Origin of the sequence: Amycolatopsis balhimycina FH 1894 (assembly GCF_000384295.1) — a bacterium.
Classification (GTDB): domain Bacteria; phylum Actinomycetota; class Actinomycetes; order Mycobacteriales; family Pseudonocardiaceae; genus Amycolatopsis; species Amycolatopsis balhimycina.
Genome location: NZ_KB913037.1, coordinates 5321546 through 5433758, shown reverse-complemented (window position 1 = coordinate 5433758; position 112213 = coordinate 5321546). Strand labels below are relative to the sequence as shown.

The window sequence follows — 112213 nt, the reverse complement described above, 5'->3', positions numbered from 1 at the left end:
CGCAGACCAGGGTGACCAGCGCTTCCGCCGCGCCCGCACCGAAAGCCTGGCGACGCGCTTGCGCGACCAAGCGCGTGTCAGCGTCCGCGAGGGCTCGGCGATGGTCCCGAGCCGTCCCGAAGGCGAGCAGCTCGGCCGCCGCTTCGAACAGCACCAGGACTCGCGACGCCACCTCGCGACGGCCGGCCGCCAGCGCCGAAGTCGCCCGGCGCTCGGCGCGCAGCGCGACCCACGGCGCGCACAGCCCGAGCGCCACGGCCGCCGCGAGCGTCAGCCCGGCCGCGGGCAGGACCCACGTCTGCACGGCGATCGCCCCGGCCGCGACCAGCGCGACCACCAGCGGCGGCGACACCACCCGAGGCAGGAGGTCGCGCACGGTGTCGACGTCGGCGACCAGGCGACGTTGCCCCTCGCCGGCCCGCAGGCTCCGCGCGGGCCCGAGCCGGACCAGCGAATTCCACAGCCGCACCCGGAGACGGCCGGCGATGCGGAACGCGGCGTCGTGCGTGACCAGCCGCTCGGCGTACCGAAGCCCGGCGCGGCCCAGCCCGAACGCGCGGACGCCGACGACCGCGACCGTCAGGGTCAGGATCGGCGGTTGCTGGGACGCCTTGGCGATGAGCCAGCCCGACGTCGCGGTCAGCGCCACCCCGGCCAGCAACGCGACCGCGCCCAGCACGGCGCCGCCGAAGAGCCGGCTGTCGAGGAGAGCGCGCCACGTCAGGGGCGGCCGCGAAGAGTCCTCTGTAGACAGTTCCGGGGCGGCCGGAACGTCGGACGGCATGTCGACCGCGGCCGTGCGCTCGTGGGCCGCGATGATCGCCGCGGCGCCGCTGTCGACGGCGCGCTGCACCGCGTCCAGCACCACCCGCGCGCTGGCCTCGTCGAGGTGGGCTGTCGGCTCGTCCAGGAGCAGCAGCCAGGCGCCGCTCCGCACCCGGTGCAGCGCCCGGGCGACGGCGACGCGCTGACGCTGGCCCAGTGACAGCCGGGAAACCGGCCGGTCGGCGAGCCCGGCCAGCCCGACTTCGGCGAGCAGGTCGTCGGAGCCCGCTTCCTCGCGAACCGTGCCGCCGGCGAACACCGGCGACTGCGGCACCCACGCGACCTGCTCGCGCCAGCGCGCGAGGTCGGCGTCGGCGAGGTTCGCCGGGCCGACCGTGATGGCGCCGTCGTCGGCCGGGACGAAGCCGAGCAACGCCGAGAGTGTCGTCGACTTGCCGCCGCCGCTCGGGGCGCGGAGCCAGACCGTCTCGCCGGGACGCACCGAGAACGTCTCGCCGTCCGGCGCGAACCCGCCGCGTCGCGCGACGCGAAGAGACGACACGCGCAGCTCGCCCCGCGAAAGAACCGCGCTCCCCGCAGGAGGCAGCGGGAGCGCCAGCAGGTCGGCGACGCGCCGGACCGCTTCGACGCCGTCCTCGCTGGCGTGGAACGCGGCGCCGACCGCGCGCAGCGGCTGGTAGCACTCCGGCGCGAGGATCAGCACACCCAGCCCGATGGCCAGCGGCAGGTTCCCGCCGACGAGCCGGACGCCGATCACCACCGCGACCAGCGCCACCGAGAGCGTCGCGATCAGTTCGAGCACGAACGCCGAGGAGAACGCGACCTTCAACGTCTTGAGCGTCGCGCGGCGGTGGCGTTCGGACAGCCGCCGGACGGTCTCCCCTTGCGCGGCGGCGCGGCGGAACGCCGTCAGCACCGGCAGCACGCGGACGAGCTCGAGGAGCCGTTCGGACATCCGGTGGGTCGCGTCGGTCGCGCCGGCGACGCGGCCGGCGGTGTACTTGCCGACGAGGATCGCGAACATCGGCAGCAGCGGCACCGTCAGCGCGACGATCACGCCGGACGGCCAGTCGGCGAACAGGATCGCGGCGCCGGCGCCGAGGGGGACGACGGCCGCGGTCACCAGCGCGGGCAGGTATTCGCGGAAGTAGGCGTCGAGCGCGTCGAGGCCGCGGGTGGTGAGCGCGGTCAGTTCGCCGTGGCCGCGGCGGGCGACCCACTCGGGGCCGAGGCGCAGTGCGTGGTCGACGGCTTTGGCGCGCAGCTCGCGTTGCGCGGTCGCGGCGGCGCGGGCGGAGACCGTGCGCACCGCCCAGCCGGTCAGCGCGCGCGTCGCGACGAGCGCGAGCAGCGCGGCCGGCTGGGCGGTGCGTCCCCCGGAACCTGCTCCGACGATCGCCGCGAGGACGTCGGCGAGCAGGAATGCCTGGGCCACCAGCGCGGCGGCGTTGAGAAAGGACAGGAAGCCCACCAGGGCCAGCGCTCGGCGCACGGCCGGCACGAGGGCCGGCAGTGCGCCGAGCGGGCCCTTTCCCGGCCGCGCCGAGTCCACTGTGGACTCCGAGGCGAGAAGGGGAGCGCGCCCGGGAAGCTGTGACAGCCGGGGCGCCGCCCCGGGCCGGGGGCTCCGCCACCCGGAACCCCCGAAAAAACGCTTCATCATGGTGCGTGAACCACCGGGATGTGCTGAGTACCGATGCGTTTGCGGAAAACCCAGTACGTCCAGCCCTGGTAGATCAGCACGGCCGGGGCGCCGAAGGCGGCGACCCAGGTCATGACGGTCAGCGTGTACGGGCTCGACGCGGCGCCTTCGATGGTGAGGGTGTTGGCGGCGTCGAGCGTCGAGGGCAGGACGTTCGGGAAGAGCGCGCCGAACATGGTGACGGCGGCGCCGGCGATGACCACGCCGAGCGCGGCGAAGGCCTGCCCGTCGCGGTCGGCGCGCAGCCGCAGCCAGGCGACGACCGCGGCGAGAGCACTGATCCCGAACGCGAGCAGTGTCCACAGCGTGCCTTCCCGCCACTGCACGACGGTCAGGAACGCAACCATCGGCACCATGGCGATGGGTAGCATCTTCACGGCCAGCCTCTTCGCGCGTTCCCGCAGGTCACCACTGGTTTTGAGGGCGAGGAACGCGGCGCCGTGGGTGATCGAGAAGGCGGCGATGGCGACGGCGCCGAGCAGGGTGTCCCAGCGGACGGCGGCGAACGCGGAGCCGACGCGGTTGCCGTCGGCGTCGAGGGGCAGGCCGAGGACGGTGGTCGCGAGGATGAGGCCGACGCCCAGCGGCGGCACCCACGAGCCGGCCATGATCACGCGGTCCCAGTTGCGCCGCCAGCGTTCGGAGTCGACCTTGCCGCGGTATTCGAAGGCGACGCCGCGGCCGATGAGGGCGAGCAGGACGAGCAGGAGCGGCAGGTAGGCGGCCGAAAACAGGCTGGCGTACCAGCCGGGGAAGGCGGCGAACATGGCTCCGCCGGCGACGATGAGCCAGACTTCGTTGCCGTCCCAGACGGGCCCGATGGTGTTGACCATGACCCGGCGTTCGGTGTTGTCCTTGGCGAGCACGGGGAGCAGCATGCCGACGCCGAAGTCGAAGCCTTCGAGGAAGAGGTAGCCGAGCCAGAAGAAGGCGATGACGGCGAACCAGACGATGGCGAGGGTCACCGGGCACCTACCACAACACCCCGGCGCTTGCCGCCGTTCGCGGCCCGATCGCCGTGAGTTATCCACAAGGGGTCGAGTTGTCCACAGATCTGCTGTGGGTAACCCGCGCGAGTGACCAAGCCGATACGCTGGGTTCGGGGCCGCCCCCCGGGACGGGTGGGGGCTGCGTTGGGGGAGTTCGGGGCCGGCACAAGGCCGCTGAGCTGGGGATTTGTCATCTTCGGGCCCCCTCAGTATGCGAAGGCGAGTGTGTCGTCGCCGGTTTTGTCGGGTTTTTGCTTCGGGGGCATCACCGCGTCGACGCCGCCTCGGACGTACTTGCGCATCAGGTACAGCTCCACCACGCCGAGGGCCGCGTACACCGTGGTCAGGGCGATCAGGGACGTCCACACCTCGCCCGTCGTCAGGCGGGAGACCGCCTGGGCGGTGAACATCCACACCCCGTCGACGCCGGTCGGGTTGGGGACGACCACGAACGGCTGACGGCCCATCTCCGTGAAGATCCAGCCCGCGCTGTTGCCGAGGAACGGCGTCGCGATGCCGCCGAGGACCAGCCAGGGGAACCAGCGGGCTGTCGGGACCCGGCCGCGGCGGGTCAGCCACAGGGCCAGGACCCCGATGCCCGCCGACACCGCGCCGAAGCCGATCATCGTGCGGAAGCCCCAGTACGTCACCGGGAGGTTCGGCACGTAGTCGATCGGCTTGCCGGCCAGCGACCCCAGCATCGGGTCGTCCGGGTAGTTCGTGCCGTACTTCGCCTGGTACTCGCCGACCAGGTTCTCCACGCCCTTGACTTCGGTCTTGAAGTCGTTGTGCGCCAAGAACGACAGCAACGCGGGCACGTTGAACGTCTTCACGTCTTCGCAGTTCGCGCCCGACACGTCGCCGATCGCGATGATCGAGAAGCTGGCGGGCTTTTCCGTGTGGCACAGCGCTTCCGCCGACGCCATCTTCATCGGCTGCTGCTCGAACATCAGCTTGCCCTGCGCGTCGCCGGTGATCGCGAGGACCGCGAACGCCGCCACGCCGACCCAGCCGCCCAGGCGCAGCGAAGACCGCCACACGTCAGCGTGGTCGCCGCGCCGCCACAGGTGCCAGCCCGCGACGCCCACCAGGAACGCCGCCGCCACCGAGAACGCGCCGGCCAGGGTGTGCGGGATCGCGGCCAGCGCCGTGTTGTTCGTCAGCACCGCCCAGATCGAGTTCATGGTCGGCTTGCCGTTCTCGAACGTAACCCCCACCGGGTGCTGCATCCACGAGTTCGCGGCCAGGATGAAGTACGCCGAAGCCATCGTGGCCAGCGAGAACGCCCACGCGCACATTAAGTGAACACGCTTTTGCAGCCGGTCCCAGCCGAAGATCCACAGGCCGAGGAACGTCGACTCGACGAAGAACGCGACGAGCCCTTCCATCGCGAGCGGCGCGCCGAAGACGTCGCCGACGAAGCGCGAGTACGCGCTCCAGCTCATCCCGAACTGGAACTCCTGCACGATCCCGGTCACCACGCCCATGGCGAAGTTGACCAGCAGCAGCTTGCCCCAGAACTTCGTCATCTTCAGGTGCCGCAGCTCGCCGGTGCGGACCCAGGCGGTCTGCATCGCCGCGACCAGGATCGACAGCCCGATGGTCAGCGGGACCATCAGGAAGTGGTAGACGGTCGTGATACCGAACTGCCACCGCGCTAGCTCTAGGACCTCCACGTGGTCCAGCCTGCTCCGGGGCCGGTGCCACAGCCAGATCAACTGGTCCCGTCCGGCCCAGGACCAACGTCCCGGGTGACTACAGCTGGTCGAGCGCCTTCCGTGCCTCGTCCGCCACGACCTGCCGGGGACCCGCGTCCCCGAGCTCGAGGACGTGCCGCAGCGCCAGCGCGTACGCGGTGTCGAACGCCTTGTCCGCGGCGACCGGGACGTCCGGCGGCACGCCGGCGCCCTCCCAGTTCTCCCCCGACTTCGGGTCGTACGAACGGGCGATCGACACCGTCACGTCCAGGTAGGTGTCCACTTTGTACTGTTCGCGCGGGTGGGCGCCGCCCCGGGTCGGCTCGCCGACGGTCTTCGCGCGCTCCTGCCGCTGCAGGGAGAAGGCGAGGTCCTCGCCACCGGAGAACGTCGCCGGGCCGGTGAGCACCCAGATCGGCTTGGTGCCGCCGAACTTCGGGCCCGGGACGTACGGCAGCGTCCACATCTGGGTGACGCGGTCGCCGTCGCGCTCGTAGATGTCGAGGTAGTGGGTCCGCTCGTCGACGAGGTAGCTCTGCAGGAACGCGCTCGTGTCCGGGCTGCCGCCGCGGTTGTGCCGCACGTCGAGCAGCAGCGCGTCGGCCGCCGCGACCAGCGTCATCGCCGCGGAGACCGCCGGCGCCGCGAGGTCGAGCGGGTACAGCAGGGTCGTGTCGACGTAGCCGACGTTGCCCGGGAGCCGCCGCACCGCCGCGATCCCGAAGTTCTCCAGCTCGGCCGCGCGCCGGAAGTCCTCGGAGGCGTACTCGGCGTCGCCGTCCTCGGCCACCGGGCCGGCGTGGTGGCGCAGCCGCAGGTGCTGATCGTCGTTCACCGACTGGAGGTCGGCTGTGACGGCCGTCGCGAACTCCGGGTCGTCGAGGTCCGCGTACGCACCTTCGTCGAGACGAGCGCGAAGCACCTTCGCCAGCTTCTCAGCGACGTCCGGGAAGACGTAGTGGTCTTCCAGCCGCCGGATGACCTCGTTGACCTGCGCAGCGCGCGCCTCAGACCCCATGCGGGGCAACTTACCGCATCCCACAACCGAAAATTCGGTGCGCCGAAAAAATATGTGCGACGACCCTGGTGGTCAAATTCATGGCCGCCGATCAGGCAATTTCGCGCGAGCCATCAGCTTGCGACGTTCGGAATCTCCCCTTTATCGTTGCAGTGAAAGGGGCGAAGAAATACTCATGACTGCCGCGATGGTGGCGTTGATCAGCGCGTTCGGCCTGGTCCTCGCCGTGGAGCTGCCGGACAAGACGCTGGTCGCGACCCTGGTGCTGACCACCCGTTTCCGCGGCTGGCCGGTTTTCGCCGGTGTCTGCGCCGCGTTCGCCGTGCAATCCGTCATAGCGGTCGCGTTCGGCAGCGTGTTGACGCTGTTGCCGGACGTAGTCCTTTCGCTGGTCGTCGCCGCGATGTTCAGCCTCGGCGCTTTCATGCTCCTTCGCGAGGGATTCAGCCAAGCCGACGAAGCAGGCGAAGACGCTTCGCGCTCCGGCCCCTCGGGGCTGTCCTTCACGCGCTCCGCGATGACGTCGTTCGGCGTGCTCTTCGCCGCCGAGTGGGGTGACGCCTCCCAGCTCGCGACGGCGAGCCTCGCCGCCCGGATCGGCAACCCGTTCGCCGTCGGCGTCGGCGCGTTCAGCGCGCTCGTCGTGGTCGCCGGGCTCGCGGTGTTCATCGGCGCCAAGCTGCGCAGCCGGATCCGGCCGAGGCTGATCCAGCGCTGCGCCGGGTTCGCCTTCGCCGGGTTTGCGGCGTTCGCCCTGCTCCAGCTGGCCTTCTGACCGATCTTTCACAGGTTCACCCGGTAACCTTTCGGCAACGAAAGGGAGAGCACCAGGTGAACAAGCCTTCGACTGCGGTCTCGCCGCTGCACGGCCGGGTCGCGCTCGGCGGCATCGGCCTGGCCGTGGCCATCTCGATCGACCTGCACCTGCGGCTGTCCGGCCAGGTCAGCCCGATCTGGCAGACGCTGTCGGAGTACGTCTACGGCAAGCTCGGCACGTCCTCGGCCGCTCCCCTGTTCAGCATCATGTGCCTGGCGCTGTCGCTCGGCTCGGTGGCGCTGCTCGCCGGGATCGCCAAGGCCCACCGCCCGGGCACCACCGCTGTCTGCGTGCTGCTCGGCGTCTGGTCGGCCGGGCTGCTGGTCTGCGGGCTCGTGCCCGTCGACCCCGGCGGCCAGGCGCGTTCGCTCGCCGGACAGGTCCACAACATCGCCGCGCTCACGGCGTTCATCGCGCTGCCCGCCGCCGCGTTCGTGCTGACGAAGAAGGGCCGCGAACGCTGCCCGTGGGAACCCCGCCGGACGACGATCCGGCGCCTGGCCACGGCGAGCTTCGCCAGCGTCGGCGTGGTGCTCGGCGGGTTCGTCCTGACGCTCGTGCTCGGCCCGGCTCAGCAGGACGTCACGCTGGGCCTCTTCGAGCGCCTGCTGTTCACAGTGGACGTCACCCTGTTGCTGACGATGGTCCGGCCGCTGCGTTAGCCGTCCGTCTTCAGGATGTCGGCGAGCCGGGTGGCCGCCGCGACGACCTGAGGGCCCACGTCGGCCGCTTTCAACGGCTCCAGGGAAATGACGCCGACGCTCGCCCGCAGTCCCGGCACCCCGCGAACCGGCGCGGCGACGCCGGACGCGCCCGCCTCGAGCTCACCGGTCGACGTCACCCAGCCGTCGCCGCCGGGGCGCAGGGTCATCGCCTTGCCGGCCGCGCCGGCGGTCAGCGAGTGCCGGCTGCCCACTCGGTAAGCGACGTGGAAATTGGTCCACGACGGCTCGACGACGGCCACCGCAAGCGCTTGCGCCCCCTGGGCGACCGACAGGTGCGCGGTCGCGCCGACCTTCTCGGCCAGCTCGCGCAGCACCGGCCCGGCCGCGTCGCGCAGCTGCGGCAGCACCTGCCCGGCCAGCCGGAGCAGGCCGACGCCGAGGCGGACCTTGGTGCCGTCGCGCCAGACCAGCCCGCGTTCGGACAGCGGCACGAGCAGCCGGTAGACGGCCGCGCGGCTGGCCCCGATGGCCACGGCCAGCTCGGAGATGGTCGCCGCGTCGCCGCCGGCATCGGCCACTGCCTGCAGCAGCGCCAAGCCCCGGTCGAGCGTCAGCGACCCCTCCCGGCTGGTCACAGCAAGCCGAGTTCGCCCAGGTCGGCGACCGGCTCCTCGAACGACGCCGCCGCGTAGGAGGCGAAGAGCGACCGCACGGCCTTCGCCGCGGGCTCGGACAACGCACGGGCCTCGTCGGCCAATGCCTCGGCGTCGGTCGACTCCAGCGCACCCCGGACGTCGCCGCCGGCGAGGCTGCGCGCGGAGGCCACGAGCAGGTTCAGGAAGCCGTGGTGCACGAACCCGGTGCCGGGGTCGGTGTGCCGGACCGCGCGGTGCAGGCTGTTCGTCGCCTTGAACGACGCCCCGGCCGCCCCGCTGACGACAGCGAGGAAGTCCGCCACCTCGTCGACGCTGGGGAAGTTCTCGCCCGCCTGGCCGCCGCAGCGGATCTTCGGCCAGCTGCCGTGCTCGATCACCTTGCGCACGCCGTCGAGCCAGCCGACGCCGCGCCGCGGCTCGACCACCCGGATGACGTCCTCGGGGACGAACTCCGAGACGCGCTCCAGCCACACTTCGTCGACGTCCGACGGCGCCGGCATCTCGACCATCCGCAGCGCGAGCAGCTCGCTGCGTGATTCGACGATCGAGATCGCCTTCGGGACGCCGCCGAGGCCGGTGTCGATGATCAGCGACAGGGGCAGCGGCTGCTTCGGCTTGATCTTGATCAGCTCGGTGATCAGCTCCGGCAGCCGGGACGCCTGACAGAGGAAAACCCCCAGTACACCGGCGTGTTCGGACTCCCGGCTCGCGAAGTGCGCGCGCAGTGCTTCGGGCATGGCCGCATCGCCCGGAGGGAACAGCGCCGAGTCGTCGACGAGCCTCGCGAACAGGGGAGGAATTCCACGGGGGCCGGGGGGAGTGAGTTCCACAGCGCTTGACACGAATGACACGCTAGTAGCGTACGACATCAGGACAAAATCGTTCGCACAACGAACACGTCAGAAGGGGACGTCGATGCCTTACTACCGGCAAGTAGGCGAGATCCCGCACAAGCGGCACACCGCGTTCCGGAAGCCGGACGGTGGGCTCTACGCCGAGGAGCTGATGGGCGTCGAGGGCTTCTCCGCGGACTCCGCGCTGCTCTACCACCGCGGCCTGCCGACGGCGATCGTCGACGCCGTCGCGGTCGAGGAGGACCGCGGCTCGCTCACCCCGAACCACCCGCTCAAGCCGCGGGCCTTCAAGACCCAGGACCTCAAGTTCGGCGGCGAGGCCGACGCGGTGACCGACCGCCGCCGGCTGTTCGGCAACGCCGACGTCACCATCGGGTTCGTCACGGCGACCGCGCCCAGCCCGCTGTACCGCAACGCGGCCGGCGACGAGCTGTTCTACGTCCAGGGCGGCTCCGCGACCGTCGAGACGATCTACGGCCGCCTCGAGGTCGGCGACGGCGACTACCTCGTGATCCCGACGTCGTGCACCTACCGCGTCCTCCCCCACGGCGAGGTCCACCTCTTCACGCTGGAGGCGCGCGGGCACATCGGGCCGCCGAAGCGCTACCTCTCGGCGAAGGGGCAGTTCCTCGAGCACGCGCCGTACTGCGAGCGCGACATCCGCGGGCCGTCCGAGCCGCTGCTGGAAGACGGCGAGGACGTCGAGGTGCTCGTGCGGCACCGCGCCGGGCTGACGCGGTACACCTACGCGACCCACCCGTTCGACGTCGTCGGCTGGGACGGCTGCCTCTACCCGTGGGCGTTCTCCATCGACGACTTCGAGCCGATCACCGGCCGCGTGCACCAGCCGCCGCCCGTGCACCAGACGTTCGAGGGCCCGAACTTCGTCGTCTGCTCCTTCTGCCCGCGGAAGGTCGACTACCACGAAGACGCGATCCCGGTGCCGTACAACCACGCGAACGTCGACTCCGACGAGCTGATGTTCTACGTGCGCGGCAACTACGAGGCGCGGAAGGGCTCGGGGATCGGGATCGGCTCGCTCTCGCTGCACCCGTCCGGCTTCACGCACGGCCCGCAGCCGGGCGCGGCCGAGGCGTCGATCGGCGCGGAGTTCTTCGACGAGACCGCGGTCATGGTCGACACGTTCGCGCCGCTGGACCTCGGCGAAGCCGCCGAGGCGTCCGAAGACCCCGGCTACGCGTGGACGTGGTCGGGTCGCAGCCCTAAGTGATAATCAAGTTTCGGAAATACCGTCCCATCTCCGTTCCCGCGCCCGGATAATGAAATTCCGGGTGGCGAAGCGGGAGGGTTCGATGATCAATTCCCAACCAGCGCGGCGCAAGAGAAAGATTCTCCCGTTCCTGGCCGCGATCGTGGTCGCCGTCGGGCTGATCATCGGAATTCGGTACTGGACCAGCGGCCCGAGCGACGAGGCCGACGCGCCGAAGTGCTCGGGTGCGGACGCCATCGCGCTCAACGTCGCTTCTTCTCCGGAAAAGGTCGGAATCGTCCAAGAAGCCGCGAAGGCCTACTCCGGACGGACGGTGGCGGGGCACTGCGTCGACGTGGTCGTCCGGTCGAAGTCGTCCGGCGTGACGATGCTGGCGCTGGCGAAAGGCTGGAACGAAGCCACCGACGGCCCCCGCCCGGACGTCTGGACGCCGGCCGCGAGCGCCTGGATCAACCTCCTGCGGGTCAACGCGAAGGGCGACACCGGGTCGATCGTGCCCGACGGCGACCCGCAGTCGATCGCGAACTCGCCGCTGACCGTCGCGATGCCGAAGCCGATGGCCGAGGCGCTGGGCTGGCCGGCGAAGCCGATCGGCTGGAAGGACCTCGCCACGCTGGCGACCGACCCGGCGGGCTGGGCGAAGTACGGCCACCCGGAGTGGGGCAGGTTCCGGCTCGGCAAGACGAACCCGAACATCTCCACCGCCGGGCTGAACGCGACCATCGGCGCGTACTACGCGGCCACCGGCACGTCGTCCGACCTCACCGCGGCCGCACTCGAGAAGCCCGAAGCCAAGCAGTTCGTCACGAACATCGAGCAGGCGATCGTGCACTACGGCGACAACACGCTGACGTTCCTGACAAACCTGCAGAAGGCCGACGACAAGGGCGCGGCGCTGTCCTACATCTCGGCGGTGACCGTCGAGGAGAGCTCGCTGATCGGCTACAACCAGGGCAACCCGACGAACGACCCGGCCAAGGTCGGGCAGCACGCGCCGCCGAAGGTCCCGCTCGTGGCGATCTACCCCAGTGACGGGACGCTGAACTCCGACCACCCGTTCGTCACGCTGAACTGGGCCGACCCGACGCGCAAGCAGATCGCCGCGGACTTCCTCGGCTACCTGCGCATGGACGAGACGCAGGCGAAGTTCGCCGCGCTGGGCTTCCGGTCGTTCGACGGCAAGCCGGGCCCGCAGGTGACCACGGCCAACGGCGTCCAGCCGGACGCGAAGATCACCTTCCTGCGGCCGCCGTCGCCGTCGGTGCTGGCGAAGCTGCTGGCCTCGTGGACGGATCTGCGCAAGAAGGCGAACGTGCTGCTCGTGGTCGACGTCTCGGGCTCGATGGGCGACGAGGTGAGGGGCACCGGCAAGAGCAAGATCGACCTGGCGAAGCAGGCCGCGATCGACTCGCTCGGCCAGTTCGTGCCGCGGGACCAGGTCGGGCTGTGGCAGTTCTCGACCCGGCTCGACGGTGACAAGGACTACCAGGAGCTGCTCCCGGTTCAGCCGCTCGGCCCGAACGGCAAGGAAACCCTCGCGATGCGGCTCAGCGGGCTGACGCCCCAGTCCGGTACGGGGTTGTACGACTCGTCGCTGGCCGCGTACGAGTACATGAAGGCCCACCTCGACCCGTCGGCGATCAACGCGGTCGTGGTGCTCACCGACGGCCGCAACGAGGACTCCGGCGGCATCGACCTCGAGCACCTGGTGCCGCAGCTGCACCCGGAGGGCAACGCGGAGTCGGTCCGGCTGTTCACGATCGCCTACGGCTCGGACGCCGACCAGGACGTGCTGAAGCAGATCGCGGAAGCGACGGCGGGTTCGGAGTACGATTCGTCCAAACCGGACTCGATCAACCAGGTGTTCACTTCCGTGATTTCCAATTTCTGATGAAGTTCGCCCGTGAGCTCGCCGAACCGTGGGGGCTGCTGATCGCCGCCACGTCGGCCGGGGCGGCGTGGGCCGTGCAGCTGCCGGTCGTCGCCGCTGTCGGGGTCGGGGTGGCGGTACTCGCCGCGCGGGCGGGCGTGGCGGTCGCAACCCGCGAGAAGGAGCCTGCACCGCGCGAAGCACGGGTGCTCGACGTCGCGTCCGGATCGGCCGAGGCGAACTGGCTGAACCGGGCCGAGAGCGCGGCCGACGGGTTCGTCTCGCTGAGCGAATCCCTCGCCACGGGCCCGCTCGCCGAGCGCGTCGCGGACATGGAGCCGGTGGTCCAGGAGACGCTCTCGACACTGCGGCGGCTGGCCGGCCGTGCTTCGGCGACCGGCAACGCCCTCTCCCGGGTCGACCTCGACGCCGTCGCGCACGAACGCCGCCGGCTGCAGCGTGAGCTGCGCACCGCGAACCCCGAGGTGCGCGGCGACCTCGAACAGGCGCTGACGGCGGTCCAGGCCCAGGCGGACGTGCACGCGCGGCTTTCCGGCGCCCGGGACAAGCTGCTGGCCCAGCTGCAGTCCGGCGCGCTCGGCCTGGACAGCCTGGTGGCGCGGGTGGCGGAGCTGACGGCGGCGACCACGGACGTCGCCGTGGACACCGGCGCCGTCCGGGAGCTGAGCGACCAGCTGGAGGGCATCCGGCAGGGCGTCCTCGAAACCGAGCAGGCGACGCGGAGGTCGCTGGGTTAGGCGGCCACCGGTGTCCGGTCGCGGCGGGGCAGCAGCAACGGCGTCGCCAGCACCAGGACCCCGGCGATCCCGATCGCCATCCGCGGGCCGGTGAAGCCGGCGAGCACACCCCAGATCGCGGTCAGGGCGGCGATCGCCGCCTTGGTGCTGACCGACCACGCCGACAGGGTCCGCGCGACACGGTCGGCCGGGAGCTGCTCCAGCCGGTAGGTCACGAGCACCGGGTTGAAGACGCTGCAGCTGACGATCAGGCCGAGCTCGACGACCATGACGTACACCAGCCCGCCGGGGCCGGCCGGGGTGAAGGCCAGGGCGAGCAGCCAGCACGCCCTGACCGCGCCGGCCGTCACCAGGACGGGGTGCCGCCCGAAGTGCTCCACGAGCCGTGGGGTGAGGCGCGAGCCGGCCAGCCCGCCGAGACACGGGACGGCGAACGCGAGGCCGTACTGCCACGGCGTGAACCCGAGCCGGCTCAGCATCAGCACGGCGAGCAGCGGGTCGATGCCCATGACCAGGCCGTTGAACACCATGGCGTTGAAGAGCAGCGGCCGCAGTCCCGGGTGTTTCAGCAGGAAGCGCCACCCGTCGGACAGATCCCGCGCGCGCAGCCGGGCCGCGGTGCGCGGGCGTGGCTCGCCTCCGCCGATCTCGCGGATCCCGAGCGCGGAAAGCAGGAAGCTGACGGCGTTGGCGACCACCGATGTCACCGGCCCGAACAGCGCGAACGCCGCCCCGCCGAGCGGCGGGCCGAGCGCGGTGGCGGTCCAGTTGGTGGACTCGAACCGGCCGTTCGCCACGAGCAGGTCTTCGGGCGGCACCAGTCCCTTGAGGAAGGCGCCGCTCGCGGAGGTGAAGGTGATGTCCGCCGCGGCGACGACCACGGAGACCGCGAGGAGCTGGGCGAAGCTCAGCAAGCCGACGGCGTAGCAGGCCGGCACGCTGATCAGCGCGGCGAACCGGACGAGGTCCATGGCCATCATCACGGGCCGCTTGCGGCGCCGGTCGACCCACGGGCCCAGCGGCACGGCCACGAGCGCACCGACGGCCGGCCCGACGGCGGCGAGCGCCGAGACGGCCGCGGGCCCGGCGCGCAGCACGAGGATGGCCAGCAGGGGGAACGCACCGAAGCTGAGCCACGTACCGAACGCGCTCACGGCGTAAGCCGACCAGAGCCACCTGAACCGCGGCCCCAGCGACCGCCCGCGCATCACCGGGAGATCAAAGCCGGGAACGGCCGCGCGGGGCAAACAACCGACGCGGCGGCGAGCCACAACGCCGCGTTGTGAATCTAGAGTCGGTCGCCGTGGACCTCGATGCCGTGCGCACCTTCGTCGCCGTCGTGGAGGCGGGCCGGTTCCAGGACGCCGCCACCGACCTGTCGATCACGCAGCAAGCCGTCTCGAAGCGCATTGCCGCGCTGGAGAAGTCGCTCGGGGTGCGGCTGTTCACGCGCACCGCCCGCGGCGCCGTGCTCACCGGGGACGGCGCGGCCTTCCTGCCGCACGCCCGCGAGCTGCTGTCGGCCGAACTGCGAGCGCTCGCGTCGGTGCGCACCGGGCCGCTCCGGGTCGACGTCATCGGCCGGCGGCTGTGCCCGGCCACGTTGCTGCGCGGATTCCACGAGGCGCACCCGGACATCGCGCTGGAGGTCGCGACGCTCTTCGACACCGCGATCGCCGCGATCCGGGACGGCTCGATCGATGCGTCGTTCCGCGCGGTCGTCGCGCTACCCGAGGACCTCGATGCCCAGTGGGTGCTCGACGAGCCGATCCAGCTGTTGTGCGGACCCGTGCACCCGCTGGCCGAATCGCGCTCGGTGGCTCCGGCCGAGCTGGCCGGGCATCGGATCTGGATGCCCGGGGTAGTGCCCGGAACCGAGTGGGGCGCGTACTACGCCGAGTTCGCGGCCGCGTTCGGCCTGGGGATCGACGCGGCCGGACCGAACTTCGGTACCGAGGTGGTGCTGGACACGATCGCGGCGTCGCCGGAGGTGGCGACCCTGGTCGGGGCGGGTAGCCGGGTGTTGTGGCCGCCCGGGTACGACCTGCGGCGCGTGCCGATCGAAGAGCCCGTGCCGGTGTACCCGCATTCGCTGGTGTGGCGGCGGGGCAACGCGCACCCCGGGCTCACCGCGCTTCGGCGCCACCTCGCGAAAAGCGACCGCGTCGCCGGCGCATGGCGGCCGAGCTGGGCCGCTCAGCCGAGCCAGACCGTGCCCAGCACCGGGTAACCGGGCACGCCCGTCTTCGCGGCTCCCGGCCTCGGCGCTCCCGCGATCCACAGCCGTCCGGTGGCGGCGATGTTGGCGGCCATCGACGGGTCCGCCTTCGGCAGCCGGAAGCGGACCACGCGGCCGTCGGCCAGCATGGTCAGCCCGCTCAGCCGGGCGAAACCGCGGCGGCTCATCCGGACCGGGCCGTCGAGCACCGCGCGCAGCTCCGTCCAGTGGTCGGCCGGCAGGGGGCGGTAGTGGGCGAACGAGCGCAGCACGGCCGCGAGCGCGCCCAGCAGCGCGCCGGCCCCGAACGGCCACGCGGCCCAGCCCACCACCGGGAAGCCGAGCGCCACCCACGCCGCGAACCCGGCCAGGAGCAGCAGGAACGCCGCCGTCGCCCGCAGGTCGCGGGCGAGCTGGCGGCGGTGCGCGGTCACGACGGGGTCGAGCCTCGGTGAACCGGACCCGGCGGGTTCCGGCACCGGCATCGCGCCCGGCGGCGGCGCGTCGTGGATGCGGGCGCGGCGGACCCGCACCAGGCCGGAGAGGCCGACGAACACCTTCGGGCCCCGCCCCAGCAGCCAGACCCGCCGGTGCCCGGCCACCAGCAGCCGGTGCGCTTCGTCGAGCCGGACGCGCAGCCACCGGCCGTCCGGCAGGCGCACGCCGACCGTCCGCCCGGCCGCGACCAGGCCGTCGGCGGTGATGTCCACCCTCCGGAACGCTTCCCGCTTCAGCCGCGTCTCGGGCACGTGGGCGTACGCGCGGTACTGCCACCACGCCTCGATCGAGCCGGCCAGCGCGAACGTGCCGACCGGCAGGGCGACCCCCGCGCCGGCGACGAACTGGGCGACCCCGAACACCAGGAAGAACCCGGCCACCAGCCGCCGGTTCGCGGTGTCGCCGAGGCGGTCGAGGTACTCGCCGAAGATCGGCAGTGCCCCGGACGGCATGGCGGGGTCGAGCTCGAACGCGCGCACGCGTTCGGGAAGCGGGACGATCGGCACGCTGAGCCCCCACCCGGGTCGGCACTGATACCCGCCTTTTCGATGAACTGGGCACCGGCGTTACCGGATGCTCCGATCAGCGGAAGCGAAGTGACCGCCACGACTATCCAGACCGCGCGATTCAGGTTAGGCTCACCTAAGTAGGAGGTGAGCCGTGACCGAGGCACCCACATCGATCCGCCGCCCGCCGGCGCCGAACCCCGCCGAGCGCGCCAAGACGATCGCGACCCGCAACGGCCCCGCGTCGTTGCTGCCGACCTGCGACCGCGCCGACCTGGGCGGCGAGCGGGTCGTCCCGGTCCTGCACCACGTGCACGCCAGCGGCAGCGTCAGCGTGCTGCTGCCCGACGGCCATTCGATGGTCCACGCGGCGAAGCAGACCCAGCGCGGCGAGCTGGCCGTGATGGTCGAGCTCGCCGACCAGGCCCCGGTCGACCTGCGGGAGCCGATCCGCGGGCTGCTGTGGATCACCGGCTGGCTGCGGCCGCTCTCGCCGGAGTCGGCACGCGCGCGGGCCGTGGCGATCGCCGAGACGCGGCCGGACGAGCGGCTCCTCGACGTCGGCCACGGCGTGACGTTGCTGCGGCTCACCCCGGCGTCGCTCGTGCTCGCCGACGCCGAAGGCACGCATTCGCTGCGGCCGCACACGTTCAGCGCCGCGCCGCCCGACCCGTTCCACGACTACGAGGCCCAGTGGCTGCGCCACCTGGAGAGCGACCACTCCGACGTCGTCGAGCAGCTGGCCAAGCACCTGCCCGCGGAGCTGCGCGGCGGCCGGATCCGCCCGCTCGGGCTCGACCGGTTCGGGCTGCGGCTGCGCGTCGAGGCCGACGCGGGCGACCACGACGTCCGGCTGGCGTTTTCGAAGTCCGTCGACAGCCCGCCGCAGCTCGCGGCGGAGCTGCGGCGGCTGGTCGGCTGCCCGTTCCTGCGCGGGGCGTCAGGCTAGTTCGGCCGGGAACCCGCCCTTGGCGATCGGGCCCCAGCTCTCGACGGTGACGCGGATGATGCTCTTGCCCTGCTTGACCATGGCCTCGCGGTATTCGTCCCAGTCCGGGTGTTCGCCCGAAATGCTGCGGAAGTACTCCACGAGCGGCTCGACGGAATCCGGGATGTCCAGCACCTCGGCGGTGCCGTTCAGCTGCACCCACTGGTCGTTCCACTCGTCGGACAGGATGCAGGCCGAGACCTTCGGGTTGCGCTTGACGTTCACGACCTTCGCGCGCTTCGGGTAGGTCGAGACGACCAGCCTGCCCTCGGCGTCGACACCGCACGTGACCGGCGAAAGCTGCGGGCCGCCGTCGGCCTTCGTGGTCAGCAGGATCGCGCGGTGGCGGGTGGACAGGAACTCGACCAGCGCGGCACGGTCGACGGTTTCGTTGGTGGCGATGCTCCTCGGCATACCCCGAAGGTAGCGTGCGGTCATGACGTTCACCGCGCGATCGTGGCTGGCGCCGGCCCGCCCCGAGTTCCCCGGGACGATCGAGGACCCCACCGAGCGCCGCGCGGTCAAGCTCGAGCTGCTGATCGTCTTCGGGATCACGCTCGGGATGTCCGGCGTGCGCAGCCTGTTGTCCCTTGTGGACTCGCTGCTGCAGCCGGTGCCCCTGGCCCAGCAGCAGACGCAGCTCAACGTGCCGCAGGCCGCGGCGAGCCTGATCGACCTGCTCAAGCAGCTGCTGTCGGCCGCGCAGCTGGTCGGCTGGGGCGCGCTCGGGCTGTACCTGCTGTGGCGGGCGGGCGTCAAGATCACGCAGGTCGGGCTGGACCGCCGGGCGCCGGGCCGGGACGCGCTGCTGACCGTCGTGCTCGCCGCGCTGATCGGGATTCCCGGCCTGGCGTTGTACTTCATCTCCTACCACCTGGGGTTCAGCCTGGCGGTGCAACCGTCCACTTTGGGCGACACCTGGTGGCGGCCGATCTCGCTCACGCTCTCGGCGTTCGGCAACGCCTTCGCCGAAGAAGTCCTGGTCATCGGCTATCTGCTGACGCGGCTGCGGCAGCTCGGCGTCCGGGAGAACAACGCCGTGTTCGGCGCCGCCGTGCTGCGCGGGTCGTACCACCTCTACCAGGGGTTCGGCGGGTTCGTCGGGAACTTCCTCATGGGCCTGGTGTTCGGACGGCTGTGGCAGAAGACCAACCGGCTGTGGCCGCTAGTGGCCGCGCACACGCTGTTCGACTTCGTGTCGTTCGTCGGGTATTCGCTGCTCAAGGGTCACGTTTCCTGGTTGCCCTGAGTACGCTCGGCGGGTGATCGACGAAACGGCACCTCCCCGGGTGGACAGCGAAGTCGGACCTCTGCGCGCGGTGCTGCTGCACCGGCCCGGCAACGAGCTCAAAAGGCTGACGCCCCGCAACAACGACCAGCTGCTGTTCGACTCGATCCCGTGGGTCGACCGGGCGCAGGCCGAACACGACGCGTTCGCCGAGGTGCTGCGCAGCCGCGGCGTCGAGGTCCTGCTGCTGGCCGACACACTGCGGACGGCGCTGGACGACAACCGGGCGCACGCGGCGGGCGTGCACGCGGCGGTCGACGACCGGCGGCTGGGCGGCGACCTGGCCGACTCACTGCGTTCACACCTCTCCGGCCTCGACGCGGCCGGCCTCGCCGAGGTTCTGATGGCCGGGATGACGTTCGAGGAGCTGCCGTCCGCGGAGGGCGCGTCGCTGGTGCGGATGATGAACCACCCGCACGACTTCGCCGTCGACCCGCTGCCGAACCTGCTGTTCACCCGCGACTCGTCGGTGTGGATCGGCGACCGGGTGGCGATTTCGTCGCTGACCATGCCCGCGCGCCGGCGCGAAACCGCGGTCCTCGACCTCATCTACGCCTACCACCCGCAGTTCCGCCACGCCGCCCGCGCGTACGGCGCGCATTCCGCGCCGATCGAAGGCGGCGACGTGATGCTGCTGGCGCCGGGCGTGCTCGCCATCGGCGTCGGCGAGCGGACCACGGCGGCCGGCGCCGAGTCGCTCGCCCGGTCGGTGTTCGCCGACGGCATCGCGCACACCGTGCTCGCGGTGCCGATCGAGCAGTCCCGCGCGACCATGCACCTGGACACGGTGTGCACGATGGTCGACGCCGACGCGGTGGTGATGTACCCGCTGGCGCGCGACTCGCTGACGGCGTTCACCCTCCGCCCGACCGGCGACGGCGGCGTGAAGGTCGCGGGCCCGGCGCCGTTCCTGGTGGCCGCGGCCGAGGCGATGGAGATCGACCGGCTGCGCGTCATCGACACCGGGCTCGACCCGGTGACGGCCGAACGCGAGCAGTGGGACGACGGCAACAACACCCTCGCCCTGGCCCCCGGCGTCGTCGTCGGCTACGAGCGGAACGTCGAGACCAACGAGCGGCTCGAAGCGGCCGGCATCGAGGTGCTGCCGATCGCGGGCTCCGAGCTGGGATCCGGCCGGGGCGGGCCGCGCTGCATGTCGTGCCCGGTTCGTCGCGATCCGTTGTGACAAATGAAGTAAGCCTTCCCTAAAATAGCGCGTCGTTTTAGGGAAGGCTTACTTCATTTAGGCGAGTCTTCTTTAGGAATGGTAACCCTAATAGGGGCAAGATCACCACCACGAAGTGGCATTCGATCCTTTACTGACGTATCTTCTTGGACATGGCCCTCACCAAGAAGAAAGAACCGCGCTCGAAGTTCTTCGAACTGCTGCAGGCGCAGATCCACAACGAGTTCAACGCGTCCCAGCAGTACATCGCGCTCGCGGTGTGGTTCGACGCCGAGGACCTGCCGCAGCTGGCGAAGCACTTCTACAAGCAGTCGGTCGAAGAGCGCAACCACGCGATGGCGCTCGTGCAGTACATGCTCGACCGCGACCACCACGTCGAGATCCCCGGCACCGGGGAGGTGCGCAACGACTTCTCCGGCGTCACCGAGGTCATCGAGCTCGCGCTCGAGCAGGAGAAGGAGGTCGCCGCCGACATCTCCGCGATGGCCAAGGCCGCCCGTGCCGAAGAGGACTACATCAGCGAGCAGTTCACGCAGTGGTTCCTCAAGGAGCAGGTCGAAGAGATCTCGCAGATGAACACGCTGCTGAACGTCGTCAAGCGGGCGAACGGCAACCTGTTCGAGGTCGAGAACCACCTGTACCGCGAGTCCGTCGGCGACAGCGGCACCGACTCCCAGATGCCGCCGGTGGCCGGCGGCAAGCTCTGATTCTCGAAACCCGTCTCGAAAAACAGAAAACCCGGGCTCTCCCCCTGTGGACAGCCCGGGTTTTCCGTGTGCGACCGGCACTCAGCCGGCGCAGTCCTGGTTGGCGCTCATCAGGCTCGTCTGCACGACCCCGGTCTCGCCGAGCTTGAAGTGGTACTCGGCGGCGGCGCTCGCCGGGGCGACGACGCCACCGGTCTCGGCCTTGGCCGTGGGGTAAGCGGCGAGCACCTGGTCCTTGGTGGCGCCGGCGCCGATGCCTTCGGCGGTGTGCGCGACCACGTCCGGGGTCACGACGACCAGCCCGGCCGCCTTCGAAATGACGACGCTCGCGGAGGCGGGCAGGCCACTGCCCTGTGCCTTGTAGACGGTGCAGTTCGCGCCGGCCTCCGGGGCGCTGAGCGCGACGGCCTGGGCGGTCACCTCGGCCTCGGACATGCCGAGCTTGAGCTTGCCGAAGCCGTCGGCCGCGAGCAGCGGCCCGGTCGCCACCGCGGGGAGCGTGGACGGCTTCTGGTCGGCCGAGGCCCGCGGCGGATGCGGCGTCGGCGAATCCGGCGGCGCGGAGACCTGGATGCTCTGGGTGCTGGTCGGCGCGGGCGTCGACGGCTCCGGCGGGCGGCCGGCCGTGAGGTTCTCGGGCGGTTTGACGCTGCTCTCGGTCCCGCCGGCGGTCATCACCGCGGTGCCGTCTTCGGAGTGGAGCCGGATCATGGTCAGCCCACCCGAGACGGCGACCACGGCCGCCGCGACCCCCGCCACGGCCTGCACGGCGTGGCGACGCCGACGGCGACGACGCGCACCGGCGACGATGACCGTCCCCGCGTCGGGCGGCGGCGGCAAGTCGAGCCGCTCGTCGGCGAACAGCGCGCGCAGGCGCTGCTCCAGTTCGTCCTCGGAGATGTTCAACCCGCACCACTCCCTTCGCCTCCGCCGTCGTCCGGCTTCAACTTCAGCCGCAACGACGTGATCGCCTTGCTGGCCTGGCTCTTGACAGTCCCCTGCGTGACGCCGAGGGCACTGGCGATCTCCGCTTCCGAGAGACCTTCGTAGTAACGCAGCACCATCACGGCCCGTTGCCTCGGCGGCAACGTTCGTAACGCGCACCACAGCGGCTCGTGCTCGAACGGGTCGGCCGGAAGGTGCGGACTGGTGTCCGGCAGATCGGCGACCAGGTTCTCGCGACGCGTGCGACGCCAGCGGCTGACGTGCGCGTTCGCCATCGACCGGCGGACGTAGGCCAGCGGGTCACCGGTCTTATCGTGCACGTAGGACCAGCGCGAACCGATCTTCTCGAGCACGGTCTGCACCAGGTCCGCCGCGTCGTGCGGATTGCCGGTGAGCGCGTGCCCGTACCGCAGCAACCCCGGCAGCGTGGCCTGGACGAAGTCCCCGAAGTCGACGAACTCGCCCGGCAACGTCGCGGCCCTCCCTCGGCCAGCGCTGGTCACCCAGGTATCTCCCCCGGTGAAGACGGGTGCCGCAGCGGTCACCGTATCGCCTCCCATCGGGGTCGGGTAGCCAGAAGCCGAGTCGCCTTCCTCCCCAACACGCATCACAGCCCCCTCAGGTTGCCCGCGTTCCCGGCCGAATCGTCAGACGTTCGACCGGGTGCCGAGTTGCCCACCTCAGCGGTGTGCGAGCGAGGCCGGCAGCCGGAAACCGCCGCCGTCCGTCTCGCGGAACTCGTGCACGCCGACGACCGCGGCACGCGGGATCGGGCCGTACACGTGCGGAAACCGGATCCCGGCGGGGTGCGGCGGCGCGCCGTCTTCCCACCGTACCGGCGCCCCGACCGTGGCCGGGTCGATTTCGAGCAGCACCAGGTCGGTCCGGCCCCGGTAGAGCGCGTCGGCCGGGAGGTGCGCCGTCCCGAAGTCGGAACAGTGCACGAACCCGGCTTCCCCCAGCGACGGCGGCCGATACTCGCCGTCCTGTCCCACTTCGGCCCAGTCGGCCGCCCCGCAGATGTGGAGTATCACGCCGAGAATCGTCCCACCGGCACGATCCGGCGGCGGTGTCTCGTGCGCCACATAATGCCTGGTTGAACGCTCATCCAGCGGTGGCGGACCACCGGTTCGCACCGGTGGTCCGGCGCTCGCTCCCCGCGGTCAGCGCAGGGTGAGCTGACGGCCGATGAGGCCGTCACGAGCGCGGCGCTCAGCGGCGTTCAGCGGCTCGTCGTCGAGCGACTTCAACGCCGTCTCGAGGCGGGCGCCGAGGGCGTCCTTCGCCTCCGCCCACTCGCGGGCGTGGGCCTCGGGGTCGAGGTCCCAGACCGGGACCAGCAGGCCGTGCGCCCGGAACGAACCCGCGTAGCGCGAGCCCTCGCCGAGGCCGATCTCGCCGGCCGCGGACAGCCGGGCCAGGGCCTGGAGCAGCAGGTTCTCCTGCTCCGGACGGACCCAGCGCAGGTGCGCCTTCTCGCCGGCGAGGACCCAGTAGGCGCCCGAGCCGAGCCGTTCGGTGGGCATGATCGCGGCGTTCGCGCGCTCGAGCGACACCGCGACATCACCGGTGGCGTCGGCGTCCTCCGGCAGCCACCAGGCGAAGTCCTGGTGCAGCGTGACGTCGAGCTCGGCACCCGGCGTCAGCAGGTCCTGGAGGCGGGCGTGCTCGTCGGCGGACGGCGGGGTGGTGGTGTCCGGCACGCCGAGGACGTCGCCCTCCTTGGCGTCCAGCAGCCACTTCAGCGACCGGCCGAGGTCACGGCTGATGTCCGACGAGCGGGTCTGCACCTGCAGGCCGAGGTAGCGCTCACCGTCCGAACGGACGAACGCGGCCGCCGCCATCGGCAGCACGGTGCCGAGAGTGACGTCGCCGCCGTCGGCGAGGGTCAGCTTGGCCGTCGCGGACGGCACGAACTCACGCAGCGCGATCAGCTCAGGCTCCGCCGCCAGCCCTTCGAACGGCTGGCCGACGAAGACGTCGCGCACCTTCGGCTTGCGGTCCGTCGCCTGCTTGGGACCCTTCTTGCGCGCGCCCTTGCCCACTGCTGCCTCCTCTGGCTCGGCTTGAGACGCTATCGAAGGGTTACCCTCGCGACGTGTTCGACCCCCGCGATCCCGCCTTCCTCGAAGATCCGTACCCGGCGTTCGCCGCGCTCCACTCGAAGGGCGACGTCCATTTCCACGACGGGCTGGGCCTCGCCATCGCGGTATCGCACGCCGCGTCGTCGGCGGTCCTGCGCCACCGCGGACTGGGCCGGATCTGGCAGGACGCCCAGCCGCTCGAACGGTTCGCCTCGTTCAACCTCCTCCACCGCAACTCGCTCCTGGAGAACGAGCCGCCGGCACACACCCGGCTGCGCCGCCTGATCGCGGGCGCGTTCGGCCGCGGCCACGTGCAGCGGCTGCGTCCGATGGTCGCGATGCTCGCCACCCGGATGGTCGACGACCTGGCGGCCGCGATCGCCGCCGACGGCAGCGCGGATCTGCTGGCGCACCTGGCCCAGCCGCTACCAGTCGCGGTGATCGCCGAGCTGCTCGGCGTGCCCGCGACGGACGGACCGCGGATGGTCCAGCTGTCCAACGCCATCGTCAAGATGTACGAGTTCGGCCTTTCCGAGGACGGACGCGACGCCGCCGAGCGGGCAGCCGCCGAGTTCGTTTCGTACGTCCGCTCGGTCGCCTCGGCCCGCGCGGACTCTCCGGGGGACGACATCATCAGCGACCTCCTCCGCAGCGAGCTGACGCCCGACGAGCTGGTGGCCACCGCCGTGCTGCTGCTGATGGCCGGCCACGAAGCGACGGTCAACGTGCTCGGCAACGGCATCACGGCCCTGCTCACGCACCGGGACCAGTGGGAGCGTCTGCTGGCCTCACCTGCCCTCCTGGATTCGTGTGTCGAGGAGCTGATTCGCTTCGACGCGCCCCTGCAGCTGTTCGAGCGGACGGCGACCGAGGACGTGTCGATCTGTGGACATGTCGTCGAACGCGGGCAGAAGATCGGCGCGCTGCTGGGTGCCGCGGCCCGCGACCCGCAGGTGTTCGACGAGCCGGACCGCCTGGACATCGGCCGGACGCCGAACGCCCATCTCGGGTTCGGCCTCGGGATTCACTACTGCGTGGGTGCTCCTCTCGCTCGGGTGGAGATCGCCGCCGCGTTGAGCGCGTTGGTGGAGAAACTGCCGGGACTGCGGTTGGCCGAGACCCCGCGGCGACGACCGGAGTTCGTGATCCGCGGCTTGCGAGAGCTTCGGGTCACGGTGTGACGGTGTCTCGTCGTGATCCGGGGCGGATCTCGCGTGGCCGGAAGCGGATCTCGCGTGATTGGAGGCGGAACTCGCGTGATTGGAGGCGGATCTCGGGGGGGTCATGGGGTTACTCCGGTGAAGAGGTCTTCTTCGAGGTCGGGGCCTGGGGTGGGGTGGGCCAGGTGGTAGTCCTCGTAGGGCCAGACCTGGCGCTCGATTTCGCGTGAGTGGGCGAAGAACGGGTGGGCCGGGTCGGTCTGGGTTTCGTGGGCCAGGAGGGCTTGGTCGCGGGTGGCGAAGTGGGACTCGCAGCGGATTCGGGTGGTGATCGCGAGGGTTTCCCCGGTGGGGAGTTCGTCCAGGACCGGGCCCATCGCCGACTCGAGGCCGGCGGCCAGGGTGGCTTCGTGCAGGGTGTTGAACCAGGCCCGGCTCAAAACCGCTTGGTAGTACAGCTTTTGTGGTCGCCATGGGTCGCCGGTGCCCGGGTAGCGGGCGTTCTCGGCGGCCGCCGAGAACGCTTCGATCGTCACCTCGTGGGTGCGGATGTGGTCCGGGTGGGGGTAGCCGCCGCTTTCGTCGTACGTGATCACGACGTGCGGACGGAACTCCCGGATGAGGGCCACGAGCGGAGCGGCGGCTTCTTCCAGTGGAAGGGCCGCGAAGCACGCTGCGGGCAATGGCTCGCGCAGGCCGGAGTCGACCAGGCCGAGGAAACGCTGGCGCACGCCGAGGATCCCGGCCGCGACGGCCATTTCCCGGCGGCGGGCCGCCGGCAGGTCGGCGCGGGTTTCCGCGGTGTCGGCGGCCGGGTTGAGGACGTCACCGCGTTCACCGCCCGTGCAGGTGGCAACGAGGACATCGACGCCTTCGGCGGCGTAGCGCGCCAAAGTGGCCGCGCCCTTGCTGGACTCGTCGTCGGGGTGGGCGTGGACGCTCAGGAGGCGAAGGGTCATCAGATGCTCCTCGGACGGAAGAAAGCCTCAACAAGTCATTAGGTCGAACCTCAGATTAGGTCGGACCCACTCACTGGGTCAAGCACAATCTTGGGTTCGACCCAGTAGAGTGACGACATGAGCGAGGGACTCCGGGCCCAGAAGAAGCACGAGACCAGGAAGACCATCTCCGACGTCGCGACGCGGCTGTTCATCCGCGACGGCTTCGAGGACGTGACGATCGCCGAGATCGCCACCGAGGCGCGGGTGGCCAAGATGACCGTGACGAACCACTTCCCCCGCAAGGAAGACCTGGTCTTCGACATCCGCGCGGACTTCACGTCCTGGCCGTCGTCGCTGATCCACGACAGCGTCTTCCACGACACTCGCGAGCTCTACTTCGAAGCGCTGGACGCCCAGCACGCGCTGGCCGGCTTCTCGGGACGGGGCTTCGCGCGGATGATCAAGCAGAGCCCGGTCCTGACGAACGCGCTGCACGAACTGCACCGCGAGCGCGAAGCGAACCTCTCGGGCCTCCTGACCGCGCGCCACCCCGGCGACGGCCTCCGGCCCGTGCTCGCCGCCGCGCACCTCACGACGCTGCTGCGGGTGCTCTTCGACGACGTCTTCGACCGGACGATCGCCGACCAGCCCAAGGAAGCGATCGTGGACGCCGTGTGGCCCGTCGCGGAACAGGCCTTCGACCAGCTCGAACCGGCCTTCGGCGGGTACTAGCGCGCCGCGCCGGCCGGCCGCTCGGGGCGCAGCTCCGGCTCGGGCGCGCCCTCGACCTTCACCACGCGCATCTCGCGCACGGCCCGGGCGTCCGACGGCGCCAGCAGCGCCGAAAACCGCCGGACCACCATCGCCGTCACGACGGCGAGCGCGGCCGCGGAGAGGTCGGTGACGGCGACCAGGACGACGCTGTCCGCCATCGACTGCACGTCGTCGCGGAAGCGCCAGCCGATCGACGCGCCGAGCAGGACCCAGTTCAGCAGCCAAGCGCCCCACCACACCAGCACCTGGCGCGACGGCTTCGGCCGGACGTCACGCGGGCGGCTCAGCACCGCGTGCTCCAGCTCGCCGACGACGGACAGCGCCAGCGGCAGGTTCGCCACCGGCACGAGGAGGCCGACCAGCACCTGCCACACCGGCCGCGGCGGGTCTTCGCCCGAGACGTCCGCCGCCGCCTGGCGGGCGACCAGCAGCCACCAGAGCGACAAGCCGGCCGGCAGCAGCGCGAGGATCGAGGCCAGCAGCCCGGCGGTGACCACGAACCCGTCGGAGAACGCCACCACCGAGCGGGACAGCGCGGAGTCACGGCCCTGGACGAGCAGCACGTACCGCCAGAGCTCCGCGCCGGCGGCGGCCACGGCGAGCACGGCGAACGCGAAGAGGACGGCGACCAGGCTGCGGCTGAGCACCGGCACCCGGTCGATCGGGCGGATCTCGTCGGACGCCGTGCCGGGCACCGACGTCGGGCGCCGCCAGACCAGGCTGGGGAATCCCCAGCGGGGCGGCACCGGGTACGACGGCGGCCCGGAGTACCGCTCGGGCACCACCACCCGGCGCCGCGGCCACGCACCGGGCGGCGGGGTCGCCACCCAGCGCAGCTTCGGCCGGTGGACCGGACGGCGGTGGTAGGGGTACGGCTCCGGCTGGGCGGCCAGCGTCCGGCCCTGCAGCTGCTGCGCGGTGGGGGGCGGAGTCTGGCGCGGCCAGTACCCAGGAGGCGGACCCGGCTGCAAGGCTAGATCACTTCGGGTTCGATGCCGGGGTGCTCGCCGACCATCGGACGGCCTTCGCGCTGCCACGCGCCCATGCCGCCGGCGACGTTCACCGCGTCCCAGCCGCTCTGGTTGAGCCATGCGGCCGCCCGCGCGGACCGGCCGCCGCTGCGGCAGATCACGTGGATCGGCTGGTCGTCGGGCAGGTCCGCCAGCTCGCCGACGCGGGCCGGGAGTTCCCCCATCGGGATGTGCACCGCGCCGGGGGCGTGCCCGGCGGCCCACTCGTCGTCTTCGCGGACATCGAGCAGCACGAGGCCGTCCTTGGGCAGGTCGCGGACCTCGGCGGTCGGCAGTTCAGCAGGGCTCACCACGATCTCCATGCTGCCATGCGGGGGCGTAGCCCGCGCGTGAGGTGGACGGATCGGGCGGAAGCGCCCGCTCGCACCGAACCGGCGCGGAACCGGGCAGCACGCGTGATCGGAGGGTCGACACGCGTGATCGGGGAGTCGACACGCGTGATTGGGGGGTCGACACGACGAGGGCCTTCCGGAGTTCGGGAGGCCCCCCATCGGGTAAAGAATTTCTGACCGGCGGTCAGTAGCTCACTTGCGGTGGCGGCCGCGCCCGGCGATCCGTGCCTTTTCCTCGGCCTGGCCGAACCGCGCGACGGCCCTGTCCCGCATGAAGCCGAGCGGGTCGGGCGCGTGCAGCCGCAGCATGATGTCGTGGACGTGCTCCGGGCGGCCGTACCCGGTCACGCGGCTGACGAGGTAGGTGGTCACGAAGGCGGCCGGGACCGTGATCAGCGCGGGCTGGTTGACGAACCAGGGCGCCCAGTCGCCGGTGTAGCCGCTCACGACGTCGAGCACGAGCGCGGTCAGCACCAGGCCGCCGCCGGCGAACATCCCGGCCAGCGCGCCGGGCCAGGACAGCTTGCGCCACCAGATGCCCAGCACCAGCAGCGGGCTGAACGTCGACGCGGCGAGCGCGAACGTCAGCCCGATCGACAGCGAGATGTCCTCCGGTCGCAGCACGACCGCCAGCGCGATCGGGAACAGCGCGACCAGCCCGGCCGCCACACGGAAGTCCCGCACCCGGCCGGGCAGCAGGTCGGTCGACACGACCCCGGCGACGCTCACCAGCAGCCCGGAGGTGCTGGAGAGGAACGCCGAGAAAGCGCCGGCCGCGGTGACCGCGCCGAGGAGCTGCCCACCGACCCCGGGGAGGATCGCCGTGGGCAGCTGCAGGATCGCCGCGTCCGTCTTGCCGGTGACCAGCAGCTCCGGGACGTACATCCGGGACAGCGCGCCCAGCAGCGTCGGGAACAGGTAGAACAGCCCCAGCAGCAGCAGGACGTGCACGGTGGTCCGGCGCGCGGCCTTCCCGTCGGGGTTGGTGTAGAAGCGGACCAGCACGTGCGGCAGGCCCATCGTGCCGAGGAACGTCGCGAACATCAGCGAGTACGTCTGGAGCAGGTCGGTGAGGCTGCCCGAGCCCGGGTGCAGCCAGTTCGCGTTGTCCGCGTTCGCGTCGCTGACCACCGGCACCGGCGTGCCTGCCATGAACTTCAGCTTGGTGCCTTCGGAAACCGTGTGGGGCGCCAGCGGCGTCCAGTGCGTCGGCCCGGCCGCCGGGCCGTTGTCGGTGCGGCCGTAGGCGTAGAGGTACGTGTCGGACGTGACGTGCAGCGTGACGTCGGTCTGCACGTTCACCGTGGTGTCGCTGACGAACACCGGCGGGGCGGGCGAGCCGAGCGGCCGGAACCCGTCCGGGCCGCCGCCGGTGAAGAAGACCATGCACAGCACGAACGCGGGCACCGAGATCGCGAACAGCTTGATCCAGTACTGGAACGCCTGGACGACGGTGATCGCGCGCATGCCGCCGGAGATCACGTTGAACGCCACGAGGACCATGACCACGATGGCGCCCGCCCACCCCGGCACGGGCAGGATCGTCGCGAGGGTCAGGCCGGCGCCCTGCAGCTGCGGGGCCATGTACAGGATCCCGATGAACACGACGAACGCCGTGGAGAACCGGCGCAGGCCCGTCGAGCCGAGCCGCATTTCGACGAAGTCGGGCAGCGTGTACGCGCCGGACCGGCGCAGCGGCGCCGCCACGAAGAGCATCAGCGCGAGGTAGCCCGCGGTGAAGCCGATCGGGAACCACAGCGCGTCGGCGCCGTCCTTGAGGACGACCCCGGCGATGCCCAGGAACGACGCCGCCGACAGGTACTCGCCCGAGATGGCGGCGGCGTTGCGACGCGAGCGCACGGTGCGCCGGGCGACGAGGAAGTCGTGCGTGCTCGTCGCCGACCGCGAGGAGCGGTGACCGAGGTAGGGCGTCACCACGGCGACCAGCACGATGCCGGTCAAAGCCCACGGGTTCAGCTGCACGGGAGGAATCCTCGCACGAGTGAGTGCGAAACTAGTTTTCGATCATGTCCACGAACGCGCGTTCGTTGCGTTCGGCCAGCCGGTTGTACCAGATTCCGACGCCGAACAAGAACGGGAACGGCAGCACGCCGAGGATCAGCCAGGCCACCGGGATGCCCAGCAGGCTCAGCGCGGAGAACCCGGGAAGCACGTAGAACAGCACTGGCAGCGAGCCGAACACGACGACGACGAGCAGCGCGAGCAGCAGCGCGGTCCGCAGCTGCACCTTCACCAGGTTGTCCTGGACGAGCAGCTTCCCCCAGCTGGTCTGCTCTTCCAGCTCGACGCGGGCGCGCAAGGCGCCGGCACCGCGGCGCGGGTCGGCGAGGATCACCCGTTCCCGCTTGGGTTTCGCGTGGTGTTCCGGCTTCGGCGGCTCGTCCTCCGGCGCCGGCGGCAGCGACTCGACGACGGCCCGGTCGACCGGCTGCGGCTGGGGCAGCGGCCGCTGACGGGCCCGCCTCCCGAGCGTCGGATCCGGTTCGCGGACGCCGTTCGCGCGGCGCTCGTAGAAGTCGTCGGTCATGGCCGGTCCCGGCTAGCCGTTCCGGCCCGAACCGACCAGCCGGTCCTTCAGCGCACGGGTGTGCCGCCTGCTCACCGGCAGCACCTTCTCCTCGTTGCCGATGACGACCTGGTAGCCACCCTGGCCCATGCGCAGCTCGGTGATCAGCGGCAGCGCGACCAGGAACGACCGGTGGATCCGGACGAACCCGGCCTTCTCCCAGCGTTCCTCCAGCTGGGCCAGCGGGATGCGGACCAGGTGGCTGCCTTCGGTGGTGAACAGCCGCGCGTAGTCGCCCTGCGCTTCGACCCAGCGGACCGACGAGCGCGGGATGAGCTTGGTGGTGCCGGCGAGTTCGACGGGGATGACCTCGTCGTCGTTCTTCACCGGCTCGCCGCCCAGCGCGCCCGGCGGCGGCGCCGCGGCCGCGGCCAGCTTGTCGAGCACGCGGGAGATCGCGCGGTCGAGGCGGTCCTGCTGGTACGGCTTGAGCACGTAGTCGAGGGCGCCGAGGTCGAAGGCGTTGACGGCTTCCTCGGCGTGCCCGGTGACGAACACCAGCGCGGGCGAGGGCCGCAAGGCCGCGAACACGCGCGACATCTCCATCCCGGAGAGGCCGGGCATGTCGATGTCGGCGAAGACGGCGTCGACGATCGGCAGGCCGCGGTCCTTGCGCTCGCGCAACCTCGGGTCGTCGGTGGACAGCAACCGCAGCGCCTCGGAGGCGTCGATCGCCGGGAACACCTTCGCCACGTGCGGGCTGTTGCGCAAGCAGTGGACGAGTTCGTCAAGACCGTTAGGCTCGTCGTCCACAGCCAGGACCACGAGCTTCCGGGTGTCATCGTGAGCACTCACAGTGAAACGCATCCTGCCCATTGCCGAGTGCAATGTCCAGCCCCCGTCCGCCTTAAGTGAGGAGACACCCTCACGTCAGTGCACGAACACGGGCCGCCCGGGGTTCAGGGGTCAGAGGCCGAAGCGCGACCACGCCACCTTCTGCGAGACCGCGTCCAGCACCGCCGACGCCGCGGCCGGCGCGCCGAGACCCAGCCGGGCCAGTAGGGGCCTCTTCGGCTCGGCCACCGAGATCTCGGCGTCCGGGAACCGCTCGGTGACGATCTGCCGGAGGCTGCCGAGGCCGTCGATCAGGCCCAGCTCGAGCGCCTTGGCGCCGAGCCAGACGTCCCCGGTGAACAGGTCTTCCGACTCGGCCAGCCGGTCGCCGCGGCGCTCCTTCACCCAGTTCACGAACAGCTCGTGGAGCTGGGTGTGCATCTTCTTGAGCCACTCGACGTCTTCGGCCTTCTCCGGCGAGAACGGGTCGAGCCGCGACTTGTTCGCGCCCGCCGTGTGCAGCCGCCGCTCGATGCCGAAGCGCTCCAGCAGCCCGGGGAACCCGAACCCGCCGCTGATCACGCCGATCGAGCCGACCATCGACGTCCGGTGCGCGTAGATCTCGTCGGCCGCGCAGGCCAGCCAGTACCCGCCCGACGCGGCGACGTCCTCGCAGAACGCCAGGACCGGCACGCCCTTTTCGTCGGCCAGCTGCCGGATCCGCTCGGCGACCAGCCCGGACTGCGTCGGCGCGCCACCCGGCGAGTTCACCAGCAGGGCGACGGCCTTCAGCCGGTCGTGGCCGAACGCCCTGGTCAGCGCCGATTCCACGGCGGTCAGGTTGATCGCTCCCCTGGCCAGCGGAGACGGCGACGGCGTGATCACGCCGTGCAGCCGCACCACGGCCACGACGTCCTTGCGCTCGACGCGGTCGGCGAGGACCGGGATCCGCGCGGCCAGTTTGTCCGTAACGCTCATGACGCCAGGCTAGCGGGATTCAGCCCATGGGGAGGATGCCGGAGCGCGTGCCGTTGACGCCGTTGACCTCGGTGCCGTTCAGCTGGGCGGGACCGCCCTGGGCCGGCACGTCGGCCTCGCCGGTGTCGTTGTCGGAGCTGTAGTCCGGCATGTTCGGCCGGACGCCCGGGACGAACTTCGGCACCCGCAGCGTCACCTTCATGCCCGCGCCGGGCGCGGTCTCGACCATCACGGCGTAGTCGCTGCCGAACACCTGCTGCATGCGCTGGCTGATGTTGCCCAACCCGACGTGCGCGCCCGTGCTGTGCGCGTTCTTGACGTCCCGCAGCCGCCGCGGGTCCATGCCGATGCCGTCGTCCTCGACGCTGATCAGCGCCTCGGTGCCGTAGTCCTGCGCGATCACCGTGACGCAGCCGCCGCTGGGCTTGCTGGCCAGCCCGTGCTTGACCGCGTTCTCCACGAGCGGCTGGATGATCAGGAACGGCACGACGACGCTGAGCACCTCGGGCGCGATCTTCATCCGCACCTCGAGCCGTCCGCCGAAGCGGGCGTTCTCGATCGTCAGGTAGCGGTCGATGTTGCGCAGCTCCTCGGCGAGCGAGGTGAACATGCCGGACGTCCGGAACGAGTACCGCGTGAAGTCCGCGAAGTCCTGAAGCAGCTCTCGGGCTTCTTCCGGGTCGGTGCGGATCAGCGCGGAGATCGTGTTGAGCGCGTTGTAGACGAAGTGCGGCGAGATCTGCGCGCGCAGCGCCTTGATCTCGGCCTGCTGGAGCTGCTGCTTCGACTCGTCGAGCCGGGACAGCTCGAACTGCGTGCAGACGAACTGGGCGACGGCGTCGGCCATCTGCACCAGCCGCCCGCGGGTGCGGCCGACGACGATCAGCGCGGCCTCGGTCTCGCCCTCCACCAGCAGCGGCACGATGACCGCCGTCTTCATCCGGCAGGTGCCGCGGTGGTTGCACGGCATCCGGTCGTGCGCCACGACCTCCCGCCGGTGCTTCCGGATCGCCGCGCCGATGGCGTCGACGAGGTCGACGTAGTGCTCGTTCGCTTCGCCGTCCCAGGACAGCAGCGTGCCCTCGCTGTCGGTGATGCCCACGGCGACGCAGTCGAGCATCTGCAGCAGCTGCGTGGTGATCTTGTCGGCGGCGTCCTCGTCCAGGCCCGCGCGGAGGTTCGGCGCCGCCTTCGACATCCGGTGGACGGCCTGCAGCATGGCGTCCTCCACCACACTGGCCGGTCTGCGCTGCTTCACGAGCAGCACGATCACCACGATGGCGAGCAGAGCCGCGACCCCCCAGGGGACGACCTGCGCGAGCGGAAACCCGGACACGGCGTCCATGCTCTGCGCTCGACCAACCGGGTGCAAGGCCTGATCCCACTTTCTGTCCAACTGTGATGACCGAGGGTTGAGAGGACCCTACCCAGAGTCTGATTCACCCCTTCACGGTCACTGTCCGCAACGCGCGGGCGGCCCGCCCTGTTCCACCCCTTCCGGGGAATCAGCAGGAAAATCGCGATTTCGCCGGCGGTGAACACCGCGTCGGCACCGGACGGCACAGCACGTGCCGCCGATCGGGCGAATCTGGCGCTACTTGAGCAGGCGGGACATCCGGCGGTCGGCGAGCGGCTTGCCGCCGGTCTGGCAGGTCGGGCAGTACTGGAACGATTTGTCGGCGAAGGAGATCTCGCGGATCGTGTCGCCGCAGACCGGGCACGGCAGCCCGGTCCGCGCGTGCACCCGCAGGCCGGACCGCTTCTCGCCCTTCAGCCGGGCGGCCTTCTGTCCCACCGAGCGCTCGACGGCGTCGGTCTCGACCTCGAGGATCGCCTCGGTGAGGGTCTCGAGCGCGCCGTCGTCGAGCTTGCCGATCGTGGCGTACGGCGACAGCTTCGCGCGGTGCATGATCTCGTCGGAGTAGGCGTTGCCGATCCCGGCGATGAGCGACTGGTCGGTGAGCGCCCACTTCAGCCGGGTGTTCCTCCCGGCGAACAGCTCCCGCAACCGGGCGGCGTCCAGCGCGAGCGCGTCCGGGCCCAGCCGCGCCACGCTCGCGATCTCCTGCGGGTCCTGGACGACCCACACCGCGAGACCCTTCTTCGTGCCCGCCTCGGTGAGGTCGAAGCCCGGCCCGGTGGCCGACTCGAGGTGCACCCGCAGCGAGATCGGGCCCTTCCCCGGTTTCAACGGCGCCGCGGCGAGACCGTCGGACCAGCGCAGCCACCCCGCGCGAGCGAGGTGGACGACCAGGTGCAGGTCACCGGCGACGACGTCGAGGTGCTTGCCGTGCCGGGTCGCGCCGGTGATTTCCCGGCCGTGCAGGTCGGTCCACGGCGGCACCGCCGTCTTCAGCACGCTCAGCGAAGCGACGTCGATCCGGAAGATCGTCCGGCCGACGGCGTTTTCCCGCAGGTGGTGGGCCAGCGCTTCGACCTCGGGTAGCTCGGGCATGCCCCCAGTCTCGCCTCTCCGGCCGAAATCCGGAACTCGCTATTCGACCGGGTGCAGCGGCCCGTCGAAGTCCGGCAGCGAGTGCCGCTGGATGGTCTTGGAGATCTTCTTGACCTCGCCCTGCACGGTGAACATGCCGCGGATCGTGCCGACCCAGCGCTCGGACGGCCGGTCTCCGGTCACGTCGCCCTCGGTCTCCGCGACCACCGTCCACGGACGGCGAAGGATCCAGCGGAGCGGGAAGAACAGCACCACGAGCAGCAACGCCAGCAGCACCCACGCCGGGATGTTGACCTGGTCCGGCGTCCACACGACGAGGATGACGGCCAGCAGCGTGGTCACCACGATCATCGCGATGCCGGGACCGTAGCTGCCCGCGACGTCGTGCTCGAAGTCGTCGGCCGTCGCCGGCGCACGCCATTCCATCTGGGCACGGACCACCCAGTCGCGGCCGTCTTCGCCGCGCACCAGCCGGTTCATTCAGTAGCCTCCCGGGCCGCCCGCAGGGTGAGCACCTCAACGGTACCGTGCGCGGGCTCAGCCGCGCGAGGGAGGAATCGGACATCGCACCCGCCGAACCTGATCATCGCTGATCAGGACTCGCCGCGGTGGTCGAGGCCGAATCGGCCGGTTCGCCCGAATCAGTGACCTCGGACGTGTCGGCCGGGCACGGTTTCCCCGAAGTCGGCGTCACCGTCGTCGACGGCTCGGTGGTGGCCGTGTCGTCGTCGTCCTTCGGCTTCGGTTCCTCGGCCGGTGTCGACGACGCGTCGGGGCGGCCGGTCGGCGACAGCGCGGGCACGCCGGCGTCCTCCGGCACGGTCTTCCCGGCGGACTCGGTGGTCATGGTCATGTCGGGCCGCGACGTGTCCAGCCGCGGCGACGTCACCGGGTGCACCGGCGTCGACGTCGAGGACGCGAGATCCTCACGCGGGGCCGCCGCGCCGGCACCGGCGCCCGTGTCCCCGGTGGGCACGTCCCCGGCCACGGACACGCCGGGCACTTCGTTCGCGGCGATCTGGCGGGCGCCGGAGTGCGAGCGAGCCGGCACGGCGACCCCGGTGCCACGGCCGTTGAGCACGCCGATGCCGATCTGAGGGTCCTGCTGCGGCTGCGGCGGCGGCTCTTGGTGCGTCTCGGACGGCGGCACCACGACGAGCTCGGGCGCGCCACCGGTCAGCCCGACGTCCTGCACCGTCGTCGACCCGAACAGCACCGGCCCCGCCGCGACGCCGACCGCGCCCACGGCGGCGGTCGACGCCAGCGCGAGCCCGATCTTGACCTTCGAGCCGACCAGGACGCCCTTGATCGTCGCGCCCAGCCCGGCCAGCACCCCGCTGCCGCCCACCGACGCGGCGGCCGGCACCAGCAGCACCAGCACCCCGGCGTGCGCGCGCAGCGACGAGCAGACGTCGCGCAGCTCGTCCTGGGTCGCCCGGCACGACGGACAGCCGAGCAGGTGCGCCTTGATCCGCTCGGCCTCGGCACCGGTGACGCTGCCCGCGGTGAACCCGCCCAGCTTCTCGACGACCGCGCGGCACGAATCCGGCCCGCGATTCACCGAAAGGTGCGCCTGCAGGTACGCCGCTCGCAGCCCCTGGCGGGCCCGCCGGGCCAGCGCCGCGGTGGCGTTCGCGCTCAACCCGAAGTGGGGAGCGACCATCGCGGGCTGCTCGCCCTCGACCTCGGTCTGCCACAACACCGTCCGCCAGCGCTCAGGCAGGCTGGTGAACGCGGTGGTGATCAGCGTGTGCTCCGCGGTCCGGGCGTGCGTGTCGGCACCCGCCCCGGCGCGGAAGGTGAGCTCGTCGTCCGAAACCGGCACGTCCCGGCGGGCGCCGTGCCACTCCCACGAAACCCGGCGCGCGACGGTCAGCAGGTAGGCGCGGACGTACTCCCTCGGGCCGGAACCACGGCGAAGGGCCTGCAACACGCGGAAGAACGTCTCCGCGGTGATGTCCTCGGCCTCGGACCGATCGGCCGCCAGGCTCTGCGCGAGCCGGCGGACGGCGGCGGCGTGCAGCTCGAACAGCTCCCCGAACGCGGCGTCCTCGCCGTTGCGGAGCCGTTGCAGCAGTGCCTGCTCGTCGGATTCCGAGGCCGCTGGTGGCGGCACCGTGCCCAGCTCGGTCATCCGGCCCGGCACCTCCTCCCCGAAGGTCTCCCCATTCGGTCGAATGGAGACACCATACGGAGGGAAACAGCCGTCGTCACCCCTTGTACGCCAGCTGTGACACCGAAGCACCGGGTCAGAGCCCGGGGGGACCCCCCGATCGGTGTGCTTCCGCTTGGGTATAAAGTCTTCCCTATCAGCAGCACAACGCGGATGTAGCGCAGCTGGTAGCGCATCACCTTGCCAAGGTGAGGGTCGCGGGTTCGAATCCCGTCATCCGCTCAAGTGCGAGAGGGCCATGTCGACGGAAAGCGTCGACATGGCCCTCTCGCCATTTCACCCGGGGGCTGAGCCCCCGGACCCCCCACGGTGCCTCCGGTAGACATTCGGGTCCAAGCTTCGTGCGCCCCCGGTGGGAGTTGGGTTTGGTGGTTGCGGTCACACCGCCGGGGTGTTGAACGGGTCGTGCTCGGCCAGGAGTTTGTCCAGGCGGGCCTGGTCCACCCGGGAGACCACCGAGGTTTCTTCCTGTCTGTCGCGGACGCACTTCGCCAGCGTGAAGGACGATGTCACCAGGTAGAGCATGCCCAGGGCCAGGAAGCCGCGGATCCACCCGTCGACCGGGAGGTACGCGATTCCGCCCGTGACCGCGGCCAGGGCCAAGCCGAATGACAGCGCCGCCTGGACGTAGAACGCTGTGGTGGTGGGGGACGTCGTTCCGGTTTTGGTCATGTGACCACGGTCTCGTCCCGCCGGTTCGGGTGTCTTGAGCAGTACTACTCAGCCGCGATTGCGATGTGGCTACAGCTCGTAGACGTCCAGGACCGTGGGGGCCACCGGGGTCAAGTGGGGGTCTTCGCGCTCCGTCACCTGGCCGCGGGCCATGCGGTACACCCGGAAGTTGTTGTCGTTCTCCGTGTCCTGGTCGTCCCACGTGTACAGGAGGCCGTAGGAGCCCGGGGCCAGTTCGCCCGCTCGGGTGAAAAGATCCAGGAGTTCGGGGGCCTGGCGGCCGCCGTGCTTGTCGAAGCCGCCGAAGTGGAGCATCGGCATGCCCGCGCTCCAGCGGAGGTCGACGAGATCGAAGTCGCCCGCGTCGCGGATCGCGCGATGCACGCGGTCGACCAGGCGCTCCAGGAGCGCCGCGTCGTCGTCGCCGCTCGCGGTCGCCTGGATGGTCACCCAGCCGTGATATTCGAACACCAGGAGAACGGTAGCAAGAGATCAACCAGCGGCTCAGCGGGCCAGCTCGGACCGCTCTTCGGGGGCCCGGGTGGCGGAGCCCCCGGCCCGGGGCGAAGCCCCGGTTGTCTCGGACGGCTTCCCGTCACGGCGCAGGACGTTCGCCAGCACGCCCTCGCTCAGCCGCTCGAACGCCGGCACCAGCTTCTCGCCGAACACGCACAGCGTCCGCTCCCACGGGTGCCCGAGCGTGCCGTAGGAGAAGTCCGCGGCCAGGAAGAGGTGGTAATCCGCACGCGGGAACACCGGCACCGGCCAGCGTGCGGATCCGGACATCAGGTGCGGGCGGATCCGGTAGGACTGGTGCTGCCAGTGCAGCGCCCACATCCAGTCGTCCGGGCCGCAGACCTCACGGAACGCGGCCAGCGCGATCGCCGAGATCGAGTGCTCCTCGACCGCGTACGGGCCAAGGCGGAATTCGGCCGAAGCGCGGTCCAGGTTCCCCGGCGAAAGATCCCACGTCCGCGACGGCGCCGGCTCCCGGAAACCCGGCCAGGCGTGGGCGTAGGTGCTCGGCCAGAACGCCAGCTTGTCGTACACCCAGTACCAGGCGGGCTCGTCGACGACACGGGAGACGGCTTCCCAGGCAGCATTCACGGTTTACGACCTCGATGTTGGGCCAGGCACAGAAGAACACGCGAAAGCTTCGTGTTCGGTCTCCGGTTTGTCCAGTCCCGGTCCGCTGACCGCGAACTGTGTCACTCAACCGGGTGGGTTCTGCCAAATTGTCACCATGCGAGTCCTCTTCGTTCACGGTGCCTTTGTCCGCGACGGCGCCTGGTGGTGGCAGCCGACGGCGGACGTCCTCGCCCCGCACGGTCTGCGCAGTTCAGCGGCGGTGCTGCCGAGCTGCGAGAGCGAGCCGCGCGGCGACCTGTACGCCGACGCCGAGGCCGTCCGAGCGCTGCTCGACGCCTCCGCCGAGCCCGCGCTGCTCGTCGGGCACTCCTACGGCGGCATGGTGATCACCGAAGTGGGCGACCACCCCGCGGTCCGGCGGCTCGTCTACGTGACGTCGTTCTTGCCGGACACCGGCGAGACGCTCGCCGGCTTCGGCACCGGCGAGCCGGCGCCGTGGCACGTCAGCCACGGCGACGGCACCGCGGGTGTCCGCGAGGAACTGGTGCGGCCGCTGTTCGCCCAGGACTTCGACGACACCACCTATGCCGGCGCCGCCGACCGCCTCACCGCCCAGAACGAGGCGGTGTTCGGCCAGCCGGCGACCCGGGCGGCGTGGCGGGAGATCCCGTCGACCTACGTCGTCTGCGGCGAAGACCGCGCGACGCCGCCCGAGACCCAACGGGCCCAGGCGGCGCGCGCGACCGACGTCGTCGAGCTGGCGGTGGCGCACCACCCCTTCGTCACGCGGCCGGACCTGCTGGCCGACGTGCTGCTCGGCGCCGTCGACCGCTGAGGCTCAGGCCGCGTCCCAGAGCGTGAGGAACGCCGAGGCCTCACTGCGGGCCCAGGGCCGCAGCCGTTCGCGGTCGCGGACGGACAGCTGGTACTCCTTCGCCCGGCGGACGTCGATCACCAGCGCCTCGCCGCCGGGCAGGACGTCGGGCATCGCCTGTTCCAGCACCCACAGCGCGAGCTGTGCGGAAGCCTTCGCCAACGGCTCCTCCTTGAAGTAGAGCCAGGTCGCGTATCGGCGGCCGTCGCTCTTGCGCAGCCCCATCTGCGGGCTGACGCCGATCTCGAGGTCGCCGATCCGGCACCGGCCGCGGCCGACCTCGACCAGCCGCGGCGACTTCCGGCCGAGGTACTTCAGCCAGCCCTCGGCTATCGCCGCGTAGTGCGGTTTCGTCCGCTCGTCGGCGGCGTTGACGAGCGCGCGCAGTGCCACCTCGTCCTGGTTCGCCGCGCGTCCGGACCGCACCGCGTTGGCCGCCCGCCGGTAGTAGTTGAACGCCGCCCGTGCCGGATCTTCGTACTGACGGCGCTGCCGCCGGACGAACGACGACCGCGACGGTCCGGAACTGGCGCTGTAGCCCACGAACGTGGACAGGGTGATGTAGGCCATGGCCCTGCCTTCCTCCATCACGCCACCCGCGCTCGCGGGCGGCATCTCCCCTGGACAACCCCAATTTTAGAACATATGTACGACAGTTTCGGGGTCCTGAAGAGTGATGCGGACGGGGTCTCCCGAAAACCGCGGACTTGCGCTACGTTGCCGATCAACCTCAAACCGCAACCTCGCAGGTCGGCAGTCCGTGCCAGACTGATGCCCCGAATGGTGGATGGGGGTCCCAAGGATGAGCTGGCAGGAAGAGCTTCGCCGTCTCGACGCGGAGCTTGCCGAAGGTCGCATCGAGCCCGCTGACCACCGCAAACAGCGGGACGAGCTGCTCGCGCAGGCCTCCGGTTCGACGGTGCCGTCGCCGGTGCCCTCACCGTTGCGCCGTCCGGGTGACACGTGGCGCAGCGCGAACCCGGCGAGCCACCCGGCTGCCGCCCAGCACGGCCCGCCGCCGCAGCGCAGGGAATCGTCCCGGCCCATGGTGCCGCAGCAACTGCCGCACCAAACGTCGTACCAGACGCCGCAGCAACTGCCGCACAAGCCACCGCACCCGCCCTGGCAGCGGACCGGGCTGCCGGTTTCGCCGGCCACCAGCCACGTGCCCGCGATCCCGGACCACATGACGACCGCCCCGAGCCCGGCCGACATCACGCCGACGCGCTACCTGAGCGTCGACGGCCCGGCGGAGCAGGGGCCGGGCAGCCGGTTCCCGCCGATCACGCCGCCGGGCGGCGAATCACGGCCGGCGGCGCCGCTGCCCGGGCCGGAGGAGACGCCCGGCAAGCACCGGTGGGCCACCGACGGGGAGCCGTCGTCCGGACGCTCCTGGACGAGCTGGCCGTACGTCGTGCTCGGCGGGCTTGTCGTGCTGGGCGTCGTCATCGGCGCGACGATGTGGCTCGGGAAGGACGATTCGAAGCCCAACGCACTCGCGACGTTCACCCCCGTCGTGACACAGCCGCCGGCCGCCGCGGCCCAGCCGCAGCTGGAGGACGAAGTGCCGCCGCTGCCCGGGTTGCAGCACCCGGAGAGCTCCACGATGTCCCTGGCCCGCGGCCTCGATCTGAAGCTGTACCCGAAGGAAGCCGCCCAGATCTTCTCGCAGCACGGCGTCACGCAGTTCGTGTACCGCGCCTCCTCGGCCGGTGACACCGGGTTCCTCGGCTACGCGATTCCCGCCGAGTCACCGGAGGGCGCGAAGGCGATCATCGACTACCTGCGCGAGGCCGCGGCCGCCGGCGGATACCTGCCGATCACCGCCGACCCCGGGATGGTCACCGGCCGCAACGGCGACCTCCGGATGAACGGCACCTGGTACACCTCGGGCAAGGTCGCGGTCGTGCTGTGGGCGTCACAGCCGTTCGCCAAGGACAAGAACGAGCTGAAGACCAGCCTCGACAACGCCGTGGCGGTGTTCAAGAAGGCCCTGCCGCCCCGGTGATCAGCCGCCCCGCTGACCGGTCGTGTCAGTCACGCCGGTCCAGCAGCGCGGCCAGCGTGCGGCGGGCGACGTCGGCACCGAAGAGGCGGTCCACCACGGTCTTGCCCTCTTCGGACAGCCGCTGCCACAGCTTGTCGTCTTCGAGCAGGGTGACGATCTCGTCGGCGAGCTCCTGCGCCGAGCCGCCGACGAGGACGTCCCGGCCGTGGGTCAGGTGCATGCCCTCCGCGGCCAGCGGGGTGGCGGCCACCGGGACGCCGTAGCCGAGGCTCTCGCCCAGCTTTCCCTTGACACCGGCGCCGAAGCGCAGCGGCGCGACGACGACCCGGGCCTCGCGGTAAGCGCTGTCGAGGTTCGGCACCCAGCCGCGGACGACGACGCCGTCGCGCTCCAGGTCGAACATCTCCTGCGGCGGGTTGCTGCCGACGATCTGCGCGACCGCGTCCGGGCGCCGCTGGCGGACGAGCGGCATGATCTCGGTCGCCAGCCAGCGCGCCGCGTCCCGGTTGGGCAGGTGGTCGAAGCTGCCGACGAACAGCACGCCGGACCGTCCTTCCGGGACCGCCACCGAGCCTTCGGCGTAGTGCACATTGGACAGCACCTCGACGCGCGCCGACGGCACGAGCTCCCGCAGCAGCTCACGCTCCACATCGGACACGACGAACGTGACGTCGGTGGCGCGGGTCAAGCCCAGTTCGGACTCCCGCAACACTTCGGCGCGACGCCGCAGCGTCAGCTCCTCGCGCGTGTTGCCGAGCTGCGCGGCCAGGTCGGCCTGGCGGTTGAGCCGGACGAAGTGCAGGTCGACGGTGTCGTACGCGATGACGCAGTCCGGCGCGTGCTCGCGGACCTGCTCCAGCAGCTGCCAGGCGACGTGCGGCCGCGACAGCACGGCCAGGCTCAGGTCGGGTCCGGCGTCGCGCAGGAACTCGAGCTGTTCGCCGAGCCCGGTGATCACCGTGACGCCCGCGCGGTACAGCGCGTCGACGTACGGCTCGTGGAGCGCGTTGTTGAGCGGCATGAAGACGACCCGGTGGCCGAGGCCGACGAGCAGCTCGAGGACGCGGAACATCCGCACCGAGCCGGAGTCCTTGTCGGGCATGGGCACCTGGTGGTCGGCGACGAGGATCGTGCCGCCGCGGTGGCCGTCCTTCGTGCGCTGCCGCCCGGCCCACACCGCGCGCGGGCTCGCCTCCGGGAAGTGGTCGCGCAGCTGGACGCTCCACTTGTCGACGAAGACGCCGCGGTTGAGCTCCTGGTGGCGCTTCACGCCGGACGAGACGTCGGTGCCGTTGGTGATGCCTTCGTGGTGCACGACGACCGACGCGGGCTGGACCATCGTCCGGTACCCGGCCGCCCGCACGGCGAACGCGAGGTCGGTGTCCTCGTAGTACGCGGGAGCGTAGCGCTTGTCGAAGCCGCCGAGGCGCTCGAACAGCTCCCGCCGGACGAGCAGCGCCGCGCCCGAGCAGTAGTCGACGTCGCGCAGCGCCTGGTACCAGGGGGCGTCCGGGTTCTGCAGCCTGCCGTAGTTCCAGCCGGTGCCGTCGGCCCAGATGATCCCGCCGCACTCCTGGAGACGGCCGTCCGGGTAGACCAGCTTCGAGCCGACGAGCCCGACGTCGGGCCGCGACTCGACGACGGCGACCAGCTCGTCCAGCCAGCCCGCGCGAACCTCGGTGTCGTTGTTCAGGAACATGACGAAGTCGCCGCGCGCGTGTTCGGCGCCGAGGTTGCAGGCGCCGACGAACCCGAGGTTCTTCGGCGCGCGGACCAGCCGGACCCCGGCACAGCCGGCGACGCGGTCGGCGGAGTCGTCCGGCGAGGCGTCGTCGACGACGATGACCTCGAACGGCGTCGAGGGCAGGTGCCGCTGGATCGAGTCGAGGCAGCCGCGGGTGAACCGCCAGTTGCCGTAGACCGGGATGACGACGCTGACGATCGGGTGGTCGCTGGTGGTCACCGCGACCGGGCCGGGCGCCGCGACCGGCGCACCGGGCAGCACGCCGGCCGGCCGGCCCAGCGCCGTCTCGTAGAAGTCGCGGATGCGGGTGCCGCGGGGCGCGTACCGCTCGACCGCGCCGCGGTACTTCCCGATCACCTTCTGGACGAGCGCGGACGTCTCGGCCCGCAGCTTCTCGTTCTCGGCGGCGAGCCTGCCGATGGTCTCGCTGAGGCTGGTGTTGTTGCCGGCCAGCCACTCCAGCCGTTCGCTGTCGTAGCCCGCCTTGCGCTGGAGCCGGTTCAGCTCGTCGGCCGCGCGCTGCCGGTCTTCGCGGGCGCGCTCGGCCTGCCGGAGTGCCTCGTCGCGCTCGGTCGAGGCGCGCTGCTCGGCCGCGGTGACCTGGGCGAGTTCACCGGTGAGCCGGGTGACCGAAGCCGTCGCCTGGTCGCGCTCGGCTTCCGTGCGGCCCAGCTCACCCCGCAGCCGGCCGGCTTCCGCGGCGGCGCGGGCGACGAGGGTCAGCTTCGGGTCGACCATCGCGGACGTCGAGGGCACCTCGACCGGCTCGGCCGACGCGACGGAGACGAAGTACGTGTGCGGCGCGCCGGGTTCGACGACCCAGCCGTCGGCGTCGTCGGCCTGCACGGTGAGGACCTCGGCGCCGGCACCGGCACCGTTGTCGTGGATCAGCGAGCCGACGGCGACGTTCTGCCGCAGCACGACGACGTGCTCGAAGCTCGCCGCCAGCAGCGTGCGGAACGCGGACTCGGTCAGCTCGTGCACGTGGTACGGGTTCTCGTTGCCGTGGTCGTGCGTGTAGACCTCGATGTCCGGGGTGCTGCAGAGGAAGACCCCGCCCGGCGCGAGCCGGTTGCGGACGAGCTCCATCAGCCGGTCCTGCTCGTCGACGTGCTCGATGGCCTCGAAGCAGGTGATGACGTCGAAGATCTCGCCGTCGAGGGCACGCGGGTCGGTGATCGAGCCGACCTCGAACCGCACGCCGGGGTAGCGCTGCCGGGCGTGCTCGACGGTCTGCGGGTCGATCTCGAGCCCGACGACCTCGGCCGCCGAGCGCGCGAGCAGCGAGACGCCGTAACCCTCACCACTGGCCAGGTCGAGGACGCGCTTGCCCGCGACGAAGCGGGCCGAGAACGCGTAGCGGTGATAGTGCTCGTAGATCACCTGGAGATCTTCGGTCCACGGCACGCACCGCTCGCCGGTCCACTCGATCAGCCGCTCGCCACTCGTCCCCTTGGCCATGCCGGGCAGATTAGCCGTCCGGTCGATCTCACCTTTCGAGCAGCCCCAGCCCGACCAGGACGTACGCCAGCGTGCGCCGGTCGCCACCGGCCGTCACCGACCAGTCCGCGTCGAACGAAAGCCGCACCTGCCGGTGCGCTTCGAGCCGGACCGGCAGCACCTGCTCGGTCAGGCCCGGCCCGACGTCGGCCTTGGCGACCGGGACGCCGTCGACGGAAACGGTGACGCTGCCGTGCTCGGTGGCGTCGTCCGGCAGGTAGGTCCGGAAGTCCAGCGCGTCGACCGGGGCCGTGGTCAGGACCGGGAACTCGACCGACGGCGCCGCCCAGTCGTCGTGGGCGATGCCGTTCAGCCGGCCGGTCACGATGCCCGCGCCGCGGACCAGCCGTTCTCCGTTCGTGCCGCCGGGCCGGAACGAGACGCGGCCGGCCGGGTCGACGACGCGGGTGTCCCGCGCCGACCGCTCCGGCGTCCGGTTGCCGTGGACGCGCAGCGGCTGCGGAGACGGGTGGAACAGCGCGGTCAGCCGTGTCCCGGTGACCAGCCCGAGGTCGAGCAGGCTGTCGTCGAGGACGCCGATCTCGTCGATCAGGGCGACGTGCGCGGGGTCGTCCATGTCGAAGTTGTGGCCGTAGATGCGGTCGACGAACGGGTCGATCACGTTGCCGTACGGCAGGAACAGGCTCGGGTGCAGGAAATCGAGGAGCACCGGCAGGACGTCCTGCGCCCGGATGCCCTCGAACCCGTCGGCGGCGCAGTCGACGTCGACGAACTGCTCGTCGACGTGCCCGGTCAGCGCGTTCCGGCGCAGCTCCGGGGGCAGCGTCGCCCAGATCCGGTCGACGACCTCGTGGGCCTCGGGCCACCGGCGGTGCCCGTTGCGGCCGATCATGTCGTGCACGACCAGGACGCCGTCCCCGGTCAGGCTGCCCTTGATCTGGCCGTAGAGGTGTTCGAGGTCGAGCACGTGGTGCAGCGCCTGGAATCCGACGACGACGTCGTGCTCGGCGTCGGCGCGCCAGGTGTTGAAGTCCGCGGTGATCAGCTCGACCCGGTCGGCCACGCCCTGCTCGCGGGCCGACGCCTCGGCCCTGGCCTGCATCTCGGGGTTCAGCTCGAGCAGCCGCAGCCGGACGTTGTCCAGACCGGCGCCGGCGAGACCGCGCAGCCAGCCGAGCTCCTGGTCGCCGTTGCCGCTGCCCAGCGACAGCACGACGGCGTCCCGTGAAAGCCCCTGCGCGCGTTCGGCGATCTGCCCGACGATCAGCTCGTCGAGGCCGGGAACACCGAGCGCTTCGAGCTTCGGGCGCACGTGCCGGTTCGACCACCGGTGCGCCGACGGTGGCAGGTTGCCGTGGATCTCCTCCTGGCCGGCGAAGGTTTCGCGCTCCCTGGCCAGCCGCTGGTCGTAGCCCGGCCCTCGCTGTGACAACCGGGGCTTTGCCCCGGGCCGGGGGCTCCGCCACCCGGACCCCCCGAAGCCGCCACTGCTCATCGCACGTCCCCTCGAGTCACCGATCCGAACCGCCGGTCACCGGCCCGGCGCTAGGATACGGCTGTGTCGTCCCGTCCTCCGTCGCAGTTGCCCACCCAGCCGGCGCTGCCGAGGACCCCGGAGTCGTTCCTGCCCAAGGAGCACAACCTCTACCGGCCCCGGCACAGCAAGCGCCAGCGCACGGCTCTGGCCTGCGCGGCCTTCTTCTTCGTCACGCCGCTGCTGCTTTCGGTGGCCGGTGTGCACCCCGCCGCCTTCGAGAACCGGCCGCTGCGCGACTTCCCCAGCCTCGGCGCGGGCTGGGGGTTCTTCACCGGCATGTCCGGCTGGGCGACCGACCACCTGCCGCTGCGGCAGGCCGGGGTCCAAGCCGCCGACGCGATCAGCACCGGCCTCTTCGGCGACCCGCCCGGCTCCGGCCAGGGCACCAGCCACGACGGCGGCACGGTCGGCGTCGACCAGGGAAAGCCGGACAACGGCGACGTCCCCGGGTACGTCTACCCCACCGTGCTCCCGGGCAAGGACGGCTGGATGTACCTCGGGGAGGACGTCAACGCCCGGTGCCGTCCGGTGATGGACACCGACCACGTCGTCGCCGCGCTCCGGAAGCTGCGCACCGCCGTGGAGCGGTCCGGGCGCAAGTTCGAGCTGGTCATCGCGCCGGACAAGTACAGCGAAGAGCCGGCCCACCTGCCCGACACCTACGTCGGCAAGCCGTGCGCGCAGGCGCGGACCGCCGAGTTCTGGAACCGCGTGCCGCGCGAGACCGGCGCGATCGACCTGCGGCCGGCACTCGCCGACGCCGAAAGGCGCGTCGGGCACTCGCTGTACGACCGCAACGACACCCACTGGTCGTTCGACGGCGGCCTGGTCATGACGTACGCGCTGGGTTCGGCGATCGCGCCCGGCAGCACCGCGGGCTGGCAGGCGGCGCCGAACGGCGTCCGGCCGTGGCCCGCGGACCTGGCCAGGGTGCTGGGCCGCGACGAACAGCGGCAGCTGACGACGTACAGCCTCTCCACCGACGGCGGCGCCGACCGGACCCGCTACATCGCCAGCGACTTCAAGACCCCGCTGCACCTGAGCCAGCCGGACGGCGCCAAGCCCGCCGGGTCGATCGCCCGCACCACGGCGGTCGTGGCCGACTCGTTCACCCAGTTCGCCAGCCCGTTCCTGGCCGCGACCTGCCAGGACGTCACCATCGTGCACGCCGAGACGGTCGCGCAGAGCACCGCGCGGGAAATGACGACCCTGTTCGCCGACCGCGACATCGTGACCTTCGAAATGGTCGAGCGCAGTGTCATCGGCGGGTCGTCCGCGCTCCTGCGCGACCAGACCATCGACCTGCTGGGACAGGTGCTCGCCGCGCACCCCCGCCACTCTTGAGGTGGTTCCGGGTGGCAAAGCCCCCGGCCCGGGGCGAAGCCACGGCATGTCACTGACCCGCGCCGAGGCCTCCGCCACGCGAAGGTAACGACGGGGTGGTGGGCGACGACCAGGTGAACACACCCGTGCACAATGACTCCGTGCGGGCGGCCGCGCTCCGGGCGAGGAGCACCCACACGTTCGCGTTCGCAGGCGATATACCCAAGGGGGTACCGGGGTGACCTGGCAGGAAGAGCTGCGCAGGCTTGACGAGGAGCTCGCGGCGGGAAACCTGACGGCCGACGAATACCGGGCGCGCCGTGACCGGGTGCTGTCCATGGCCGTCTCGACCGGCGACCAGTCCCAGGCCCCCGCCCAGCCCGCACAGCAGCAGGTCCCGAGCACCGCTGCCGACACGCAGATCATCGCGCCGGTGTCGCTACCGGGGCAGCAGCCCGACCCCCAGGCGAACGCCGAGGCGACGCAGGTCGTCTCCGCGGCGGACGCGGGCGGTGCCGAGCGGACCCAGGTCGTGCCGCCGTGGCAGCAACAGCAGCAGCACCCGAACTCGCCGTCGGGCGGGTTCCCGCAGCCGATGCAGCAGCAGCCGCCGCCCCCGTACGGCCAGCACTCCCCGGCCGGCGGGTTCGCCCAGCCGATGCCGCAGCAGAACCCGTGGGGCGCGCCCCAGCAGGACGTCAGCCCGCCGTGGGGTGGTTCGGAGTTCCCGCCGCTGACGCCGTCGAACAACGCCGACTGGATCAGCCAGGGTCCGGAGAGCTTCCAGACCCAGCCGTCGTCGGGCAAGGGCAAGAAGATCGCCTTCGCCGTGGTCGCGTTCCTCGTGGTCGCGGGCCTCGGCTTCGGCGTCTGGGCGCTGTTCATCAAGGACAACGGCGGTTCGACGCCGCCGGTGGCCCAGAGCTCGAGCCCGCAGCCGCCGCCCGCGCCGACCGTCAAGCCGCTCCCGGAGCCGCCGGCGGCCAAGCCGGAGCCGGGTGACAACTCGTCGGCGCTGATCACCCCGGCCGGCACCACCCGCGCCGGCGGTGGCGAGTTCGACATGGACAAGCTGCAGTCGGCCAAGTACCTGCCGACCACGGTCGTCGAGAAGCTCAAGCAGAGCGGCATGACCCAAGGCCTGCTCAAGACGACCAAGGACGGCGACGTCACGCTGGGCCTGTTCGCCCTGGAGCTGCCGAACGCGCAGGCCGCGGCCGCGGTGGCCGCCGAGTACGGCAACGCGGAGCAGGAAGGCGGCCTGACCGTCAACCGCAACCTGTCGCTGCACGGCGTCCCGGTCTACTCGGCCGCGGACAGCACCCAGCAGGTCTACCGCGCGGTCTACGTGCTGTACAACCGGGTGATCATCATCGACTCGTTCGGCCCGTCCAAGGACGCGACGCTCAGCTCGTTCAAGACGCTGCTGACCGCGCAGGTCCAGAAGTCGCCGCCGACGGAGCGCACCAACAACTGAGCTGACCCGAACGGGTGAGTTCGGCCGTGTCGGTGAACGCGGTCCCCCTCTCGGACGCCCTCTGAGCAGAGCATCGGCCGGGAGAGGAGGCACCGTGATCTGGTTCTGCCTGGTCGGTGTCCTCGCCGTCGTGTTCCTGGTGCGGGCGGTCCGTGTGGTGCGCCGGGTCAGGCGGGGCGACGCGGCGTGACCAGCCCGGACTCGTAGGCCAGCACCACCAGCTGGGCGCGGTCGCGGGCGCCGATCTTCGTCATGATGCGGCTGACGTGGGTGCGCGCCGTCGCCGTCGAGATCACCAGGTGGGCGGCGATTTCGTCGTTCGACATGCCGCCCGCCACGAGGCCGAGGACCTCGCGCTCGCGGTCGGTGATCTCGCGGACGGCGCTGGTGTCGATGCGCCGGTTCTCCGGGCGGCCGACGAACTCCTGGATCAGCCGGCGCGTGACCGTCGGCGCAAGCAGCGCCTCCCCTTTCGCGACGACCCGCAGGGCGCGCAGCAGCTCGACCGGCTCGGTGTCCTTCAGCAGGAACCCGCTGGCGCCCGCACGCAGGGCTTCGTAGACGTACTCGTCGACGTCGAAAGTGGTCAGGACCAGCACTTTCGTGCCCGCGAGCTCGGGGTTCGCGGTGATCCGCCGGGTGGCTTCGAGGCCGTCGACCCCCGGCATCCGGACGTCCATCACGACGATGTCCGGCCGGTGCTCGATCGCTCCGGCGACCGCTTGCTCGCCATCACCCGCCTCGCCGACGACGTCGAAGCCGTCCTCGGTCTCCAGCAGCACGCGGAACCCGGCGCGGACCAGGACCTGGTCGTCGGCCAGCAGGACGCGGATCATGCTTCTCCCTCGATCGGTAGCTCGACGCACACTTCGAAACCGCCTTCGACCGGCCCGGCGGTACATCGCCCGCCCAGTGCGGCGGCACGTTCGCCCATGCCCCGCAGGCCGTGGCCCGGGGTCGGCCGGCTGGTGCCGCGGCCGTCGTCACGCACCCGGAGCGTGAAGGACCCATGGTGCCGTTCGAACCGCACGTCGACGTGTCCCGGCCGGTCGGCGTGCCGGACGACGTTGGTCAGTGACTCCTGCAGGATCCGGTAGGCGGCGGCGTCCACGGGCGCCGGGAGGTCGCCGGCCTCGCCGTGGACGTCGACCGTGAGCCCGGCGTCGCGGGCGTGATCCAGCAGTTCGCCGGCCTGGGCGAGACTCGGGGCGGGGGCCTTGTCCTCGCCGGAACGCAGCACGGCCAGGGTCGCGCGCAGGTCCTTGAGCGCGGAGGCGCTGGCCGCCTTGATGTTGAGCAGCGCTTCTTTCGCCTGCTCGGGCCGCCGGTCGGCGACGTGCGCGGCGACGCCGGCCTGGACGTTGATCATCGCGAGGCTGTGCGCGACGACGTCGTGGACCTCACGGGCGATGCGCAGCCGTTCCTGCTCGGCGAGCCGGTGGCGGTGCTCGTCGGCCTGCTCGCGCCGGGCGATGAGCGCGTCGAGCTGGTACCGGACGGCGGTGCCGACCCCGATGACGGCGACCAGCCAGACGACCAGGAACCCGGCGCCGACCGCCAGCGCGAACGACCCCGACGTCACGATGTGGACCAGGTAGAGGACGGTGAGCGCGGCGGCGCCGGTGATCCCGGCGGTCAGCGGGCCGCGCTGCCGGGTGAGCAGGAACAACGCGATGGTCGGGACGACGATGATCGGGCCGCCGGGCAGCCCGGAGGCGTAGTAGCCGAACGCGGACGCTGTCGCGGCCAGGAAGACCGTGAGCGGGAAGCGGTGGGCGGCCAGCAGCGTCAGCCCGGTGGCGGCCAGCCACGCGACACCGAGCGGGGTCATCGGTGGCGCACCCGGCTGCCACCGCGACGCACCGCTGGTCGCCCCGAGCACGAACCCGGTGACGACGACGGTGCGCACCACACGCCCCACCCACGGGGACAAACGCGACTGCGGCGGCCATCTCATGCCGCGAAAACTACCGGTCGCCGGGTCGCGCCGCGTCCGTCCCGGAGCGACTCCCGGCGTACGTCGGCTGCAATAGTCAGTCGAAGAAGAGGGGGAGCTTCGCCGCTGTCTCTTCGTCGGCCGGGGTGTAAGTCGACATGGTGATCTCGGACCGGCGGCCGTAGTAGAGGTAGGTGAAGTTGAACCGCAGCAGCCCGACGTCCGGGTGCAGGTAGCGCTTGGTGCGGATCGGCTCCGAGTTGACGTCGTGGTGCGGCCACAGCTCGGCGAACAGCGGCGACTCCGCCTTGAGGCGCTTCACCAGCTGCTTCCACGCCGGCTCGGCGACGTGGTCGGCCATCGCCGCGCGGAAGGACGCGATCACGCGCGGGATGTTCGTGTCCCAGTCGAGCATCCGCTTGCGCCACTCCGGGTTGAGCAGGCACTGGACCAGGGTGTTGCGGTCCTCGAACGGGATGGCGTCGACGTCACCCATGAGCCAGGTGTAGCCGCGGTTGTAGCCGAGCAGGTCGCACCGCGCGTTGCGGATCGCGACCGGGTACGGCTCAAGCTTCTTGAGCATCAGCGCAAAAGCCGGCGTGATGACCTGGCAGTCCTTCTCCCGCTCCGGCGCGGGCGCGCCGGCCAGGCGGAAGAGGTGGGTGTGCTCGTGCGGGTCGAGCCGCAGCGTGCGGGCGATCGCCTGCAGGACCTGCTCGGACGCGTTGATGTCGCGGCCCTGCTCCAGCCACGTGTACCAGGTGACCACGACGCCGGCGAGCTGCGCGACCTCTTCACGGCGCAGCCCCGGCGTCCGTCGGCGGCCGAAGATCGGAAGGCCGACCTGCTCGGGCGTGATCCGCTCGCGCCGGCTGCGCAGGAACCTCGCCAGCTCTCGGCGGCGGAGCTCGGATTCGACAGCGGTGGTCATGGTGCCAGGATGACACGCCGCCGAAACTGGTACCAGGTAGTGGCCAATACCCGGATAAACAGCAACTGGTACCAGGTTCAGTCGAGGCCGATCGTAGTAGTCATGACCACGACTCAACTCGCGCCAATCACGACCGGCGCTCCGGCCCGACCGGGACTGACCCCCGCCGGCCTGGTCACGGTGCTGCTGGGGGCGGCGCTGCCGATCATCGACTTCTTCATCGTCAACGTCGCACTCCCGACGATCGATGCCGACCTCCACGCGTCCACCGCCACCCTGGAACTGGTGGTCGCCGCCTACGGCATCGCGTACGCGGTGCTGCTGGTGGTCGGCGGCCGCCTCGGCGACTCGTTCGGCAGGCGACGGCTGTTCTTCGCCGGGCTCTGGCTGTTCACCCTGACGTCTCTGGCCTGCGGACTCGCCCCGACGGCCGGCACGCTGGTGGTGGCCCGCGCCGCGCAGGGGGCGGCGTCGGCACTGCTGCTGCCGCAGGTGCTCTCGATCATCCAGGCGACGACGTCGGGCGAGCGGCGATCCCGCGCGCTGGGGTTGTACGGCGCGACGGGCGGCATCTCGACGGTGGTCGGCCAGCTGCTCGGCGGCGCGCTGGTGGCGGCCGACGTGTTCGGCACCGGCTGGCGGCCGATCTTCCTGGTGAACGTGCCGATCGGCCTGGTGGTGCTGGTGATGGCCCGCAAGCTGCCGGAAAGCCGCGCGCACAACCCGCTGGGCGTGGACCGGCTCGGCACGGCGCTGCTGGCGTTGACGCTGTTGTCGTTGCTGGTGCCGTTGATGGAAGGCCGCGCACTGGGCTGGCCGGCGTGGTCGATCGCGCTGCTGGCGGTGTCACCCTTCGCGGCCGCGGCGTTCGTGCACGTCGAACGGCGTCTGGAGCGGCTGGGCGGAACGCCGCTGCTGCCGCCGTCGGTGATGCGGCTGCCGAGCGTGCGGCGCGGGCTGATGGTGGCGATCCCGTTCTTCGGCGCGTTCGGCTCGTTCATGTTCGTGTTCGCGATGACGCTGCAGGTCGACCTGCACTTCGGCCCGCTGGGCGCGGGCGCCGCGCTGACACCGCTGGCGGTCGCGTACTTCACGGTGTCGATGCTGAGCAGCCGCCTGGTGACGCGGTACGGGCAGAAGGTCGTCCCGGTGGGCGGCGCGATCACGGCGATCGGCATGGTGACGCTGCTGTGCACGACGCTGGCGGCATGGCCGCACGTGACGATCGTCGATCTGGCGCCCGCGATGGTGGCGATCGGCGTCGGGAACGCGCTCGCGATGACGACGCTGTTCCGGATCGTGCTCTCCCACGTGCCGACGGACCTGGCCGGAGTCGGGTCGGGCGTGATGACGACCAATCAGCAGACGTCGCTGGCGCTGGGTGTCGCGACGCTGGGGAGTTTGTACGCGGCACTGTCGGCGCCGGGCGCGATGGGGGCTCGGGACGCGTTCGCGGTGGTGATCGGGCTGATCGCGGTGCTGGCGACGGTGGTCGCGATCACCGGGCGGCGGTTGCCGGACCCCCGGGGGTGATGGTGGTGAGGAAGGCGGACCATGCGGCCGGTGGCACCTCGAGTGCCCCGGCCGCCGGGGCTTTCGAGTCACGGGTGGCGATGGCTTCGCGGGTGAAGGCCACCTCGACACAGTTGCCGTTCTCACCGGAACCGCCGCTATAGCTGCTTTTCCGCCACCGTTCCACAGCGCGCCCTTCCGTTCAGGTGATCATCCGCTCGACAAGCGCACGAGAGTCGCCATCGTCCAACGCGAGATCGGCGAGATGCTCGAACGTCAGCCTAGCAGCGCTGACCTCGGCCTCCTTTTCGATCTGCAGCGACCCGAAGCCGTATTCGAGGTAAGCGAGATCCGGCTCGGACCGTTCGGGAAACCCGGCGATGATGAAGTTGCTGTAGAGACCGTCGTGCGAGCCGACCTTCTGCGGGATCACCTGAAGCCGGACATTCGGCAGGTGCGAGCGCTCGATCAACTGCCGCAACTGCGCAGCGTCACACGGATTGCGCAGCAAGGCGGTCTCGTCGACGATCGCGTGCAGTTCCAGCGGCCGCTCTTCGGTGAGGCGGTGCTGGCGCCGCAATCGGACCTGCACCCGATTTTCCAGCCGGGGCCCATCAAGCGGGTCACGCGCTCCGGCGAAGGTCTCGCGCATGTAAGCCTCGGTCTGCAGCAGGCCCGGAATGAAGCCGAGCCCGTAAGTCTTGATCCACGAAGCCTCGGCCTCGACGCTCACGAAACCGCGATCGCTCAGCCCGAAGGCGTGCCACCAGCCCTTCTCCTTGGCGTAGTCGAACATCCGCACGTACTCGTCGTAGTCCGAGCTGATGATCCCGTACCGGTCGAGCAGCGCGAGGAAGTCGTTGTAGCCGGGGATGTACCCCTGCTCGATGCGGCTCATCTTCGATGTCGAGAACCGCAGCGGTGTGCCCGCTTCCTCTTGGCTCAGCCCGGCCGCCTCGCGTAGCTTGCGCAAGGTGCGGCCGAGCTGGCGTCGCCGGTAGTTCGGCTTGATCGGCCGATCCATGGTTCACCCCTCGCTGTCGATCAACCACGAATCGTAGGCCGGGCAGTCCGAAACGGGATTCCCGTGTGCAGGCGGCGTCGTGCCGACTTGCGTCGAGAACCTGCAGGTCATGGACAGGTACGGCTATCCCCACGAACTCGAGTACCGGCGTGAGGTCACGCCCGGGGAGCGGGTGCACGAATACACCGAACTCGTCGACGACATGGGGTTCGTCCTGGAGCACCGCAGTGAGCGGTACGAGGGCTGGACCGTCCGGTACGGGACCGCCTGCGCGCACGACTACCTGTCCCGCAAGCGTGCGCGGGCGGGGACCTTTCTCGTCAGCGTCTACCGGCTCTCTCCCGGGCGGCGGGACCACGTTGTCACCATCCGGGTGAACTGGCCGCCGAAAAAACCTGAAGTTCACCCGTCGGAGAAAGCCTCCGCCAGGCGACGATGAGGGTGTGACGGAACCTCGGGTACGACCGGACCCGGCCTTCGCGCTGCTCGAGCTCTACGAGACCGCGCTGCCGGAGGTCTACGGGTACCTGCTGTCCCGGTGCGGTGACCGCACGCTCGCCGAGGAGCTCACTTCCGAGACGTTCCTCGGGGCGGTCGCCGCCTGTCGCAAGGAGTACGCACCTCCAGTGAGCACCGGGTGGCTGATCGGCGTCGCCCGGCACAAGCTCGCCGACCACTGGCGGCGCAAAGAACGTGAGGAACGCGGGCTGCGGCTCGTCCACGACAGCGAGCCGGACGTCCAGGATCCGTGGGACGAGCAGCTCGACGCCCTGCGCGCGAGACAGGTGCTCGAATCCCTCGGGCCGCACCACCGGGCCGCGCTGACCCTGCGGTACGTCGACGGCCTCGGCGTGCCCGAGGTCGCCGGCCACCTGGGGCGCAGCGTGCACGCGACCGAGGCGTTGCTCGTGCGGGCCCGTGCCGCGTTCCGGCGTTCCTACGAAGAGAAGGAGGGTCGCGATGCCTGAGCCTTTCGACGCGCTTCGCCGTCCCTCCGAGCGGGTCGCGCCCGACCCGGACTTCGCCGCCGAACTGCGCGGCGACCTGCGTCGCCTGATCTTGAACGGAGCCGATATGACGACCACCGAAGCCCCTGCGACCCATGCGGAACTGCGTTCGCTTACCCCGTACCTGGCCGTTTCCGATGCCCGTGCCGCGCTCGACTTCTACGTCGAGGTCTTCGGCGCGGTGCGCCGCGGCGACCCGATCCTGATGGACGACGGCCGGATCGGGCACGCGGAGCTGGCCATCGGCGACGCCGTGCTGATGCTCGCCGAGGAGTACCCCGAGATCGGGCACGTGGCACCACGCGAGGGTGGCGCGTCGGTGCGGGTGGAGGTCCCGGACGTCGACACCAGCGTGGCCCGCGCACTGGAACGGGGTGCGACGCTGATCCGCGCGGTGAGCGACTCGCCGTACGGCCGAGGCGGCTCGTTCCGCGATCCGTTCGGCCAGCGCTGGCTGGTGTCCCAGGCGGCGTCCCCGGCCGCGGGCCCGAAGCCGGCGCGACACGGCGAGGCGATGTACTTCACGTTCCAGGTCCCGGAGGCCGAGCCGGCGAAGGCGTTCTACGGCGCGGTCCTGGGCTGGCAGTTCTCCCCGGGTTCGACCACGGACGCGTGGGGATTCTCGGGCCCCGGCCTCGAGGGCGGCCTGTGGGCCGGCGACCGCCAGGTCGGCTGGAAGCTGATGTACGCGGTCGACAACCTCGAAGCGGCACTGGGGCGCGTGCGCGAACAGGGCGGCGAGGCGGGCGAAGTCGAGAACCACCCGTACGGCACGACTGCCGACTGCACCGACAACCAGGGCATCGAGTTCTGGCTCTGGGAGCGGCCCGCGAAGTGACGAATCCCATCCGCCGGGCCGTGCCTTCGGGCGCACACTCGAAGACATGGCCGGGCAATGGGTGCCGCGTGACCAAGACGAGCTGACCGCGGGGTGGCGGTTGTGGCTCGAGCTCGGCTCGTCGGTGTGGCCCCGGCCGGACTGGGACGGCACTCCGGACGAAGCCGTGCGTGGGCTTCAGGAACTGCTTCAAGCCTGCGACGAAGTCCTCGCCGGGTACCTGGCCGCGGGTGGGTCGGCCGAGGCCGAGGTGGCCAGGCTCGTCAGGTCCCTGCACCCGGCCGCCTGCTGGGTCCGGGAGCTGTGGTCGGGCGACACCACGCCCCTCGACGGTGAACGGCTGGCGCTGCTGCACGGCGATCTCGCCGGGTTCGCCGAGCACGCCCTCGGCGTGCGTACCTTGCTCGCCGAGGGCGGTGGCTGGGCGTCGCTGACGCTCTAGCGGCCGGCCGCGTAGCCCTGCATGCCCCGGGCGTTCGCCGCCGCTCGGAGCAGGCCGTCAGAGCGGGAGACCGCCGAGAGCCGGCCCAAAGCCCAGTCGCCCGCGTCGACCACGGCGTGGCCTCGCGCCCGCAGTCCGTCCAAAGTGGACGTTCCGAGGCGTGACTCCACCACCAGCTCGCGCGGAGCCCACGAACGCGGGTAGAAGGAACTCGGGAACGCGTTCGTGTGCCAGGCCGGCGAGTCGATCGACTCCTGGAGGTTCAGGCCGCCGTAGACGTGCGCGAGCCAGAAGCACAGCTGCCACTGGTCCTGCTGGTCACCGCCCGGTGTGCCGAACGCCAGCGCCGGGACGCCGTCGCGCAGGGCCAGCGACGGCGACAGCGTGATGCGCGGGCGCTTGCGCGGGGCCAGGGAGTTCGGCAGGCCCTGCTCCAGCCAGAACATCTGCCCCCGCGAGTCCAGGCAGAAGCCCAGCGAGGGGATCGCCGGGCTCGACTGCAGCCAACCGCCCGACGGCGTCAGCGACACCAGGTTGCCCGCCGCGTCGACGACGTCGAGGTGGACCGTGTCGCCGCGCGTCCGGCCCTGGGGGCCGACCGTCGGCTCGCCCGTCGCGCCGCCTTCCACCTGGACGCCTTGCAGGGAGTCCAGGAGCGCCGGAAGCCGCGCCGGTCCCCGAGCGTCGCCGGGGCGAAGGTCGGGCGACGCCGTATCGGTGATCAGAGCGCGTCGCGCGGCGGTGTACGACGGCGAGAGCAGCACGTCCAAGGGCACGTCGGTGTCGCCGTACCACGCCTCGCGGTCCGCGAAGGCCAGCTTCGCCGCTTCGACCGACAGGTGCACCGTGCGCTCCGACGGCACTCCGTCCACATAAGACAGCTCGTCCCGGAAGCCGTGCAGCAACAGTGCCTGCTGCAGCAGCGCCGGCCCCTGCGTCCAACCGCCCATCTTGACGAGGCGCCAGTCGCCGACGTCGGCGAACGCCGGGTCCTCGTACGACGCCGACCACGACGCCAGGTCGTCGGCGGTCAGCAGGCCCGCGTGGTCGCGGCCGGAGTCGTCGCGGAACGCGGTCCGGCAGAACTCGTCGATCGCCTCCGCGACAAACCCCTGTGACCAGGCACGACGTCCGGCGTCGAGCTGCGCTTCGCGCCCGGTGACGGACTCGGCCTCCCGCAGGAGCCGCTCCCACGTGCCGGCCAGCGCAGGGTTCCGGTGCAGGCCGGACGCGGGCTTGCCGTCCGGCAGCCACAACCCGGCCGACGTCGGCCAGTGCTCGACGAACAGCCGCTCGACCGCGCGGATGGTGTCGCCGACTCGCGACACCAGCGGGACGCCGTTGCGCGCATAGCCGATCGCGTACTTCAGCACTTCGCGAAGCGACTTCGTGCCGTAGTCGCGAAGCAGCAGGAGCCAGCCGTCCCAGGCGCCCGGGACGGTCGCCGGGAGCAGGCCGCTGCCCGGGATCATGGTCAATCCCAGCGAGGCGAAATGCTCGTGCGTGGCCCCCGCGGGCGACGGCCCTTGGCTCGCCAGCGCCCGCGGGGTCGGATCGTCCGCCGTCACGAAAAGGCCGGGCACCTGGCCCGCCGGGCCGCACAGGTGCGGCTCGGCGACCTGCAGGACGAAACCGGCCGCGACCGCCGCGTCGAACGCGTTGCCGCCGTCTTCCAGCACCGCCATCCCGGTGGCCGAAGCCAGCCAGTGCGTCGATGCCACCATCCCGAAGGTGCCGGCGAGCTCCGGCCTCGTCGTGAACATGACCCGATAGTACGCATTGCTAAGGAACTTCTACCAGACAGCGCTTACCAGGACGACGGACGCCGCCGCTCCGGCTCGTACGGCTGCGTGATGATTTCCATCCCGTTCCCGCCGGGATCGAGGAAATAGACGCCACGGCCACCGTGGTTGTGGTTGATTTCGCCGAGCTGCTTTCCCATCGGGTCGGCGTGGTAGGTCACGCCCGTTTCGACGAGCCGCGCGAAGACGGCGTCGAAGTCGTCCTCCGGGATCAGGAAGCAGTAGTGCTGCAGGCGCAGGTCCTCTTCGGGGATGGTCGCGAAGTCCAGCCGGACGCCGTTGCGCGTCTCGACGGGGATGAACGGACCCCATTCCTCCCCGACTTCGAGGCCGAGCAGGTTCGCCAGGAATTCGGCGGATTCCCGGTTGTTCCGGGACGGGACGATCAAATGGTTCAATTCAACGGAAACGGATACTGACACGGTTGAAATGCCTCCGGGGCACTCCCGCCACCTCCATGCCTCACCCAGCCGGTGACCGACACGCGATGCCGTGCCGATCACCTTAGCCAAGATCGACGCGTCAAGCAGTGCTTTTTCAAGCGACCTTGATGCGCGCCGCCGCCCGCGGCCGTCCGACACCCTGCCAGGACAGCCCGGCATCCACGATCACCCGCGGGTCCAGCAGGTTGCGCGTGTCGACGACGTCGATGCCGTCCATCAGCTCGGCCATCGCGGCCCAGTCGAGGTGCTTGAACTCGGCCCACTCGGTCAGCACGACGACGGCGTCCGCGTCCTTCGCGACCTGGTAGGCGTCGTCGACGACGGTCATCCCGGCGATCTCGCCGTCGACGGCCGGGTCGTAGGCGATCAGTTCGGCGCCCAGCGCGCACAGCACCGAGGCCACCGCGAGCGCGGGCGAGTCGCGCAGGTCGTTCGTGCCCGCCTTGAAGGCCAGGCCGAGCACGCCGATCCGGGCGCCCGCCAGCGTCCCGCCGACCGCGCCGGCGATCTTGGCGACGATCCGGTCGCGCTGGGCGATGTTCTCGTCGATGGCCGAGGTCAGCATGCGGAAGTCGTAGTTGACCGACTCGGCGACCTTGACCAGCGCACTGGTGTCCTTCGGCAGGCAAGAGCCGCCCCAGCCGGGGCCGGGCTTGAGGAAGGTCCGGCCGATGCGCCGGTCGTAGCCCATGCCCTCGGTGACGAGGTTGATGTCCGCGCCGAGGCGTTCGCACAGCTCGGCGATCGAGTTGACGTAGGAGAGCTTCAGCGCGAGGTAGCAGTTCGCGGCGTACTTGACCAATTCGGCGCTCGCCGCGTCGGCGACGACGACAGGGGCGTCGAGCTCGGCGTACAGCTCGCCTACCCAGCGCGCGGCCGCGAGTTCGTCGGAACCGACGACGATCCGGTCGGGGCCGAGGAAGTCCGCGACCGCGGTGCCTTCGCGGAGGAACTCGGGGTTCGACACCACCGGCACGTCGGTCCGGCCGACCATCTCCTGGATCCGCTTCGACGTGCCGACGGGCACGGTCGACTTGGTGACCAGCGCGCAGCCGGTGGGCAGGACGTCGCCGATTTCGGCGGCCACGGCCTCGACCGCGCGCAGGTCCGCGGAGCCGCCGGCCCCCATCGGCGTCGGCACGCAGAGGAACACTGCCTGCGCGGTGCGGACCGCGTCCCGCGCGCCGACGACGAACTGCAGGCGCCCGGCCGCGATCCCGCGGGTGACCAGATCGGCCAAGCCCGGTTCGAGGATGTCGACGCGGCCGGCCGCCAAGCGGGAGACCTTCGCGCGGTCGACGTCCACGCAGGTGACGTAATGCCCCAGACTGGCCAGGCAGGCCCCCGTGGTCAAGCCGACGTAACCGGTTCCTACCACCACGATCCGAGCTGGCGTCATAGTGCTGAAGGTGACAGCCCGAGTTGACCACGACGCTAACGGAAACAGTCGCCCCCGAGAGCGGTGAGCGAAGACACGAACCACACCGATGCGAACGAGCGTTAACCTAAGCCCGGATCCAGCGCAGTAGTCCGAAGGGAACGGCACATGCAGATCACCGACACCGCGGCGCTCGTCACCGGGGGCGCGTCCGGCCTCGGCGGGGCGACGGCGAAGGCCCTCGCGGCCAAGGGCGCGCGGGTGTTCGCGCTCGACCTGGCGTCGTCGATCGAGAAGGCCGAGCAGGTCGACGGCATCACCTACGTCGAGGCCGACGTCACCGACGTCGAGCAGGTCGAGGCCGCCGTCGCGACCGCCGCGGGCTCCGGCGTGCCGCTGCGGACCGTGGTGAACTGCGCCGGCATCGGGCCGTCCGCGCGGATCCTGTCCAAGAAGGGCCGGCACGACCTCGCGCTGTACGCGAAGGTCATCCAGATCAACCTCGTCGGGACGTTCACCGTGCTGACGATCGCGTCCGAGGCGATCGCCAAGACCGAGCCCCTCGAAGACGACGCCCGCGGCGTCATCATCAACACCGCCTCCATCGCGGCGTTCGACGGCCAGATCGGGCAGGTCGCCTACTCGTCGTCCAAGGGTGGCGTCGTCGGCATGACGCTCCCCGCGGCCCGCGACCTGGCGTCGCACGGCATCCGCGTGCTGACCATCGCGCCCGGCATCGTCGACACGCCGATGCTCGCCACGGTCAGCGACGAGTTCCGCGCGGCGCTCGCCGCCGGCATCCCGTTCCCGAAGCGCCTCGCGCGCCCGGACGAGTACGCGCAGCTCGCGCTGTCGCTCATCGACCACGACTACCTGAACGGCGAGGTCATCCGCATGGACGGCTCGCTGCGGATGGCCCCGCGCTGACGCCGAGGGCGGCACTTTCACGAGAAAGTGCCGCCCCTGCGATCAGCGGGTGAGGCGGACCTCCAAGCCGATGCCGTCGGTGGTGACCGAGCAGCCGCCGAACACGCTTTCCGCAGCCAGTGCCTCGAACTGCGCGGGGGTGAACGCGCGGCGCCGCAGCCACCCCAGCGTCTGCCGGACGGTGAAGCCGCTGACCGCGCCGAGGTTCATCCCGGCGACGTCACGCTGGATGTCCGCGCCGGTGGCTTCGTGGTTGAGGTCTTGGATCACCGCGAACCCGCCGGGCCGCAGCACCCGGTGCATCTCGTTCAGTGCCGCCACCGGCTGCCGGAAGTTCTTGAACGCGGCCTGGCAGACCAGGAAGTCGAACGACTCGGCCGCGAACGGCGCGTTGGTCACGTCTCCCTGCCGGAAGCCGACGTCCACCCCGGCTTTGCGCGCCTCTTCGAGGGCGATCTCCACCATCGTGTGGCTGATGTCGAGCCCGGTGACGCGGAAGCCGAGCTTCGCCAGTTCCACCGCGAAGAAGCCGGGGCCGGGCGCGACCTCCAGGATCTCGGCGCCGTCGGCCAGCCCGGCGGTCACTTCGGCCGCTTGCCGCCGGTACTGCGCGAGCTGAGCCTCCGTGCCCCGGTTCTTGGCGTACCAGCGGGCCTGGAAACCCTCCATCTCGGGCACTTTGTGCTTGCGGGTCGTCTCCATGGATCTCTCCTCTTCGGTTGAGCCGAACCGAAGAGCGCACCCGGTTTATCCTTGCGGTGCCACCTCGTGGCCGGGCGTGCTCGGTTCGGGGTCGAGGACCCCGGGCGGTGTGCCAGCACCACCCGGGGTCCGTGCTATTTCTCTTCCACGAGCTCCCCGAAGTCGTCGGGGAGCTCGCCGGTCTCGTACCAGCGCCGCCAGGCCTCCACGCCCGGCATGGCGCCGCTGGTCAGTTCGCCGAGGAAGCCGCACACCCAGCGCGCCTCGGCCTCCGTCATGGCGATGTCGTACTCGACCTCGATCAGGAACATCCGCGGCATCAGCGGACGCAGCTGGTCGAGCAGGGCACGCTGCGTTTCGGCCCGCTCGTCGAGCTGCCCCGCGCGCTGCCGCAGCAAGCTGATCGTCTGGTCCGGGCCGAGGATCCCCATCATCGACAGCCCGGACCGGAACCGCGGGGGTTCCGGGTCGACCGTCCCGACGAGCTCGCGGACCCAGTCCTCGAACTCCTCGCGCCCGGCCTGGGTGATCCGGTAGACGGTCCGCTCGGGCCGTCCGCCGTCCTTCACGCTCTCGATGGCCTCGACGAAGCCGTATTTCTCGAGATTGGCGACGACGGTGTAGAGCGAACCCCACTTGATCGGCATGTCGGTGTCCTTGCCGCGCTCCTTGAGCACAGCCGCCATCTCGTACGGGTGCATGGGGCGTTCCAGCACGACGGACAGCACGGCCAGGCCGAGCAGGTTGCCGACCTTCCGCCGTTTCATCCCAGCTCCTCGTCTACGAGTACTCGTAGACGAGTATTACTCAAGAAACGTCACCAGGCAAGTGTCTTAGCCGGTGAACTACTCAGAGATCGAACATGTACGGGACTTCGGCCTGGGCTCGCGCGCTGATCCACTCGCGCAACGCCCGGGTCGCGAGGACGTCGTCCTCGTTGTAGCGCAGCAGCCGTTCGCGCTGGTCGTCGTCCGGCTTCTCGCCGTCCATGCCCACGGCGTCGCGGTACCAGCGCATCGACGCCTCGCCGCCCGCCTCGGGGTCGCGCCACGAGAACCCGGCCACCGGCGCGATCACCTTCAGGCCCTTGCCGTGGGAGCACAGGAACTGGTCGGAGACGCTGCGGAAGAGGTCCACCCACTGTTCCGAGTCCACAAAGGACTGGACTTCCTTCTTGGCCGGAACACCCGGGTGGTCGCCGAAGCGCTCGACGGAGCCGAAGAGCCAGCGGTTCTCGGCCAGCGCGTTGTAGCAGTAGGCACGGAAGGTGAGCCCCGCCGCTTCGGTGCGCTCGCGGACGTCGGTGAGCCAGGCCCAGAACTCGGCGAAGGACCGGGCCTCGTCGTCCGTGGGCAACGGGTCCCACGTCGCGAAGGCGCGGTAGCCGTGCGGGACGCCGATGTCGGCGCCGCTGAGCAGGCAGCCCCAGAGGTACGCGCCGGCGTCGCCGAAGCTCTCCATGTCGACGTCGACCTCGACGTCGGCGCGCGGCACGTCGACCGCCTCGACGCGGCGCACGAGCGTCAGGTCGGCCAGCCAGGCCCTGGCGAGCACGACCGCGTCCGGGAAGGTGACGCCCGTCCAGTTCACCGCCGGTGCCTCACCCGCCAGGTCGAGCGCCGCCAGTTTGTCCACAGTGGACACTCCGGCGCGGCGCAGCTCCACCGCGTCCTCGCCGCGGACGACGAGGCTGACGTCTCGGGTCTCGGTGAGCACGACCTCGCACGTCGGCCACCACGGGCAGCGACGGCACTCCAGCACGCGCGACGGCTCCGCGAGGGGCTCCTCGCCGTTCGCGGCCGCCGCGGCGATGGCGAGCCGGTCGGCGAACCGGACCTGGTACTCGGTGAGCGCGTTGCGCCCGCCCGGCCAGGTGCCCGCGGTGAGGTCGTGCCAGACGACGACGTCGGCGTCGAGGCCGATCACGCCGCCGAGCGCGAGGCTCTCGTCGGCCTGCCCGCGCGTCTGCAGCATGCGGCGGATGTGCACGAGCCGGAGCTGGTCACGCGGTTGCGAGCGGACCTTGCGGCCTTCGTCGGCCGCGCGGTGCGCCGGGTCGAGGTCGGTCAGCTCGGTGACGATCGCGCCGGCACCGCGGTCGGTGATGCGGTGGCGCACGACGAGCACCGGGACGTACCCGCGGCCGGTGCGGACGAGCAGGTCGATGCCGCCACGCCGGTGCCCGGCCGGATCGACCGGCAGCAACGCGCCCCAGATGTAGCGCGCTCCGTCGGCGAAGGCCTGCAGCGTCTGCTCGACGCGCTCGTGGGCGGCCAGGTCGCGGCCGATCTTGACCCAGTGGTCAGGGTTGGCCGCCATCAGCCGGGTGACGATGTCCTCGCGGTGGGCGGTGGCGTCGTCGATCCGCTGCTGCGCGGTGGGGTCGGGCGGGGAAAGCGGGACCTCGCGCATGGTGGGGTCGTGTTCGAGGTGCACGCGGCGGCGGCAGCGGCTGACCGCTCCCGCGTCGAGTACCACCTCGGTGTTCATGGAGATCACTCTAGATTCCCACCGCCGAGCCGACATGCCCGCCACCCGGGCGACCAGTAAGTTCGACCTCGACACGTCGCAGGAGGTGCCATGGCGCGCAAGGCCAAGGTCGAGGGTGAAGCCAGGTTCACCCCTAAGAGGGCGAAGAACGCGGTCGCGGTGGCGAAGGTGATCGGCCCGGCGGTGATCCCGGTGGTCGCGCCGCTCGCGGTCCGCGCGGCGGGCGTCGCACGGGAGGCGTACGACCGCCACCAAGCGCGCAAGCTGGGGGTTTCGGTCGACCGGCTGGGCGAGTACACCGGCCGGGGCGCGGCGCTGCACGCCCGGATCGCGGGGCTGGCCGAGGGCTGCCAGGACCTGCAGAAGTCGGAGAAGGCCTCGAAGGCCGACACGGAGTTCGTGCAGGGCGCGCTGGGGACGTTGGAACAGCTGTCGGCCTCGGTCCGCGCGGCGGAGCGGATGCCGACGGCCCGGCGGAAGTCGGTGCACCGGGCGGTGGCCGGCGAGCTGGAGCGGCTCGAGGGTCAGCTGCTGCACCGGCTGGGGATCTGAGCGCAGCCCCCGGGGCCGCCACTTTCACGTGAAAGTGGCGGCCCCGGGGCGTAGCTTTCACGTGAAAGCGGCGGGTCTGGGCTACTGGACGAAGCCCTTCTTGACCATCCAGTCGTGGGCCACCTTGCCCGCGTCCTGGCCGTCGACGTCGACCTGTTTGCAGAGCTGCACCATCTGCTCGTTGTCGATCGCCGCGCTGATCTTCTCCAGCGGGCCGCGGACCTCCGGGTGCTGCTTCAGCCACTCCGTGCGCAGCGTCGCCACCGCGTTGTACTGGGGGAACGCTTTCTTGTCGTCCTCCAGCACCCGCAGGTTGAGCCCCGAAATGCGGCCGTCGGTCGTGAACACCTCGCCCACCGGGCAGGTTCCGCTCGCCACCGCCGAATAGATCGTGCCGATGCCGAAGTTCTTCACCGTCGGTTTCTGGAAGCCGTACGCCTTGACCGCGGCCGGGAAGCCGTCCTGGCGGCTGGTGAACTCCGTCTCCAGGCAGAACACCGCCTGGTCCGGCTTCTGCTTGATGAACGCCGCCAGATCGGACGTCGTCTTCAGGTTGTTCTGCGCGCCGTACGCCTCCGTGACGGCGAACGCGTACTGGTCGTTCAGCGGCGAATAGTTCAGCCAGGTGACGCCGAACTTCTCCTCGTCCGCCTTGGCCGTCGCCTCGTACTGGGCCTTCTCGCCGCCCGGCACCGGGAGCTCGTTGCCCTGGTAGTTGATCCAGCCCGTGCCCGTGTACTCCCACGTGACGTCCGTCTGGCCGGACAGCAGCGCCTGGCGCGACGAGTTCGACCCCTTGATGTCGGACAGGTCGACGACGTCCGCGCCGGCCGCCGTCAGGCCCATCTCGGCCATGTACGCCAGGATGATGTTCTCGGTGAAGTCCTTCGACCCCACCGTGACCTTCAGCCCCTGCAGGGACGGGATCGGCTGGATCGAGCCCGGCCGGATGTCGTACGGCACCGCCTGGTTGACGGTCAGCCCGCAGGACGAAAGTGTCACGCCCAGCAGCGCCACGACGAACAGTCGCCGGAGTTTCATCGCAGCCCCTTCGGTCCGAAGAACTGTTCGGCGACCGCGCCCACCCAGTCCACCAGCAGCGCCAGCGCGACCGCCAGCACCGAGCCGGTGACCAGCACCGGCGTCAGGTTCAGCTTGTAGCCGGTGTCGATGAGCAGCCCGAACCCGCCGGCGTTGACGAACATGCCGAACGTCGCCGTGCCGACCGCCAGCACCAGCGACGTGCGCAGGCCGGCCAGGATCAGCGGGACGGCCAGCGGCAGCTCGACCCGCCACAGCACCGCGGTCGCCGACATCCCGATGCCGCGGCCCGCGTCGATCAGGGCCGGATCGACCTGCTGGATGCCGACCATCGTGTTCCGCAGCACCGGCAGCAGCGAGTAGAACGCCAGCGGCAGCGCCGCCACCCAGATCCCGCCGGTCGCGCCGGTGACGATGAACCACAGCACCAGCACGCCCAGCGCGGGCGCGGCCTGGCCGATGTTCGCGATGGCCAGGAAGATCGGGGCCAGGAAGCGCGCCCACGGCCGCGTCACGATCACCCCGAGCGGCACCGCGACCAGCACGACGATCGCCGTCACCACGAGCGTCATCAGCAGGTGGTCCCACAGCGCCGTGAACAGGGTGGGCGCGTTGAGCGTTTCCTTCTCCGTCGCGTTCAGCCCGCTGGAGAACACCGAAACCAGCGTCACCGCGACGATCACCAGCACGACGACGGGCTGGGCGAACAGCCGGACGCGTTCCGCGCGTTTCGAGCCGGACTCGGTGCTGAAGCCGGTGTCGACGGCGACCGTCGTCATGCGGACACCTCTTCGCCGTTCGTGTGCTCGTCCCGCAGCTGCTGGATGGTCGCGATCACGGTGTCCAGCTGGATGGTGCCCGCGTACTCGCCGCGTGCGCCGGTGACCGGCACCGAGCCGCCCTCTGCGAGCATCGCCTCGAGCGCGTCCTGCAGCGTCGACTGCAGGCTGACGACGTCGCGCAACGGCCTGCCCAGGTTGGCCAGCGAAGTCGCCGAAGTGAGCTCGCGCGCGTGCACCCACCGCGTCGGACGGCGGCGCGCGTCCAGCACGAGCGCGAAGTGCCTGCTCGACTTGTCGAGCTTCTCGCGGACCGAAGCCGGCGTCTCGTCGACGGTCACGGTGAGCGCGTCCTGCTGGAGTTCGACGTCCCGGACGCGCAGCAACGTCAGCTGCTTCAGCGACGCGCCCGCACCCACGAACCCCGCGACCGTGTCGTCGGCCGGGTTCGCCAGGATCGCTTCGGGCGTGTCGTACTGCAGGATCGACGACTGGTTGCCGAGCACCGCGATCTTGTCGCCGAGCTTCACGGCCTCGTCGAAGTCGTGCGTGACGAAGACGATCGTCTTCTTCAGCTCGCTCTGCAGCCGCAGCAGCTCGTCCTGGAGGTTGCCGCGGGTGATCGGGTCGACCGCACCGAACGGCTCGTCCATCAGCAGCACCGGCGGGTCCGCGGCGAGCGCCCGCGCCACCCCGACGCGCTGCTGCTGCCCGCCGGAGAGCTGGCGCGGGAAGCGGTCGCGGAAGTCGGCCGGGTCGAGCCCGACCAGGTCCATCATCTCCTCGACCCGGTCGTTGACCTTCTTCTTGTCCCAGCCGAGCAGCCCCGGCACCACCGCGATGTTCTGCGCGACGGTGAAGTGCGGGAACAGCCCGGCCTGCTGGATGGCGTAGCCGATGCGCCGGCGCAGGGTGTCGACCTCGAGCTTCAGCGCGTCCTCGCCACCGATGGTGATCCGGCCGGACGTCGGCTCGATCAGCCGGTTGATCATCCGCATCGTCGTCGTCTTGCCACAGCCCGACGGGCCGACGAAGACCACGATCTTGCCGGCGGGCACGACCATGGAGAAGTCGTCGACCGCCGCTTCACGGGTGCCGGGGTACCGCTTGGTCACGTGCTCCAGCTCGATCTCGACGCCGGAGACTTCCTCGTTCTCAGCCACGGACACCCCTAGAGATGGTGAAGCGCTTGATCAGGACGTAGACGCCGTCGAGGAGCAGGGCGAGGATGACGACCCCGACCGTGCCGGTGACGGCTTGGTTGAGGGAGTTCGTGCTCCCCGCGTTCGTGAGCCCGGAGAAGACCTCGGCGCCGAAGCCGGGTCCCTTCGCGTAGGCGGCGATCACCGCGATGCCCATCAGCATCTGGGTGGCCACGCGCATGCCGGTGAGGATCGCCGGCCAGGCCAGCCGCAGCTCGACGCGAGTGAGCACGCCGAAGCGGCTCATCCCGATGCCGCGCGCGGCATCGGTGATCGCCGGGTCGACGCCGTCGAGCCCGACGATGGTGTTCCGGACGATCGGCAGCAGGCCGTACAGCACCAGCGCGACCACGGCCGTCGTCGGACCGAGCCCGGAGATCGGGATCAGCAGCCCCAGGAGGGCGAACGACGGAACCGTCAGGATCGTGCTGGCCAGCGCCGTGGCCACCGCCGAACCGATCGGGCTGCGGTACACCGCGACCCCGATCAGCACGCCGAGGACCGCCGCGAGGATGGTGCACTGCACCACCATGCTGGTGTGCAAATAAGCCTCTAGCCACAACTTGCTCGCCCGGTCCGAGATGTACTCGAAGAGATTCATCCGTGTCCGCACTCCCGCCCGCGTCCAGTCGAGGCTCACCCGAACGGGCTAGCTCCTGACCGACGGCTCAGTACCCACCGCGCGCCCGAGCCAAACCCCCACTTCGGCCTCGTGATTCCGACCACCGTTCCGTATCCCGTGGTGATCGGCAACAAAAGCGCTGAACCGGTTCGGTAAGAAAGCCGTGAACTTGGTGTGTGCTCACTCGACGGGATCCCGCGAACACGCGCGGGCGCGTCGCTTAGGCTGCTCGTCATGAGCACTCCCGGCCGGCGACCCGCCGTGCTGGGTGCTACCCGCGGCGCATTGCTCGCCGTGAGCGCCGGGGCGCTCTCCGTCACCGCGCACCGGCTCGCCGACGGCGGGCTGCCGGATCCGGCGATGACCGTGCTGCTCACCGGCCTCTTCGGCTGGACCGCGACCGCGCTCGCCCGCAAGGCCCGCGGGCCGCTCGCCACGATCACCCTGCTGGGAGCCGCCCAGCTGGTGATGCACCTGCTGCTCACCACGCTCGCCGGCCACCACGCGCACGACATGGACGCGGCGCCCGGCACCACCGGGCTCGGCATGATCGCCGCGCACGCGAGCGCGACGGTGCTGACCGCGCTCCTGCTCTCCCGCGCGGACACGATGCTCCTCACAGTGCTGGCCGTGCTGCGCGCGATCCTGCCGCGGCTGCTGACCCCGCTGCCGGTGCCGTCCGCGGCAGCCACCCTCGTCCCGGCCCGTGTGCACGGCCCGGACCACCTCGTCGGCGTCGACCTGCGCCGGATCCGCGGGCGGCGCGGCCCGCCCGTCCACTCCTGAAACCCAGCTTCTCCCCCAAACAGCGGACCCCCGAGTCCGCTGCCCTTTCTTGAGTTCATCAGGAGTGAACCCATGTCCCAGCACGTCTTCAAGCGCGCCGGCGTTCTTGCCGCCACCATCGGTGTCGCCGGTCTCCTCGGCGCGGGCGTCGCGTCCGCGCACGTCACGGCCAACGTCTACGGCCCGCAGCCCACGAAGGGCGGCTACGCGGCGATCGTGTTCCGCGTCCCGAGCGAGGAGCCGAACACCATGACCACCAAGGTGGCCGTCGACTTCAAGGCCGACTACGGCATCGGCAGCGTGCGGACCAAGCCACTGCCCGGCTGGACCGCCGAGGTGACCAAGTCCAAGCTGCCTGCCCCGATCACCAAGGACAACGGCACGAAGATCACCGAGGCCGTCACGGCGGTGACCTGGACCGCGCAGCCGGGCAACGAGCTGAAGGCCACCGACTACCAGGAGTTCTCGGTGAGCTTCGGCCCGCTGCCGACCAACGTGGACGAGGTCGAGTTCCCGGCGCACCAGACCTACAGCGACGGCAAGGTCGTCGACTGGAACCAGCCGACGCCGGCGAGCGGCCAGGAGCCGGAGCACCCGGCACCGACCGTCAAGCTGGCCGCGAAGGTCGAGGGCGACGGCGATGGCGACCACGCCGCAATGGCCGCGACGACCGGGGAGCACACTGAAGCCGCCGCGGCGACGTCCGACACCACGGCCCGCTGGCTCGGCGGGGCCGGCCTGCTCGTCGGCGCGATCGGCCTCGGCGTCGGGGCCGGCGCGACCATCCGGGCCCGCAAGGCCACGGCCAAGTCGGGAGGCAACAGCTAGATGCGCGGTGTGCCTATCGTTACCAATCCGACCGGCAGTCACGGCGGAAACCCTCGCCTGGCGCGGATCGGCTGCGGACCGTGTCCGCCTGCTTTCGGCCGGATTGGTAAGGCGCTCGTCGCGCTCGCACTGACGGTGGTGGCCGTGCTCGGCACGGCCACCCCGGCGCTGGCGCACAACGTGCTGATCTCCTCGGACCCGGCGAACGGCGCTTCCGTCGCCGCCGGGCCACCGAAGATCGGCCTGACGTTCGACCAGTACGTGCAGGGCGCCGACGTCAACCAGATCGCGGTGACCGGACCCGGCGGCGGCCAGTGGGCCGAAGGGCCGATCACCGTGGTGAACAACGTCATCAGCGCGCCCCTGCGGCCGCTCGGACCGGCCGGGAAGTACACCGTCGGCTACCGGGTGCTGTCCGCGGACGGCCACCCGGTGACCGGTGAGCTCACCTTCACCCTGACGACGGCGGGCACCGGCACACCGGCGACCGTCGACGCGGCCCGGTCGCCGGGCGGCTCGTCGCAGGCGTCGTCGCAGGCGTCGTCGACCGGCGTGCCGATCTGGGTGTGGATCGCCGGCGCCGTCGTGCTGCTGGCGATCGGGCTGACCGTGGCCCTGCGAGCGGGCGGGCAGCCCAGTCGAGAAAATACCGTGGAGAAGAAGCAGTAACTCAGATGACCCAAGCCGAGACCACCGTCAAACCCCGCTACTCGACGCTGCTGTGTGCCGTGACGGCGGGACTGCTCGGCGCCCTCATCGGCGTCGCGCTCACCGCCACCGCCCCGGTCCCCGGCGTGGTGCAGCCCGGTGCGGTGGTCTCGGCCGGCATCCCGGTCGTTCGGGTCCTGCTCGACCTCGCCGCGGTCACGACCATCGGCCTGGCACTGCTGTCGGTGCTCATCGGCTACGACCGGCCGAAGCTCACCGAGCCGATCATGCGGCTGGCCCGCCCGGCCGGCGTCGCGGCCGCGCTCGTCTGGGCCACGGCCGCCGTCGTCGCGCTGATCCTGCAGACCGCGGAGTACAAGCCCGGCTCGTCGACGCTCTCGCCGTCCGACATCGGCCGGTACATCGCCGACGTCGGCGCCGGGAAGGCGCTCGTCATCGTCGCCGTGCTCGCGCTCGTCCACGCCGGGATCGGCGCGCTCGCGCTGCGGTTCGGCGAGAAGGTGCCCGCCGAGGTCCGCGTCGGCCTCGGCCTGTTCGCGCTGCTGCCGCTGCCGGTCACCGGGCACGCGTCGAACTGGAACTACCACGACTACACGATGATCTCGATGGAGCTGCACGTGATGAGCGCCGTCGCCTGGACCGGCGGCCTCGGCGCGATGACCGTGCTCCTCGTGGCGAACCGGACACTGCTGGCGCACGCGCTGCCCCGGTTCTCGAAGCTCGCGACGCTCTGCCTGGCCTTCTCCGCGGCGACCGGGCTGTTCAACGGCCTGGTCGAGGTCTCCCTCAACCCGACGATCGGCTTCTGGGCGGCGATCTTCACGACGCCGTATGGCCGGTTGCTCATCCTCAAGGCCTTGTGCACCGGCGTCATCGCGCTCCTCGGCGCCCACGTCCGCTGGCGGCTGATGCCGCAGATCGTCCGCCACAACCGGACGGCGCTCGCCTCATGGGCGACCCTCGAGCTGACCGTGATGGGCTTGGCGTTCGGCTTCGCCGTCGCGCTCACGCGGGCGCCGGTCGTCGCCTCCTGAGCCCGGATCACGGCGAGTAGCTGCAAGTTGCGCATTGGCCTGACTGCTGCCCCATTGGAGGCGACCTGCCGGGCTGAACTTTCTACCCAGAGCAGGCCGCACTTCAGAAGCGACGAACGGTCATTTGCGGTCGGCGAATGCACGTGCAGATTGTGGTACTGATCACACGAAGTGACAGTCTCGGCCTAACGGTAACGCGTCCATCTGGCGTCGATACGGGCGTTCCGAAGATCGTCCAACCGGCGGAAGAGCTCAGGCCGCACCTGCGGGCGGCTGCGCAGGATCGGCAGCACGCTGGTCGTCAGCTTGAGTTCGCGGATACTTCTGAGCACGGAAAACCCGGGCCAGGACGTCACGTCGAAGCCGTACTCCGCGGCGAACGTCCGGTAGTGCACCGGCGGGTCACCGAACCGCTCGCGGCCGACGGCCAGCGGCGTCAGGTCCCATTCCGGCGGGCCGACGCACGACGAGTCGAAGTCGCAGAGCACCGGTCCGTCCGGGCCGGGGATGACGTTGCCGGGGTACGCGTCGCCGTGCACCAAGCCCCTGGGCAGCGGAAACTCCAGCTCGGCCAGCGCCGCCTCGAGCTCGGCGCAGCGGTCGAGCAGGAACTCCCGATCGGTGTCGCTGATCTCCTCGGCGTCGGACACCCTGGCCCGTACCGCGGCGAACGGCGCCCACTCGGCGAGGCCGTCCGGCGCGGGCAGCGCGTGCACCTGCCGCAGGAGCCGGGCCAGGTCGGCGGACGTCGCCGCCCGGCCGATGCTCGGCACCCGGTGCCACACGGTCACCAGGTGCCCGCCGACCGACAGCGGCTGGTCGATCCCTTCGAGCAGCCGGATCGCCGGGACGCCGTGGCGTTCGAAGTGCCGAGCGACGCGCACGACGGTGCTGACGCGGTGCCGCAGCCGCGTCGAGCCGACGATCCGTACCACGAAAGGGGCCGTGACCAGCGCGTACACCGCGTTGTTCGTGAACCTCAGCAGCCGCGCGCCCGCAGGGTCGACACCCAGCAGCGCACAGGTCTCGGCCAGCACGCCGCGCAGTTTCCCGGAGGTGAACCGGCCGTCCAAAACCGCGCCGGCGCCTTCGGGACTATGCGGCGTAGAAAGAGTGGAGGCGATCGGCGAGGTCACGGGCGTCGGCGTTGTTGCGGCGGCGCTCGGCCTCTTCCTGCAGAGGCCGCATCCGGTCCTTGACCCGCTCGGACTTGATGCCCTCGGCGCAGTCGATGGCCTTGCCGCCGACCTTGGCGCCGTGGTCGAGGTCGCCGTCGAGCAGGTGGTTGGTGGCGAGCGCGCTCAGCATGAACGTCTTGGAGCGGGCCATTTCGTCGTCGTAGGACTCGACGGCCCTGGTCAGCGCGGGGATCGCGTACTTGGTGTGCTCGGCGTTCTTCTGCGCGAGGACGGTGTGGACGGTGCCGACCATGGCGTAGACGTCGGTCTCGGTGAAGAACTTCACCCACGACTCGGCTTCGGCCAGGTTGGCGCGCTCGAACTCGTCCTTGCTCCGGCCGAGCAGCTTCACCGCCTGCTCTTCGTTGCCCATCATCGCGTAGGCCCACGCCTCGTTCGCGCACAGAACCGAAACCGCCAGCTCGGAACCGGATTCCTGGGCGGCGATCTGGCCGAGCTGGAACAGCTTCAGCGCGTCGTTCGGGGCGTCCTGGTGCAGGTAGACGCGGCCCATGCGGTAGAGCACGTTGGCCACCAGCGGGTGGTTTTCGCCCTGCTTGGCCAGGTCCAGCGCGTTCGCGAAGTGGCCGCGGGCGGAGTCCATCAGCCCGGTGTCGAAGGAGGTCCAGCCGGCCAGCGAGTGGAGGTCGGCGAGCGCCACGTACAGCCGGTTCTTCACCAGTTCGGTGCCGTGCGACTCGAGCATCTGCTGGCCCCAGGACAGCTGGGCCACGACGGCGTCGCGGCAGAACCCGCCGCCGTACTGGTAGTCCAGCGCCCGCAGCGCGCGCGTCGCGGCTTCGACCTGGCGGACGTCGGTCATGCCGATGCGCCCCGGCGCCGGCGTCCTGGCCGGTCCGGCCGCCCACGTGCCCGATTCCGGACCGAACACCGCCGCACCCATCGTGACCTGGGCGGCGTGCGCGAGGAACCTCCGTCGCTTCACGGACTCGTCCTCCTCAGCCTGCTGGCCGTCGGCGGAGCCGACGACCCGTATCGCCGTGACCTCGTCGTAGGCGAGGCCCATGTATCCACGGGGGACGCCCAGGCCGTCGGCGATCCTCGTGAGGACGTCGTAGGCCATGACCTGGCGACCCTTGAGAATCTCCGACACCTCGGACTGGGACTGGCCGGTCATCGCGGCTATCTGGCGCTGCGAGACACCGTGCTTGCGCAGGAGCCGGTAGACGGCGCTGATCTCCCGCGTGGCGAGAGCCGCTCTCATCTCCGGCTGCTCCCACGCGTCAGCGGGAACCGCGTGGCTCTGCCGGGCTTCGGCACTGCCACCGCTACTGGCGTCCATCGCGCCCCCTCCACTGTCCGGTCGGGCGTCTGTTAACAGCGTAGGCAAACCTGGGAAACCGTGTGAACAGCCGAACTGGTGCCCTGATCGGTCCGGGCGAAGTCCGGTGACCGCTTACCGTGGAACCGAGTCCGGTCACCGCTATGACGCCAATTCGACCTTCTATCGCACCCGGTTTCACCTCACTGTAGTTGTCAGATCTCCGTCACCGGCCGCACACCGGTAGCGATCACGGAGAGCTACGAAACCCGCAGTGTTGTCCAGGTGCGCAGTGTCGTCCTGGTGCGATGTTGCAGAAGGCATCTTCGGAGACTTTCGACAGAGTGGAGAAGGGCGTGGAGTTCGTGGACTCGTTCGCAGGGGGACATGCCGGTACGGCCACCCGCGCCTTGCGGCCGGCGGTGGCGTCGGTCTCTCCCGTTTCTCCCGTCTCCGCCGTCCGCCCTGTCACCCCGGCCGCCGCGGTCGACCCCCGCACGGCGAGCGTCCGGCACTACGAGGGCGGTCAGCTCGTGTGGCGGGTGCAGTGCAGCGACCTGATCAGCCGGGAACGCGCCGTGACGGTGTTCGTCGAAGACAACCAGGTGGTACTGGTCTCGCCCCCCGGTGAGACCGCGCGGTTGACGTCCGGCCAGCTCGGACAGCTGCGCGCCGCGCTCAACGAAGCCGCCAAGATGGCGGAAAGGTAACGGTGAGCTGACATGGATCAGGTACTCGGGCAGGTCCTCCGCAATGCGGTCTGGGAGCGCCTCGACATGCTGACCGACCTGGCGAACCGCGCCGACGCCCAGTCGCTCGTCTCGGTCGCGCGCTCCGAACTGCCCCGGTTGACCGAGGCGTGGCGCGCGATGCTGAAGATGCACGAGCCCGACGAGCGCGGTGACTGCCCGACCTGTTCGACCCGGTGGCACCGCTGCAAGGCGCCGTGCTCGGTCTGGCAGGTCGCGCACGAACACTTGGTAGCCGGCGGGCTGGCCCCGCAGCAGCAGGCCACGGCCGATCGGCGGCTGCAGGGACGCCGCAAGAGCCCGGTTCCGGTCCACCCGGCCCCCACCGCGGCCGAGACCACCGGTCGCCACGCGCTAGTGAACCCGCGCCGAGCGGTCACAGCCTGAGCCTCCAGACCGGCGAGCGCGGCCGACCGATCGCCCCATCGGACCCCGTGCCGGACTCGCCGTCGGCCGGGGACTGTTTCGCCCGCACCCCCGAGCAGCGCGAACCAGTCCTCGGCCACTACCCCGGTCCCCACCGCGATTAATCGAAAAAAATACGCGTTAGCCCTAGCCCGGGCGGTAATCGCCCGCTAGATTGATCATCGAAGACAGCGTCGATCATGGGTCTGGTCCAGCTGTCGCCCCGCCCTTGAGCGGCCCTCGAATTCCGCGGGCCGGTGCCGTTGCACTCCCCTCCCCCGACCGGCACCGGCCCGCGGTTCCATACCCGCAAAGCAGTGAAGGTCACCTTCGGAGTCCGAAGGTGACCTTCACGCTTTTGGCTCTAGCGGACTGCCTTCACTCGCAGCACCAGCACCGAGGCCAGGAGCGTCGCGACCGCCGAGGCCGCGAAGAGCCCGGAATAGCCGCCGAGGTAGGCCAGCACCAGCGGCGTCAGCAGCGGAGCCACCACCTGCGGCAGCGAATTCGCGATGTTGATGACGCCGAGGTCCTTCGCGCGGTCCTGCGCCGTCGGGAGCACCTGCGTCAGCATCGCCAGCGCGACCGCCATGTACGCCCCGAAACCGACGCCGAGCAGCGGCGACGCGGCGAGCGCCACCGGCCAGCTCTGCCAGAGCACCAGCAGCAAAGCGGCCAATGCCATCACGCCGGAGGCCACCAGGACGTACGGCTTACGCCGTCCGGACTTGTCGGAGAAGTGCCCCGCGAGCACCGCGCCGATGACGAGCGCGACGCCGTAGAGCGCCATCATGATGAGCAGCCCGGTGTCCGGGTCCGGGTAGTGCACCGCGTCCTTGAGGAAGAACAACAGGTAGAGCGTCCCGAACGCGTTGCCGAGGTTGATCATGAAGTGGCACGACCACGCCCACGCGAAGTCCGGGTGGCGCCGAGGCGAGACCCAGAGGTTGCGGAGGACCTCGCCGGCCTTGGACGACGGGCGGAACTCCGCCGGCAGCCGCGCGTCCGGCGTCCGGAGCACGAAGAACGCGGCGCCGATCACGACAATCCCGGCACAGACCGCGTAGGCCAGCGGGATCCCGGCGATGCCGAGCATGACGACGACCACGACCGCGCCCAGCACCGTGCCGAGCATCTGCGCGATGCCGACGAGCCCGCCGACCTGCGCCCGCTGCCCGACCGGGACGCGGTCGGCGATCGCGGACATCAGCGTGGCGAGCATTCCGTTGAGCCCGGCCTGGACGAGGCACCAGCCGACGATCAGGAGCGCGACGTCCGGGGCGAACGCCAGCACCAGCAGCCCGACGGCCGCGACCGCCGCGCCGATCACCGTCCACGGGTGGCGGCGGCCGAACCGCGAGCACGTCCGATCCGACAGCAGCCCGACCGCCGGGTTGACGATCAGCGCCACGACCGCGCCGACGCCCATCACCAGGCCGAGCACGAACTCCTTGTTCGCCTGGTCGAGCAGCTCGGCCTGCTGCGGCAGCAGCACCTGGATCGGCGCGTAGATGCCCAGCCAGAGCGCGATGTTCGCGAAGAACAGCAGGCTCATCCAGCCGGGCCGCACCCGCACGACGGGCTCGGCGAGCGCCTCGGGCAGGCCCGTCGCTTCGGTCGTCTCACTCATTCCGCACCAGCTTCCGGTACCAGTGGAACGAGTCCTTCGGCGTCCGCCGCAGGGTCTCGTAGTCGACGTGCACCAGGCCGAAGCGCGGCGCGTAACCCTTGGACCACTCGAAATTGTCCATCAGGGACCAGCAGAAGTAGCCACGGACGTCGACACCGGCGTCCATCGCCTCGCGCAGCGCGACGAGGTGACTGTGCAGGAAGTCGATGCGTTCGGGGTCGTGGACGCCGCCGTCTTCGGCGACTTCGTCGGCGAAGCTGCAGCCGTTCTCGGTGATCTGGATCGGCGGGAGCTGGTCCCGGTAGCGGCGGTGGAAGTCGAGCAGCAGCTCCCGCAGGGCGTGCGGGACGATCGGCGAGTCGTTGGTCGTCATCGGGTAGCCCTCGACGTCGCGCAGCTCGAAGGGCAGCGGGTTGCCCGGGCCGGGCTTGGCGACGCCCTGGGGCTCGTAGTAGTTGACGCCGTAGAAGTCGAGGGGCTGCGCGATCGTCGGCAGGTCGTCGGCGAACCCGGCCGGCAGGTGCGCGTGAAGTTGCTCGGGGTAACTGCCGAGAAGCATGGGGTCCGCGTAGAGCCGGTTGAGCAGCGCGTCGAGCCACTCCGCGGCCGCGTTGTCCTCCGGGGTGTCGTCGGCGGGCCAGATGGGCGAGTGGTTGTTGGCGGTGCCGATGTTCGTGGCGCCGGCGGCGCGGAGGGCCTGGACGGCCAGGCCGTGCGCGAGGTTCTGGTGGTGCGCGGTGGGGATGGCGTCGAGCAGGAGCACCTTTCCGGGCGCGTACTCGCCGATGCCGTAGCCGAAAATGGACATGACCATCGGCTCGTTGAGCGGAATCCACAGCTTCACCCGATCGGCGAAGCGGTCTCCGATGATCTGGGCGTACTCGGCGAAGCGCTCAGCGGTCGCCCGGGAGAGCCAGCCGCCTTCGTCTTCGACGGCTTGGGGGGTGTCCCAGTGGTAGAGCGTGACGGCGGGAGCGATGCCCGCTTCACAGACGGCGTCGATGAGCTTGTCGTAGAAGCCGAGTCCTTCGGGGTTGGGTGCGCCCTTTCCGTCGGGCTGGATCCGAGGCCAGGCGATGGACATCCGGTAGGCACCGACGCCGAGTTCCGCCATCAGCGCGATGTCCTCGGGGTAGCGGTGGTAGTGGTCGGCGGCTACGTTTGCTTGTTCACCGCGGGCGATCTTGCCCTCGGTCGCGGTGAACGTGTCCCAGATGGACGGTCCGCGCCCACCTTCACTGGTGGCGCCTTCGATCTGGAACGCCGAGGTCGAAACACCCCAGAGGAAGTCGGGCGGGAAGATCGGGTTCTGCACCGGCTGCTGACCCCTTCGTCAGGACACCCGTACGGGTGAACATGAAAAGTTCTCATATACTAGGTCTTCACTCGTCCGTGGGGAAGCCCGTCGGCACGATAAAGTCCCAGATCAGACGAGGAGGAGCGCCGTGTCCGACATCCAGGCCGCGAAGGTGCCGGCAGAAGCCACCCCCTTACGCCGCCAACCGGTCCAGCAACGCAGCGCGAAACGGGTCGAGCAGATGCTCGACGCGAGCGCGGCGTTGATCGACGAGCTCGGTTACGACGCGCTGACGACGACCCTGATCGCCAAACGAGCGGGAGTCGCCGTCGGTTCGCTGTACCAGTTCTTCCCCGACAAGCGTGCGGTGGTGCAAGCGCTTACCGCCCGGAACCTCGACCGCTTCGTCGCGGCGGTGAACGAGCGGCTGACCCAGCTGGGCCCCGAGCACTGGTGGGACGTCGTCGACTCGATCCTCGACATCTACCTGGAGATGCACCGGTCGGTCCCGGGTTTTTCCAAGGTCCACTTCGGCGACATCATCGACCGCCAGCTGCTGGACGAGACCCGCGACAACAACGCGGTGATCGTCGACTCGCTGACGGACCTGGTGGCGACGCAGGTCGACCGCCCGGTGGAGGACCTGCGGTTCGCGATCACGATCGCCAACGAGGTGGCCGACGCGTTGATGAAGCTGGCTTTCCGGCAGGAGCCCCGCGGAGACGAGAAGATCGTCGCCGAGGCCAAGTACGTGGTGAAGGGGTATCTCGCGGCCCGGTTCGGCGAGCAGCAGGCTTAGGGCTGGTCGCAGCCCTTCGCCTTGGCGACCCGGCTGTCCACAGAAGTTGTCCACAGGTATGCACAGTTGTGGACAACTTCGCGTTGACGCTGCCAAAAACCCGGGACTGTCGGTGGGGGCCGATAGACTGGACTTGGGCACGCCCCCCAGGGAGGGCGGGGGAGTTTTCTGGGCGCCCCGGGGGCACACAAGCTGGTCAGCCGAAGTTCTGGTGCTCGCCTCGGTACGTGGGGACCGTGCGCTCCACCCGGTCGCCCATGACCAGGTGGTAGTGCGTGAAGCGCTCCGCCAGCTCGCCCGCCTTTGCGTGGCGCAACCACACTCGGTCGCCCAGCTTCAGGGTGCGGGCCGCTTTGCCCGTTACCGGCGTCTGGACTTCGCCCGCTCCCTCGAAGCCGAGGAGCTTCAGGCCCGCCGGTAGGTACGGCATCGGCTGGCGGGACGGGCCTGTCGGGCCTGAGGCGATGTAGCCGCCCGAAAACAGCGTGGCGATGTTACGGGTCGGGCGGCGGACCACCGGCAACGCGAACAACGCCGCCGGGCGGGGCTTGAAGCGGGTGTAGCTGTCGAAGAGCGTTGGGCCGATCAAGCCCGAGCCTGCCGCTATCTCCGTCACCACCGCGTCCGCGCCCGTCGACTCGATGCTGCCGGTGCCGCCGCCGTTCACGAACTCCAGGGGGGTCACCGACCGGACCGCGCGGATCACCTCGCCGCGGCGGCGGGCCAGCTCGGCCGCCGAACGGCGTTGCATCCAGCCGACCAGGAGCCGGTTGAACCGGCGGCCGGCCGCGTCGCCGAGGCCGGCGATCTGGCCTTCGTACGCCATCACGCCCACCAGGCGGAAGCCCGGCCGGGCGACGATCCGGCGGGCGAACGTCGAAGCCTGCTTCGGGGTGAACACCGGCGACCGGCGCGTGCCGACGTGGACTCCCGGCAGGGGGCGCCACGACGCGTCCAGCTCCAGGCAGACCCGGATCTCCGGGTGGCCGTGGCCGAGGGCGGCGTCCACCAGGTCCAGGTGCTCGGGCGAGTCGACCATGATCGAGATCGCCTCGCGAGCGCGCTCGGAAGCCGCCAGGCGGCGGAGGGCTTCGTGGTCGGCCGTCGGGTAGGCGACGACGATGTCGTCGGTCGTCCCCTGCTCCACGTGCCAGATCGCTTCGGCGAGCGAGTAGCACATCAGGCCCTCGAAGCCCGGCATCGCGAGCACGCGCTCGAGCAACGCCCGGCAGCGCACCGACTTGCTGACGACGCGGATCGGCTTGCCGGCCGCGCGTTGCCGGAGGTCGTCGGCGTTCGCGTCGAAGGCAGCCAAGTCGACGACGGCCAAGGGCGGGTCGAGGTCCTTGGTCGCCAAGTCGTACACCGTCGCACTGGTCACGAGGTCTAAAGTACGACACGAAGGCTTGAAACGCGAATACTATTCACTTACTGTTTCGAGCACTCGACCGACGAAGGGTGCGCGCGCATGACCCGGTGGACCAACTGGGCGGGCACCGCGTCCGCCTCACCGCAACACGTTCACCAGCCGCGCAGCACGGCTGAGATCGCGGCGACCATCGAAACCATCGCCGCGGCCGGCCGGACCGTGCGCCCCTGGGGCAGCGGACACTCCTTCACCGCGATCGCCGTCGCCGACTCCGATGCCCTCGACCTGCAGCACTGGACCGGCATCGAACGCGTCGACGTCGAAACCGGGCACGTCACCGTCCGCTCGGGCACGACGATCCGGGAGCTCAACGCGGCCCTCGACACGCTCGGGCTGGCCATGACCAACCTCGGCGACATCGACGCGCAGACCATCGCCGGCGCGATTTCCACCGGCACCCACGGCACCGGCGCGAAGCTCGGCGGCATCGCCACCCAGATCGCCGCGCTGGAGCTCGTCCTCGCGGACGGCTCGGTCGTCACCTGTTCGGCCGAGGAAAGACCCGACCTCTTCGCCGCCGCCCGCGTCGGCCTCGGCGCGCTCGGTGTGATCACCACGGTGACCCTGCGCTGCGAGCCGTCGTTCGTGCTGCGCGCCCAGGAACGGCCGGAGCCACTGGAGCAGGTGCTCGAAGGCTTCCACGACTTCGCCGACGAGAACGAGCACTTCGAGTTCTACTGGTTCCCCTACGGCAAGAACGCCCTGGTCAAGCGCAACAACCGGTGCGAAACGGCGGAGCCGCTGAGCAAGGTCCGCGAGTTCGTCGACTACCAGATCATGGAGAACGTCGCGTTCGGCGGTCTCTGCCGGACGGGACGGCTGATGCCGCAGCTCGTGCCGTCACTCGGCAGCTTCGCCTCGAACGTCCTGAGCGCGCGCGAGTACAGCGACCTCTCCCACCGCGTCTTCGTCACCGCGCGCAACGTCCGTTTCACCGAAACGGAATACGCTGTTCCACGTGAATCAGTGCTCGACGTGCTCGCCGAGCTACGGGCGGTAGTGCCGACGCTGAAGGACCCGGTGATGTTCCCGGTCGAGGTGCGGGTCGCCGCGGCGGACGACATCTGGCTGTCGACGGCGCAAGGCCGCGACTCCGCCTACATCGCCATCCACCAGTTCGTCGGCATGCCGTACCGCGAGTACTTCAGCGCGTTCGAGAAGATCGCCGGCGCCGTCGGCGGCCGCCCGCACTGGGGCAAGATGCACGACCTCGACGCCGGCGTCCTCCGCTCGCGTTACCCGCACTTCGACGACTTCCTGCGCGTGCGCAAGGAAACCGACCCGAGCGGAATCTTCAGCAACACCTACCTGGACCGGGTACTCGGCTCCGTCAGCTAGAAGAGGGCTTAGAAGAGCGCCGACACCGATTCGCCGTTGTGGATCCGGCGGATCGCCTCGGCCATGGCCGGCGCGATCGAAAGGATCTTCAGCTTCTCGGTGCGTTCTTCTTCGGGCACCGGCACGGTGTTGGTGCAGACGATCTCCAGCACCTCGGGCCGGTCGCCGATCCGCTCGATGGCCTTCGCCGCGAACAGCCCGTGCGTGCAGGCGACGCGGATCGAGCGCGGCTCCAGCTCGGCCAGCCTGTCCAGCAGCTCGAGCACCGTGCTGCCCTTGGCGATCTCGTCGTCGAGCACGATCACGTCCCGGCCGGTGACCTCGCCGATCACCGAGGTGATCTGGACGCGGTCGTCGGGGAAGCGCTCCTTCGCCCCGGCCGCGACCTGGACGCCGAGGAGCCGCGCGAAGTGCGACGCCTCCTTCGCATTGCCCAGGTCGGGCGAGACGACGGTGGTGCGCGAGAGGTCGTACTGCCGGAAGTGCTTGGCCAGCTCCTGCAGCGCGTGCAGGTGGTCGACCGGGACGCTGAAGAAGCCGTGCACCTGCGGGGAGTGCAGGGTCATCGCGAGCACGCGGCTCGCCCCGGCGGTCACCAGCAGGTCGGCGACCAGCCGGCCGCCGATGGAGATGCGCGGCGCGTCCTTCTTGTCCGAGCGCGCGTACGAGTAGTGCGGCATGACGGCGGTGATGCGGGACGCCGACGCGCCGCGCGCCGCGTCGAGCATGAGTAGCAGCTCGACGAGGTGTTCCTGGACCGGCTTGACCAGCGGCTGGATGATGAAGACGTCCCGCTCGCGGCAGTTCGCCTGCAGCTGCACCTCGAGGCAGTCGTTGGCGAACCGCTGGATCTCGACCGGCCGCAGCGGCACACCGAGGTGCTCACAGATCTCTTCGGCCAGCTCGGGGTGTGCGCTGCCGCTGAAGACGGCGATCTCTCTCGATGCCTGAGTGATCACAGCGCGGAGATCGCTTCGTCGATAGCGACCTCGCCCGAGATCAGCGTCAGGGTGCGGTGCACCGAAGCGGGCGTCTCGAGCAGGCCGGCGAGCACCGCGGCGACGTCGTCGCGCGGGATCGGGCCGCGTCCGGTCTTCTCGGCCAGCAGCACGAGGCCGGTGCCGGGGTCGTCGGTCAGCTGGCCGGGCCGGAGGATCGTCCAGTCGAGGTCGCGCGCCTTGAGGTCGTCCTCCGCCGCGCGCTTGGCACGCAGGTAGTGCCGGAATTCCTCGCTGACGTCAGGATTCTCCGGGTTGTCGGCACCGATTGAACCCACCTGGACGTGCCGCCGGACGCCGGCCCGCTCGGCCGCTTCGGCGAACAGCGCCGCGGCGCCACGGTCCACAGTGTCCTTGCGGGCGGTGCCGCTGCCCGGCCCCGCACCGGCGGCAAACACCGCAGCGTCGGCGCCCTTCAGGACCTCGGCGACGGCGTCCACATCGGAGTTCTCCAGGTCGAGCACGACGGGCTGGGCGCCGGCCGCTTCGAGATCCACCAAATGGGCAGGGTTCCGGATGATGCCGACCGCTTCGTCACCGCGCGCGGCGAGCAGCCGCTCGAGCCGCAGCGCGATCTGACCGTGTCCACCAGCAATGACGACTCGCATGAGTCCGACCCTAGTAGGGATGGATCGAGACCGTCAGTCGAGCGACGCGGGAACCTCGACGGTGCGGAGCAGGTGGTCGTAGACGAGCTCGTTCACCAATCGGGAGACCGGGTCCTCGGCCAGCACGACGCGCTCGGTGCGACCCTCGAGGTCGAGGTCGACGACCGCGTTCGGGTCGGCGGTGACGACGGCGAGGCCGTACGCGCGGGCGCGCGGCAGGCAGTTGCCGACGTAGTCCTCGGTCAGCACGGCCGGGGACGGGAGGACCATCGCGGCCTCGCCGTAGCGGGCGAACGGAACCGCGGAGGCCATCGCGGTGCGCCAGTGGCGCGCGACGGCCAGGACGCCGACGATCTCGGCGGCCGGGGCGGGGGCGGTTCCGGCCAGCTCCGGCCAGGTCCAGGTGTCGACGGTGGCACGGTCGGCCACCGGGCCGACACCCATCGCGATGCGTTCGGCGTGCACGTCGGTGCGGAGCTTGGCGACCACGCAGACCTTGCGGCCGAGGATCGTGGTCTCGGGGAGCACGACGCCGTTCCAGCCCAGCTGGGCGGCGGCAGCGCGGGCGAGCTCGTCGACGCTCGCGGGGAGCTCGATCGGCGGCACCACGCGGCTCGGCATCGACCGGCTGCGCTTCGCGCCACCGGCGACCGTCGAGCGCTCGGTGTTCTGAGGTGTAGCCGCCACGAGTCCGCCTCCTTCTAACCTGCACCGCTTCGTGACCGGGGAAAACCGGCACCTCACTTGTCTAACAGCGCGGCGGCGCGGCGTCGCCGGGTAGTGCGAGTGGCTGCGATCGGCGGCGCCCAGCGATCGATGACCGGTCGGTAGGCGGTCATCGGACTTCGGTCGAACGGTGCGGCCAACCGAGTGAGAGCCAGGTGAGTGGCATTACCGTCCGCCCGCGACCGACTACACACGGGCGAATCCCCGGCTAGCCCGTTCGGCGCAACCCGGGGAAAATCCACAGTGGACGCGGGTCGCTGAGCTGCGGTTGTCCGCCGTCACCCCCACGGCGGTGAGCTACGCCGCAGCGGGCACGCGCGCCCGCGACTAAAGTTACCCACCAGTCACTTAGCCGCCGCCGTGGAGGACCGATGCGCTCCCCGAAGGACTTCTTCGCCCCGCTCGCCCTGGGCGCGCCCGCTCCCGTGCGGGAGATCCCGGTGACGCCGTCCCGGATGATCCACTTCTTCGACCCCGGCAACGAGAAGATGGCGGCGAAGGTGCCGGACATCGCCAAGAAGGTCGACGTCCTGCTCGGCAACCTCGAGGACGCCGTCCGCGCCGACCGCAAGGAAGCCGCGCGCGCCGGGCTCGTCGCGATCGCCAAGGCGAACGACTTCGGCCGGACGCAGCTGTGGACGCGCGTCAACAGCCTGGACTCCCCGTGGGTCCTCGACGACCTGGTCACGCTGGTCACCGAGATCGGCGACAAGCTCGACGTGATCATGGTGCCGAAGGTCGAAGGCGCGCAGGACATCCACTACGTCGACCGGCTGCTGGCCCAGCTCGAGGCGCGCGCCGGGCTGACGAAGCCGTTGCTGGTGCACGCGATCCTCGAGACGGCGAGCGGCGTGGCCAATGTGGAGGAGATCGCCGGCGCGAGCCCGCGCATGCAGGGCATCTCGCTCGGCCCGGCCGACCTGGCCGCGAGCCGCCGGATGAAGACGACCCGCGTCGGCGGCGGGCACCCGGGCTACCTGGTGCGCACCGACCCCGTCGGCGACGACCTGACCGAGGGCCGGACGACGTACCAGCAGGACCTCTGGCACTACACGGTGGCGCGGATGGTCGACGCCTGCGCGATGCACGGGATCCTGCCGTACTACGGGCCGTTCGGGGACATCCGCGACGTCGTCGCGTGCGAGGACCAGTTCCGCAACGCGTTCCTGCTCGGCTGCGTCGGCGCGTGGAGCCTGCACCCGGTGCAGATCGACATCGCGAAGAAGGTGTTCTCGCCGTCGCCGTCCGATGTGGCCTGGGCGCGGCGCGTGATCGCGGAGATGGGCGACGGCACGGGCGCGGTGATGATCGACGGGAAGATGCAGGACGACGCGTCGGTGAAGCAGTGCCGCGTGGTCGCCGAACTGGCCGACGCCCTCGCGGCGGACGACCCCGAGCTCGCGGCCGCCTACGACGCCGCCACCAAGGAGGCCCTCGGATGACCACGCCCAGACGCTCTGTCCTCTACATGCCCGGCGCGAACGAGCGGGCGCTGGAAAAGGCCAAGACGATCCCCGCGGACGCGCTGATCCTCGACCTCGAGGACGCCGTCGCGCCGGACGCGAAGGAGGCCGCGCGCGAGCGGGTGTGCGCGGCGGTCGGTTCGTACGGCACGCGTGAGGTGACGATCCGGGTCAACGGCCTCGACACCGAATGGCACGACGCCGACCTGCGCGCGGCCGCGTCGGCCGGGCCGGCCGCGGTGGTCGTGCCGAAGGTGAACTCCGCCGCCGAGGTGCACAACATCGAGCGGGCGCTGGAACTCGGCGGGGCGCCGGACCACACGAAGATCTGGGCGATGGTCGAGACGCCGGTGGCGATGCTGCACGCGGAGGAGATCGCGGCGGCGTCCGAGCGGCTGACCGTGCTGGTGATGGGCACGAACGACCTGGCCAAGGAGCTGCACGCGGAGTTCGTGCCGGGCCGTGGCCCATTGCTGGGCGGGCTCTCGCTGTGCCTGCTGGCCGCGCGGGCGACCGGCAAGGTGATCCTCGACGGCGTCTACAACGACGTGAAGGACCTTGAAGGTTTCGAGGCCGAGTGCGAGCAGGGCCGTCAATACGGCTTCGACGGCAAGACGCTGATCCACCCGGCGCAGGTGGGGCCGTGCAACCGGATCTTCGCGCCGTCCGAAGTGGAGATCGACCGGTCGCGGCGGATCATCGAGGCCTTCGAGGAAGCGCAGAAGAACGGCCGGGGTGTGGTGACGGTGGACGGCCGGATGATCGAGAACCTGCACGTTGACAACGCCCGGCGGGTGCTGGCGCTGGCGGAAGCCGTCGGTGGCTGAAGGGCACCTTCCTCGCATCTGATGCGACGAAGGTGCCCTTCAGCTCACTTCGGCAGCCTGTCCGTCCACTCGGCACTGACCGTGATGCTGCCGGGCTCGGCGCCGTGCATCATGGCGCCGTCCCCGGTCACGAGCACTGACGTTCCGTTCACCCGGCCGGTCGCCGGGTCCACGACGAGGCGGTCGTCTCCCGGCAGCAACAGCCCCTGCCCGCCCGGCACCGCGCCGAGCGCGCGCACCCCCGGGTAGGCCGCGATCGCCCGGAACGCCGCCGCCCGGACCGCCGGCGGTGCCGGCAGGGTGGAGACCAGCGAAACCAGCGATTGGAGCAACGCCACCTCCCGATCGCTCGCGGTGAGCGGGCCCGCGCTCGTCCGGGCGTCGCTGTGCTCCAGCGCGTTCGCGATCCAGTCGCGCAAGGTCGTCGGCTCGGTGGGCAAGGCCAGGAGCTGGTCGAGGGTCACGTCGGCGGCGACCAGCCGGAACGGCATCGGCAGGGCCAGCGGGACGACCCGGCCCTGCGACTTCTCGCCGCGGAACCAGACTTTGCCGTCGGCCTTGGTCCAGTACTCCCAGGCGGAGTTGTCGACCTTGGTCCTCACGTGCCAGTAAGTGCCGGTGCCGGCCGGAGCGCGCTCGGCCACGGTGGCCGCCGCCAGCAGGACCTGCTGGCCGGTGACCACTGGGGCCACGGCCTGCGGCTGCGGGGCGGGGGCCGGGGCGCCGGGCAGGGTTGCCACCACGACGGCGGCCGCGGCCGCGGCGGCGACCAGACCGGCACCGATCGCCAGCGGGCGCACCCGGCGACGGGGTACCGCGAGCATCCGGTTCTGCAGCCGGTGGCGGCTTCGGTCGACGACGTCCTGGGCGGGTTCGGCGGGGATCAGCGCGGCCCGCAGGGTCTGCAGGTCATTCATCGGAGGCCTCCTGGGCGAGAGCGGGGGTGAGCTTCTTGCGGGCACGCGTCAGCCGGGAGCCGACCGTGCCCGGGGAGATGCCGAGTGCTTCGGCGACTTCGGCGTAACCGAGGTCGCCGAGCGCGACGAGCAGCAGGACATCGCGCTCCCCGGCGGACAGCTGGGACAGCGCCTTTCCCAGCCGGGCAACCGTCACCGAAGCGACAACGCGGCTTTCGTGCCCTTCTGCGGCTTCGCGCGGGTCCAGCCGCGAGAGCGCGCGGTAGCGGCGGGCCTCCTTGCGGCGGTGCCGGGAGACCAGGTTCGTCGCGATGCCGAACAGCCAGGCGCGCAGATCGCCGCGACTGGCGTCGAACGTCTTCCGGCGGTCGAAGGCGACGAGGAACGTCTCGGCGGCGATGTCCTCCGCGGCCTGCGCACCGAGGCGGCCGGCGACGTACCGGTAGATGGCCGCGAAGTAGCGGTCGTGCACGTCGGTGAACTGCTCGGTGCCGAGCACCGGGGCTGCCGTCATGGGGCTGCCTCTGTCATGGGGTTCCTTCCCGTCGGCGACAGCTTCACCCCCACTTCGCCGAAGGCCCGGAACTTCTTCCCTATCCGATCGGCCAGGGCCGCTGCGGCGGGCGAAGCCGCTCGTACGCCGCCGCGGCGCGGAGGACGCCGAGGTCGTCGAAGCGGCGGCCCGTCAGCTGGAGGCCGATCGGCCGGCCGTCGTCGGTGTAGCCGCAGTTCAGCGAAACCGCGGGCTGGCCGGACATGTTGTACGGCACGGTGAACGCGATGTGCTCGAACGGGCGGCCCGGGTCGTTCGTCGGGGACGCCCACTCCGCCGGCGGCGCCGCGACCGGGCAGGTCGGCGACAGGACGACGTCGAACGCCGAGGTCGCCTGCAGGGCCGCCACGCTCATCACGTCGATCTGGGCGAAACCGCGATAGACGTCCACTCCGGACGCGTTCGCGCCGCCCGCGGCCCAGTCGGCGATGTACGGCAGGACCTTCGCGCGGCGGTCCGGCGGCAGCGCCGCCAGGTCCGACCAGGCCCGCGTGCGCCAGAAGACGTCGAGGCCGTCGAGCATGCCGCGCGTCAGGAACGGCCCGACCGGCTCGACGATCGCGCCCGCCGCTTCGAACGCCCGGGCCGCCGCGGTGACGGCGTCGAGCGTCACGGGATCCACCGGCAGGCCGGGGCCGGACTCGAGGTGCAGGCCGACGCGGAGGCCGTCCAGCGTGCCCTCGAGCGACGACCACGGCAGCTCGGCCGGCGGCAGGCTCAGGTGGTCGCGGGGGTCCGGGCGGGAAAGCACGCTCATCAGCAACGCCGTGTCGGCTACGGTCCGGGTCATCGGGCCGGCGACGCGGCCGAGGAACGGCGGGTCGACCGGCACCCGGCCGAAGCTCGGCTTCAGCCCGACCAGGCCGCACCAGCCCGCGGGCAGCCGGATCGAGCCGCCGATGTCCGTGCCGACGTGCAGCGGGCCGTACCCCGCGGCGGCCGCGGCGCCGGCGCCCGCGCTCGACCCGCCGGGCGTGGCCGAGAGCTGCCACGGGTTGCGGGCCGTGGGGTGGAAGCTCGACAGGCCGGACGTCAGCATCCCGTAGTCCGGCATGGTCGTCTTGGCCAGCAGGACGCCGCCGGACTCGCGGACCCGCGCGGCGGCCGGGGCGTCCTCGGCGGCCGGGACCAGCGCGGTCGCCGCCGTGCCCAGCGGCACCGGCGTGCCGCGGGTCGCGATGTTCTCCTTGAGGGTGAGCGGGACGCCGTCGATCGGGCCCAGCGGTTCGCCGGCCGCCCAGCGTGCTTCGGACGCCTTTGCTTCGTCGCGAGCGCCTGAAGGGTCGTAGGCGTACAACGCGTGCAGCTCGGGCTCTCGCGCTTCGATACGCGCGAGAACGGCTTCGGTGACTTCGACTGGCGAGAGCGTCTTCGCGCGGTACTGCGCGACGAGTTCGACGGCGGTCAGGTCGGGCAGCTCGGTCATGAGCCCTCCTCACGAAGCGGGTGGTTCGAAGCGGCCGTCGACGGCGGTCCAGCCGCCGTCCACCGCCAGCACAGAGCCGGTCACGAACGACGAAGCGTCCGAAGCGAGGTACACGACAGCGCCGGCCAGCTCGTCCGGACGCGCCCAGCGCCCCAACGCGCCCTTCGTCGCGTAAGCGTCGTACCACTCCGGGTTCGCCTTGATCTGCGCGGTCAAGGGCGTCTCGACGACGCCGGGGGCGATCGCGTTGACCCGCACACCGGCCGGGCCGAACTCCGCGGCGGCCGTCCGGAGCAGCTGGACGAGCCCGGCTTTCGTCGCCGCGTACGGGCCCTGGCCGGGCTCGACGGTCGTGCCGCGGATCGACGAAAAGCCGATGATGCTCCCCCGCCCGCGCGCGACCATGTCGGCGCCGAACACGCGGACCACCTCGAACGTCACGCCGAGGTTCAGCGCGATCACGCGGTCGAACTCTTCGCGCGTGTAGTCCAGCAAACGTTTGCGCACGTTCATCGCGGCGGTGAGCACGACGATGTCCTGCGGCCCTAGGTCGGTCGCGGCCCGGTCGACCGCGCCGGGTTCGAGCAGGTCGATTTCGTACGCTTCGCCGACGCCGGTCTCGCGCGCCGCAGCGATGTCCCGATCGGCGCAGACGACGTCAGCGCCCTGCGCCGCCAAGGCTCGCGCGGCCTCGCGGCCGATGCCCCCCGCGCCGAGGACCACCGCACGGCGTCCATCCAGCCGGAACAGGTTTTCGTAGTTCACGGGCGCAGCACCGCCATCCTCGTCACGGTCAGTTCCTCGACGGCGAAGCGCGGCCCTTCGCGGCCGATGCCGGAGTCCTTCACACCGCCGTACGGCATGGTGTCCGAGCGGAAGCCGGGCACCTCGTTGACCACGACACCGCCGACTTCCAGCTCGTCCAAAGCGCGGAACGCCGTGTTCAGGGACCGGCTGTAGACGCTGGCGTGGAGCCCGTAGCGGGACGCGTTCACCGCGGCGAACGCTTCGTCCACATCGGACACTGTGCGCAGGCAGACGACCGGGCCGAAGATCTCCTCGTCCCAGGCTTCGACGCCGTCCGGGACGTCGAGGAGGACAGTCGGCCGCAACACCGTGCCGTCGACACCCCCGCCGACCCGGCGGCCGCCTGCCTTCTCGATCCACGCGGCGACGCGGTCGGTGGAAGCGGGGTCGATCAGCGCGGACACCCGCGTCTTCTCGTCCCGCGGATCGCCGATGACGACCTCGCCGAGCCGCGCCAGCAGCCGTTCGGTGAACGCTGAAGCGACCGACGCGACGACCAGGACCCGCTGCACCGAAATGCAGGCCTGGCCGGACGCGTAGAACCCGCCGCGCAGCACGGCGTCCACGGCGGCGTCGAGGTCGGCGTCGCCTGCCACGACGAGTGCCGCGTTCGAGCCCAGCTCCAGCAGGGTTTTCGTGGGCGCCGCGTCGCGCGCGATGCGGTGGCCGACCGCGGCCGAGCCGGTGAACGAGACCGCGCCGACGCGGCGGTCGGTGGTCAGCGCGGCGCCCACGGCCGCGTCACCGGTGACCAGCTGGACCATGGCGGGCACGGGCGCGAGCGAGCGCACGAGGTGGACCAGCCAGAGCGTGGCCAAGGGCGTCTGGGGCGCGGGCTTGACGATCACCGGGCAGCCCGCGGCGATCGCCGGCGCGATCTTGTGCGACGCCAGCAGCAGCGGGTAGTTGAAGCCCGCGATGCCGACGACGACGCCGATCGGCTTGCGCTTCCAGAACCCGACCAAGCCGTCGCCGGAGGGCAGGAGGTCGAGTGGCACGGTCTCGCCGTGCAGCCGCGATACCTCTTCGGCCGCGGCTTCCCAGGTGACGATCGTGCGGGCGACCTCGACGCGGCAGTCGACCAGCGGCTTGCCCGTCTCCGACACGAGGAGGTTCTCGAACTCCTCGCGGCGAGAACGCACAGCAGCAGCGACATCGTTCAACAAGGCGCGACGAACCCGCGAAGGCAGCGAAGCCACTTCGCGCGCGACAGCGACAGCCTCGTCGACAGCACGAGTAGCCAGCTCCGGCGTCCCGACGGGTGCGGTGCCGACAACGCTCCCGTCGTAAGGGAAAACGATTTCTTCGACATCCACAGTGGACACCCAGCCCGCGCCGACCGGCAGGCCGTCCGGGTACTCAGTCATCGTCACCTCCGCTCAGCCGGGCCAGCTCCGCGCGCAGGTTCGGCGCGGCGGCCAGGAGTTCCCGCGTGTACTCGTGCCGCGGCGCGTCGTACACCTGCGCCACGTCGCCCAGCTCGACGATCTCGCCGCGGCGCATCACCGCGACCCGGTCGCAGACGTGCCGGACGACGCCGAGGTCGTGCGACACGAAGATCAGCGTCAGGGCGAACTGCTCCACCAGCGAACCCAGGAGATCGAGGATCTGGCCGCGCACGGAGACGTCGAGCGCGCTGACCGGCTCGTCGGCGATCAGCACGCTCGGGTTCGGCGCCAGCGCCCGCGCGATCGAGATCCGTTGCCGCTGGCCGCCGGAGAACTGGTGCGGGTAGCGCCCCGCCGCGTCCGCGGGCAGGCCGACAGCGGCGAGCAGCTCGGCGACGCGGTCCGGCTCCCGGCGGCCGAGCGGCTCGGAAATGATGTCCAGCACGCGCATCCGCGGGTCGAGCGAGCCCATCGGGTCCTGGAAGACGATCTGCAGTTCCGAGCGCAGGAACCGCAGCTTCCGTTCGGGCAGGTTGTCGATCCGGGTGCCCTGGAACGAGACCGTGCCGGCGGTCGGCTTGTCGAGCGCGGCCAGCAGCCGGACCAGCGTCGACTTGCCGGAGCCGGACTCGCCGACGATGCCGAACCGCTGCCCCGCCTCGACGTCGAAGCTGACACCGCGTAGGGCGTGCACGTCCCGGCGGGCGTAGCGGCGTTCGAGGTCGCGGACTTCGATGATCATCGCCGGGCCTCCAGGTCCGAGGCGGCCAGAAGCTTCCGCGTGTAGGCATGCGAAGGCGCCGTCAGCACTTCGCGCGTCGAGCCCGCTTCGACGATCTCGCCGTCCAGCATCACCAGCACGCGTTCACACACCGAAGCGACCACCGCGAGGTCGTGCGTGATGAAGAGAAGGGCACTTTCACGTGAAAGCGACGCCTTGATGAGCGACAGGATCTGGGCCTGCACGGTGACGTCGAGGGCCGTTGTCGGCTCGTCGCAGATCAGCAGCGACGGCTCGTTGGCCAGCGCCATCGCGAGCACCACCCGCTGCCGCTGGCCACCGGAGAGCTGGTGCGGGTACGCGCGGGCCGTGCCCGGCAGGCCCACCGCGGACAGCAGGTCCTCGGCTCGGTGCCGCCGTCCGTGGACGCGGCCGGGCTCGGTGACCTGGCGGCCGACGCGCATGGCCGGGTTCAACGCCGTCATCGGCTCCTGGAACACCATGGCCAGCTCGTCGCCGCGCAGCCGGGAGATGTCCTTTTCGGACATTCCGAGCAGCTCACGGTCGCCGAGGCGGACCGAGCCGGCCGCGCGGAGCTCCTCCGGCAGCAGGCCCATGATCGCCAATGCCGTCAACGACTTGCCGGACCCGGACTCGCCGATCAGGCCGACGCGCTCGCCGGCGCCGATCTCGAAGGACACGTCCCGGACCAGCGAACCCACGCTGAGCCCCCGCACAGACAGTGTCATACGCGCACCGCCAATCGGGGGTCCAGGCGGTCGCGCAGGCCGTCGCCGAGGAGGTTGAAGCCCAGCACGGCGACGGCGATCGCGATGCCGGGAACCAGCGCCAGCCGCGGGTGCACGGTCAGCAGCTCCTGGGATTCCTGCAGCATCCGGCCCCACGACGGTGTCGGCGGCCGCGTCCCGAACCCGAGGAACGACAACGCCGCTTCGGCGAGCACGGCGATCGCGAACGACACCGACGCCTGCACGATCAGCAGGCCCGAGATGTTCGGCAGGACGTGCCGCACGGCGATGGTCAGCTTCGACCGGCCGCCCGCGCGGGCGGCGAGCACGAACTCGGTGCTCATCACCTGCAGCGTCCCGGAGCGGGCGATCCGGGCGAACGACGGGATCGTGGCGATGCCGATCGCGACCATCGCGGTCAGCGTGTCCGCCCCGAACACCGCGCCGAACATGATGGCCAGCAGCAGCGCGGGGAACGCGAGCACGAGGTCGTTGACGCGCATGACGAACTCGCCGAGCCACCGCGGGGACATCCCGGCGAGGATGCCCAGCGGCGTGCCGATCACCGCGGCGATGCCGACGGCGACGACTCCGACGTACAGCGTCGTCCGCGCGCCGACCATGATCTGGCTCAGCAAGTCCCGGCCGAACTTGTCCGTGCCGAACCAGTGCGACGCGCCGAAGCCGAGCAGCCGGTGGGTCGCGTCGACCTTCACCGGGTCGAACGGCGTCCACGCGAACGACAGCAGCGCGGCCACCACGACCAGGCCGACGAGCACCCCGCCGACGACGAGATTGCGCATCACGAACCTCGCAATCGCGGGTCGAGGACCGTGTAGAGGACGTCGACGACGAAGTTGACCAGCAGCACCCCGACCACCAGCACGAGCACGATCCCCTGCACGGTCAGCAGATCACGGGAAGCCACGGCGTCCAGCAGCAGCGAGCCCAGCCCCGGCAGGACGAACACGCGCTCGACGACGACCGCGCCGATCAGCAGCGTCGCCAGCTGCAACCCCAGCACGGTGACCACCGGCACCGACGCGTTGCGCAAACCGTGACGCACCAACGCCTGTCCCGGACGCAGACCCTTCGACCGGGCGGTGCGCAGGTAGTCCTGGCCGAGCGTGTCGAGCACGGCCGAGCGGACATACCGCGTGAGCACCGCGCCCTGGACCAGGCCGAGCGACAACGCGGGCAGCACGAGCCCGCGCGCGAACTCGCCGAAGTCCTGGTCCGGCGGGGTCCACCCGCCCGACGGCAGCCAGCGCAGCTGGACGGCGAAGATCTGCACCAGGATGATCCCGGCGAGGAACGCGGGGATCGCGACGCCGATCTGCGACAGCCCCGAAACCCCCACGCCGGACGCCTTCCGGTGCTTCACCGCGGCGAACGTGCCCGCTGGGATCGCGATCACCAGCGCGACGAGCATTCCCGCCCCGACCAGCCACAACGTGACGCCGAGGCGGTCGAGCAGCTGCGGGCCGATCGCGTCCCGCGTCACGTACGAGCGGCCGAAGTCGCCTCGCAGCACGCCACCGATCCAGTCGAAGTACTGCGTGAAGAGAGGGCGGTCGATGCCGAACTCCGCGCGGGTCTTGGCGAGCAGCTCCGGCGTCGCGTTGACGCCGAGCGCGACCTGCGCGGGATCGCCCGGCAGCACGGCCATGAAGAGGAACACCACGATCGACGCGACCAGCACGCTCACCACGAAGACCGCCACCCGGCGCAGGACCCGGGCGGTCATCGCGGCGCCAGCCCGGTGAGGTCGAACGACTCGCTGACCTGGTTCTGCACGAACCCGCCGACCTTGGTCTTCGCGACGATCACGTTGGGGAACAGGAACAGCCAGTCCGCGGCCGCGTCGGTGTTCAGCTGCCGCGCCACCTGTTTCATGTCCGCGACCTGCTGCTGCGGCGTGCCGCTGTCGGCCTCGGCGAGCAGCTGCTGGACGCGCTTGCCGTCGTACCCCCAGTAGTACTTCGGCTTGCCGAACGTCGTGATGTCACGCGCCTCGACGTGCTGGATGATCGACAGGTCGTAGTCGTGGTCGGTGAACACCTGCTTGAGCCACACCGCCGGGAAGTCGAGCGGCTCGATCGTGGTCCGGACGCCGATGTCGGCGAGCTGCGACTGGACGACCTGCGCGGCCGACACCGCGTACGGCAGGTTCGGGATCCGCAGCCGCAGGTCCAGGTTCGTCACGCCGGCTTCCGACAGCAACGCCTTGGCCCGCGCGGGATCGAACGGGTAGCCGGCCGAAAGGTCCTCGTACCAGGGGTCGGTCGGCGGGACCATGCTGCCGATCAGCGTCCCGCGCCCGGCCCACGCCGTGTCGAGCAGCGCCTTCCGGTCGATCGCGTAGGTCAGGGCCTGGCGCACGCGGACGTCGTTGAGCGGCGGCCGCGCGTTGTTCATGGCCAGCGTGACTTCGGAGTTCGTCGTGCCCTGGACGACCTGGAACCGGTCGTCGGCCTGGAACTGCGGGACCGAGTCGGGCGCGGTGATCGCCGAGATGACGTCGATCCCGTTGCTGTACAAGGCGTTGGTGAGCGCGGTCGGGTCCTTGATGTACTTGAGGACGACCGTCGTGAACGCCGGTTTCCGGCCCCAGTACGCGGGATTCGCCTTGAGCACCACGGAGTCGCCGCGCTTGCGCGCCGCCACCACGTACGGGCCGGTGCCGACCGGCTTGTTCGCCAGGTCCGCGACACCGGTGGGGCTGAACATCGCACCGAGCCTGCTGGTGAGGCTGAACAGCCAGCCGTTGGACGGCTTCGAGAGCACCACCCGCGCATGGTCCGGCGCCACGACGTCGACGTGGTCGACGACGTCCATGTTCGCCTTGATCGAGATCGTCCAGGCGGTCTTCACGCGCAGCAGCGAGAACTTGACGTCCTCGGCGGTGAACGGCGCGCCGTTGCTGAACCTCACGCCCTGCTGGAGCTGGAAGTCGTACGTGCGCCGGTCCGGGCTGATCGTCCACGACTTTGCGAGCAGCGGCACGACCCGGCCTTGCGCGTCGAGCTTCACCAGGCCTTCGTAGACGTTGTAGAGCAGCGCCTGCGGGATCGCGGCGCCGTCCGTGCGGGTGAAGTCGAAGTTCGCCGGCTCCGCCGTGAAGCCGACGGAAAGTGTGTCCGGACCTGCGGAAACGCTCGCCGACGAGCCTGCCGAGCAACCGGACACCACGAGCAGCAGCGCCGCTGCCAGCACGTGAAGTCGGGCTTTCATTCGGCCTCCAGGCTGTAACAACCGGGGCTTCGCCCCGGGCCGGGGGCTCCGCCACCCGGACCCCCGAAAGATGCTAGTACACTGGTCTGACCAGTAGCCTGCACTGAGCGGACGACGAGGTCAAGGGATGCGGTTCGAACCGGTGGCTCCGGTCCGCGCGTACGAGCGGGTCGTGGAGCAGATCGAGCAGGCCGTGATCAGCGGCGAGCTCAAGCCGGGCGAACGCCTGCCCAGCGAGCGTGAGCTGATGACGCAGTTCGGCGTCGGCCGTTCGACCATCCGGGAAGCCCTGCGCGTGCTGCAGGCGGCCGAGATGATCCGCTCGCGGCCCGGCGACCCGCGCGGGCCCGAGGTGCTGGCCGCGTCGTCCGCCGCCCTGCACCGCTCGATGCACCGGCTCGCGCGCGCCGACCACGTCGGGCTCGCCGAGCTGCTGCAGTTCCGGATGATCCTCGACGGTTCGGCCCACCTGCTCGCGGCCGAGCTCCGCACCGACGACGACCTGACCGGCCTCGACGCGGCGCTGGAGTCGATGCGCGAAGGCGTCACCCGCGGGTACGCCGAGTTCAGCCGCGCCGACGTCGCGTTCCACGAGGTGATCGCGCGGATCTCGCGCAATCCCCTGCTGGTGGTCAGCGAGGAAGTCGTGCGCGGAGTCGTGCTGGAACTGATCGAAGACAAGCTCGAACACGCCAGCAACCGGACGTCGCTGATGCACGCGTGGCTCGCGCACCACGCCGAGGTGCTCGACGCGATCCGCGCGGCCGACGGCGCCGGCGCGGCCCACCTGGCGAAACAGGCGTTGTACGACAATTACGCCGAATACGTCCCGGCCGGGCAACGGCCTCTCCTCGCGCCGCTGCTGCGGCCTTAAACTCCTCCGCGTGGACTCGGCGAAACGGGACGGCGTCGGCCTCGCGCTCTCGGGCGGCGGCTACCGCGCAATGCTCTTCCACGCCGGCGCGCTCTGGCGGCTCAACGAGCTCGGCTGGCTGCCGAAACTGACCACCGTCTCCAGCGTCTCCGGCGGTTCGGTCGCGGCGGGTGTGCTGGCGCACGCGTGGAACAAGCTGTGGTTCGGCGAAGACGGCGTCGCGGAGAACTTCGGCAAGGAAGTCGTGCAGCCGATCCGGAGGCTGGCCCGCACCAACCTCGACATCCCGGTCACGCTGAAGGCGATGGTGATGCCGTGGCGCAGTGCCGGCGAGGAGCTCGCCCGCCGATACGCGAAGCACCTCTTCGGCGACTGCTGCCTCGCGGACCTCGATCCGGCCGGGCCGAACTTCGTGTTCACCGCGACCAACCTGCAGGACGGCTCGCTGTGGTGGTTCTTCCGGCAGCCGGGCCCGCACGGGCAGATCCCCCTCGCCACCGCGGTCGCCGCGTCGTCGGCCTTCCCGCCGATGCTCTCGCCGGTCGTCATCGACAACCCGCACCGGGCCGGCCACAAGATCGTGCTCAGCGACGCGGGTGTGTACGACAACCTCGGCCTCGACCCGATCGAGAACCAGCGGGCGACCGTCCTGGTCAGCGACGCCGGCAAGAAGATGAAGCACGAGGACAGGCCGCAGCGGAACTGGCTGATGCAGCTGCTGCGCGTGCTGACCGTGATGGACAACCAGGTCCGCGAGCTGCGCACCGGCTCGCTGCTGAAGGCGTACGAGGAAAAGCAGTTCGCCGGGACGTATTGGGCGACCTACAGCGACATCGCGAACTTCGAGCTGCCGGACGCCCTGCCCGCGCCGGTCGAGCACACCAGGAAACTCGCCGAGACGAAGACCCGGCTGACCAGGATGTCCGAGACCACGCAGGACCAGCTGATCAACTGGGGTTACGCGGTCTGCGACGCGGGCATGCGGCGCTGGGTGTGCCCGGGCACGGTGGTGAAGCCCGAATTCCCGTACCCCGGCTCAGGTGTCGGCTAGGTTCGCGTAGACGACGATGTTGTCCTTGTAACTGTGCTCGGCGTGGTCGAACGCGCCGCCGCACGTGATGAGCCGCAGCTCCGGCTTGTCGCTGTTGCCGTAGACGGCGTCACGCGGGAAGTCGTCCTTCGGGACCTGGGTGACGCGGGCGACGACGAACTTCAGCTTCCGCCCGTCGCTGCGGTCGACGTCCACCTCGTCGCCGGGCACGAGATCCTTGAGCTTGAAGAAGATCCCCGGTTTCTTGTCGCCGTCGACGTGCCCGAGCACGATCGCCGGGCCGACGTCGCCGGGCACCGGCGAGAGCTTGTACCAGGCCGCCTGCATCGGCGTGTGCACCGACGGGACGGAGATCGAGCCGTCGGTCTTGACGGCCACCGCGAGCAGGCTGGACTCCGCGCCGATCTTGGGGATCCGCACCGACGTCGGCCGGAGGCCCTTGAACGGCGCGGTCACCGGCACCGACGCGGGCGCGGCGGCCTTCGGCGGTTCGCCACTGCACCCGGCCAGCGCGAAGACGAGCGCGGCGGCGACCGCACCCACCCGCAGGACGGTCATCCGGCCATGCCGCCGAAGCCGGTCTCGACCCCGCCCTTGGGCGCGACCTTGACCTGGGCCTTCGGGGCGCTGTTCCCGGCCGCCGCCGCTGCCGGCGACGACGTCGCCGTGGTGATCGGCGCGGTGCTCGAGGTCGCGGCACTGGTGCTGGTGCTCGCCGAAGTCGAGGTCACCGGCGGCGGCCCCTGCTGGAAGTCGACGACGCCGTTGCCCTCGACGCCGTCGCAGGTCCAGCTGAACTTCGCGGTCGTGGTGCCGGCCGGGGCGTCGACGACGCGGACGGTGTAGTTCCAGTAGCGGCCGTCGGACTCGTCCTGGTCCGGACCGCCGGTGACGCTCAGGTACTGGGTCGAGACCGGGCCGATCTTGCCGGACGCGCAGGCGATGACCAGGACACCCTCGTTTCCGGCGCCGACGAAGCCGTGGCCGGTGTTGTCCTGGTAGTCGTCCTTCGGCGGTTCGCCGTCCACGGAGGTCGAGGTGGGCGTCACCGTCGTGGTGGTCGTGGTGACCTCGTGCGTCGGGTCGGTCGTGGTGCTGCCGGTGGTCGTGACCGTGGTGGTCGGGGTCTCCGAAATCGGCGGAGCCGTCGTCGTGACCTCGGACGACGTGGTCTCCGTCGTCGGCGGCGCCGTGGTCGTCTCGGTCTCCGTCTGGGCCAAAGCGGCCGGAGCGGCGGCGAAGGTGATCAGCGCACCCGCGGAAACGATCCCCGCGATCCGGCTCAGCGTGCTACCCACAAGTGACTCCCAACGGCGTTGACCAGCGCTGCCGCGACTATCGACGATCCACCCATCCGTGTTACTCCGGGAGGGCGAATGCCAGGTCGTGCCAGAGGTCCTCCGGGTCTTCCAGGCCGACGCTGAACCGGATCAGCCCGGGCGGGACGCGCTCCTCGCCTGCCAGCCACGCCCGCCGTTCGACCAGGCTTTCGACACCGCCGAGGCTCGTCGCCGCCCGGATCAGCCGGACCGACGCGCAGAACCGGTCCGCCGTCTCGGCGTCGGCCAGGTCGAACGCGACCATCATCCCGAAGCCCGGGTAGCGCACGCGCCGCACGGCCGGGTGCCCGGCCAGCCGGCCGGCCAGCAGCGCGGCGGTGCGGGACTGCTCCGCCAGCCGCACCGGCATGGTCCGCAGCCCCCTGAGGGCGAGCCAGGCTTCGAGGGCGCCCGGCGTCGACCCCACCCGCGTCCGCGCGCCCCGCAGCTCGGCCGCGACGGCCGGGTCCTTGGCGACCGTGATCCCCAGCAGCAGGTCGCTGTGCCCGCCGATCAGCTTGGTCGCGCTGTGCACGACGACGTCCGCGCCCAGCTCCAAAGGCCGCTGCCGCAACGGCGTCGCGAAGGTGTTGTCGACGACGACCCGGCCGCGGGCGGCGGCGGCGATGGTCTCGACGTCCATCACGTCGAGGGTCGGGTTGGTCGGCGACTCCAGCCAGACCAGGTCGGCCGTCGCGGCCTCGGCCACCCAGGCGGCGGTGTCGGTGGGTTCGAGCTCGGTGACGGCGAGCTTGCCGAGCTTCTGCGCGTGGGCCAGCACCCCGCGCGTCACCGCGTAGCTGAACGTCGGGACGGCGACCCGCGACCCGACCGGCAGCAGGTCCAGGACCGCGGACAGCGTGGCGACCCCGGACGCGAACGCCGTCGCCTGCCCGCCTTCCAACGCGCCGACGGCCTCTTCGAGCGCCAGCCACGTCGGCGTCCCGTCGCTGCGCGCGTACGCGAAATCGCCACCGGCCTGGTAGGTGCTGGTGGCGACGAGCGGGGTGTTCAGCGGTTCGCCCGGGCCGTGCGGCCGGCCGGCGGCGATGGCCTTGGTTCGGGGCGTCCAGTCGTCCATCCGCCCACGATAAAGGGGAGGCCGGGGCACTCACGCGTCCGCGAGTGCCCCGGCCGGGCTTGTCAGTGCTCAAAGCCTCAGTGCGCGTACACCTCGAACTCGTACAGCGAATAGCCGTACTTCGTGCCGCGCTGGACGCCCTGCACCTTCACGAACCGCGCCGGGGTCGCGGCGAACGAGACGTTGTCCTGTCCGCCGTCGCCGTCGGTCACCACGGCCGCGTCCGTCCAGTGCACGGCGTCCGGCGAGAGCTGGATCTTGTAGCCCTTCCCGTACGCGGACTCCCAGTTGAGCAGTACCCGCGAAACCTGCTGGACCGAACCGAGGTCGACGGTGATCGCCTGGTCGTCGCTCCAGTCACTGGCCCAGCGGGTCGAGGCGTTCCCGTCGATCGCGTTCGACGCCGGCGAGTTGTAGAAGCCGGTCTCGGCGCTGGTGGCGCTGACCGTCTTCGCCGCCGCCAGGTTCGCGACGTTGTCCCCGCGGTGCGCGGCGTACTCGACGACCTGCTGGAACGTCGGCCGGTTCTGCCAGCTGATCTTGTCCTGCGTGATGCCGCCGAGCGGGTTCTGGATGATCGAGTCGGCGCACCACTGGTCACCGGCCGAGCAGTTCGCGTCACCGGGGTAGACGGTGTTAGCGGCCTGGCCGGCGGCCGTGGTCAGCGAGTCGACGAGCGCCTGGCGGCACGCGGTGACATCGCCGTTCCCGCAGAACGTCTGCGCGAGCGGGCCCGCCACCGGCTGGCCGAGCACCTGCCGGATGTCCTTGCTGACGTACCCCCACCAGCCGAACTGGAACGACGAACCCTTGTGCGGCTGGCCGGTGTGCCGGCCGTTGCCGTTCTGCCAGCCCGACGGGCTTTCGTTGATGCCGAGCACCCCGGTCATCGCGTTGTAGGCGTCGTCGCCCATGCCCGGCTTGAACTCGGCCTGGACCAGCAGCGGCCACCAGGCGTCGAAGATGCGGATCGCGTCGGCGTCCGCGTACGCCTTGCTGCCCGCCGACGTCTCCGTGCGCAGCTGGCCGCGGGAGAGCCACGCCTTGAGCTTCGCCTCGGCGTCCGCCGCCGCGCCGGTGGCCGGTGTCTTGTCGAGCACCTGCAGCAGCAGCGGCAGCACGCGCTCGGCCCGCAGGTCGGCCAGCGCGGCCTCCGACATCGCCTGGGTCAGGTTGACCCGGGTGACCTTGGTGCCGCTGGTGACGAGCTTCTTGACCCGGGAGTCGAGCAGGTCGACGCGGTGCACGGCGGACTTGTCCGCGCCGGCCGCGGCGTACCCGTTGGCCTGGGCGTTGTTCCAGCTGACGTAGTAGTCCTGGTTGATCGACTGCGGGTGCTGCGACGCGGGCGTGTAGCTCGCGAGGTTGCCCGCCGGGTTCCAGCCGACCCAGTCGTGGCCCTGGTCGCCCCAGACCGGCATGTTCGGGTCCACATCGGACTGCCGGACCGGGTTGGCGCCGGAGTTGAAGTAGGCGATGTCCTTGGAGTCGGCGTAGAACCAGTTGAACGTGAAGTTGATGTCCTGCGCGGCCCGCTGGAAGTCCGCCGCGGACTTGACGAAGCTCGGGTCGTTCAGCTCCTGGAAGCCGATCAGCGAGTCGGTCTCGTGGAAGTAGGACGACCGCAGCGTCGTGTACGCGACCGGCTTGCCGCCAACGGTCGCCCGGCTCTGCACCGGCCCGTACTTGGTCCGGTAGCTGCGCAGCGTGTACGAGCCGGCCGCGGTGCCGTCGGCCACCGTGGGCTTCCAGGCGTTCTTGACCTCCACGGTCTCCATCGGAACGCACTTGCCCTGGTAGGTGTAGTAGTTCGAGTCCTTCGTCGGCGCGTTGCCGCTCGGGTCGCACAGCTGCAGCGCGTAGGTGTCGATGATGTCCTGCGCCGACGTCGTCGCGCTCCACGAGTAGTCCTGGCCGCGGCCGAGGAGCGTGTACATGCTCAGCCCGGCGAAGGCCGCGCCGCGCGAGCTGATGCCCGGGCCCTGGAGCTCCTGCAACAGCAGCAGCTGCGGGGCGAAGTAGCCGGTCTGCGGGCCGAACACGGCGACCGGGTGGCCGCTGGCGGTCTTCGCGCCGGAGACGAGCAGCGCGTTGGACATGCCGTGCTTCTCGCTCAGCATGTTCGCCGGCAGCACGCCGTTCTCGAACATCCCGCGGGCGGGCTCCTGCTCGGCGGGCGCGGCGACGTCCACAGTGGACGGCGTCGCGGTCGAGGCCGAGCCGGTCTTGTCGAACACCAGCGGCTGCGGGGTCACCGAACCCTTGTCCGGCAGGGCCCGGCCGGCCGCGTTCGCCGGCGTCTTGCCGTACGGGAAGGTCTGGCCGTCATGCAGCGTCTTGACCGCCTCGGGGTCGTCCTCCGCGCGCAGGCTCTGCCACACCTTCTCGCCCTGCACGACGCCGTACTTCTCCTGCATCGCGAGCTTCGCGATGGCGTTCTGGACCTCGCCGCCGCCGCCCGCGCCGAACTCGGCGCCGATCAGCGAGGCGAGCGCGACCAGGTCGGTCAGCTTGAACGGGTCGATCGACCCGGCGTTGGTGATCGAGTCGACGTGCCCGGTCAGCACGTACTCGCCCGGGAAGTAGCGGCCGTTGTAGGAGTCGCTGATGTACTTGTTGATGCCGTCGACGTAGGCCTGCGCGTCGGCGAGGCCCTGCGCGCCCCGCGGACCGCTCGCGGCGGTGCGGTCGATCTGCGCCTGCAGCTCGGCGTCGGTGTACGGCGCGTTCGCGAAGAACTGCTGTTCGAGCTCGCGGTTGGCTTCCGCGCCACCCGCGAACGAGGTGACCTGCCCGCGGGCGGCGTGGCGCAGCACGTCCATCAGCCACAGCCGGTCCTGCGCGGCGGCGTACCCGGCGCCGAACTCGGTGCCGGCGCGGGTGGTGCCGGTGATGTGCGGGACGCCGAGGGCCTTGTCCCGCACGATCGTGACGTCCGAACGCGGCTGCGACGTGCTCGCCACCTGGTCGGCCGGGACGCCGAACGAGGAGTCGTTGAAGTACTGGTTGATCGCGCCGGTGGTCAGCGTCTTGTAGCCGCCGGCCAGCGAGGCGTACTTCCCGAGCTGGTCGGCCGAGTGCGCCGGGCGGGTGCCGAACAGCTTGTGCGTCAGGATCTCGGCGAGGGTGGCGCTGCCTTGTTCGCCGGGCGGGAGGATGTCGCTGCACTGCCCGCCGCAGTAGTCGTCGGGCGACAAAGCCGCGTTCGCGGCCGGCGCGGTGAGGACGACCTGGGTGAGCCCGGCCACGAGGGCCCCCAGTGCCGTAATGGACAGGGCGCGGATGCCACGTCGCATGCCGGGCTCCCCTCAGTCAGAAGAGTGACGAAGCGCACGTTACCCAGCAGTAGGTCAAGTGTGAAGACTTTTCGCGTTTTTCCCCTCCTTGGGCGTAGGCCGTTCGGCGCAGCCCTCCGGGCGTCGGTACGGTGAAGCCCATGACCTTGGAAAAGCCCCTCATCGACCGACCGGACGGACCGCCCCCGGCCGACCTCGAGATCACCGACCTCACCGTCGGTGACGGCGCGGAGGCCACGCCCGGCAAGGGCGTCACCGTGCACTACGTCGGCGTCGCGCACTCGACCGGCGAAGAGTTCGACGCGTCCTGGAACCGCGGCGAGCCGCTGCGCTTCGGCCTCGGTGCCGGCCAGGTCATCTCCGGCTGGGACCAGGGCGTCGCGGGGATGAAGATCGGCGGGCGCCGCAAGCTCGTCATCCCGCCGCACCTGGCCTACGGCGACCGTGGCGCGGGCGGCGTCATCAAGCCCGGCGAGACCCTCATCTTCGTCGTCGACCTGGTCGGCGTGAACTGATTCACGCACCTCGAGACATTTGCGGCAAACGGCCCCGGCGAGCTTTCGCCGGGGCCCTTTTCTTAGCCCGAGCAGAGCATTCCCGCCCCGGCACGCCGTCGCTACTCTCGATGGTGATCACCGGCGCGGGTCGCCGGTGCGTGACAAGGGGGATCCACCGATGCGCGTTCGCGCAGTGCTTTCCGCTGCCTTCCTGATCTTGACCGCCGGTCTCGCCACCGCGGCACCGGCTTCGGCCGTGGCCAACGGTTCCGACGTCCCGGCCGGCCAGTTCGGGTTCGCCGCCAAGCTCACCATGACCAACATCCCGAAGCCCGACGGCACGAAGTACAACAGCGCCTGCTCCGGCTCGCTGATCGCCAAGAAGTGGATCATCACGGCCGGGCACTGCTTCCACGACGCGAACCGCAACCGCGTCTCCGGCCCGGTGCCGTACCCGACGTCCGTGCTGCTCGGCACGGTCAACCAGAGCACGCCCGGCGTGACGCGCAACGTCGTCACCGTCTACCAGTCGAGCGTCAACGACATCGCGCTCGCGACGCTCGACGCCGACGTCACGACGATCACGCCGCTCACGGTCAACCGCGTCACGCCGTCGGTGGGCCAGCTGCTGACCCTCGCCGGCTGGGGCAGCCTCACCTCGGTCAACCCGGCGCCGTCGACGAAGCTGGAGCAGGGCACGGTGAAGGTCGGCCAGGTCGCCGCCGCGACGCTCGGCGTCCAGGGTGTGGCCCCGACGTCGACGACGAGTGCCTGCGTGTACGACTCGGGCGCGCCGTACTTCGTCGCGGGTGGCTCCGGCGGCCAGCTGGTCTCGGTCGAGTCGACCGGCCCGGACTGCCCGCACAACCAGCTCGAGACGACTTCGCGGGTGGACGTCGTCGCGGACTGGATCGCTTCGCACACCGGCTGACCCCCCGGCCGGGCGTCACCCGACGGTCCACCGGGTGACGCCCGGCCAGGGAATTCCCGGCGCGCGCCGGCGCCCCTAGCCTCGAACGTCGACGATGACTCGACGAAGGGGAAGAATGCGCCTGCGCGCCCTGCTAGCCGCCGCCGTTTTGACCATCACGACCGCCCCCACCGCCTGGGCCGTCGCCCACGGTTCGGACGTCCCACCGGGCCAGTACGGGTTCGTCGCGAAGCTGTCGATGACGAAGATCCCCCGCCCGGACGGCTCGACGTACAGCAGCTACTGCACGGGCGCACTGATCGCCCCAAGCTGGCTGATCACCACAGGCCACTGCTTCCACGACGCGAACCGCAACCGAGTCTCAGGCAAAGTCCCGTACCCAACAACGGCAACGCTGGGCATGGTGGACGAAGGGACAGAGTCGGGCATAGCCCGCAAGGCAACAGAGGTCATCCAGTCACCCCAGAACGACGTGGCCCTCCTCCACCTCGACTCCCCGGTGACAACGATCCCCCCACTGCCACTGAGCCACGCAACCCCCAGGGTGGGCGAACAGCTGACACTGGCAGGCTGGGGCAGCCTGACCAGCGAAAACCCCAAACCGGCAACCCACCTGCAGCAGGGAACGGTAGCGATCGCGAACATCGCGCCAACAACACTGGGAGTCCGCGGAGCAGCCCCGGACATCACAACAAGCGCATGCACATACGACTCAGGAGCCCCGTACTTCACAGAAGGAGCACTGGTCGCCCTGGAAGCAACAGGCCCCGGCTGCCCCCACGCAGGCATAGAAACCACGTCAAGGACAGACGTCCTAACAGACTGGATCAAGAAAAAGACACCCTAAATACCCCAAGAAGTCCGCCAGAAGCGAACAACACACAGAGCCAACCGGGTGACATTCCCCACCAAACCCACCCCCAACCCACCCACGCAACCACGCTGGGAGGTGACACACCGCACCGTGGGGGGTCCGGGGGGCTCGGCCCCCCGGGAGGAATAAGGCCAACGGGAAAAGCCCCGGTCGCGCCAGCGACCGGGGCTTTGAACAGCGTGGGCGAGGAGGGAGTTGAACCCTCACGTCCTTTCGGACACACGGACCTGAACCGTGCGCGTCTGCCATTCCGCCACTCGCCCAGAGTGCTTCCTTGCGGCAGCGAGGAGAAGACTAGCAGGCCGTTCGGGCGGGTTTCACCGGGGGCCGTGTAGAGGCTCGCTCACCCGGATAGGATCGATGCGGAAGCAGACGTGTGAGGAGGTTTTCCCCGGTGGGCCGCGCCGAGCGTTTCGACAGGCGACTCGAGAACCTGGTGGGGAACACTTTCGCGCGCATGTTCGGTGGCAATGTCGTCACGCAGGAAGTGGCGATCGCCCTGGAGCGGGAGAGTGAGGAGAACGTTCGTGAGCTGGCAGGCGGTCGGCAGCTCGCCCCGAATCACTACATCGTGTCCCTGGGGGTGGCTGACCACGAACGCATGGCCGGTGACGAGCAGCGCGTCACGCAGATGCTGGCCAGGGCAGTGGCGGAACACCTCGCCGCCGAGGGCCTGGACACCTATGGTGACGTCGTCGTATCACTCGAGCGCAACGAGGCGCTGCATACTGGACAGTTCAAGACCCGTTCGTCCGTCGATCCCGACGCCCGCCCCTCAGGCGCCGGTTCACCGCGGTCGGCACGACCCAGCAACGCAGGAGACCCAGCAATGAGCCAGCCCCCCGGCTACGGCCAATACGACCAGGGTGACCCGTACGGCCAGCAGGGCCAGTACGGCTACGGACAGCAGGGTGGCCAGCAGCCCGGGTACGACCAGGGTTACGGCCAGCAGGGCGGATACGACCAGTACGGCCAGCAGCAGCCGGGTGGCGGTTACGACCAATACGGCCAGCAACAGCAGCCGCAACAGCCGCAGCAGCCGGCCGCCTACGACCAGGGTTACGGCCAGCCGCAGGGCGGTGGCTACGACCAGGGCGGCTACGCCCAGCCCCAGGGCGGTGGCTACGACCAGGGCGGCTACGCCCAGCCCCAAGGCGGCGGCTACGACCAGGGTTACGGCCAGCCGCAGGGCGGTGGCTACGACCAGGGCGGCTACGCCCAGCCCCAGGGCGGCGGCTACGACCAGTACGGCGGCCAGCAGCAGGGCGGTTACGACCAGTACGGCCAGCAGCAGGCGTACGGCCAGCCGGCCGGCGACCCGTACGCCCAGCAGCAGGGCGGCTACGGCCAGCCCGCGCCGGGCCGTCAGCTCGCGGCGAGCCTGCAGCTGGACGACGGCTCGAACCGCACGTACTCGCTGAAGCAGGGCGGGAACGTCGTGGGCCGGGGCCAGGACGCGGACTTCCGCCTGCCTGACACCGGTGTCTCGCGCCGCCACCTGGAGATCACCTGGGACGGCCAGAGCGCGACGCTCGCCGACATCGGCTCGACGAACGGCACGACCGTGAACGGCACGCCGGTCCAGACCTGGCAGCTCGCCGACGGCGACGTCATCCGGGTGGGTCATTCCTCCCTCGTGTTCCGTACACAGGGCTGACTCGGGACACGGAATACTGTTCCCGCAGAATTGACGTGCGGGGGGACCGCGGCGTACCCGCGTCGCGGCTGCGCGGAAGAGTCGGGAGCGGACACACCAAGTGCCAGAGCTGGTCGTACAACTCACCAGGGTGGGCTTCCTCGTGCTGCTCTGGCTCTTCGTGTTCGCCGCGCTCAGAGTCGTCCGTTCGGACCTCTACGCGGCGTCAGGCATGCGCGTCCAGGTGCCGACCTTCGGCCGCAAGAAGGAAAAGAAGCCGCGCAACAGCAAGTCGCCGCAGCAGCTGCTGGTGACGCACGGCGCGCTCGCCGGGACGCGTATCGCACTCGACGGCAGGCCGATCCTGATCGGCCGGGCCGACGACTCGACACTGGTGCTCGACGACGACTACGCGTCGACCCGGCACGCGCGGATCGCCCAGCGCGGTGAGGACTGGTACGTGGAAGACCTGGGCTCGACGAACGGCACCTATCTGGACCGGGCTAAGGTCACTGCACCCCTCCGGGTCCCGCTCGGAGTCCCCATCCGGATCGGCAAGACGGTGATCGAGCTTCGCCCATGACTCTCGTCCTCCGCTATGCAGCCCGCAGCGACCGGGGCCTGGTGCGTTCGAGCAACCAGGACTCCGTGTACGCCGGCCCTCGCCTGCTCGCGCTCGCCGACGGCATGGGTGGGCATGCGGCGGGTGAAGTGGCCAGCAAGGTGGTCATCGCCTCACTCGCCCCGCTCGACGACGACGAACCGCGTGACGATCTGCTCGCCCAGCTGCGCGAAGCGGTGGCGAACGGCAACGCCGCGATCGCCGAGCTGGTCTCGCAGGACCCGGACCTCGACGGCATGGGCACGACGTTGACCGCCGTGTTGTTCGCGGGCACCCGGCTGGGGCTGGTGCACGTCGGCGACTCGCGGGCGTACCTGCTGCGCGGCGGCCAGTTCGCGCAGATCACGCGCGACGACAGCTTCGTCAACGAACTGCTGGAGCAGGGCCGGATCACGCCCGAAGAGGCGGCGGTCCACCCGCAGCGGTCGCTGCTGCTGAAGGCGCTCACCGGGCACGAGGTCGAGCCGAGCCTGACCGTGCGCGAAGCACGTTCCGGTGACCGGTACCTGATCTGCTCGGACGGCCTGTCCGGCATGGTCAGCGACGAGACGCTGGCCGAGGCCGTGCAGATCCCGGACCCGCAGCAGTGCGCGGACCGGATGATCGAACTGGCCCTCAAGGGCGGCGGCACGGACAACGTCACGGTGATCATCGCCGACGTGGTCGACGTCGACTTCGGCGAGGACGCGCCCATCGTGGGCGGCGCCGCCGGAGACGGCAGTGACGAACTGCACCAGGGCGACTCGCCCGCGGCGCGGGCCCGGGCGCTGACCCAGCCCCCACCGCAGCAGCGCCCGGAGCTCCCGCAGCCCTCCGAAGATCCGAAGGCGAAGCGCCGGAAGCGGTTCCGCTGGCTGGCCGGCGCGCTCGTGGTCCTCGTGGTGCTCGCCGCCGCGGCTATCGCCACCCGCTACTTCGTGCTGAGTCAGTACTATGTCGGCGAGGGTGCGGACGAGGAGGTCGTGATCTACCGCGGCGTCCCCGGCAGCATCCTCGGCATCGACCTGCACACCTACGAGCAGGGCTCCTGCCCGCCCACCCAGGTGTGCACGGACAAGCTGCGCGTCGACCAGCTCCAGGAAGACGCGCGGCTGGCGGTGCAGAACGGCGTCAGGAAGGACAGCCTCGATGACGCCCGGAGGTACATCGACGACTTCCTGCAGCTGCACAAGCGCCTGAACAACTGCGCGCCGGCGGGCGGTACCCCGTCCTCGACGCCGACCCCTTCGGTCACGCCGACGACGACTCCGTCGGCTCCGGCCGGCTCCACTGCTCCGTCGTCGGTGAACCAGCCAGCGGGGAGGGACTGCTCGACGCCGAGTTCGACGGCACCGACGACGGGAGGCGGTAACTGATGAGCCAGCCTGTCGCGCGTCCCGCCGAACCGCTCGCCGCGCAGTTCCAGACGAACCCGCCGCGCGAGGTCCCGACCCGCCGCAACACCGAGCTGGTGCTGCTGGGGTTCGCGGCGTTCATCGTCACCGTCGCGCTGGTGCTGGTGGAGGCGAACCAGGAGCAGGAGCTGACCTGGTCGATCATCTGGCTCGGCCTCGCCTATCTCGGGATCTTCGGCGCGGCGCACCTGGCCGTCCGCAAGTGGGCGCCCTACGCCGATCCGGTGCTGCTCCCCTGTGTCGCGCTGCTGAACGGCGTCGGGCTGGTGATGATCCACCGGATCGACCTGGCCCTGGCGGAACGAGCCACGCAGCAGGGCAAGGACTACACGCCCGCGGTCACCTCGCAGGTGCTGTTCACGGTGATTTCGCTGGTGTTCTTCGTCGTCGTGCTGGTGGTGGTGAACGACCACCGCACGCTGACGCGCTACGGCTACACCGCGGGCCTGATCGGGATCGTCGCGCTGGCGCTGCCGGCGCTGCTGCCGTCGAGCCTGTCCGAGGTCAACGGCGCCAAGGTGTGGCTGAAGCTGCCGTTCTTCTCGATCCAGCCGGGCGAGTTCGCGAAGATCCTGCTGATGATCTTCTTCGCTTCGTTCCTGGTGTCGAAGCGGGACCTGTTCATGGTGGCGGGCAAGAAGCTCGTCGGCGTCGAGCTGCCGCGGGCCCGCGACCTCGGCCCGATCCTGATCGCCGCGTTCGCCTGCATCGGCATCCTGGTGTTCGAGAAGGACCTCGGCACGTCGCTGCTGTTCTTCAGCGTCATCCTGGTGATGCTGTACGTCGCGACCGAGCGAGCCATCTGGGTGGTCCTCGGGCTCAGCTTCTTCGCGGTCGGCTGCATGATCGCGTACAAACTCTTCACGCACGTCCAGCAGCGCGTGGCGAACTGGCTGGACCCGCTGGCCACCTACGACCAGGCGGGCGGCGGCTACCAGCTCGCGCAGGGCCTGTTCGGGCTCGGCACCGGCGGCGTCGGCGGCACCGGGCTCGGTGCCGGGCGGCCGGACATGGTCCCCGAGGCCAACACCGACTTCATCACCGCGTCGATCGGCGAGGAGCTCGGCTTCATCGGGCTGGCGGCGGTGCTGATGCTTTACCTGCTGGTCGCCATGCGCGGCATGCGCAGCGCGCTCGCCGTGCGCGACACGTTCGGCAAGCTGCTGGGCGGCGGGCTCGCGTTCACCATGGTCATGCAGATCTTCGTCGTCGTCGGCGGGGTCACGAAACTCATCCCGGAGACCGGTATCACCGCCCCGTTCCTGTCCAAGGGTGGTTCGTCGCTGCTCGCGAACTACATCCTCGTCGCGCTGCTGCTCCGCATCTCCGACGCGGCCCGCAAGCCCGTGGCCCGCCCGAAGGCGCAGCAGCAGCCGCAGGCGCCGATCGCGGAGGCGCACACCGTGCTCGTGCAGCGCCCGCCGGCGGATGGAGAGGCGCAGGCATGAACACCCCGCTCCGCAAGGTCGGCATGGCGATGCTCGTCATGGTCGTCCTGCTGCTCGCCAACACCACCTACATCCAGGTGGTGAAGGCCGACGCCTACCGCACCGACTCCCGGAACGCGCGTGTGCTCTACGACGAGTTCGCCCGCCAGCGCGGCAAGATCGTGTCGCCCAACGGTGAGGTGCTGGCCAACGTCAACCCGTCGAACGACAAGTACAAGTACACCCGGACCTACGTCGACGGCCCGATGTACGCGCCGGTCACCGGCTACTACTCGATCAACTACGGCGCCGGCGGCCTGGAGCGTTCCGAGGACGACGTCCTCAACGGCTCCGACCCGCGGCTGTTCGTGCGGCGGCTGTCGGACATGGTCACCGGCCGCGACCCGAGCGGCGGCAACGTCCGGCTGACCATCGACCCGGCCGTGCAGAAGGCCGCGTACGACCTGATGACGCAGAAGGGCTACACCGGCGCCGTCGTCGCGATGGAGCCGAGCACCGGGAAGATCCTGGCGATGGTCTCGACGCCGTCGTACGACCCGAACCAGCTGGCTTCGCACACGTCGAAGGCCCAGAGCGACGCCTGGAACGCGAACAACAAGGACCCCAAGAAGCCCATGCTGAACCGGGCGATCTCCGAGACCTACCCGCCGGGTTCGACGATGAAGCTGATCATCGCGTCGGCCGCGCTCGAGGACGGCAAGGGCCCGGACACCCCGGTCGACACGGCGCCGAACACGAAGCTCCCGGGCACCAACGTCACGCTGGAGAACTACGCGGGCAGCCCCTGCCAGGGCAACACGTTCAAGGACGCGCTCGCGCACTCCTGCAACGTGCCGTTCGCGCAGTTCGCCGGCCAGCTGGGCTCGGA

At 70.6% G+C, this 112213-nt stretch carries 110 protein-coding genes and 2 tRNA genes (2 of these 112 cut by a window edge); 44 read left to right on the top strand and 68 right to left on the bottom strand.

Going from position 1 to position 112213, the window contains the following annotated elements:
• The 4 genes from cydD to A3CE_RS0124390 all read right to left on the bottom strand — a co-directional run.
• Positions 1–2338, bottom strand: the 5' portion of a protein-coding gene (cydD, locus tag A3CE_RS0124405; protein ID WP_020642738.1) for a thiol reductant ABC exporter subunit CydD. Its footprint begins 830 nt before the window's first position; 2338 of the gene's 3168 nt are visible here — the first part of the coding sequence; the start codon lies at positions 2336–2338; its stop codon lies off the left edge, out of view.
• Positions 2339–2445: 107 nt separating this feature from the next.
• Positions 2446–3453: a cytochrome d ubiquinol oxidase subunit II gene (cydB, locus tag A3CE_RS0124400; RefSeq protein WP_020642737.1), complete on the bottom strand. Its 1008-nt coding sequence runs from the start codon at positions 3451–3453 to the stop codon at positions 2446–2448.
• Between the two features lie 230 nt (positions 3454–3683).
• Complete coding sequence (locus A3CE_RS0124395) at positions 3684–5153, bottom strand: cytochrome ubiquinol oxidase subunit I (protein ID WP_026468811.1); 1470 nt, start codon at positions 5151–5153, stop codon at positions 3684–3686.
• A gap of 79 nt (positions 5154–5232) precedes the next feature.
• The gene (locus A3CE_RS0124390) at positions 5233–6192 is read right to left on the bottom strand and encodes a S41 family peptidase (protein WP_020642735.1); all 960 of its coding nucleotides are present in this window, start codon (positions 6190–6192) and stop codon (positions 5233–5235) included.
• Positions 6193–6379: 187 nt separating this feature from the next.
• Here A3CE_RS0124390 and A3CE_RS0124385 point away from each other — a divergent pair, with 187 nt between their 5' ends.
• Together A3CE_RS0124385 and A3CE_RS0124380 are read left to right on the top strand one after the other, a co-directional pair.
• Positions 6380–6967: a TMEM165/GDT1 family protein gene (locus A3CE_RS0124385; protein ID WP_020642734.1), complete on the top strand. Its 588-nt coding sequence runs from the start codon at positions 6380–6382 to the stop codon at positions 6965–6967.
• A 56-nt stretch (positions 6968–7023) separates the two neighbouring features.
• Positions 7024–7671, top strand: a complete 648-nt coding sequence (locus A3CE_RS0124380; protein WP_020642733.1) for a DUF998 domain-containing protein — start codon at positions 7024–7026, stop codon at positions 7669–7671.
• Here the strand turns inward: A3CE_RS0124380 and A3CE_RS0124375 are convergent.
• Both A3CE_RS0124375 and A3CE_RS0124370 read right to left on the bottom strand, forming a co-directional pair.
• On the bottom strand, positions 7668–8309 hold the full coding sequence (locus A3CE_RS0124375; protein WP_020642732.1) for an IclR family transcriptional regulator: 642 nt from the start codon (positions 8307–8309) through the stop codon (positions 7668–7670). The two genes, A3CE_RS0124380 and A3CE_RS0124375, sit on opposite strands and share 4 nt — an antisense overlap.
• Entirely contained in the window at positions 8306–9160 is an 855-nt protein-coding gene (locus A3CE_RS0124370) for a hypothetical protein (protein ID WP_281170651.1), read from the bottom strand. Before A3CE_RS0124370 ends, A3CE_RS0124375 begins: the two co-directional genes overlap by 4 nt.
• An 85-nt stretch (positions 9161–9245) precedes the next feature.
• Between A3CE_RS0124370 and A3CE_RS0124365 the strand changes: the two genes are divergently transcribed.
• The 3 genes from A3CE_RS0124365 (at position 9246) to A3CE_RS0124355 (ending at position 13043) form a co-directional block, all read left to right on the top strand.
• Positions 9246–10415, top strand: coding sequence for a homogentisate 1,2-dioxygenase (locus tag A3CE_RS0124365; RefSeq protein ID WP_020642730.1), 1170 nt, complete (start codon positions 9246–9248; stop codon positions 10413–10415).
• An 82-nt stretch (positions 10416–10497) separates the two neighbouring features.
• Positions 10498–12306: a substrate-binding and VWA domain-containing protein gene (locus A3CE_RS0124360; protein WP_026468810.1), complete on the top strand. Its 1809-nt coding sequence runs from the start codon at positions 10498–10500 to the stop codon at positions 12304–12306.
• Positions 12306–13043: a hypothetical protein gene (locus tag A3CE_RS0124355; RefSeq protein WP_020642728.1), complete on the top strand. Its 738-nt coding sequence runs from the start codon at positions 12306–12308 to the stop codon at positions 13041–13043. Before A3CE_RS0124360 ends, A3CE_RS0124355 begins: the two co-directional genes overlap by 1 nt.
• Here the strand turns inward: A3CE_RS0124355 and A3CE_RS0124350 are convergent.
• Complete coding sequence (locus A3CE_RS0124350) at positions 13040–14254, bottom strand: MFS transporter (protein WP_020642727.1); 1215 nt, start codon at positions 14252–14254, stop codon at positions 13040–13042. The genes A3CE_RS0124355 and A3CE_RS0124350 overlap by 4 nt on opposite strands.
• A gap of 92 nt (positions 14255–14346) precedes the next feature.
• On the opposite strand from A3CE_RS0124350, the gene A3CE_RS0124345 reads away from it, so the two are divergent.
• The gene (locus A3CE_RS0124345; RefSeq protein ID WP_020642726.1) at positions 14347–15273 is read left to right on the top strand and encodes a LysR family transcriptional regulator; all 927 of its coding nucleotides are present in this window, start codon (positions 14347–14349) and stop codon (positions 15271–15273) included.
• On the opposite strand, the gene A3CE_RS0124340 is transcribed toward A3CE_RS0124345, so the two are convergent.
• The gene (locus A3CE_RS0124340; RefSeq protein ID WP_020642725.1) at positions 15240–16265 is read right to left on the bottom strand and encodes a hypothetical protein; all 1026 of its coding nucleotides are present in this window, start codon (positions 16263–16265) and stop codon (positions 15240–15242) included. The two genes, A3CE_RS0124345 and A3CE_RS0124340, sit on opposite strands and share 34 nt — an antisense overlap.
• 154 nt (positions 16266–16419) lie before the next feature.
• Here A3CE_RS0124340 and A3CE_RS0124335 point away from each other — a divergent pair, with 154 nt between their 5' ends.
• On the top strand, positions 16420–17214 hold the full coding sequence (locus A3CE_RS0124335) for a DUF2470 domain-containing protein (protein WP_020642724.1): 795 nt from the start codon (positions 16420–16422) through the stop codon (positions 17212–17214).
• On the opposite strand, the gene A3CE_RS0124330 is transcribed toward A3CE_RS0124335, so the two are convergent.
• Entirely contained in the window at positions 17206–17667 is a 462-nt protein-coding gene (locus tag A3CE_RS0124330) for a PPOX class F420-dependent oxidoreductase (RefSeq protein ID WP_020642723.1), read from the bottom strand. The genes A3CE_RS0124335 and A3CE_RS0124330 overlap by 9 nt on opposite strands.
• A gap of 22 nt (positions 17668–17689) precedes the next feature.
• On the opposite strand from A3CE_RS0124330, the gene A3CE_RS0124325 reads away from it, so the two are divergent.
• The 3 genes from A3CE_RS0124325 (at position 17690) to A3CE_RS0124315 (ending at position 20434) form a co-directional block, all read left to right on the top strand.
• On the top strand, positions 17690–18502 hold the full coding sequence (locus A3CE_RS0124325; RefSeq protein WP_020642722.1) for a CPBP family intramembrane glutamic endopeptidase: 813 nt from the start codon (positions 17690–17692) through the stop codon (positions 18500–18502).
• 40 nt (positions 18503–18542) lie between these two features.
• Complete coding sequence (locus A3CE_RS0124320; RefSeq protein ID WP_020642721.1) at positions 18543–19727, top strand: arginine deiminase; 1185 nt, start codon at positions 18543–18545, stop codon at positions 19725–19727.
• A gap of 152 nt (positions 19728–19879) precedes the next feature.
• Positions 19880–20434 (top strand): ferritin, encoded by a 555-nt coding sequence (locus tag A3CE_RS0124315; protein WP_020642720.1) that lies wholly within the window; start codon positions 19880–19882, stop codon positions 20432–20434.
• 81 nt (positions 20435–20515) lie between these two features.
• Here the strand turns inward: A3CE_RS0124315 and A3CE_RS0124310 are convergent, their stop codons facing one another.
• From A3CE_RS0124310 to A3CE_RS0124295, 4 genes are all read right to left on the bottom strand, one after another.
• On the bottom strand, positions 20516–21340 hold the full coding sequence (locus A3CE_RS0124310) for a hypothetical protein (RefSeq protein WP_020642719.1): 825 nt from the start codon (positions 21338–21340) through the stop codon (positions 20516–20518).
• Positions 21337–21849, bottom strand: a complete 513-nt coding sequence (locus tag A3CE_RS0124305) for a SigE family RNA polymerase sigma factor (RefSeq protein WP_020642718.1) — start codon at positions 21847–21849, stop codon at positions 21337–21339. Before A3CE_RS0124305 ends, A3CE_RS0124310 begins: the two co-directional genes overlap by 4 nt.
• A 210-nt stretch (positions 21850–22059) precedes the next feature.
• Positions 22060–22413, bottom strand: a complete 354-nt coding sequence (locus A3CE_RS0124300; RefSeq protein WP_020642717.1) for a DUF952 domain-containing protein — start codon at positions 22411–22413, stop codon at positions 22060–22062.
• A 129-nt stretch (positions 22414–22542) separates the two neighbouring features.
• A complete protein-coding gene (locus A3CE_RS0124295; protein WP_020642716.1) occupies positions 22543–23424 on the bottom strand; it encodes a DUF5926 family protein in 882 nt (293 codons plus the stop codon).
• 53 nt (positions 23425–23477) lie between these two features.
• Here A3CE_RS0124295 and A3CE_RS0124290 point away from each other — a divergent pair, with 53 nt between their 5' ends.
• The gene (locus tag A3CE_RS0124290; protein WP_020642715.1) at positions 23478–24644 is read left to right on the top strand and encodes a cytochrome P450; all 1167 of its coding nucleotides are present in this window, start codon (positions 23478–23480) and stop codon (positions 24642–24644) included.
• A 101-nt stretch (positions 24645–24745) separates the two neighbouring features.
• Here A3CE_RS0124290 and mca read toward each other — a convergent pair whose 3' ends face one another.
• A complete protein-coding gene (gene mca / locus A3CE_RS0124285; RefSeq protein ID WP_020642714.1) occupies positions 24746–25582 on the bottom strand; it encodes a mycothiol conjugate amidase Mca in 837 nt (278 codons plus the stop codon).
• Positions 25583–25699: 117 nt separating this feature from the next.
• On the opposite strand from mca, the gene A3CE_RS0124280 reads away from it, so the two are divergent.
• Positions 25700–26296 (top strand): TetR/AcrR family transcriptional regulator, encoded by a 597-nt coding sequence (locus tag A3CE_RS0124280; RefSeq protein ID WP_020642713.1) that lies wholly within the window; start codon positions 25700–25702, stop codon positions 26294–26296.
• On the opposite strand, the gene A3CE_RS0124275 is transcribed toward A3CE_RS0124280, so the two are convergent.
• From A3CE_RS0124275 to A3CE_RS0124230, 10 genes are all read right to left on the bottom strand, one after another.
• Positions 26293–27309 (bottom strand): DUF4328 domain-containing protein, encoded by a 1017-nt coding sequence (locus A3CE_RS0124275; RefSeq protein WP_020642712.1) that lies wholly within the window; start codon positions 27307–27309, stop codon positions 26293–26295. The genes A3CE_RS0124280 and A3CE_RS0124275 overlap by 4 nt on opposite strands.
• 2 nt (positions 27310–27311) lie before the next feature.
• On the bottom strand, positions 27312–27671 hold the full coding sequence (locus tag A3CE_RS0124270) for a rhodanese-like domain-containing protein (protein ID WP_043791039.1): 360 nt from the start codon (positions 27669–27671) through the stop codon (positions 27312–27314).
• A gap of 222 nt (positions 27672–27893) precedes the next feature.
• On the bottom strand, positions 27894–29684 hold the full coding sequence (locus A3CE_RS0124265; RefSeq protein WP_020642710.1) for a sodium/solute symporter: 1791 nt from the start codon (positions 29682–29684) through the stop codon (positions 27894–27896).
• A gap of 31 nt (positions 29685–29715) precedes the next feature.
• Positions 29716–30249, bottom strand: a complete 534-nt coding sequence (locus A3CE_RS0124260; RefSeq protein WP_020642709.1) for a hypothetical protein — start codon at positions 30247–30249, stop codon at positions 29716–29718.
• Between the two features lie 12 nt (positions 30250–30261).
• The gene (locus tag A3CE_RS0124255) at positions 30262–31095 is read right to left on the bottom strand and encodes a LytR/AlgR family response regulator transcription factor (RefSeq protein WP_043792552.1); all 834 of its coding nucleotides are present in this window, start codon (positions 31093–31095) and stop codon (positions 30262–30264) included.
• Between the two features lie 99 nt (positions 31096–31194).
• On the bottom strand, positions 31195–32040 hold the full coding sequence (locus tag A3CE_RS0124250; protein ID WP_020642707.1) for a S49 family peptidase: 846 nt from the start codon (positions 32038–32040) through the stop codon (positions 31195–31197).
• A gap of 19 nt (positions 32041–32059) precedes the next feature.
• Positions 32060–33385: a histidine kinase gene (locus A3CE_RS0124245; protein ID WP_020642706.1), complete on the bottom strand. Its 1326-nt coding sequence runs from the start codon at positions 33383–33385 to the stop codon at positions 32060–32062.
• A 249-nt stretch (positions 33386–33634) separates the two neighbouring features.
• The gene (locus A3CE_RS0124240) at positions 33635–34495 is read right to left on the bottom strand and encodes an Fpg/Nei family DNA glycosylase (protein WP_020642705.1); all 861 of its coding nucleotides are present in this window, start codon (positions 34493–34495) and stop codon (positions 33635–33637) included.
• Positions 34496–34534: 39 nt separating this feature from the next.
• Positions 34535–34975, bottom strand: coding sequence for a hypothetical protein (locus A3CE_RS0124235; RefSeq protein WP_020642704.1), 441 nt, complete (start codon positions 34973–34975; stop codon positions 34535–34537).
• Positions 34976–35078: 103 nt separating this feature from the next.
• Entirely contained in the window at positions 35079–36629 is a 1551-nt protein-coding gene (locus tag A3CE_RS0124230; RefSeq protein WP_020642703.1) for a sigma-70 family RNA polymerase sigma factor, read from the bottom strand.
• A gap of 188 nt (positions 36630–36817) precedes the next feature.
• On the opposite strand from A3CE_RS0124230, the gene A3CE_RS0124225 reads away from it, so the two are divergent.
• Positions 36818–36890, top strand: a tRNA-Gly gene (locus A3CE_RS0124225).
• A 156-nt stretch (positions 36891–37046) separates the two neighbouring features.
• Here the strand turns inward: A3CE_RS0124225 and A3CE_RS0124220 are convergent.
• The 3 genes from A3CE_RS0124220 to A3CE_RS51600 form a co-directional block, all read right to left on the bottom strand.
• Positions 37047–37340 carry a YiaA/YiaB family inner membrane protein gene (locus tag A3CE_RS0124220; protein WP_020642702.1) on the bottom strand — a complete coding sequence of 98 codons (294 nt, stop codon included), beginning with the start codon at positions 37338–37340 and terminating at the stop codon, positions 37047–37049.
• 69 nt (positions 37341–37409) lie between these two features.
• The gene (locus A3CE_RS0124215; protein WP_020642701.1) at positions 37410–37811 is read right to left on the bottom strand and encodes an immunity 7 family protein; all 402 of its coding nucleotides are present in this window, start codon (positions 37809–37811) and stop codon (positions 37410–37412) included.
• A 33-nt stretch (positions 37812–37844) separates the two neighbouring features.
• Entirely contained in the window at positions 37845–38447 is a 603-nt protein-coding gene (locus tag A3CE_RS51600) for a DUF2716 domain-containing protein (RefSeq protein WP_020642700.1), read from the bottom strand.
• A gap of 136 nt (positions 38448–38583) precedes the next feature.
• Here A3CE_RS51600 and A3CE_RS0124205 point away from each other — a divergent pair, with 136 nt between their 5' ends.
• Positions 38584–39264: an alpha/beta fold hydrolase gene (locus A3CE_RS0124205; RefSeq protein ID WP_020642699.1), complete on the top strand. Its 681-nt coding sequence runs from the start codon at positions 38584–38586 to the stop codon at positions 39262–39264.
• A gap of 3 nt (positions 39265–39267) precedes the next feature.
• Here the strand turns inward: A3CE_RS0124205 and A3CE_RS0124200 are convergent, their stop codons facing one another.
• The gene (locus A3CE_RS0124200; protein ID WP_245589582.1) at positions 39268–39891 is read right to left on the bottom strand and encodes a hypothetical protein; all 624 of its coding nucleotides are present in this window, start codon (positions 39889–39891) and stop codon (positions 39268–39270) included.
• Positions 39892–40105: 214 nt separating this feature from the next.
• Between A3CE_RS0124200 and A3CE_RS0124195 the strand changes: the two genes are divergently transcribed.
• Positions 40106–41311, top strand: a complete 1206-nt coding sequence (locus A3CE_RS0124195) for a hypothetical protein (RefSeq protein ID WP_020642697.1) — start codon at positions 40106–40108, stop codon at positions 41309–41311.
• Positions 41312–41336: 25 nt separating this feature from the next.
• Here A3CE_RS0124195 and A3CE_RS0124190 read toward each other — a convergent pair whose 3' ends face one another.
• Together A3CE_RS0124190 and A3CE_RS0124185 are read right to left on the bottom strand one after the other, a co-directional pair.
• Positions 41337–44516: a glycosyltransferase gene (locus tag A3CE_RS0124190; RefSeq protein WP_020642696.1), complete on the bottom strand. Its 3180-nt coding sequence runs from the start codon at positions 44514–44516 to the stop codon at positions 41337–41339.
• A 28-nt stretch (positions 44517–44544) separates the two neighbouring features.
• Positions 44545–45948, bottom strand: a complete 1404-nt coding sequence (locus A3CE_RS0124185; RefSeq protein ID WP_020642695.1) for an SAM-dependent methyltransferase — start codon at positions 45946–45948, stop codon at positions 44545–44547.
• A gap of 126 nt (positions 45949–46074) precedes the next feature.
• On the opposite strand from A3CE_RS0124185, the gene A3CE_RS0124180 reads away from it, so the two are divergent.
• Both A3CE_RS0124180 and A3CE_RS0124175 read left to right on the top strand, forming a co-directional pair.
• Positions 46075–47397 carry an alginate O-acetyltransferase AlgX-related protein gene (locus A3CE_RS0124180; RefSeq protein WP_245589581.1) on the top strand — a complete coding sequence of 441 codons (1323 nt, stop codon included), beginning with the start codon at positions 46075–46077 and terminating at the stop codon, positions 47395–47397.
• A gap of 217 nt (positions 47398–47614) precedes the next feature.
• On the top strand, positions 47615–48853 hold the full coding sequence (locus tag A3CE_RS0124175) for a DUF1707 domain-containing protein (protein WP_020642693.1): 1239 nt from the start codon (positions 47615–47617) through the stop codon (positions 48851–48853).
• Positions 48854–49020: 167 nt separating this feature from the next.
• On the opposite strand, the gene A3CE_RS0124165 is transcribed toward A3CE_RS0124175, so the two are convergent.
• The 3 genes from A3CE_RS0124165 to A3CE_RS0124155 form a co-directional block, all read right to left on the bottom strand.
• A complete protein-coding gene (locus A3CE_RS0124165) occupies positions 49021–49689 on the bottom strand; it encodes a response regulator (RefSeq protein WP_020642691.1) in 669 nt (222 codons plus the stop codon).
• Complete coding sequence (locus A3CE_RS0124160; RefSeq protein ID WP_043791037.1) at positions 49686–50765, bottom strand: sensor histidine kinase; 1080 nt, start codon at positions 50763–50765, stop codon at positions 49686–49688. The genes A3CE_RS0124165 and A3CE_RS0124160 overlap by 4 nt, the downstream gene beginning before the upstream one ends.
• 121 nt (positions 50766–50886) lie before the next feature.
• Positions 50887–51720: a helix-turn-helix transcriptional regulator gene (locus A3CE_RS0124155; protein ID WP_020642689.1), complete on the bottom strand. Its 834-nt coding sequence runs from the start codon at positions 51718–51720 to the stop codon at positions 50887–50889.
• Positions 51721–51822: 102 nt separating this feature from the next.
• On the opposite strand from A3CE_RS0124155, the gene A3CE_RS0124150 reads away from it, so the two are divergent.
• A complete protein-coding gene (locus A3CE_RS0124150; protein ID WP_020642688.1) occupies positions 51823–53253 on the top strand; it encodes an MFS transporter in 1431 nt (476 codons plus the stop codon).
• Here the strand turns inward: A3CE_RS0124150 and A3CE_RS0124145 are convergent.
• Complete coding sequence (locus tag A3CE_RS0124145) at positions 53219–53419, bottom strand: DUF397 domain-containing protein (RefSeq protein WP_026468807.1); 201 nt, start codon at positions 53417–53419, stop codon at positions 53219–53221. The genes A3CE_RS0124150 and A3CE_RS0124145 overlap by 35 nt on opposite strands.
• A gap of 15 nt (positions 53420–53434) precedes the next feature.
• Positions 53435–54256 (bottom strand): helix-turn-helix domain-containing protein, encoded by an 822-nt coding sequence (locus tag A3CE_RS0124140; RefSeq protein ID WP_020642687.1) that lies wholly within the window; start codon positions 54254–54256, stop codon positions 53435–53437.
• Between the two features lie 109 nt (positions 54257–54365).
• Here A3CE_RS0124140 and A3CE_RS0124135 point away from each other — a divergent pair, with 109 nt between their 5' ends.
• The 4 genes from A3CE_RS0124135 to A3CE_RS0124120 are packed head-to-tail and all read left to right on the top strand — an operon-like array spanning position 54366 to position 56543.
• A complete protein-coding gene (locus A3CE_RS0124135; RefSeq protein ID WP_125592123.1) occupies positions 54366–54695 on the top strand; it encodes a hypothetical protein in 330 nt (109 codons plus the stop codon).
• 4 nt (positions 54696–54699) lie between these two features.
• Complete coding sequence (locus A3CE_RS0124130; RefSeq protein ID WP_020642685.1) at positions 54700–55224, top strand: RNA polymerase sigma factor; 525 nt, start codon at positions 54700–54702, stop codon at positions 55222–55224.
• Positions 55217–56101, top strand: coding sequence for a VOC family protein (locus A3CE_RS0124125; protein WP_020642684.1), 885 nt, complete (start codon positions 55217–55219; stop codon positions 56099–56101). Before A3CE_RS0124130 ends, A3CE_RS0124125 begins: the two co-directional genes overlap by 8 nt.
• Before the next feature lie 46 nt (positions 56102–56147).
• The gene (locus A3CE_RS0124120) at positions 56148–56543 is read left to right on the top strand and encodes a hypothetical protein (RefSeq protein ID WP_020642683.1); all 396 of its coding nucleotides are present in this window, start codon (positions 56148–56150) and stop codon (positions 56541–56543) included.
• Here A3CE_RS0124120 and A3CE_RS0124115 read toward each other — a convergent pair.
• The 3 genes from A3CE_RS0124115 to A3CE_RS0124105 all read right to left on the bottom strand — a co-directional run bounded on the left by A3CE_RS0124115 (position 56540) and on the right by A3CE_RS0124105 (position 60187).
• Positions 56540–58306 carry a gamma-glutamyltransferase family protein gene (locus A3CE_RS0124115; RefSeq protein ID WP_020642682.1) on the bottom strand — a complete coding sequence of 589 codons (1767 nt, stop codon included), beginning with the start codon at positions 58304–58306 and terminating at the stop codon, positions 56540–56542. The two genes, A3CE_RS0124120 and A3CE_RS0124115, sit on opposite strands and share 4 nt — an antisense overlap.
• A 44-nt stretch (positions 58307–58350) precedes the next feature.
• Positions 58351–58734, bottom strand: coding sequence for a VOC family protein (locus A3CE_RS0124110; protein ID WP_020642681.1), 384 nt, complete (start codon positions 58732–58734; stop codon positions 58351–58353).
• Positions 58735–58882: 148 nt separating this feature from the next.
• Positions 58883–60187, bottom strand: a complete 1305-nt coding sequence (locus A3CE_RS0124105; RefSeq protein ID WP_084641758.1) for a UDP-glucose dehydrogenase family protein — start codon at positions 60185–60187, stop codon at positions 58883–58885.
• A gap of 147 nt (positions 60188–60334) precedes the next feature.
• On the opposite strand from A3CE_RS0124105, the gene A3CE_RS0124100 reads away from it, so the two are divergent.
• A complete protein-coding gene (locus tag A3CE_RS0124100) occupies positions 60335–61093 on the top strand; it encodes an SDR family NAD(P)-dependent oxidoreductase (RefSeq protein ID WP_020642679.1) in 759 nt (252 codons plus the stop codon).
• 42 nt (positions 61094–61135) lie between these two features.
• Here the strand turns inward: A3CE_RS0124100 and A3CE_RS0124095 are convergent, their stop codons facing one another.
• The 3 genes from A3CE_RS0124095 to A3CE_RS0124085 all read right to left on the bottom strand — a co-directional run bounded on the left by A3CE_RS0124095 (position 61136) and on the right by A3CE_RS0124085 (position 64285).
• Complete coding sequence (locus tag A3CE_RS0124095) at positions 61136–61795, bottom strand: class I SAM-dependent methyltransferase (RefSeq protein WP_020642678.1); 660 nt, start codon at positions 61793–61795, stop codon at positions 61136–61138.
• A gap of 134 nt (positions 61796–61929) precedes the next feature.
• On the bottom strand, positions 61930–62562 hold the full coding sequence (locus tag A3CE_RS0124090; protein ID WP_020642677.1) for a PadR family transcriptional regulator: 633 nt from the start codon (positions 62560–62562) through the stop codon (positions 61930–61932).
• Positions 62563–62644: 82 nt separating this feature from the next.
• Positions 62645–64285, bottom strand: coding sequence for a TM0106 family RecB-like putative nuclease (locus A3CE_RS0124085; protein WP_043792547.1), 1641 nt, complete (start codon positions 64283–64285; stop codon positions 62645–62647).
• Between the two features lie 90 nt (positions 64286–64375).
• On the opposite strand from A3CE_RS0124085, the gene A3CE_RS0124080 reads away from it, so the two are divergent.
• Positions 64376–64837 (top strand): DUF6474 family protein, encoded by a 462-nt coding sequence (locus A3CE_RS0124080; protein ID WP_020642675.1) that lies wholly within the window; start codon positions 64376–64378, stop codon positions 64835–64837.
• An 81-nt stretch (positions 64838–64918) separates the two neighbouring features.
• On the opposite strand, the gene A3CE_RS0124075 is transcribed toward A3CE_RS0124080, so the two are convergent.
• Genes A3CE_RS0124075 through A3CE_RS0124060 form a run of 4 tightly spaced genes read right to left on the bottom strand, consistent with a single transcriptional unit; the run spans position 64919 to position 68460 of the window.
• Complete coding sequence (locus A3CE_RS0124075) at positions 64919–65878, bottom strand: glycine betaine ABC transporter substrate-binding protein (RefSeq protein WP_020642674.1); 960 nt, start codon at positions 65876–65878, stop codon at positions 64919–64921.
• Positions 65875–66657 carry an ABC transporter permease gene (locus A3CE_RS0124070; protein WP_020642673.1) on the bottom strand — a complete coding sequence of 261 codons (783 nt, stop codon included), beginning with the start codon at positions 66655–66657 and terminating at the stop codon, positions 65875–65877. The genes A3CE_RS0124075 and A3CE_RS0124070 overlap by 4 nt, the downstream gene beginning before the upstream one ends.
• Entirely contained in the window at positions 66654–67820 is a 1167-nt protein-coding gene (locus A3CE_RS0124065; RefSeq protein ID WP_026468804.1) for an ABC transporter ATP-binding protein, read from the bottom strand. The genes A3CE_RS0124070 and A3CE_RS0124065 overlap by 4 nt, the downstream gene beginning before the upstream one ends.
• A complete protein-coding gene (locus A3CE_RS0124060; protein ID WP_020642671.1) occupies positions 67813–68460 on the bottom strand; it encodes an ABC transporter permease in 648 nt (215 codons plus the stop codon). The genes A3CE_RS0124065 and A3CE_RS0124060 overlap by 8 nt, the downstream gene beginning before the upstream one ends.
• A 306-nt stretch (positions 68461–68766) precedes the next feature.
• Here A3CE_RS0124060 and A3CE_RS0124055 point away from each other — a divergent pair, with 306 nt between their 5' ends.
• The 4 genes from A3CE_RS0124055 (at position 68767) to A3CE_RS0124040 (ending at position 71798) form a co-directional block, all read left to right on the top strand.
• The gene (locus A3CE_RS0124055) at positions 68767–69267 is read left to right on the top strand and encodes a hypothetical protein (protein WP_020642670.1); all 501 of its coding nucleotides are present in this window, start codon (positions 68767–68769) and stop codon (positions 69265–69267) included.
• Positions 69268–69339: 72 nt separating this feature from the next.
• Positions 69340–70095 (top strand): YcnI family copper-binding membrane protein, encoded by a 756-nt coding sequence (locus tag A3CE_RS0124050; RefSeq protein ID WP_020642669.1) that lies wholly within the window; start codon positions 69340–69342, stop codon positions 70093–70095.
• A gap of 102 nt (positions 70096–70197) precedes the next feature.
• On the top strand, positions 70198–70764 hold the full coding sequence (locus tag A3CE_RS0124045; protein WP_026468803.1) for a copper resistance CopC family protein: 567 nt from the start codon (positions 70198–70200) through the stop codon (positions 70762–70764).
• Positions 70765–70769: 5 nt separating this feature from the next.
• A complete protein-coding gene (locus tag A3CE_RS0124040; protein WP_020642667.1) occupies positions 70770–71798 on the top strand; it encodes a copper resistance D family protein in 1029 nt (342 codons plus the stop codon).
• 185 nt (positions 71799–71983) lie between these two features.
• On the opposite strand, the gene A3CE_RS0124035 is transcribed toward A3CE_RS0124040, so the two are convergent.
• Positions 71984–72871, bottom strand: a complete 888-nt coding sequence (locus tag A3CE_RS0124035; protein ID WP_020642666.1) for a phosphotransferase — start codon at positions 72869–72871, stop codon at positions 71984–71986.
• Positions 72872–72893: 22 nt separating this feature from the next.
• Positions 72894–74279: a helix-turn-helix transcriptional regulator gene (locus A3CE_RS0124030; protein ID WP_020642665.1), complete on the bottom strand. Its 1386-nt coding sequence runs from the start codon at positions 74277–74279 to the stop codon at positions 72894–72896.
• 335 nt (positions 74280–74614) lie between these two features.
• Here A3CE_RS0124030 and A3CE_RS0124025 point away from each other — a divergent pair, with 335 nt between their 5' ends.
• Together A3CE_RS0124025 and A3CE_RS0124020 are read left to right on the top strand one after the other, a co-directional pair.
• Positions 74615–74968, top strand: coding sequence for a hypothetical protein (locus tag A3CE_RS0124025; protein WP_026468802.1), 354 nt, complete (start codon positions 74615–74617; stop codon positions 74966–74968).
• A 12-nt stretch (positions 74969–74980) separates the two neighbouring features.
• Positions 74981–75394, top strand: coding sequence for a hypothetical protein (locus A3CE_RS0124020; protein WP_020642663.1), 414 nt, complete (start codon positions 74981–74983; stop codon positions 75392–75394).
• A gap of 382 nt (positions 75395–75776) precedes the next feature.
• On the opposite strand, the gene A3CE_RS0124015 is transcribed toward A3CE_RS0124020, so the two are convergent.
• Together A3CE_RS0124015 and A3CE_RS0124010 are read right to left on the bottom strand one after the other, a co-directional pair.
• Positions 75777–77042: an MFS transporter gene (locus tag A3CE_RS0124015; protein ID WP_020642662.1), complete on the bottom strand. Its 1266-nt coding sequence runs from the start codon at positions 77040–77042 to the stop codon at positions 75777–75779.
• Positions 77035–78357 carry a GH1 family beta-glucosidase gene (locus A3CE_RS0124010; RefSeq protein WP_020642661.1) on the bottom strand — a complete coding sequence of 441 codons (1323 nt, stop codon included), beginning with the start codon at positions 78355–78357 and terminating at the stop codon, positions 77035–77037. The genes A3CE_RS0124015 and A3CE_RS0124010 overlap by 8 nt, the downstream gene beginning before the upstream one ends.
• 130 nt (positions 78358–78487) lie before the next feature.
• Here A3CE_RS0124010 and A3CE_RS0124005 point away from each other — a divergent pair, with 130 nt between their 5' ends.
• Positions 78488–79138, top strand: coding sequence for a TetR/AcrR family transcriptional regulator (locus A3CE_RS0124005; protein WP_020642660.1), 651 nt, complete (start codon positions 78488–78490; stop codon positions 79136–79138).
• 196 nt (positions 79139–79334) lie between these two features.
• Here A3CE_RS0124005 and A3CE_RS0124000 read toward each other — a convergent pair whose 3' ends face one another.
• Entirely contained in the window at positions 79335–80519 is a 1185-nt protein-coding gene (locus tag A3CE_RS0124000) for an amino acid deaminase/aldolase (RefSeq protein WP_020642659.1), read from the bottom strand.
• An 87-nt stretch (positions 80520–80606) separates the two neighbouring features.
• Here A3CE_RS0124000 and A3CE_RS0123995 point away from each other — a divergent pair, with 87 nt between their 5' ends.
• The gene (locus tag A3CE_RS0123995) at positions 80607–81905 is read left to right on the top strand and encodes a D-arabinono-1,4-lactone oxidase (protein ID WP_020642658.1); all 1299 of its coding nucleotides are present in this window, start codon (positions 80607–80609) and stop codon (positions 81903–81905) included.
• Positions 81906–81913: 8 nt separating this feature from the next.
• Here the strand turns inward: A3CE_RS0123995 and A3CE_RS0123990 are convergent, their stop codons facing one another.
• The 3 genes from A3CE_RS0123990 to A3CE_RS0123980 are packed head-to-tail and all read right to left on the bottom strand — an operon-like array spanning position 81914 to position 84198.
• Entirely contained in the window at positions 81914–82864 is a 951-nt protein-coding gene (locus A3CE_RS0123990) for a ribose-phosphate diphosphokinase (protein WP_020642657.1), read from the bottom strand.
• Positions 82861–83511 (bottom strand): NAD(P)H-binding protein, encoded by a 651-nt coding sequence (locus tag A3CE_RS0123985; RefSeq protein WP_020642656.1) that lies wholly within the window; start codon positions 83509–83511, stop codon positions 82861–82863. The genes A3CE_RS0123990 and A3CE_RS0123985 overlap by 4 nt, the downstream gene beginning before the upstream one ends.
• A 33-nt stretch (positions 83512–83544) precedes the next feature.
• Entirely contained in the window at positions 83545–84198 is a 654-nt protein-coding gene (locus A3CE_RS0123980; RefSeq protein WP_020642655.1) for a hypothetical protein, read from the bottom strand.
• 410 nt (positions 84199–84608) lie between these two features.
• Between A3CE_RS0123980 and A3CE_RS0123975 the strand changes: the two genes are divergently transcribed.
• Together A3CE_RS0123975 and A3CE_RS0123970 are read left to right on the top strand one after the other, a co-directional pair.
• Positions 84609–85679, top strand: coding sequence for an HpcH/HpaI aldolase/citrate lyase family protein (locus A3CE_RS0123975; RefSeq protein ID WP_020642654.1), 1071 nt, complete (start codon positions 84609–84611; stop codon positions 85677–85679).
• Positions 85676–86527 (top strand): HpcH/HpaI aldolase/citrate lyase family protein, encoded by an 852-nt coding sequence (locus tag A3CE_RS0123970; protein ID WP_026468801.1) that lies wholly within the window; start codon positions 85676–85678, stop codon positions 86525–86527. The genes A3CE_RS0123975 and A3CE_RS0123970 overlap by 4 nt, the downstream gene beginning before the upstream one ends.
• Positions 86528–86571: 44 nt before the next feature.
• Here the strand turns inward: A3CE_RS0123970 and A3CE_RS0123965 are convergent, their stop codons facing one another.
• From A3CE_RS0123965 to A3CE_RS0123920, 10 genes are all read right to left on the bottom strand, one after another.
• A complete protein-coding gene (locus A3CE_RS0123965; protein ID WP_020642652.1) occupies positions 86572–87444 on the bottom strand; it encodes a CU044_5270 family protein in 873 nt (290 codons plus the stop codon).
• On the bottom strand, positions 87437–87958 hold the full coding sequence (locus A3CE_RS0123960; protein WP_020642651.1) for an RNA polymerase sigma factor: 522 nt from the start codon (positions 87956–87958) through the stop codon (positions 87437–87439). The genes A3CE_RS0123965 and A3CE_RS0123960 overlap by 8 nt, the downstream gene beginning before the upstream one ends.
• A 79-nt stretch (positions 87959–88037) precedes the next feature.
• Positions 88038–89423 carry an amidase gene (locus tag A3CE_RS0123955; RefSeq protein WP_020642650.1) on the bottom strand — a complete coding sequence of 462 codons (1386 nt, stop codon included), beginning with the start codon at positions 89421–89423 and terminating at the stop codon, positions 88038–88040.
• A 9-nt stretch (positions 89424–89432) separates the two neighbouring features.
• Positions 89433–90188: an SDR family NAD(P)-dependent oxidoreductase gene (locus A3CE_RS0123950; RefSeq protein WP_020642649.1), complete on the bottom strand. Its 756-nt coding sequence runs from the start codon at positions 90186–90188 to the stop codon at positions 89433–89435.
• Complete coding sequence (locus tag A3CE_RS0123945; protein ID WP_026468800.1) at positions 90185–91597, bottom strand: aldehyde dehydrogenase family protein; 1413 nt, start codon at positions 91595–91597, stop codon at positions 90185–90187. The genes A3CE_RS0123950 and A3CE_RS0123945 overlap by 4 nt, the downstream gene beginning before the upstream one ends.
• Entirely contained in the window at positions 91590–92360 is a 771-nt protein-coding gene (locus tag A3CE_RS0123940; protein WP_020642647.1) for an ABC transporter ATP-binding protein, read from the bottom strand. Before A3CE_RS0123940 ends, A3CE_RS0123945 begins: the two co-directional genes overlap by 8 nt.
• Positions 92357–93088, bottom strand: a complete 732-nt coding sequence (locus tag A3CE_RS0123935; protein ID WP_026468799.1) for an ABC transporter ATP-binding protein — start codon at positions 93086–93088, stop codon at positions 92357–92359. The genes A3CE_RS0123940 and A3CE_RS0123935 overlap by 4 nt, the downstream gene beginning before the upstream one ends.
• The gene (locus tag A3CE_RS0123930) at positions 93085–93891 is read right to left on the bottom strand and encodes an ABC transporter permease (protein WP_020642645.1); all 807 of its coding nucleotides are present in this window, start codon (positions 93889–93891) and stop codon (positions 93085–93087) included. The genes A3CE_RS0123935 and A3CE_RS0123930 overlap by 4 nt, the downstream gene beginning before the upstream one ends.
• Positions 93891–94835 carry an ABC transporter permease gene (locus A3CE_RS0123925; RefSeq protein WP_020642644.1) on the bottom strand — a complete coding sequence of 315 codons (945 nt, stop codon included), beginning with the start codon at positions 94833–94835 and terminating at the stop codon, positions 93891–93893. The genes A3CE_RS0123930 and A3CE_RS0123925 overlap by 1 nt, the downstream gene beginning before the upstream one ends.
• Positions 94832–96322 (bottom strand): ABC transporter substrate-binding protein, encoded by a 1491-nt coding sequence (locus tag A3CE_RS0123920; RefSeq protein WP_185839851.1) that lies wholly within the window; start codon positions 96320–96322, stop codon positions 94832–94834. Before A3CE_RS0123920 ends, A3CE_RS0123925 begins: the two co-directional genes overlap by 4 nt.
• A gap of 127 nt (positions 96323–96449) precedes the next feature.
• On the opposite strand from A3CE_RS0123920, the gene A3CE_RS0123915 reads away from it, so the two are divergent.
• Positions 96450–97196: a FadR/GntR family transcriptional regulator gene (locus A3CE_RS0123915; RefSeq protein WP_020642642.1), complete on the top strand. Its 747-nt coding sequence runs from the start codon at positions 96450–96452 to the stop codon at positions 97194–97196.
• 10 nt (positions 97197–97206) lie between these two features.
• Positions 97207–98247, top strand: coding sequence for a patatin-like phospholipase family protein (locus A3CE_RS0123910; protein ID WP_020642641.1), 1041 nt, complete (start codon positions 97207–97209; stop codon positions 98245–98247).
• On the opposite strand, the gene A3CE_RS0123905 is transcribed toward A3CE_RS0123910, so the two are convergent.
• The 4 genes from A3CE_RS0123905 to A3CE_RS0123890 form a co-directional block, all read right to left on the bottom strand.
• Positions 98233–98805: a class F sortase gene (locus tag A3CE_RS0123905; RefSeq protein ID WP_020642640.1), complete on the bottom strand. Its 573-nt coding sequence runs from the start codon at positions 98803–98805 to the stop codon at positions 98233–98235. The genes A3CE_RS0123910 and A3CE_RS0123905 overlap by 15 nt on opposite strands.
• Complete coding sequence (locus A3CE_RS0123900; RefSeq protein WP_245589580.1) at positions 98802–99545, bottom strand: hypothetical protein; 744 nt, start codon at positions 99543–99545, stop codon at positions 98802–98804. Before A3CE_RS0123900 ends, A3CE_RS0123905 begins: the two co-directional genes overlap by 4 nt.
• A gap of 61 nt (positions 99546–99606) precedes the next feature.
• Positions 99607–100647, bottom strand: a complete 1041-nt coding sequence (locus tag A3CE_RS0123895; RefSeq protein WP_020642639.1) for a trans-sulfuration enzyme family protein — start codon at positions 100645–100647, stop codon at positions 99607–99609.
• Between the two features lie 77 nt (positions 100648–100724).
• The gene (locus A3CE_RS0123890) at positions 100725–103943 is read right to left on the bottom strand and encodes a penicillin acylase family protein (RefSeq protein ID WP_020642638.1); all 3219 of its coding nucleotides are present in this window, start codon (positions 103941–103943) and stop codon (positions 100725–100727) included.
• A 140-nt stretch (positions 103944–104083) separates the two neighbouring features.
• Here A3CE_RS0123890 and A3CE_RS0123885 point away from each other — a divergent pair, with 140 nt between their 5' ends.
• From A3CE_RS0123885 to A3CE_RS51595, 3 genes are all read left to right on the top strand, one after another.
• On the top strand, positions 104084–104458 hold the full coding sequence (locus A3CE_RS0123885) for an FKBP-type peptidyl-prolyl cis-trans isomerase (protein WP_020642637.1): 375 nt from the start codon (positions 104084–104086) through the stop codon (positions 104456–104458).
• Between the two features lie 160 nt (positions 104459–104618).
• A complete protein-coding gene (locus A3CE_RS0123880) occupies positions 104619–105371 on the top strand; it encodes a S1 family peptidase (RefSeq protein ID WP_026468796.1) in 753 nt (250 codons plus the stop codon).
• A gap of 115 nt (positions 105372–105486) precedes the next feature.
• The gene (locus tag A3CE_RS51595; protein WP_043791033.1) at positions 105487–106218 is read left to right on the top strand and encodes a S1 family peptidase; all 732 of its coding nucleotides are present in this window, start codon (positions 105487–105489) and stop codon (positions 106216–106218) included.
• Between the two features lie 207 nt (positions 106219–106425).
• Here the strand turns inward: A3CE_RS51595 and A3CE_RS0123870 are convergent.
• Positions 106426–106508: transfer RNA gene (locus tag A3CE_RS0123870), tRNA-Leu, on the bottom strand.
• A 131-nt stretch (positions 106509–106639) separates the two neighbouring features.
• Between A3CE_RS0123870 and A3CE_RS0123865 the strand changes: the two genes are divergently transcribed.
• The 5 genes from A3CE_RS0123865 to A3CE_RS0123845 all read left to right on the top strand — a co-directional run.
• Positions 106640–107902 (top strand): FHA domain-containing protein, encoded by a 1263-nt coding sequence (locus tag A3CE_RS0123865; RefSeq protein ID WP_020642634.1) that lies wholly within the window; start codon positions 106640–106642, stop codon positions 107900–107902.
• 100 nt (positions 107903–108002) lie between these two features.
• On the top strand, positions 108003–108464 hold the full coding sequence (locus A3CE_RS0123860; RefSeq protein WP_003079002.1) for an FHA domain-containing protein FhaB/FipA: 462 nt from the start codon (positions 108003–108005) through the stop codon (positions 108462–108464).
• Positions 108461–109858: a PP2C family protein-serine/threonine phosphatase gene (locus A3CE_RS0123855; protein ID WP_020642633.1), complete on the top strand. Its 1398-nt coding sequence runs from the start codon at positions 108461–108463 to the stop codon at positions 109856–109858. The genes A3CE_RS0123860 and A3CE_RS0123855 overlap by 4 nt, the downstream gene beginning before the upstream one ends.
• Complete coding sequence (locus A3CE_RS0123850) at positions 109858–111345, top strand: FtsW/RodA/SpoVE family cell cycle protein (protein WP_020642632.1); 1488 nt, start codon at positions 109858–109860, stop codon at positions 111343–111345. Before A3CE_RS0123855 ends, A3CE_RS0123850 begins: the two co-directional genes overlap by 1 nt.
• Positions 111342–112213 carry the 5' portion of a peptidoglycan D,D-transpeptidase FtsI family protein gene (locus A3CE_RS0123845; protein ID WP_020642631.1) on the top strand. 595 nt of this gene lie beyond the right edge of the window, so the window shows 872 of its 1467 coding nt (coding positions 1–872); the start codon lies at positions 111342–111344; the stop codon falls past the right edge of the window. The genes A3CE_RS0123850 and A3CE_RS0123845 overlap by 4 nt, the downstream gene beginning before the upstream one ends.

Excerpts from the sequence above, each read along its gene's own strand:
- A3CE_RS0124390 (WP_020642735.1), bottom strand. The coding sequence starts at position 6,192 with ATGGGGTCTGAGGCGCGCGCTGCGCAGGTCAACGAGGTCATCCGGCGG.
- A3CE_RS0124385 (WP_020642734.1), top strand. The coding sequence starts at position 6,380 with ATGGTGGCGTTGATCAGCGCGTTCGGCCTGGTCCTCGCCGTGGAGCTG.
- A3CE_RS0124365 (WP_020642730.1), top strand. The coding sequence starts at position 9,246 with ATGCCTTACTACCGGCAAGTAGGCGAGATCCCGCACAAGCGGCACACC.
- A3CE_RS0124360 (WP_026468810.1), top strand. The coding sequence starts at position 10,498 with ATGATCAATTCCCAACCAGCGCGGCGCAAGAGAAAGATTCTCCCGTTC.
- A3CE_RS0124355 (WP_020642728.1), top strand. The coding sequence starts at position 12,306 with ATGAAGTTCGCCCGTGAGCTCGCCGAACCGTGGGGGCTGCTGATCGCC.
- A3CE_RS0124330 (WP_020642723.1), bottom strand. The coding sequence starts at position 17,667 with ATGCCGAGGAGCATCGCCACCAACGAAACCGTCGACCGTGCCGCGCTG.
- A3CE_RS0124325 (WP_020642722.1), top strand. The coding sequence starts at position 17,690 with ATGACGTTCACCGCGCGATCGTGGCTGGCGCCGGCCCGCCCCGAGTTC.
- A3CE_RS0124315 (WP_020642720.1), top strand. The coding sequence starts at position 19,880 with ATGGCCCTCACCAAGAAGAAAGAACCGCGCTCGAAGTTCTTCGAACTG.
- mca (WP_020642714.1), bottom strand. The coding sequence starts at position 25,582 with ATGACCCTTCGCCTCCTGAGCGTCCACGCCCACCCCGACGACGAGTCC.
- A3CE_RS0124280 (WP_020642713.1), top strand. The coding sequence starts at position 25,700 with ATGAGCGAGGGACTCCGGGCCCAGAAGAAGCACGAGACCAGGAAGACC.
- A3CE_RS0124270 (WP_043791039.1), bottom strand. The coding sequence starts at position 27,671 with ATGGAGATCGTGGTGAGCCCTGCTGAACTGCCGACCGCCGAGGTCCGC.
- A3CE_RS0124260 (WP_020642709.1), bottom strand. The coding sequence starts at position 30,249 with ATGACCGACGACTTCTACGAGCGCCGCGCGAACGGCGTCCGCGAACCG.
- A3CE_RS0124255 (WP_043792552.1), bottom strand. The coding sequence starts at position 31,095 with ATGCGTTTCACTGTGAGTGCTCACGATGACACCCGGAAGCTCGTGGTC.
- A3CE_RS0124250 (WP_020642707.1), bottom strand. The coding sequence starts at position 32,040 with ATGAGCGTTACGGACAAACTGGCCGCGCGGATCCCGGTCCTCGCCGAC.
- A3CE_RS0124245 (WP_020642706.1), bottom strand. The coding sequence starts at position 33,385 with ATGGACGCCGTGTCCGGGTTTCCGCTCGCGCAGGTCGTCCCCTGGGGG.
- A3CE_RS0124240 (WP_020642705.1), bottom strand. The coding sequence starts at position 34,495 with ATGCCCGAGCTACCCGAGGTCGAAGCGCTGGCCCACCACCTGCGGGAA.
- A3CE_RS0124235 (WP_020642704.1), bottom strand. The coding sequence starts at position 34,975 with ATGAACCGGCTGGTGCGCGGCGAAGACGGCCGCGACTGGGTGGTCCGT.
- A3CE_RS0124230 (WP_020642703.1), bottom strand. The coding sequence starts at position 36,629 with ATGACCGAGCTGGGCACGGTGCCGCCACCAGCGGCCTCGGAATCCGAC.
- A3CE_RS0124220 (WP_020642702.1), bottom strand. The coding sequence starts at position 37,340 with ATGACCAAAACCGGAACGACGTCCCCCACCACCACAGCGTTCTACGTC.
- A3CE_RS0124205 (WP_020642699.1), top strand. The coding sequence starts at position 38,584 with ATGCGAGTCCTCTTCGTTCACGGTGCCTTTGTCCGCGACGGCGCCTGG.
- A3CE_RS0124200 (WP_245589582.1), bottom strand. The coding sequence starts at position 39,891 with ATGGAGGAAGGCAGGGCCATGGCCTACATCACCCTGTCCACGTTCGTG.
- A3CE_RS0124195 (WP_020642697.1), top strand. The coding sequence starts at position 40,106 with ATGAGCTGGCAGGAAGAGCTTCGCCGTCTCGACGCGGAGCTTGCCGAA.
- A3CE_RS0124190 (WP_020642696.1), bottom strand. The coding sequence starts at position 44,516 with ATGGCCAAGGGGACGAGTGGCGAGCGGCTGATCGAGTGGACCGGCGAG.
- A3CE_RS0124165 (WP_020642691.1), bottom strand. The coding sequence starts at position 49,689 with ATGATCCGCGTCCTGCTGGCCGACGACCAGGTCCTGGTCCGCGCCGGG.
- A3CE_RS0124155 (WP_020642689.1), bottom strand. The coding sequence starts at position 51,720 with ATGACCACCGCTGTCGAATCCGAGCTCCGCCGCCGAGAGCTGGCGAGG.
- A3CE_RS0124150 (WP_020642688.1), top strand. The coding sequence starts at position 51,823 with ATGACCACGACTCAACTCGCGCCAATCACGACCGGCGCTCCGGCCCGA.
- A3CE_RS0124140 (WP_020642687.1), bottom strand. The coding sequence starts at position 54,256 with ATGGATCGGCCGATCAAGCCGAACTACCGGCGACGCCAGCTCGGCCGC.
- A3CE_RS0124135 (WP_125592123.1), top strand. The coding sequence starts at position 54,366 with ATGGACAGGTACGGCTATCCCCACGAACTCGAGTACCGGCGTGAGGTC.
- A3CE_RS0124125 (WP_020642684.1), top strand. The coding sequence starts at position 55,217 with ATGCCTGAGCCTTTCGACGCGCTTCGCCGTCCCTCCGAGCGGGTCGCG.
- A3CE_RS0124120 (WP_020642683.1), top strand. The coding sequence starts at position 56,148 with ATGGCCGGGCAATGGGTGCCGCGTGACCAAGACGAGCTGACCGCGGGG.
- A3CE_RS0124115 (WP_020642682.1), bottom strand. The coding sequence starts at position 58,306 with ATGTTCACGACGAGGCCGGAGCTCGCCGGCACCTTCGGGATGGTGGCA.
- A3CE_RS0124105 (WP_084641758.1), bottom strand. The coding sequence starts at position 60,187 with ATGACGCCAGCTCGGATCGTGGTGGTAGGAACCGGTTACGTCGGCTTG.
- A3CE_RS0124100 (WP_020642679.1), top strand. The coding sequence starts at position 60,335 with ATGCAGATCACCGACACCGCGGCGCTCGTCACCGGGGGCGCGTCCGGC.
- A3CE_RS0124095 (WP_020642678.1), bottom strand. The coding sequence starts at position 61,795 with ATGGAGACGACCCGCAAGCACAAAGTGCCCGAGATGGAGGGTTTCCAG.
- A3CE_RS0124090 (WP_020642677.1), bottom strand. The coding sequence starts at position 62,562 with ATGAAACGGCGGAAGGTCGGCAACCTGCTCGGCCTGGCCGTGCTGTCC.
- A3CE_RS0124085 (WP_043792547.1), bottom strand. The coding sequence starts at position 64,285 with ATGAACACCGAGGTGGTACTCGACGCGGGAGCGGTCAGCCGCTGCCGC.
- A3CE_RS0124080 (WP_020642675.1), top strand. The coding sequence starts at position 64,376 with ATGGCGCGCAAGGCCAAGGTCGAGGGTGAAGCCAGGTTCACCCCTAAG.
- A3CE_RS0124075 (WP_020642674.1), bottom strand. The coding sequence starts at position 65,878 with ATGAAACTCCGGCGACTGTTCGTCGTGGCGCTGCTGGGCGTGACACTT.
- A3CE_RS0124070 (WP_020642673.1), bottom strand. The coding sequence starts at position 66,657 with ATGACGACGGTCGCCGTCGACACCGGCTTCAGCACCGAGTCCGGCTCG.
- A3CE_RS0124060 (WP_020642671.1), bottom strand. The coding sequence starts at position 68,460 with ATGAATCTCTTCGAGTACATCTCGGACCGGGCGAGCAAGTTGTGGCTA.
- A3CE_RS0124050 (WP_020642669.1), top strand. The coding sequence starts at position 69,340 with ATGTCCCAGCACGTCTTCAAGCGCGCCGGCGTTCTTGCCGCCACCATC.
- A3CE_RS0124040 (WP_020642667.1), top strand. The coding sequence starts at position 70,770 with ATGACCCAAGCCGAGACCACCGTCAAACCCCGCTACTCGACGCTGCTG.
- A3CE_RS0124030 (WP_020642665.1), bottom strand. The coding sequence starts at position 74,279 with ATGGACGCCAGTAGCGGTGGCAGTGCCGAAGCCCGGCAGAGCCACGCG.
- A3CE_RS0124020 (WP_020642663.1), top strand. The coding sequence starts at position 74,981 with ATGGATCAGGTACTCGGGCAGGTCCTCCGCAATGCGGTCTGGGAGCGC.
- A3CE_RS0124015 (WP_020642662.1), bottom strand. The coding sequence starts at position 77,042 with ATGAGTGAGACGACCGAAGCGACGGGCCTGCCCGAGGCGCTCGCCGAG.
- A3CE_RS0123995 (WP_020642658.1), top strand. The coding sequence starts at position 80,607 with ATGACCCGGTGGACCAACTGGGCGGGCACCGCGTCCGCCTCACCGCAA.
- A3CE_RS0123985 (WP_020642656.1), bottom strand. The coding sequence starts at position 83,511 with ATGCGAGTCGTCATTGCTGGTGGACACGGTCAGATCGCGCTGCGGCTC.
- A3CE_RS0123975 (WP_020642654.1), top strand. The coding sequence starts at position 84,609 with ATGCGCTCCCCGAAGGACTTCTTCGCCCCGCTCGCCCTGGGCGCGCCC.
- A3CE_RS0123970 (WP_026468801.1), top strand. The coding sequence starts at position 85,676 with ATGACCACGCCCAGACGCTCTGTCCTCTACATGCCCGGCGCGAACGAG.
- A3CE_RS0123965 (WP_020642652.1), bottom strand. The coding sequence starts at position 87,444 with ATGAATGACCTGCAGACCCTGCGGGCCGCGCTGATCCCCGCCGAACCC.
- A3CE_RS0123960 (WP_020642651.1), bottom strand. The coding sequence starts at position 87,958 with ATGACGGCAGCCCCGGTGCTCGGCACCGAGCAGTTCACCGACGTGCAC.
- A3CE_RS0123955 (WP_020642650.1), bottom strand. The coding sequence starts at position 89,423 with ATGACCGAGCTGCCCGACCTGACCGCCGTCGAACTCGTCGCGCAGTAC.
- A3CE_RS0123945 (WP_026468800.1), bottom strand. The coding sequence starts at position 91,597 with ATGACTGAGTACCCGGACGGCCTGCCGGTCGGCGCGGGCTGGGTGTCC.
- A3CE_RS0123940 (WP_020642647.1), bottom strand. The coding sequence starts at position 92,360 with ATGATCATCGAAGTCCGCGACCTCGAACGCCGCTACGCCCGCCGGGAC.
- A3CE_RS0123935 (WP_026468799.1), bottom strand. The coding sequence starts at position 93,088 with ATGACACTGTCTGTGCGGGGGCTCAGCGTGGGTTCGCTGGTCCGGGAC.
- A3CE_RS0123930 (WP_020642645.1), bottom strand. The coding sequence starts at position 93,891 with ATGCGCAATCTCGTCGTCGGCGGGGTGCTCGTCGGCCTGGTCGTGGTG.
- A3CE_RS0123925 (WP_020642644.1), bottom strand. The coding sequence starts at position 94,835 with ATGACCGCCCGGGTCCTGCGCCGGGTGGCGGTCTTCGTGGTGAGCGTG.
- A3CE_RS0123920 (WP_185839851.1), bottom strand. The coding sequence starts at position 96,322 with ATGAAAGCCCGACTTCACGTGCTGGCAGCGGCGCTGCTGCTCGTGGTG.
- A3CE_RS0123915 (WP_020642642.1), top strand. The coding sequence starts at position 96,450 with ATGCGGTTCGAACCGGTGGCTCCGGTCCGCGCGTACGAGCGGGTCGTG.
- A3CE_RS0123905 (WP_020642640.1), bottom strand. The coding sequence starts at position 98,805 with ATGACCGTCCTGCGGGTGGGTGCGGTCGCCGCCGCGCTCGTCTTCGCG.
- A3CE_RS0123895 (WP_020642639.1), bottom strand. The coding sequence starts at position 100,647 with ATGGACGACTGGACGCCCCGAACCAAGGCCATCGCCGCCGGCCGGCCG.
- A3CE_RS0123890 (WP_020642638.1), bottom strand. The coding sequence starts at position 103,943 with ATGCGACGTGGCATCCGCGCCCTGTCCATTACGGCACTGGGGGCCCTC.
- A3CE_RS0123885 (WP_020642637.1), top strand. The coding sequence starts at position 104,084 with ATGACCTTGGAAAAGCCCCTCATCGACCGACCGGACGGACCGCCCCCG.
- A3CE_RS0123880 (WP_026468796.1), top strand. The coding sequence starts at position 104,619 with ATGCGCGTTCGCGCAGTGCTTTCCGCTGCCTTCCTGATCTTGACCGCC.
- A3CE_RS51595 (WP_043791033.1), top strand. The coding sequence starts at position 105,487 with ATGCGCCTGCGCGCCCTGCTAGCCGCCGCCGTTTTGACCATCACGACC.
- A3CE_RS0123855 (WP_020642633.1), top strand. The coding sequence starts at position 108,461 with ATGACTCTCGTCCTCCGCTATGCAGCCCGCAGCGACCGGGGCCTGGTG.
- A3CE_RS0123850 (WP_020642632.1), top strand. The coding sequence starts at position 109,858 with ATGAGCCAGCCTGTCGCGCGTCCCGCCGAACCGCTCGCCGCGCAGTTC.